This window comes from Aeromonas sp. TECH754, from assembly GCF_056279295.1.
In genome coordinates this window covers 1264792-1380134 of the sequence record NZ_JBWBRA010000001.1, presented here as the reverse complement: position 1 = coordinate 1380134, position 115343 = coordinate 1264792, and the positions used below count along the sequence as shown (strand labels likewise).

At 62.1% G+C, this 115343-nt stretch carries 82 protein-coding genes and 4 tRNA genes (2 of these 86 only partly in view); 52 read left to right on the top strand and 34 right to left on the bottom strand.

Annotation, left to right across the window (positions count from 1 at the left end; translation table 11 throughout):
* Positions 1-258, bottom strand: the 5' end (the start) of a protein-coding gene (locus ACZ9IL_RS05930; RefSeq protein ID WP_476005306.1) for a helix-turn-helix domain-containing protein. Its footprint begins 621 nt before the window's first position; only the first 258 of its 879 coding nucleotides appear in the window; the start codon lies at positions 256-258; its stop codon lies beyond the left edge, outside the window.
* 167 nt (positions 259-425) lie between these two features.
* On the opposite strand from ACZ9IL_RS05930, the gene ACZ9IL_RS05925 reads away from it, so the two are divergent.
* Together ACZ9IL_RS05925 and ACZ9IL_RS05920 are read left to right on the top strand one after the other, a co-directional pair.
* On the top strand, positions 426-1343 hold the full coding sequence (locus tag ACZ9IL_RS05925) for a DMT family transporter (RefSeq protein ID WP_476002679.1): 918 nt from the start codon (positions 426-428) through the stop codon (positions 1341-1343).
* 51 nt (positions 1344-1394) lie between these two features.
* Complete coding sequence (locus ACZ9IL_RS05920) at positions 1395-2258, top strand: LysR family transcriptional regulator (RefSeq protein ID WP_476002678.1); 864 nt, start codon at positions 1395-1397, stop codon at positions 2256-2258.
* 204 nt (positions 2259-2462) lie between these two features.
* Here ACZ9IL_RS05920 and ACZ9IL_RS05915 read toward each other — a convergent pair whose 3' ends face one another.
* Positions 2463-3242: a TSUP family transporter gene (locus ACZ9IL_RS05915; protein WP_476002677.1), complete on the bottom strand. Its 780-nt coding sequence runs from the start codon at positions 3240-3242 to the stop codon at positions 2463-2465.
* Positions 3243-3537: 295 nt separating this feature from the next.
* On the bottom strand, positions 3538-4302 hold the full coding sequence (locus ACZ9IL_RS05910; protein WP_476002676.1) for a tRNA-uridine aminocarboxypropyltransferase: 765 nt from the start codon (positions 4300-4302) through the stop codon (positions 3538-3540).
* A gap of 181 nt (positions 4303-4483) precedes the next feature.
* Here ACZ9IL_RS05910 and ACZ9IL_RS05905 point away from each other — a divergent pair, with 181 nt between their 5' ends.
* Entirely contained in the window at positions 4484-4897 is a 414-nt protein-coding gene (locus ACZ9IL_RS05905) for a VOC family protein (RefSeq protein WP_476002675.1), read from the top strand.
* 63 nt (positions 4898-4960) lie between these two features.
* Here the strand turns inward: ACZ9IL_RS05905 and ACZ9IL_RS05900 are convergent, their stop codons facing one another.
* Together ACZ9IL_RS05900 and ACZ9IL_RS05895 are read right to left on the bottom strand one after the other, a co-directional pair.
* Positions 4961-5950, bottom strand: a complete 990-nt coding sequence (locus ACZ9IL_RS05900; protein WP_476002674.1) for a D-alanine--D-alanine ligase — start codon at positions 5948-5950, stop codon at positions 4961-4963.
* Between the two features lie 224 nt (positions 5951-6174).
* Positions 6175-6783 carry a 2OG-Fe(II) oxygenase gene (locus ACZ9IL_RS05895; protein ID WP_476002673.1) on the bottom strand — a complete coding sequence of 203 codons (609 nt, stop codon included), beginning with the start codon at positions 6781-6783 and terminating at the stop codon, positions 6175-6177.
* Positions 6784-7005: 222 nt separating this feature from the next.
* On the opposite strand from ACZ9IL_RS05895, the gene ACZ9IL_RS05890 reads away from it, so the two are divergent.
* Both ACZ9IL_RS05890 and ACZ9IL_RS05885 read left to right on the top strand, forming a co-directional pair.
* Positions 7006-7491 (top strand): glutathione peroxidase, encoded by a 486-nt coding sequence (locus ACZ9IL_RS05890; protein ID WP_476002672.1) that lies wholly within the window; start codon positions 7006-7008, stop codon positions 7489-7491.
* A 231-nt stretch (positions 7492-7722) separates the two neighbouring features.
* Positions 7723-9138 carry a DEAD/DEAH box helicase gene (locus ACZ9IL_RS05885; RefSeq protein ID WP_476002671.1) on the top strand — a complete coding sequence of 472 codons (1416 nt, stop codon included), beginning with the start codon at positions 7723-7725 and terminating at the stop codon, positions 9136-9138.
* Positions 9139-9205: 67 nt separating this feature from the next.
* On the opposite strand, the gene ACZ9IL_RS05880 is transcribed toward ACZ9IL_RS05885, so the two are convergent.
* The 3 genes from ACZ9IL_RS05880 to ACZ9IL_RS05870 all read right to left on the bottom strand — a co-directional run bounded on the left by ACZ9IL_RS05880 (position 9206) and on the right by ACZ9IL_RS05870 (position 11224).
* Entirely contained in the window at positions 9206-9673 is a 468-nt protein-coding gene (locus tag ACZ9IL_RS05880; RefSeq protein WP_476002670.1) for an ASCH domain-containing protein, read from the bottom strand.
* A gap of 150 nt (positions 9674-9823) precedes the next feature.
* Positions 9824-10156, bottom strand: coding sequence for a YnfA family protein (locus ACZ9IL_RS05875; RefSeq protein ID WP_476002669.1), 333 nt, complete (start codon positions 10154-10156; stop codon positions 9824-9826).
* A gap of 222 nt (positions 10157-10378) precedes the next feature.
* Positions 10379-11224 (bottom strand): DUF5718 family protein, encoded by an 846-nt coding sequence (locus ACZ9IL_RS05870; RefSeq protein WP_476002668.1) that lies wholly within the window; start codon positions 11222-11224, stop codon positions 10379-10381.
* A gap of 283 nt (positions 11225-11507) precedes the next feature.
* On the opposite strand from ACZ9IL_RS05870, the gene cyaB reads away from it, so the two are divergent.
* From cyaB to ACZ9IL_RS05850, 4 genes are all read left to right on the top strand, one after another.
* A complete protein-coding gene (cyaB, locus tag ACZ9IL_RS05865) occupies positions 11508-12077 on the top strand; it encodes a class IV adenylate cyclase (protein ID WP_476002667.1) in 570 nt (189 codons plus the stop codon).
* Entirely contained in the window at positions 12074-12466 is a 393-nt protein-coding gene (locus ACZ9IL_RS05860) for an NUDIX hydrolase (RefSeq protein WP_476002666.1), read from the top strand. Before cyaB ends, ACZ9IL_RS05860 begins: the two co-directional genes overlap by 4 nt.
* 124 nt (positions 12467-12590) lie before the next feature.
* Entirely contained in the window at positions 12591-13097 is a 507-nt protein-coding gene (locus ACZ9IL_RS05855; RefSeq protein ID WP_476002665.1) for an N-acetyltransferase family protein, read from the top strand.
* A gap of 138 nt (positions 13098-13235) precedes the next feature.
* A complete protein-coding gene (locus ACZ9IL_RS05850; RefSeq protein WP_476002664.1) occupies positions 13236-13541 on the top strand; it encodes an antibiotic biosynthesis monooxygenase family protein in 306 nt (101 codons plus the stop codon).
* A 48-nt stretch (positions 13542-13589) separates the two neighbouring features.
* On the opposite strand, the gene pdxY is transcribed toward ACZ9IL_RS05850, so the two are convergent.
* From pdxY to ACZ9IL_RS05835, 3 genes are all read right to left on the bottom strand, one after another.
* Positions 13590-14453 (bottom strand): pyridoxal kinase PdxY, encoded by an 864-nt coding sequence (pdxY, locus tag ACZ9IL_RS05845; protein WP_476002663.1) that lies wholly within the window; start codon positions 14451-14453, stop codon positions 13590-13592.
* A gap of 369 nt (positions 14454-14822) precedes the next feature.
* Positions 14823-15578, bottom strand: coding sequence for a DUF429 domain-containing protein (locus ACZ9IL_RS05840; RefSeq protein ID WP_476002662.1), 756 nt, complete (start codon positions 15576-15578; stop codon positions 14823-14825).
* A gap of 86 nt (positions 15579-15664) precedes the next feature.
* The gene (locus ACZ9IL_RS05835; RefSeq protein WP_476002661.1) at positions 15665-16228 is read right to left on the bottom strand and encodes a VC2662 family protein; all 564 of its coding nucleotides are present in this window, start codon (positions 16226-16228) and stop codon (positions 15665-15667) included.
* 305 nt (positions 16229-16533) lie between these two features.
* On the opposite strand from ACZ9IL_RS05835, the gene ACZ9IL_RS05830 reads away from it, so the two are divergent.
* From ACZ9IL_RS05830 to ybcJ, 4 genes are all read left to right on the top strand, one after another.
* On the top strand, positions 16534-16884 hold the full coding sequence (locus ACZ9IL_RS05830; RefSeq protein WP_476002660.1) for a phasin family protein: 351 nt from the start codon (positions 16534-16536) through the stop codon (positions 16882-16884).
* A gap of 92 nt (positions 16885-16976) precedes the next feature.
* A complete protein-coding gene (locus ACZ9IL_RS05825; protein WP_476002659.1) occupies positions 16977-18761 on the top strand; it encodes a class I poly(R)-hydroxyalkanoic acid synthase in 1785 nt (594 codons plus the stop codon).
* The gene (locus ACZ9IL_RS05820) at positions 18758-19156 is read left to right on the top strand and encodes a MaoC family dehydratase (protein ID WP_476002658.1); all 399 of its coding nucleotides are present in this window, start codon (positions 18758-18760) and stop codon (positions 19154-19156) included. Before ACZ9IL_RS05825 ends, ACZ9IL_RS05820 begins: the two co-directional genes overlap by 4 nt.
* A gap of 174 nt (positions 19157-19330) precedes the next feature.
* Positions 19331-19564, top strand: a complete 234-nt coding sequence (ybcJ, locus tag ACZ9IL_RS05815) for a ribosome-associated protein YbcJ (RefSeq protein WP_476002657.1) — start codon at positions 19331-19333, stop codon at positions 19562-19564.
* Between the two features lie 160 nt (positions 19565-19724).
* Here the strand turns inward: ybcJ and ACZ9IL_RS05810 are convergent, their stop codons facing one another.
* On the bottom strand, positions 19725-20198 hold the full coding sequence (locus ACZ9IL_RS05810) for a DUF4442 domain-containing protein (protein ID WP_476002656.1): 474 nt from the start codon (positions 20196-20198) through the stop codon (positions 19725-19727).
* A gap of 532 nt (positions 20199-20730) precedes the next feature.
* On the opposite strand from ACZ9IL_RS05810, the gene ACZ9IL_RS05805 reads away from it, so the two are divergent.
* Entirely contained in the window at positions 20731-21909 is a 1179-nt protein-coding gene (locus ACZ9IL_RS05805) for a hypothetical protein (RefSeq protein ID WP_476002655.1), read from the top strand.
* 73 nt (positions 21910-21982) lie between these two features.
* Here ACZ9IL_RS05805 and ACZ9IL_RS05800 read toward each other — a convergent pair whose 3' ends face one another.
* From ACZ9IL_RS05800 to ACZ9IL_RS05790, 3 genes are all read right to left on the bottom strand, one after another.
* Positions 21983-23734, bottom strand: a complete 1752-nt coding sequence (locus ACZ9IL_RS05800; RefSeq protein ID WP_476002654.1) for an ABC transporter transmembrane domain-containing protein — start codon at positions 23732-23734, stop codon at positions 21983-21985.
* 106 nt (positions 23735-23840) lie between these two features.
* Positions 23841-25577, bottom strand: a complete 1737-nt coding sequence (locus ACZ9IL_RS05795; protein ID WP_476002653.1) for an ABC transporter transmembrane domain-containing protein — start codon at positions 25575-25577, stop codon at positions 23841-23843.
* A 142-nt stretch (positions 25578-25719) separates the two neighbouring features.
* On the bottom strand, positions 25720-28521 hold the full coding sequence (locus ACZ9IL_RS05790; RefSeq protein WP_476002652.1) for a hybrid sensor histidine kinase/response regulator: 2802 nt from the start codon (positions 28519-28521) through the stop codon (positions 25720-25722).
* Between the two features lie 157 nt (positions 28522-28678).
* On the opposite strand from ACZ9IL_RS05790, the gene trxC reads away from it, so the two are divergent.
* Positions 28679-29119 (top strand): thioredoxin TrxC, encoded by a 441-nt coding sequence (trxC, locus tag ACZ9IL_RS05785; protein WP_476002651.1) that lies wholly within the window; start codon positions 28679-28681, stop codon positions 29117-29119.
* 154 nt (positions 29120-29273) lie between these two features.
* Positions 29274-30659 (top strand): SLC13 family permease, encoded by a 1386-nt coding sequence (locus tag ACZ9IL_RS05780; RefSeq protein ID WP_476002650.1) that lies wholly within the window; start codon positions 29274-29276, stop codon positions 30657-30659.
* Between the two features lie 208 nt (positions 30660-30867).
* Here the strand turns inward: ACZ9IL_RS05780 and ACZ9IL_RS05775 are convergent, their stop codons facing one another.
* Positions 30868-33342: a glycogen/starch/alpha-glucan phosphorylase gene (locus tag ACZ9IL_RS05775; protein ID WP_476002649.1), complete on the bottom strand. Its 2475-nt coding sequence runs from the start codon at positions 33340-33342 to the stop codon at positions 30868-30870.
* A 397-nt stretch (positions 33343-33739) separates the two neighbouring features.
* Positions 33740-33937: a DUF4250 domain-containing protein gene (locus ACZ9IL_RS05770; protein WP_005323525.1), complete on the bottom strand. Its 198-nt coding sequence runs from the start codon at positions 33935-33937 to the stop codon at positions 33740-33742.
* A 233-nt stretch (positions 33938-34170) separates the two neighbouring features.
* Here ACZ9IL_RS05770 and ACZ9IL_RS05765 point away from each other — a divergent pair, with 233 nt between their 5' ends.
* Entirely contained in the window at positions 34171-34662 is a 492-nt protein-coding gene (locus ACZ9IL_RS05765; RefSeq protein ID WP_476002648.1) for a cell division inhibitor, read from the top strand.
* A gap of 220 nt (positions 34663-34882) precedes the next feature.
* On the opposite strand, the gene ACZ9IL_RS05760 is transcribed toward ACZ9IL_RS05765, so the two are convergent.
* Entirely contained in the window at positions 34883-36406 is a 1524-nt protein-coding gene (locus ACZ9IL_RS05760; protein WP_476002647.1) for a fumarate hydratase, read from the bottom strand.
* Positions 36407-36613: 207 nt separating this feature from the next.
* Here ACZ9IL_RS05760 and pabB point away from each other — a divergent pair, with 207 nt between their 5' ends.
* The 3 genes from pabB to ACZ9IL_RS05745 all read left to right on the top strand — a co-directional run bounded on the left by pabB (position 36614) and on the right by ACZ9IL_RS05745 (position 40128).
* A complete protein-coding gene (pabB, locus tag ACZ9IL_RS05755) occupies positions 36614-37999 on the top strand; it encodes an aminodeoxychorismate synthase component I (protein WP_476002646.1) in 1386 nt (461 codons plus the stop codon).
* Positions 38000-38048: 49 nt separating this feature from the next.
* Entirely contained in the window at positions 38049-38615 is a 567-nt protein-coding gene (locus ACZ9IL_RS05750; protein WP_476002645.1) for a CoA pyrophosphatase, read from the top strand.
* 214 nt (positions 38616-38829) lie between these two features.
* Entirely contained in the window at positions 38830-40128 is a 1299-nt protein-coding gene (locus ACZ9IL_RS05745) for a serine/threonine transporter (RefSeq protein WP_476002644.1), read from the top strand.
* A gap of 527 nt (positions 40129-40655) precedes the next feature.
* Here ACZ9IL_RS05745 and sstT read toward each other — a convergent pair.
* Positions 40656-41903, bottom strand: coding sequence for a serine/threonine transporter SstT (gene sstT / locus ACZ9IL_RS05740; protein WP_476002643.1), 1248 nt, complete (start codon positions 41901-41903; stop codon positions 40656-40658).
* 335 nt (positions 41904-42238) lie between these two features.
* Between sstT and ACZ9IL_RS05735 the strand changes: the two genes are divergently transcribed.
* The 4 genes from ACZ9IL_RS05735 to ACZ9IL_RS05720 all read left to right on the top strand — a co-directional run bounded on the left by ACZ9IL_RS05735 (position 42239) and on the right by ACZ9IL_RS05720 (position 49474).
* Positions 42239-44161 carry a RecQ family ATP-dependent DNA helicase gene (locus ACZ9IL_RS05735; protein ID WP_476002642.1) on the top strand — a complete coding sequence of 641 codons (1923 nt, stop codon included), beginning with the start codon at positions 42239-42241 and terminating at the stop codon, positions 44159-44161.
* A 563-nt stretch (positions 44162-44724) separates the two neighbouring features.
* The gene (locus ACZ9IL_RS05730) at positions 44725-46647 is read left to right on the top strand and encodes a PrkA family serine protein kinase (protein WP_476002641.1); all 1923 of its coding nucleotides are present in this window, start codon (positions 44725-44727) and stop codon (positions 46645-46647) included.
* Positions 46648-46671: 24 nt separating this feature from the next.
* Entirely contained in the window at positions 46672-47943 is a 1272-nt protein-coding gene (locus ACZ9IL_RS05725; RefSeq protein WP_476002640.1) for a YeaH/YhbH family protein, read from the top strand.
* 10 nt (positions 47944-47953) lie between these two features.
* Positions 47954-49474, top strand: a complete 1521-nt coding sequence (locus ACZ9IL_RS05720; RefSeq protein ID WP_476002639.1) for a SpoVR family protein — start codon at positions 47954-47956, stop codon at positions 49472-49474.
* Positions 49475-49528: 54 nt separating this feature from the next.
* Here ACZ9IL_RS05720 and fadR read toward each other — a convergent pair whose 3' ends face one another.
* Positions 49529-50242, bottom strand: a complete 714-nt coding sequence (fadR, locus tag ACZ9IL_RS05715) for a fatty acid metabolism transcriptional regulator FadR (protein ID WP_476002638.1) — start codon at positions 50240-50242, stop codon at positions 49529-49531.
* Positions 50243-50575: 333 nt separating this feature from the next.
* Between fadR and nhaB the strand changes: the two genes are divergently transcribed.
* A complete protein-coding gene (gene nhaB, locus ACZ9IL_RS05710; protein ID WP_476002637.1) occupies positions 50576-52150 on the top strand; it encodes a Na(+)/H(+) antiporter NhaB in 1575 nt (524 codons plus the stop codon).
* Between the two features lie 85 nt (positions 52151-52235).
* Positions 52236-52757: a disulfide bond formation protein DsbB gene (dsbB, locus tag ACZ9IL_RS05705; protein WP_476002636.1), complete on the top strand. Its 522-nt coding sequence runs from the start codon at positions 52236-52238 to the stop codon at positions 52755-52757.
* Between the two features lie 63 nt (positions 52758-52820).
* Here dsbB and ACZ9IL_RS05700 read toward each other — a convergent pair whose 3' ends face one another.
* From ACZ9IL_RS05700 to uvrB, 3 genes are all read right to left on the bottom strand, one after another.
* The gene (locus ACZ9IL_RS05700) at positions 52821-53474 is read right to left on the bottom strand and encodes a DedA family protein (protein WP_476002635.1); all 654 of its coding nucleotides are present in this window, start codon (positions 53472-53474) and stop codon (positions 52821-52823) included.
* A gap of 150 nt (positions 53475-53624) precedes the next feature.
* Positions 53625-53897 (bottom strand): YkvA family protein, encoded by a 273-nt coding sequence (locus tag ACZ9IL_RS05695; RefSeq protein ID WP_476002634.1) that lies wholly within the window; start codon positions 53895-53897, stop codon positions 53625-53627.
* Positions 53894-55906: an excinuclease ABC subunit UvrB gene (gene uvrB, locus ACZ9IL_RS05690; protein ID WP_476002633.1), complete on the bottom strand. Its 2013-nt coding sequence runs from the start codon at positions 55904-55906 to the stop codon at positions 53894-53896. The genes ACZ9IL_RS05695 and uvrB overlap by 4 nt, the downstream gene beginning before the upstream one ends.
* A 132-nt stretch (positions 55907-56038) precedes the next feature.
* Here uvrB and ACZ9IL_RS05685 point away from each other — a divergent pair.
* The 3 genes from ACZ9IL_RS05685 to ACZ9IL_RS05675 all read left to right on the top strand — a co-directional run bounded on the left by ACZ9IL_RS05685 (position 56039) and on the right by ACZ9IL_RS05675 (position 60295).
* Positions 56039-56114, top strand: a tRNA-Asn gene (locus tag ACZ9IL_RS05685).
* Between the two features lie 774 nt (positions 56115-56888).
* Positions 56889-58574 (top strand): aspartate:alanine antiporter, encoded by a 1686-nt coding sequence (locus tag ACZ9IL_RS05680; protein WP_476002632.1) that lies wholly within the window; start codon positions 56889-56891, stop codon positions 58572-58574.
* A gap of 191 nt (positions 58575-58765) precedes the next feature.
* Positions 58766-60295 carry an MltF family protein gene (locus tag ACZ9IL_RS05675; RefSeq protein WP_476002631.1) on the top strand — a complete coding sequence of 510 codons (1530 nt, stop codon included), beginning with the start codon at positions 58766-58768 and terminating at the stop codon, positions 60293-60295.
* A gap of 184 nt (positions 60296-60479) precedes the next feature.
* Here the strand turns inward: ACZ9IL_RS05675 and ACZ9IL_RS05670 are convergent, their stop codons facing one another.
* Together ACZ9IL_RS05670 and ACZ9IL_RS05665 are read right to left on the bottom strand one after the other, a co-directional pair.
* Positions 60480-61691: an ROK family protein gene (locus tag ACZ9IL_RS05670; RefSeq protein ID WP_476002630.1), complete on the bottom strand. Its 1212-nt coding sequence runs from the start codon at positions 61689-61691 to the stop codon at positions 60480-60482.
* A gap of 105 nt (positions 61692-61796) precedes the next feature.
* A complete protein-coding gene (locus ACZ9IL_RS05665; RefSeq protein WP_476002629.1) occupies positions 61797-63464 on the bottom strand; it encodes a methyl-accepting chemotaxis protein in 1668 nt (555 codons plus the stop codon).
* A gap of 130 nt (positions 63465-63594) precedes the next feature.
* Here ACZ9IL_RS05665 and ACZ9IL_RS05660 point away from each other — a divergent pair, with 130 nt between their 5' ends.
* From ACZ9IL_RS05660 to glpC, 4 genes are all read left to right on the top strand, one after another.
* A complete protein-coding gene (locus ACZ9IL_RS05660; RefSeq protein WP_476002628.1) occupies positions 63595-64050 on the top strand; it encodes a YchJ family protein in 456 nt (151 codons plus the stop codon).
* Positions 64051-64325: 275 nt separating this feature from the next.
* Complete coding sequence (gene glpA, locus ACZ9IL_RS05655; RefSeq protein ID WP_476002627.1) at positions 64326-66008, top strand: anaerobic glycerol-3-phosphate dehydrogenase subunit A; 1683 nt, start codon at positions 64326-64328, stop codon at positions 66006-66008.
* Positions 66005-67270, top strand: a complete 1266-nt coding sequence (gene glpB, locus ACZ9IL_RS05650; RefSeq protein ID WP_476002626.1) for a glycerol-3-phosphate dehydrogenase subunit GlpB — start codon at positions 66005-66007, stop codon at positions 67268-67270. The genes glpA and glpB overlap by 4 nt, the downstream gene beginning before the upstream one ends.
* 51 nt (positions 67271-67321) lie before the next feature.
* Positions 67322-68524, top strand: a complete 1203-nt coding sequence (gene glpC / locus ACZ9IL_RS05645; RefSeq protein ID WP_476002625.1) for an anaerobic glycerol-3-phosphate dehydrogenase subunit GlpC — start codon at positions 67322-67324, stop codon at positions 68522-68524.
* 67 nt (positions 68525-68591) lie between these two features.
* Here glpC and ACZ9IL_RS05640 read toward each other — a convergent pair whose 3' ends face one another.
* On the bottom strand, positions 68592-83984 hold the full coding sequence (locus ACZ9IL_RS05640) for a retention module-containing protein (protein ID WP_476002624.1): 15393 nt from the start codon (positions 83982-83984) through the stop codon (positions 68592-68594).
* Between the two features lie 741 nt (positions 83985-84725).
* On the opposite strand from ACZ9IL_RS05640, the gene nrfA reads away from it, so the two are divergent.
* The 10 genes from nrfA to ACZ9IL_RS05590 all read left to right on the top strand — a co-directional run bounded on the left by nrfA (position 84726) and on the right by ACZ9IL_RS05590 (position 95921).
* The gene (gene nrfA, locus ACZ9IL_RS05635; RefSeq protein ID WP_476002623.1) at positions 84726-86165 is read left to right on the top strand and encodes an ammonia-forming nitrite reductase cytochrome c552 subunit; all 1440 of its coding nucleotides are present in this window, start codon (positions 84726-84728) and stop codon (positions 86163-86165) included.
* Between the two features lie 51 nt (positions 86166-86216).
* Positions 86217-86810, top strand: coding sequence for a cytochrome c nitrite reductase pentaheme subunit (gene nrfB, locus ACZ9IL_RS05630; protein WP_476002622.1), 594 nt, complete (start codon positions 86217-86219; stop codon positions 86808-86810).
* Positions 86807-87487, top strand: a complete 681-nt coding sequence (nrfC, locus tag ACZ9IL_RS05625; RefSeq protein WP_476002621.1) for a cytochrome c nitrite reductase Fe-S protein — start codon at positions 86807-86809, stop codon at positions 87485-87487. The genes nrfB and nrfC overlap by 4 nt, the downstream gene beginning before the upstream one ends.
* Entirely contained in the window at positions 87484-88440 is a 957-nt protein-coding gene (nrfD, locus tag ACZ9IL_RS05620; RefSeq protein ID WP_476002620.1) for a cytochrome c nitrite reductase subunit NrfD, read from the top strand. Before nrfC ends, nrfD begins: the two co-directional genes overlap by 4 nt.
* Before the next feature lie 285 nt (positions 88441-88725).
* Entirely contained in the window at positions 88726-90684 is a 1959-nt protein-coding gene (gene nrfE, locus ACZ9IL_RS05615) for a heme lyase NrfEFG subunit NrfE (RefSeq protein ID WP_476005305.1), read from the top strand.
* Complete coding sequence (locus tag ACZ9IL_RS05610) at positions 90681-91250, top strand: DsbE family thiol:disulfide interchange protein (RefSeq protein WP_476002619.1); 570 nt, start codon at positions 90681-90683, stop codon at positions 91248-91250. Before nrfE ends, ACZ9IL_RS05610 begins: the two co-directional genes overlap by 4 nt.
* Positions 91247-92428, top strand: a complete 1182-nt coding sequence (gene nrfF, locus ACZ9IL_RS05605) for a heme lyase NrfEFG subunit NrfF (RefSeq protein WP_476002618.1) — start codon at positions 91247-91249, stop codon at positions 92426-92428. Before ACZ9IL_RS05610 ends, nrfF begins: the two co-directional genes overlap by 4 nt.
* Before the next feature lie 114 nt (positions 92429-92542).
* Positions 92543-92995 (top strand): NUDIX hydrolase, encoded by a 453-nt coding sequence (locus ACZ9IL_RS05600; RefSeq protein ID WP_476002617.1) that lies wholly within the window; start codon positions 92543-92545, stop codon positions 92993-92995.
* A 415-nt stretch (positions 92996-93410) separates the two neighbouring features.
* Entirely contained in the window at positions 93411-94331 is a 921-nt protein-coding gene (locus ACZ9IL_RS05595; protein WP_476002616.1) for a serine hydrolase, read from the top strand.
* A 300-nt stretch (positions 94332-94631) separates the two neighbouring features.
* The gene (locus ACZ9IL_RS05590) at positions 94632-95921 is read left to right on the top strand and encodes a D-amino acid dehydrogenase (RefSeq protein WP_476005304.1); all 1290 of its coding nucleotides are present in this window, start codon (positions 94632-94634) and stop codon (positions 95919-95921) included.
* A 97-nt stretch (positions 95922-96018) separates the two neighbouring features.
* On the opposite strand, the gene ACZ9IL_RS05585 is transcribed toward ACZ9IL_RS05590, so the two are convergent.
* A complete protein-coding gene (locus ACZ9IL_RS05585; RefSeq protein WP_476002615.1) occupies positions 96019-96693 on the bottom strand; it encodes a TetR/AcrR family transcriptional regulator in 675 nt (224 codons plus the stop codon).
* A 165-nt stretch (positions 96694-96858) separates the two neighbouring features.
* Here ACZ9IL_RS05585 and ACZ9IL_RS05580 point away from each other — a divergent pair, with 165 nt between their 5' ends.
* Entirely contained in the window at positions 96859-98787 is a 1929-nt protein-coding gene (locus ACZ9IL_RS05580; RefSeq protein WP_476002614.1) for an amidohydrolase, read from the top strand.
* A 64-nt stretch (positions 98788-98851) separates the two neighbouring features.
* On the opposite strand, the gene ACZ9IL_RS05575 is transcribed toward ACZ9IL_RS05580, so the two are convergent.
* Both ACZ9IL_RS05575 and metE read right to left on the bottom strand, forming a co-directional pair.
* Complete coding sequence (locus ACZ9IL_RS05575) at positions 98852-99973, bottom strand: HPP family protein (protein ID WP_476002613.1); 1122 nt, start codon at positions 99971-99973, stop codon at positions 98852-98854.
* 183 nt (positions 99974-100156) lie between these two features.
* Complete coding sequence (metE, locus tag ACZ9IL_RS05570) at positions 100157-102436, bottom strand: 5-methyltetrahydropteroyltriglutamate--homocysteine S-methyltransferase (protein WP_476002612.1); 2280 nt, start codon at positions 102434-102436, stop codon at positions 100157-100159.
* Positions 102437-102786: 350 nt separating this feature from the next.
* Between metE and ACZ9IL_RS05565 the strand changes: the two genes are divergently transcribed.
* Positions 102787-103734, top strand: a complete 948-nt coding sequence (locus ACZ9IL_RS05565) for a LysR substrate-binding domain-containing protein (RefSeq protein ID WP_476002611.1) — start codon at positions 102787-102789, stop codon at positions 103732-103734.
* 125 nt (positions 103735-103859) lie between these two features.
* On the opposite strand, the gene ACZ9IL_RS05560 is transcribed toward ACZ9IL_RS05565, so the two are convergent.
* From ACZ9IL_RS05560 to ACZ9IL_RS05545, 4 genes are all read right to left on the bottom strand, one after another.
* Positions 103860-104636 carry a siderophore ferric iron reductase gene (locus ACZ9IL_RS05560; protein WP_476002610.1) on the bottom strand — a complete coding sequence of 259 codons (777 nt, stop codon included), beginning with the start codon at positions 104634-104636 and terminating at the stop codon, positions 103860-103862.
* Between the two features lie 107 nt (positions 104637-104743).
* Positions 104744-106888 (bottom strand): TonB-dependent siderophore receptor, encoded by a 2145-nt coding sequence (locus tag ACZ9IL_RS05555; protein WP_476002609.1) that lies wholly within the window; start codon positions 106886-106888, stop codon positions 104744-104746.
* Positions 106889-107180: 292 nt separating this feature from the next.
* Positions 107181-108092, bottom strand: coding sequence for a helix-turn-helix domain-containing protein (locus tag ACZ9IL_RS05550; protein ID WP_476002608.1), 912 nt, complete (start codon positions 108090-108092; stop codon positions 107181-107183).
* Positions 108093-108299: 207 nt separating this feature from the next.
* Positions 108300-109208, bottom strand: a complete 909-nt coding sequence (locus ACZ9IL_RS05545; protein ID WP_476002607.1) for a LysR family transcriptional regulator — start codon at positions 109206-109208, stop codon at positions 108300-108302.
* A gap of 100 nt (positions 109209-109308) precedes the next feature.
* Between ACZ9IL_RS05545 and ACZ9IL_RS05540 the strand changes: the two genes are divergently transcribed.
* From ACZ9IL_RS05540 to ACZ9IL_RS05530, 3 genes are all read left to right on the top strand, one after another.
* On the top strand, positions 109309-109947 hold the full coding sequence (locus tag ACZ9IL_RS05540) for an NAD(P)-dependent oxidoreductase (RefSeq protein ID WP_476002606.1): 639 nt from the start codon (positions 109309-109311) through the stop codon (positions 109945-109947).
* 412 nt (positions 109948-110359) lie between these two features.
* Positions 110360-111394 carry an isopenicillin N synthase family dioxygenase gene (locus ACZ9IL_RS05535; RefSeq protein WP_476002605.1) on the top strand — a complete coding sequence of 345 codons (1035 nt, stop codon included), beginning with the start codon at positions 110360-110362 and terminating at the stop codon, positions 111392-111394.
* A 120-nt stretch (positions 111395-111514) separates the two neighbouring features.
* Entirely contained in the window at positions 111515-112678 is a 1164-nt protein-coding gene (locus ACZ9IL_RS05530; RefSeq protein ID WP_476002604.1) for a trans-sulfuration enzyme family protein, read from the top strand.
* A 194-nt stretch (positions 112679-112872) separates the two neighbouring features.
* Here the strand turns inward: ACZ9IL_RS05530 and folD are convergent, their stop codons facing one another.
* A complete protein-coding gene (gene folD, locus ACZ9IL_RS05525) occupies positions 112873-113730 on the bottom strand; it encodes a bifunctional methylenetetrahydrofolate dehydrogenase/methenyltetrahydrofolate cyclohydrolase FolD (RefSeq protein WP_476002603.1) in 858 nt (285 codons plus the stop codon).
* A gap of 202 nt (positions 113731-113932) precedes the next feature.
* Here folD and ACZ9IL_RS05520 point away from each other — a divergent pair.
* From ACZ9IL_RS05520 to katG, 4 genes are all read left to right on the top strand, one after another.
* A tRNA-Pro gene (locus ACZ9IL_RS05520) sits at positions 113933-114009 on the top strand.
* A gap of 37 nt (positions 114010-114046) precedes the next feature.
* Positions 114047-114123: transfer RNA gene (locus ACZ9IL_RS05515), tRNA-Arg, on the top strand.
* Between the two features lie 47 nt (positions 114124-114170).
* Positions 114171-114246, top strand: a tRNA-His gene (locus tag ACZ9IL_RS05510).
* Between the two features lie 727 nt (positions 114247-114973).
* Positions 114974-115343, top strand: partial view of a catalase/peroxidase HPI gene (gene katG / locus ACZ9IL_RS05505; RefSeq protein ID WP_476002602.1) — the 5' portion only. The gene runs 1811 nt beyond the window's last position; the window shows 370 of its 2181 coding nt (coding positions 1-370); it begins with the start codon at positions 114974-114976; its stop codon lies off the right edge, out of view.

The window sequence follows — 115343 nt, the reverse complement described above, 5'->3', positions numbered from 1 at the left end:
CAGCCACTCGGATCTGTGGTGATCCGGCATGATGCACACCTTGCCGGTGCCGCCGTGACCACCGGGCCCGTCCAGCCGCTCGGTCTGCTCTCCCCCCTGCAGGTAGACGCTGACCGTGTGATGGCCGGGCTTGTGGTAGCGGGTCTGATCGTAACAGTTGCGCCAACTGGCGACCCCGAGCCCGGGCTCCAGCCAGCAGGAATCCTCCAGCCGCGCCCCCGTGCTGACCAGTGCATCGAATACTCCCGCCTGCCTCATCTGCTGCAATCTGCCTGTGCCTCGCCCGTCATCCTGCCCCATCTTACCCCGCCCCTGGGCCCGCCGCAGCGGCCATACCAAAAAAACCGCAAGATGCTGTAAGCCAGCGCGCCCCAGGCGGCCCATGCTGATCCCTATCTTGTTCTCCTTTTCTCACCGGATCCCTTATGAACATCATGCTCTACCTCGCCACCGTCCTTATCTGGGGCAGCACCTGGATCGCCATCGCCTGGCAACTCGGCCCCATTCCCATCGAGGTCTCGGTGCTCTATCGCTTCGCGCTGGCGGCGCTGGCGCTGTTTGCCCTGCTCACGGTGAGCGGCAAGTTCCCGCGCCTGCCCTGGGCCGGCCAGCGTTACGCGGCCCTGCTCGGCGCCTTGCTGTTCTCCACCAACTTTCTCTGCTTCTACCACGCGACCCTCTATATCCCGAGCGGCCTGTCGGCGGTGATCTTCGCCAGCGCCAGCGTCTTCAACGGCCTCAACCTCTGGTTGTTCGAAGGCAAAAAACCGGGTCTGCGCTGGCTGCAGGGCTCTGTGTTGGGGCTCGTCGGCACCCTCTTGCTGTTCTGGCCGGTGCTGGCGGATGCGCAACTGGGTGCAAACGCCTGGAAGGGGCTGTTGTTCTCCTGCGCCGGCACGCTCTGCTTTTCACTCGGCAACCTGGTGTCGGCCCGTGGCCAGCGCCAGGGTTATCAGGTGCTGCAGATGGTGCCCTGGGGCATGGTGTACGGGGTGGTGCTGTTGCTGGGCTGGGTCGTGCTGCTCGGCCAATCACTGACCCTGCCAACCGAGCCCCGCTACCTGGCTGCCATGGTCTATCTGGCCATCTTCGGCTCCGTCATCGCCTTCACCGCCTACCTCACCCTGGTGGGCCGCATCGGCGCCAGCAAGGCCGCCTACGCCACAGTACTGTTCCCGCTGGTGGCGCTGAGCCTCTCGACCCTGTATGAGGGCTTCGTCTGGCAGAGCGTCTCGGTGGTGGGGGTGGTGGCCAGCCTCATCGGTAACCTGGTGATCTTCGCCCCGCCCCTGAAGAGCTGGCGCTGGCCCTCTGCCAAGGCGACGAATGGCACTTGCCCCTGAGCGCGGCTGCCCCTAAGGTAACGCCTTCCAACGAGGATGACGGGAGGCGATATGTTACTGGAAGGGCTGGAGACACTCAGCTTGCTGGCGAGCGAGGGCACCATGGCCAAGGTGGCCAGTCGCCTCTATATCAGCCAGTCGGCGGTGAGCAAGCGCATCGCTCAGCTCGAGCAACGCCTCGGCAAGAAGCTCATCGAGCCGGATGGCCGCCAGATCAGGCTCACCCCCCAGGCCCTGGAGCTGCTCGCCCGAGTGGCACCGAGCCTCGCGGAAATGAAGGGGGTGCTGGCGGACAGCCAGACTCTCACCGACCGGACGCCTCTGCCCGTCGCCTGCTCCGAAACGCTGCTGGCGGGCTATCTCGCCCGCTTCATGCACGACTATCTTGGTCAGGATCCCTGCCTCGCCCTCTCCACCCACCACACCCCGGTGATCCTGGCGCGGGTGCGCGGCGGCGATGCCCTGCTCGGCATCTGCGCCGGTCGGTTGCCGCCCGGCCACGGCCTGTGCGCCGAGCTGTTGCTGGAGGAGCCCTTCTATCTGGTGGGAGAGAAAGAAGCCGATCAGGCGCAAGGGGCAAGGCCCGATCAGGGGCGCACCATCCTGACCATGGATCTGGACAACCCCTCCAACCGCTATCTGCGCGAGCCACTGGCCGCTCTGGGGCTGGTACCCGCCATGGAGCTGGACTCCTATCTGGCGCTGATTGAACTCGCCAAGGCGGGCATAGGCCCCGTGCTGCTGCCAGCCGGTTTGCTGGCGCTGGTGGGAGAGCAGGGTCAAAGAGCCCAACCCTTGCCGGGGTTGGGCCGGCCGCTGCACCTGGTCTATCGGCAGAGCAGCCTGAAGCGGGAACGCCTCGCCCGCCTGGTTGACGGGATCAGAGCGCACTTCGCCCGGATAGTGGGAAACTGATGGCAACGGATACAAGCAGGCCGCGATCACGCGGCCTGCTTGTATCCAATATCGACACAGAATGACTTCAGCTTATCCAGGCGAACAGTTCGGGATACTGGCTCCAGGCCGGAATGCTGCAACAGACATCAGCAGGTGAGATCACCTGGCTGACCTATTGGTTCCAGAGCAGCATGCGATAACGGACATCGACTGAGCCATAACCTAGCTTATCCAGGCGAACAGTTCGGGATACTGGCTCCACACCAGCTTGGCCGACATCAGCAGAGAGACGGTCACCAGCAGCGGCTTGATGAGCTTCACCCCCTTCTGCAGCACCAGCTTGGAGCCGGCACGGGCGCCGATAAACTGGCCGAGCGCCATGCAGAAACCGACGCTCCACACCACCTTGCCACCGAGGGCGAAGAACAGCAGGGAGGCGATGTTGGAGGTGAAGTTGAGCAGCTTGGTGTGGGCGGTGGCCCGCGCCATGCCAAAGCCCGCCAAGGCCACGAAGCCGATGGCGAAGAACGATCCGGTGCCTGGCCCGAAGAAGCCGTCATAGAAACCAACTCCCCCCCCCACCAGCAGCGCGAACAGCATGGGGGTGAGGCGGCGAGTGCTCTCGGCATCGCTCACCCGGGGAGAGAAGTAGAAGTAACAGGCAAAGGCCATCAGCAGGAAGGGCAGCAACCGCTCCAGGATGGCGGCATCTATGGTCTGCACCGCCAGGGTGCCGATGGCCGCTCCGATGAAGGTGCAGATCACCGCAGGCCAGATCATGGCCCACTCCAGCAACCCCTTGCGGGCATAGAACCAGGTGGCGGAGAAGGAGCCGAAACTGCTCTGCAGCTTGTTGGTGCCGAGCACCAGGGCCGGCGGCATGCCGGTCGCCAGCAAGGCCGGCACCGTCAAGAGGCCGCCGCCCCCGGCGATGGCGTCGATAAAGCCGGCAATGAGAGCAACCCCGAACAGGGCGACCAGGGTGTACAGTTCCAATTCCATCCATAGACCTCGTGTGATTGTGGCGCCCGCCGCACCGGCGCCGGGAACCTGAATGAGTCGAGCTGGTCGCTATCCTAGCGGGCTCGCGCTCATGAGGCTAACGAAACAGTGGCAGCCAATCGATTCCTGATTTTCATCAATGGCACGGCGCCATGCCGCCAACGACACGATGGCCGGTAACTGATGTGATTCCTGATCGTCATCCATAACCCAGCACCCACCCACGGCGCCATGACGCCAACGACACAGTGGCAGGCAATGGCGGTGATGCCCTCTTTACACCCATGTGTCGACATCAGGCGGCATTCTCATCTGGCTGGCCTTCTCCCCTGCCCCTGATCGCTGCCAAGCCCTGCAACAGAGCCGCCTCATCCTCACCGGGGGCCCGGCTCACCCGTCCTGCCATATAACGACTGCTGAACAGGTTGAACCAGAGTTGCAGGGCCTGACCCGCAGGCAGCTCGCCGGCGACCTCCAGCACACAGGCCGCCACCTCGGCGGTGCACAGGTGCTCGTCGCAATTGGCCACCCGCATGCCGTAGGTGGAGAGCGCCTCCGGTTTCACCGACAACACGGGGAAGCCATCCAGATAGGGGCTCATGTTGAACATCTTGCGCGCCTCGGGCCAGGTGCCGTCGAGCAGGATGAAGAGCGGTTTCTTGCCGGGTGCCAGCGCAACCCGCTCGGTCAGCCGTGCCGGCTCCTTCTCGCAAGCGGGGAACACCACATAGGGTTGCCAGGCGGGATCCGCCAGCAGGGCCAGCAACTCGGGATGGGGCTGGGTGCGCTGCCAGAGGAAGGCCCAGGTCGTCTGTGGCAGCACATCGGCGATGAGGCGGCCAGTGTTGGAGGGCTTCATCGGCTCGCTGTCGTACATCAGCAGGCAGAAACCCGCCTCGGCCTTGAGTTCGGGCCGCCACTCACAGGCACACCAGGCATGGCGCAGCTGGCAGGCTTCACAGCGCGGCACGGCGCCGCCACGGGCGAGAAAGGGGCGGGTCGAGATGCTCTTGCGCCAGAGGCGCAGGCGATTGACGGCGTGGTCGGGGATTGGCTTCATGGGGCGGCTCGGCGGTGCATTGGCACGACAAAAGGGGCCAGATTGTAGCGAGCGGCTCCGCGGGCCGCAAGGTGCGCGGCCAGGCCCCCATCCGGGCCGGTGTCCCTGCCGCTCCGCTCTATACTTGGTCGTCACCCATGATCCCACCCACGGGATCCGGGATGGGACACAGGAGGAGAAGATGGCTGATCAAGACATGGCCAGGGAGCACGCCCTGGCCGAAGGCTCGACCTTTACCTGGCACGAGCTCTATGTGCCCGATGGCGAGGCCGGCGCGCGTTTCTATACCGAGGTGCTCGGCTGGCAGGTGCAGCAGACGGCGCTGGAGGGATTTGACTACCCCATGCTGATCGCCAACGGTCGACCGGTGGCCGGGGTGCAGGCGACCAAAGGCAACCCGCAGATGGCCGGAGTGCCACCGCACTGGGCCACCTATATCGCAGTGGATGACGTGGATGCCAGACTCGCCAAGGTCGTCCAGCACGGAGGCAGCCTGGTGGTGCCGCCCATGGACATCCCCACCGTTGGACGCATGGCGCTGATTGCCGATCCGCAAGGGGCCCACATTTGGCTGTTTACCTCAGCCCCCATGTGAGTTGCGTTGCATCCCATATGACAGAGGGGCCTGATGGCCCCTCTTCGTTTATGCATGCCGCGCTCAGACAGATTTACGCAGGGCCTGCTCGAGGAAGTGCGCGAAGCTGTGGCCGTGGTGCTGCAGCAGTTTCGGGAACATGGAGATGGAGGTCATGCCCGGGAAGGTGTTGATCTCGTTGAGCAGGATCTCCCCCTCTTCGGTCAGGAAGAAGTCGATGCGCGACAGGTGGGTCAGTTTGAGCTGACGGAATGCCTTGAGGGCATAGGCCTGGATGGCGTCGGACTGTGCCTGGGTCAGGCCCTCGGCCCGCAGGGCGGTCTCGGTGTGGCTGGCGCTGCTGTACTTCTCTTCATAGGTGTAGAACTTGTCGGTCGGCACACAGATCTCGCCAGGATAGGTCGCCACCAGCTCGTCGCCGTATTGATAGACAGCCACTTCCAGCTCGCGGGGCTTGACCGCCTTCTCGATCAGCACCTGCTCGGAGTAGCCGAAGGCATCCTTGATGCCCTGCAGCAGCTCGGCCTCGTTGCTGGCGGAGTAGCAGCCGACGGAGGAGCCTTGCGAGGCCGCCTTGATAAACACCTTGCCCCATTTGGCCAGCGCGGCTTTTGCCTCGGCGATGCCCGCCTCGTCCTGCTCGGTCAGGAACAGATAGGGGGTATTGGGGATGCCAAGGGCGGAGAACCACAGCTTGGTGCTGATCTTGTTGAAGCAGATCTTGCTCGCCTCGGCGTCGCAACCGAGGTACGGCAGGCCCGCCAGCTCGAGGAAGGATTGCAGATCGCCGGTCTCGCCCGGGTAGCCGTGGATGCAGGGCACCACGTAGTCCACCGGACGCGCCACGCTGTCAAAGGAGAGCAGCTTGTCCAGCCCGAGTTTGCACTCGCGACCATCGGCACTGAGCCAGCGATCGGCAAACATCTCGACCCGGGTCACGTCGACATCGGGCAGGAGGGCAAGCTGTTGTTCGAGGAAATTGGCACTGCGCAGAGAGACTTCGTGTTCGGCACCGCCGCCGCCGCACAGCAGCAAAACATGCATGTTCTTCATTAGATGTGATCCCTTGGGAGAAGCGGCTTCGCCATGATCTGTGATGATCCACCGCACGAAAAAAACCGGGCGAAGCCAGAAACGAACATAAGTGCGGCCAGTGTACAAGGGAGGCCAAGCCTTGTCAGCTGATGGCGCCCCTCTTCCCCCCCATGGGGCCAGAAAGGCGCGGATGATGGTCACGGCTGTGTCAGAAAAGGTCTCGTCCCTCTCATCAGCAAGCGTCAGCGAGGGGGATCGACCCGTCCCACGGCATTGCCATTGACCCGAAACCAGCCGGCGATGCTGTAGCGCTCGAGGCTCGCGGGCAACACCTCGTGGGGAAACTCCTCGGAGAGGAACAACACCAGTCGCCCGCCCTGGGGGGAGACGTCCATCAGAAACTGCTCGTCGTTGTCATAGACCCGCAGCAGTCCACCCGCTTCCGGCTGCCAGCCGTTGTTGAGATAGAACACCGAGGTGAGGCGGCGGTTGGAGCGACCGGCGAAGGCATCGCGATGGGTGGCATAGAAGTCGCCGCCGCGATAACGGGCGAAGTGGGCCTCGTAGTCGAACAGCCCCAGCATCAGGCTGCGATTCGCCGCCAGGCGCAGGGCCTCCATCCGCGCCAGATAATCCGCCACCGGCCCTCCCTGATCGGGTTCCAGCCAATGGATCTGATCACGGCGGATCTCCGGGTTGCCCTGATGCAACCCCTCCCGCCCGATCCCGGCAGGTTGCCAATCCCTCGGCAGGCAGCCCTTCAGGGCATCCACCTCATCGGCGGTTAAAAAATCATCCACTATCACCCATCCTCGGGTGTAAATGGCATCCATGACGGCTTGATAGTCCAAGATTGGGCTCGCAACGAGTGGAGATAGTGCGCTTTGTAGCGACTTACAGACCCCGGCACAAACCGGATTGCTTCTCCTGAGAAGTCCCGCCATCAATACCCGGCGGCCGGCCCCGGTATTTCCCCCTTGCCCCGCCGTCCCGGGCCCGTTAACGTGCAGATCCAGTACCCTGAATGGGCCCTGTATATTCCCATCTCATCATCCATCAATCAGGAGCCGGCCATGCCCATTCCCTCCCTCTCCCTGCAGCGCCTCGATGGTAGCGACTTGCCGGTCACCGAGCTGCACGACAAGGTCGTGCTGGTGGTCAACGTCGCCAGCCGCTGCGGCTTCACCCCCCAATACACCGGGCTCGAAGCGCTCTACCGCCAATTCGGCCAAGAGGGGCTGGTGATCCTGGGCTTTCCCTGCGATCAATTCGGCCATCAGGAGCCCGGCGATGCCCAGGAGATAGCCCGCTTCTGCTCGCTGGATTACCCGGTGAGCTTCCCCATCCTGGCCAAGTGCGAGGTCAACGGCGAGCAGGCTCACCCCTTCTATCGCTGGCTCAAGCAACAAAAACCCGGCCTGCTCGGCAGTGAAGCCATCAAGTGGAACTTCACCAAGTTCCTCATCAACCGCGACGGCGAGGTGGTGGACAGATTCGCCCCCCAGACCAAACCCGAGGCGCTGACTGACAAGATCAGCACCCTGCTTCAGCCGCCATAACCACGCCCTGAGGTCGCGCCTCCGTCCTTGCAAGGGCAGCCACGGCGGTGGTCCTCCCAGATGGCGGGAGGGCCGAGCTCCTCTCGCCTCCCGGCACTTCCTGCTGCACCACAGGACTGCTGCGCAGTCGCCGCAGTTCTGCTATATTACGCGCCCACAATCTTTTCCATGTCGTGGCGGCCAGTTGAGCGCCGCCCCTGTTGAGCCCAAGGCTCGGAGTTTCTCTCGAACATGTCATTCAATGAACTGGGTCTGTCACCGCACATACTGCGGGCCGTCAAGGGGCTGGGTTACGAACAGCCCACCCCCATCCAGCAGCAAGCCATTCCGGCCATTCTGGCGGGACAGGACGTGCTGGGCGGCGCCCAGACAGGCACAGGCAAGACGGCCGGGTTCACCCTGCCCATGCTGCACCGTCTGCTGGCCAATCACGGCCGTGGCGGTCGTCGCCAGGTCCGCGCCCTGGTGCTGACCCCGACTCGCGAGCTGGCCGCCCAGGTGGGCGAGAGCATCATCAAGTACGCTCACCACCTGCCATTTCGTACCCTGATCGCTTATGGCGGCGTCAGCATCAAGCCGAACCTGGACGCCATCAAGCTCGGTATCGACATCCTGGTCGCCACCCCGGGCCGGCTGCTGGATCTGCTGACCCAGCGCGCCCTCACCCTGAGCGAGCTGGAAGTGCTGGTGCTGGATGAAGCGGATCGCATGCTCGACATGGGCTTCATCACCGACATTCGCCGCATCATGAAGGCGCTGCCGGAAGAGCGGCAGACCCTGCTGTTCTCCGCCACCTTCTCCGATGACATCAAGGCGCTGGCGGACGATCTGCTGAAAAACCCGACCCTCATCGAGGTGAGCCCGAGCAACAGCACCGCCGAGCAGGTCAACCAGCGCATCATCAAGGTGGATCGCGAGCGCAAGCGCGAGCTGCTCTCCCACATGATCGGCCGCAACAACTGGCAGCGGGTGCTGGTGTTCGTGCGCACCAAGCAGATCGCCGACAGGCTCGCCGAGCAGATGATGAAGGATGGGCTGGACACCGTCGCCATCCACGGTGACAAGACCCAGGGTGCCCGCAACCGGGCGCTGGCGGATTTCCGTGAAGGCAAGGTGCGGGTGCTGGTCGCCACCGACATCGCCGCCCGCGGCCTCGACATCGACAACCTGCCCCACGTGATCAACTTCGAGCTGCCCCAGGTGGCCGAGGATTACATTCACCGCATCGGTCGTACCGGCCGTGCTGGCCGGGGCGGCGAGGCGATCTCCCTGGTCAGCCTGGATGAGCAGGATCAGCTCAAGGCCATAGAAGCGCTGATCGGCCTGAGCATCCCGAGCGAGATCCTGGAAGGCTACGAGCCGAACGGCAAGCTGACTCGTCAGACCCTGCCGGGCAACAAACCGCTGCAGAACCCGTCGCGGGACAGGGGTCATGCCAACGCCAAGCACAACAACAAGGCGGCCAAAGGCAAACCGGGGGCCAAAGACAATGCCAGAGGCGGCAAGCCTGCGGCCAAGGGCGATGCCAGGAAGCCCGCCCAGCCCCGCAAGCGCGAGATCGTGGGAGAAGACATCGGCTTCACCCCCATGCGCCGCCTGCCCAAGACCCAGCGTGACGACTATCAGGACAACTCCAACGAGGAGTGAGGCCGTTCACCGCCCACGCTGACAATAAAAAACCGCCGATAGGCGGTTTTTTATTGTGCAATCCGGCTCAGCGGGGATAGACCTTCTCGAAGCGCTCGAGCACCAGTTCGGACTGCTCGTTGAAAGGCCCCCCGAGGGCGGCCGCATCGGCAGTGAAAAACGCCATATGAACATCACGCCACCACGAAAGAGTCCCATCACCCTCCCCTTCGGCAGCAGCAAACTCTGCCGTCACCGCCTCGAATGGGCAGAATGACACCTCGGTCAGCCGCACGATACAGATCGGTTCCTGGGCCCAGTTCAGCACCAGGCAGAGCCGACCCACGTTGGGCAGCGGCTCCTGCTGCCGCACATAACCCGCCTTCAGGCTGCAAGAGGCCCGCTTGATGCCGGCCTCGATCAGACGAGCGCACTCGTTGGCGTTGGCCTCATCGGCGCAAAAATGCTCCGCCACCGTCTGGGGGATGGCACCGTGCTCTGCCGCACTCAGGGTCGCCAGATAAGCATCCATAAAGGCTTGCTGGGTCGGGGTCATCGCTGTTCCTCTCTTTGTTCACGCTGCCACATTCTGTTCGGACGATTCCTGCTCGCGCGGCGCCAGGTGCAGCAACGGATAGGGTCTGCCCTCCCCAGCCAGTGGCTCACACTCCCTGATCACCACCCTTGACGATCTCCTGATCTCGCCTTATGCGGGCCTTGGGGCAAACATGATGATGGCCATGCCGACGAGGGCCACCCCCGCACCAACCAGATCCCACAACGTGGGCCTGATGCCATCCACGGCCCAGAGCCAGAAGATGGCCACGAAGATATAGACACCGCCATAGGCGGCATAGACACGGCCGGCAGCAGTCGGATGCAGGGAGAGCAGCCAGGCAAACAGGGCCAGGCTCAGGGCCGCCGGTAGCAGCAGCCAGGGGCTCTTGCCCTGGGTCAGCCAGAGATAAGGTAGATAGCAGCCCAGGATCTCGGCCAGCGCCGTCACCAGGAACAGGGCCAGGATTTTGAGTTCCACCATGATGAGGTCGGTATCCTTGCGAAGAAAAGAGGCTTTTCTTGGCAAATCATACTGTTATATCGGCTTTATTCAATCGGCTTGCGGCCCTGCTTCCCGTCATATGCGGCGCGGGGCATTTGCTCAAACCAGGCGGCAGGTGGGTCAAGCAGCAGGGTTCACGGGTCGGCGGTGGGTTAGCAGGATAAAAAGCAGGCCCGCCGGGTGGCGGGCCTGCCGGGCACATCAGCGGGTCTTGACCGCCTGCAGCAGCGCCGAGACGTCCGGCCCGAAGTCGCGGGCGCGGATGGCATCCTGGATCTCCTGCTCGCCGTAGCGGCTCGCCGGATAGACCACTACGCAGGCGGTGTCGCCGGGTTGCAGGAAGTGGGTCTCGCCGAACGGGGTGTAGCGGGTGGCGCCTATGCTGATCAGCGCATGGCTTGGGCGACCCGCTTGTGCCAGCAGCCCCTGGATGTGCTCCGCCGGACCTTCATCTTGCTGATGGTTGAACTTCTCAATGCTCCAGTCGAGCAACTGCTGATGGAAGTAGCTGTAGTCCACCGCCGCGCTGTCGACGCCATAGGGGTGCAACTCGCCACCGCGCTCCAGATAGCAGGCGATGCGATAGTCATCGAGCTCGCAGCCCTCGGCAAAGCCGGAGAGCGGCAGCAGATTAGCGGCCAGCCCCTTGCTCTCCTCGCCCCAGTTCTTCTTCTCGCTGATCTTTCTGGCGTTGGGACGGCGGATGGAACAGTCGTTGTAGGCACCAAACGCCTTGGGACGAATGGCGATCACCTGCTCCCCTTCGTATTCCAGCTCGCACCAGAGCGCGACCTCCGGTTCAATCTGCACCTTCTCGTCACCGCTCACCGCCGCCTCTGGCAGGAAGATGGCGGCGCTGCTCAATGGGAAGACGCCGAGCTGGCCCGGGTGGGACGGGACATAGAAGGGGAACAGCGCCTTGGGAGCCACCTTGTCGGTGACCTTGACGGCGACGAAGTCCGCCGCCTCGCCCGCCTGCTCCAGATGACCGGCGAAATTGCCCGCCACCCCCAATCCGATAAAGTTGCTCAATTGCGTGATCTGCATCTGTGGCTCCACGGGCGCCGGCCGCTCGCCGCCGCGCGCTCATTGTCGTTGTTCAGGGGTGGCACGAGGTGCTACCGCCAAAGAGGGAGCTTATTAGAGCACAGCCCCCCCCGCGGCGCCCAGTCGCCCGACCACAGGCTGTGCGCCGGGCCGGGTTTTCAGGCGCCAACTGCGCACAAAGACGGCGATTGACCTCAGGCTGTGATCCAGGCGCTTGGGCCGGGCCTGCGCATTTGCTAGTCTGCGCTATTCCTTTGCCGTCTTGTCATCCGAGTGCACAGCCATGGCCACACATTTTCAGGGTCGCTTCGAGGTGGAATTCAAGTACCGCCTTGGGGATCGCGCCGCCTTCCTTGCCGCCCTCGGACGCCTCAATCCCGAGGTGATGCTCGAAGACAACCAGGAGCGAGACTGCTACTTCGACACGCCCGAGCACAGTCTGGCGAGCCAGGACAAGAGCCTGCTTATTCGCATCATGCAGCCCTCCGGCATCCGGCTGTGGATAGTCAAGGGACCGGGGCCGGATCGCTGCGAGGCCGTTGACATCAGCGACACCGACAAGGCCATCAGCATGTTGCACAACCTGGGCTATCAGCAGGTGCTGACCATCGACAAACGGCGCAGCATCTACTTCCTCGGCCCCTTCCACCTGACCCTGGATCACCTGGCCGGGATCGGCGACTTTGCCGAGCTGGCCATCATGACCGACGACGAAGCGGCCCTGCCCGGTTATCGCCAGCAGTTGCTGGCGCTGGCCGCCCAGCTCACCCTCGGCAAGGATCAGCTGGAGCCCCGCTCCTACCGCACCCTGTGCGAGCAGCAGACTCAACTAACAACAAAGGAAACACCATGATAGACAAGTTGGCATGGCTCAGCTTTCAGGATAAACAGCTGCTGTGTGCGCGATCCCACGGCAAGAGCATCTACTACATTCCCGGTGGCAAGCGCGAGCCTGGGGAGAGCGACGAGGTGGCGCTGGTGCGCGAGATCGAAGAGGAGTTGGCGATCAACCTGCTGCCGCAGAGCTTGCGCTTCGCCTGCGAGTTCAGCGCCCAGGCCGATGGCAAACCGGAAGGCGTGCAGGTCAGGCTGCGCTGCTACACCGGCGAGGTCGAGGGCATCCCCGTCGCCTCGGCGGAGATCGCCGAGCTGCGCTGGCTCGACAGCCGTCATCTGGACGAGATCTCCCCCGTCTCCCGCCTGCTGTTTCACTGGCTGGCGGAGCAGGGCTTGATCCGTTGAGAGTCGAGAGACTGACGAAATATCGCCCCTCTCTCGCCTGCGATCTCACGAATTGGCAGACTGAGCGTTAATCCGTTAATATCTGATTTTATTGGCAATATTGAATGGAGAATGAAGAGTGTCGATGGAGATCCTTGAGGTCGATAGCACCAGAGGCATCAAGCCTGCGTTGATCAGCCTGCTGCAAGACAGCGTGGCCAGCGGCGCCTCGGTGGGCTTCCTGCCTCCCCTGCAGGAAGAGCAAGGGCTGGAATACTGGCAAGGCATAGAGGGGGAACTGGCCGACGGGGTGCGCCGACTCTGGGTGGCCTTCGATCAGCACCATCTGGTCGGCGCCCTGCAACTGTCGCTCTGCACCAAGGCCAACGGCGGTCACCGGGCCGAGGTGGAAAAGCTGATGGTGCATAGCCAGGCGCGCGGCAAGGGCGTGGGTCGCGCCCTGATGGAAGCCATGGAGCAAGGGGCTCGCGATGCGAGACGCACCCTGCTGGTGCTGGACTCCCGGGTGGGTGACGTGGCCTCCAGCCTCTATCGCCAGCTCGGTTATCAGGAGGCGGGCCAGATCCCGGACTTCGCCCGCAGCGCCGACGGTTCGCTCGCGGCGACCCAGTTCTTCTACAAGCAGCTCTGAGCCAGGCGCAGAGGCCTCCGTTGGGGGCCCAGGCATCCTCAACGTCAAGACAACAAGACCAGCCGCGCGGCTGGTCTTGTTTATTGGGCCATGGCTTGTTGAAATGGCACCTCTTTCTCAACCAGGCAAGGAGCCATCATGATATTGGAAGTCGCCCCGCTGCAGATCATCCCCGGCCAGAGCGCCGCCTTCGAGCAGGCCTTTGCCCAGGCGCAGCACATCATCAGCGCCATGCCGGGCTACGCCGGCCACCAGTTGCAGCGCTCATTGATCGATCCCCACCGCTACCTGCTGCTGGTCAACTGGCAACGGCTCGAGGATCACACCCAGGGCTTTCGGGGCTCCCCCCAATACCAGCAGTGGAAGGCGCTGCTGCACCACTTCTACGATCCCTTCCCCACCGTCGAGCATTTCCAACCGGTCACGCCGGGGAGCGCCGAGTAGGTGAGATGATAGCTGATCAGCCCGCTGCATAGCGGGCTGATCATGCCATCAGGCCAGTCGCTCGGCCCGGTGCGCTATGGTGGGCTCGGCGAACGCGGATTGCGCTTCGATCAGCTGCAGCTCATAGGCATCCGCCTGCCAGGTGCGCAGCAAGACCGCGTCCACCGCCGCATTGGTGCGCTCGAAGGCCGTGACGGCATCAAAGCCCGCCTGCAGGTTCGCCAGCATCAGGGCACTGATGAGATCCCCCACCCCCACCGGCTGGCGGGCGAACTCATAGAGCGGCCGGGCGATCAGGTGATCCCCTTCGGCCGTGGCCAGCAGCATCTCGAAACGGCCGGATTGGCTGGCAGCGCGGCCAAGATGCTTGACCAGCACCATCTTTACCCCTTTGGCCAGCAACTGGTGAGCGGCGGCGCGAGTCTGGGCCAGATCGGCCAGATAGGTATCGCACAGGGTCTCCAGCTCCAGCAGGTTGGGGGCCATGATATCCGCCACCGGCAGCGCTTGTTCGGTCAGGAAGCGGGTCACGCCGGGGGCCACGATGCAGCCCTTCTCAGGGTGGCCCATGACGGGATCGCAGAAATAGATGGCCGCCGGATTGGCCGCCTTGACCGCCGCCACCACGGCCAGGATCTCGTCCCCCTGCTCGGCCGAGCCCAGGTAGCCGCTCAGCACCGCATCGCACCGGCCCAGCACCTCGATATCCATCAACCCCTTGCACAGCGCAGCGATGTGGCCCGCCGGCATCGCCATCCCCTGCCAGCCAGCCGTGTACTGGGTGTGGTTGGAGAACTGCACCGTGTTGATGGGCCAGACCTCCATGCCGAGACGGCGCATGGGAAACACGGCGGCGCTGTTACCGGCACAACCAAATACCACGTGGGACTGGATAGAGAGAATGCGTTTCATCGAAACCACCACAGAAGAAGGATGAGGAAAGCAGGCAATATATCGGATGAAGAGACGGCTCTTCCAGTGATTCCCGGCGCGAGGCGCCATTTGTTCTTTAAAATCACCCACCAGCGGCATATTAGACGCCTGCTCGCCCCGGCTGCTGCTGTGCCGGGGGTTTTGGGGCACGAGATCTTCGGCAGTCTGATTTTGTGGTTCAACACCATTGTTTGATGGCATATGAGAGTGATATTTCAACAGCGCAGGCCAATATCAGGGGATGATAGAAGAAGATCGAAGAGAGAGTTGACAGGCCTTGACCATCAGCGGCGGCCAACAAGAGACCAATGGGGTAAGCAAGGGGCCATGAGGCCCCGAGTTCAGCGCTTAATCCCGGGCGAAGTGATAGACCCAGCCCTCGTCCAGGGGGAAATCGACGGGGGGCGAGACCAAAGACGGCAGCGAGGGGATGCCTCCCCTGGCGGCATATTGCAGCGCCATCAGGGCGCAGAGGGCGGCATCGTAGCGATCGGTGCCGGGTGTCAGGTCAGACGGCAGCTGCGCGGCGATCTCGCTTCGCGCCACCGAGGCCTTGCCGCCAACCTTGGCCAGGGCCGGATAGACCTCCAGCACAGCACGATCGGCGGCAGGAGCCCGCGTTGGTACCAGTTGCAAGTCCGCCAATCGCGGCAACATGGAGAGCGCCAGGGTGGCGTTGTTGCCCAGCCTGTCGAAGGTGGCCGAGAGCGGCTTCTTGCCGTACTGCCGATGCAACCAGCGCTCGCAGTCCCGATAGGCATATGGGTTGTCGATCTCCCGCTGGGGCACGGCGCAGGGCGCTCCCCTCCCCGCCAGCAGCTCGGCAAGCGCCCGCGGAAACGCGAGCGGCGCATCTATCCCCAATACCAGCTGCGGGCACGCCAGTACCTGCATCAGTCCTATCTCGTCTTGCAGCGCCGGACGCAGCAAGGCGTCCAGATCCGGGGCGACCCTGGAGCTCAACCGAAACAGCGGGGAGACCCCCAGCCAGCACAGTCGCTGCTCGTCGGCCTGCCAGCCCACCACGGCCACCGCCTGGGCGTTGCCCTGCCAGCCTCTCACATCCCAGCCGATGCCGATGGCATCCATATGCCCTACTGTCATCTCAAGATCACTTCTTCGCACTCACAATGCTGCACAGAGTAATGCTTGCCTCCACTAATGCAAGGCCCGCAAGGTCAGACCCGGCCTCAGAAGGATTTCTTGAAGTTGATGAGGGGCAAGATGGGGAAGATACCGTTCTCGGCGTAGTTGGCCAGGCCAATCTGCAAGCCATCTAGGTGTTTGGTGGCGTTGATGAAGCCCAGCTGGAAGGTGGTGCGCTCGGCATAGTTGATGAAACCGACGTTGGCCAGGGCGTTGCCCTTGGCGACGTTGACCGCGCCCCAGTTCAGCCCCTGCACGTTGTTGGTCAGGTTGACGAAGCCCAGGTTCAGCCCGGTGTCCTGTCCCTCGTGCCAGTTGACGGCGTTGATGGCGACCCCGCCAAACTGATGACGCACCCGGGCGGCCCCGAAGAAGATGCCCAGCTGCAAACCGGTGAACTGATCCACGTCGGAGAGCGCGAACACCGGCAAGTCGATGCCCTTGACCTGACCAGTCCGCCCATACAGGAAGGAGGCGCGCGCCCCTTCGACCTGATGGGATGCCGGCAGATTGATGCCGGGCAGCGAGACCTGGATCGGCGTGCTGGCATGGGCGGCGCCAGTCAAGGCCAGCGCGCCGCAACCAAACAGCAGGGCAAGGGATTTCATCTCGGTATTCCTTAAAGATCTGAATGTCTTGCCAGACTATCAGCGCCGAGTCTGCGGCACGAGGTCCGTCCAGCCTCGCTGCGTCATCTCCCGTCTGAATCCACTCCAGGAAAGAAACAGATGAAATTAAAATTCAAACGCAAATTAACACTTATGTCATTTACATCAAATCGCATTTGGTTGCAGAATGGTTAAACAGGTGTTTGAACAGAGCAGACACGTGTAAACATGGATGATGAGTAGTACCCAACAAAGAGAGCCCGCTGGCTCATAACAACACAGTTCAGCCGAATTGGAGACGCATGATGAATATGGATATCCTCAAGAGCTTTACCGAGCAGATGCAAGGTTTCACCTCCCCGCTCACCCGCTACAACCAGCTGCTGGCCAGCAACATCGAACAGCTGACCCGCTTGCAACTGGCCTCCGCCAGCGCCTATGCCGAGCTGGGGTTGAACCAGCTGCAGGCGGTGGGCAAGGTGCAGGATGCCCAGAGCCTGGCCGCCCTTGGCACAGTGCAACTGGAAAGCGCCAGCCAGCTCTCCCGCCAGATGCTGGATGACATCCAGAAACTCAATGCCCTGGGTCTGCAGTTCAAGGAAGAGCTGGATGTCCTGACCGCGGATGGCATCAAAAAGAGCACGGGCAAGGCCTGATACCCCCTGGCTGCCCACCCGGGCAGCCACATCTCCCCACGACTCCACATGACGGGCTTGTTCCCGCCACGGGCGTGGGTGAAGGAGAGAACATGAGCCAATCATCTTACGGCCCGCTGTTCGAGGCCCTGGCCCACTATAACGACAAGCTGATGGGCATGGCCAAGGCCCAGACCGAGCGCACCGCACAGGCTTTGTTGCAGACCAATCTGGACGATATCGGCCAGGTGCTGGAACAGAGCAGCCAACAACCCTGGCAATTGATCCACTCCCAGATGAACTGGTGGCAGGATCAGCTCAAGTTGATGCAGCACACCCTGCTCAAGAGCGCAGGCCAGGAGAGCGCACCGGTGATAGTCCCGGAGCGCAGCGATCGCCGCTTCAAGGCCGAGGCCTGGAGCGAACAACCCATTTTTGACTACCTCAAGCAATCCTATCTGCTCACCGCCAAGCACCTGCTGGCCTCGGTAGACGCGCTGGAAGGCGTACCCGACAAGAGCCGGGAGCGGCTGCGTTTCTTCACCCGCCAGTACATCAACGCCATGGCGCCCAGCAACTTCCTGGCCACCAACCCCGAGCTGCTCAAGCTCACCCTCGACTCCGACGGCCAAAACCTGGTGCGCGGACTGGCCCTGCTGACCGAGGATCTGGAGCGCAGCGCCGATCAGCTCAACATCCGGTTGACCGACGAGTCCGCCTTCGAGCTGGGCCGGGATCTGGCGACCACCCCGGGGCGAGTGGTGCAGCGCACCGAGCTCTATGAGCTGATCCAGTACAGCCCGACCACCGACACCGTGGGCAAGACCCCGGTGCTGATCGTGCCGCCCTTCATCAACAAGTACTACATCATGGACATGCGGCCACAAAATTCGCTGGTCGCCTGGCTGGTCGCCCAGGGCCAGACGGTGTTCATGATCTCCTGGCGCAATCCGGGGGTGGCCCAGGCGCAAGTCGATCTCGACGACTACGTGGTCGACGGGGTGATCGCCGCCCTGGACGGCATCGAAGCGGCTACCGGCGAGCGGGAGGTGCACGGCATCGGCTACTGCATCGGCGGCACCGCACTGTCGCTCGCCATGGGCTGGCTGGCGGCCCGTCGCCAGAAGCAGCGGGTGCGCTCCGCCACCCTGTTCACCACCCTGCTGGACTTCTCCCAGCCCGGCGAGCTCGGGATCTTCATTCACGAGCCGATCATCGCCGCGCTGGAGGCTCAAAATGAGGCCAAAGGCATCATGGACGGGCGCCAGTTGGCCGTCTCCTTCAGCCTGCTGCGGGAGAACAGCCTCTACTGGAACTACTACATCGACAGCTACCTCAAGGGCCAGAGCCCGGTGGCCTTCGATCTGCTGCACTGGAACAGCGACAGCACCAACGTGGCGGGCAAGACCCACAACAGCCTGCTGCGCCGTCTCTACCTGGAAAATCAGCTGGTGAAGGGGGAGCTCAAGATCCGCCAGACCCGCATCGATCTTTCCAAGGTGAAGACGCCGGTGCTGCTGGTATCGGCCATCGACGATCACATCGCCCTCTGGCAAGGCACCTGGCAGGGCATGAAGCTGTTCGGTGGCGAGCAGCGCTTCATCCTGGCCGAATCGGGCCACATCGCCGGCATCATCAACCCGCCGGCGGCCAACAAATATGGCTTCTGGCAAAACGATACCCAATGCGAGACCCCCGAGGCCTGGTATGAAGGCGCGACCCACCAGACCGGCTCCTGGTGGCCCGAGATGATGGGCTTCATCAGCAGCCGCAGCGAGGAGGCTGACCCCGTTCCCGCCCGCCTGCCATCCGACGGACTGGCGGCGGCCCCCGGCAGCTACGTCAAGGCGCGGCTCAACCCCATCTTTAGCGGCACCAACGAGGAGGTACCGGCATGAGCACGCTCGCCATCGGCCAGAAGGCCAGCCTGAGCAAGCGCTTTGGCGCAACGGAAGTGAGTGCCTTTGCCGGCTTGTCGGAGGATTTCAATCCCCTGCACCTGGATCCGGTGTTTGCCGCCGGCACGCCGTTCGAGCGCCCCATCGTCCACGGCATGCTGCTGGCCAGCCTCTTCTCGGGGTTGCTGGGTCAGCAACTGCCGGGGGAAGGGAGTGTCTATCTCGGTCAGAGCCTCAGCTTCAAGCAACCGGTGTTCGTCGGTGACGAGGTGACGGCGGAGGTGGAGATCATCGCCCTGCGCGATGACAAGCCCATCGTCACCCTGGCTACCCGCATCTTCACCTCAAGCGGCGCCCTCGCCGTGACGGGCGAGGCCGTGGTGAAATTCGGCTAGGCAAACCCGCCGTTCACTCAGTGATCATGCAGGCCGGCTCCGCCGGGCTGCATTTTTTATGGCCGCCTGTCTCACTTTTTCTGGCCCAATCCGGCCCTGACCCTTTCCCTGCCGACCCTAACTGCCTAGAATAACCGCCCTGCCGTGCCGGCATTCATCTAACGAGGATTTTTCATGGAGACGTTTCTGCTCGAAGGCCACCCCTTCGTTGCCTTGTGCGACCTTATCAAGCATCAGGGCTGGGCCGATTGCGGTGGCGCGGCCAAGGCGCTGGTAGGCGAAGGCCTGGTCGAAGTGAACGGTCAGGTTGAGACCCGCAAACGCTGCAAGATAGTGGCCGGCCAGGTGGTCAACTTCAACGGCATGAAGGTGGTGGTCAAGGAAGGGATCAGCCCGGAGATCCTGTGATCCCCGCCTGATCCCGTGGTGTTCCAAGAACACCGAGGGATCCCGAGCCTGTCGCATCTCTCTGCCCGGCTTACCCCCATTCCCCTTCTCCCTGCGTCGTCACAACCGCGGGAGAAGGGCGCGAAAAACCCGCATCATGTGGAATGTCCCCGCGTTGGGGCTAGCTGGCCTTGATCGACAGGGTCAGCACGAAGCGCGCCATCGCCTCGTCACCATTGAGAGACGGGCAGGTGGCCACCACCTGGATGGGGCGATTGATCCGCTGCCCGGTCGCCAGCGACTCGTCGATCATGGCATCGATCGCCTCCCCGGCTTCGCAGTCGAAGCGCACGTCCGCCTCCGGCCGTTTCAAAAACTCCCCCTGCACATCCTTGAAGGCGAAATGCACCTTCTTGCGCCTGCGCCGCCCCTTCTCCATCACCAGCAGGCCGCCCACCAGATCGGCGCCGGTCGCCAGGGCGCCGAAATACATGCTGCCCAGATGGTTGCGGGTACGCCAGCCGAGGGGAATGCGAATGCGCAGCGCCTTGGCGTCCATCTGCTCGATGACGGGGGCACAAAAACCGATGACGGGAATGTAGCGCCAGGCGAAGAGGCGCAGGGCGAGGTTGGCTTTGAAGCGTTGCAAATCCATATGCGAACTGATCCGATGAGTGAATGTGACCGAAATGTTGCCAGCATAACCCCCAATAGACAAGCCCCCTTTTCGGCCACGCTGAACCCGCTCGGCGCCCCTCCCCCAACCATGGCCGTCAACGGCGGGCAAACGGAGCGCCGACCTCGGCGCTATCCGGCCAGCAATCCCCCAACAAGGGCTGTAAAGGCCGGTGTGGTGCTCGCAAACCCATGAATTATCCAAATGCAAAGAGCCATTGCATTCGTTTGGTAAATGCCAAAACCGGCCATCCCGACTCGGATAGCGATCATCTTTAGCCCCCATCACCCGATTTTTTGCAGGTCGGCGCCACTGTGTCAGCCAGATGACAACCCTAGCCAAATGAAACTAAACGACTATTGCCGGCCCCGGCGGCGCTAGCCCAGCCTCCCCGCGGCGCCACTGGGATAAGTCACAGTAACGGGATGCCCCATCCCTCGCTAGGCTGTGCTGGCTCGTGAATGGCCAGTGGGCGCCGGGCAACCTTTTCGCACCGCACAAGGAGAGAGAGATGGGTAACGCTCAACAGTTGTTCAATGGCGGCGAAAGCGCCGGTACCTTCCAGCTCAATTTCAACAACAACCGTGCCTACGAGCTGTTTGGCAAGGAGTACCTCAGGTGTTACGCCAACCTGGCGGTCAAGGGCAAGATGAGCAAGCCGTTGCCTTCGGGAGCGCTCAGCTACCACGTTGACTTCGCCATGGATTGCGGCTGCAACTCGGTGCTGATCGACTTCAACCTCGCCTACAAGAAGACCTTCGGCAACCAGGATCAGCTGCCGCAACTGCGGGCCTCCGACTACGAGGCCGAGCTGGTGCTCTGCCAGCTGGTACGCGAGGCCGCCGCCAATCGCCTCAACAACCGGGATCAGTTCGCCGAGGCCGAGGCCTTCTTCAACGACGCCACCCTGCCTGCCGCCAGGGCGGTGGGCAACGATCCTTACGCCGACAAGGATGGGCTGGTGGAGTTCATCGTGGCCAACGAGCTGCTGGACGATCCCGCCGTCATGGCCAAGCTGGCCGAGCAGAAGGCCTACCTCATCGCCATCACCTCGGTGGTCACCGCCTACATCAACCGCTACGCCGAGGCCTACGGGGATCAGTACAAGACGGACGCGGATCTCTGGGCCAGGGCGCTCTCCAAGATCCCGCTGATGGGGCCGAGCAAGATCGATCAACAGAGCTACAGCCGCCACATCAAGGGGCTCAGCATCGCCACCGACTTCATCAACTTCATCATGGACGTGGTGGTGAGTCAGGGCACCACGGCGCTGGCCAGCTTCAACAAGTTCCTGCAAAAGCAGGGGGATGCCATCCGCTTCGGGGTGGAGAACAACAAGGACTTCTACAAGACCATCACGGTGGGCATCACGGTCGAGGTGTTCAAGGTGGGCAGCGAGCTGGTCTATGTGCCCAAGATCAAGCAATACCGCATCAACTTCGACCGCCAGAACAGCAAGTTCACCTCCGCCTGTGCCAGCGCCGAGTTTGTCGATATCTACTTCAGCTACCTCTACGCGGCCAATGTGTTCGACTATGAGGCGCTGAAAGACCCGGAGATCAAGCGCGACTTCGACAACTTCATCCAGAAGCAGCGCAAGGCGCAGATCGAGGAGGCGGACACCTTCTTCAACGACGACTTCCCGCCCCTGCAACCCAAGCTGGTGGCCCGCAGCAAGGCCACGGTCTGACCTGCTCCCCAAACGAAACAGCCGGCATCTGCCGGCTGTTTTTTTATCTGTGCGTTGTTATCTCTGATAGCGCTCAGGCCCGCTTCTCTTCCAGCCAGGCCCCCTGGCTCTGCATCTCGAACAGCTGGGCGTAGTGGGCTCCCAGCGCCATCAGCTCAGCGTGGGTGCCACGCTCGCTGACCTGGCCGCGGGAGAGCAGCAGGATCTCGTCCGCATCGACGATGGTGGAGAGCCGATGGGCGATGGCGATGGTGGTGCGGCCACGGCGCGCCGCCGCGAGCGCCTGGGAGAGCGCGAGCTCGGTCTGGGAATCCACGCTCGCGGTCGCCTCGTCCAGGATGAGGATGCGCGGATCCCCCACCAGCGCGCGGGCAAACGACAGCAGCTGGCGCTGACCGGCGGAGAGGTTCTTGCCCCCCTCCTCCATCAGGGTGTCGAGCCCCTGCGGCAGGCTCTGCACGAACGCCGCCAGTTGCACCTCTTCCAGCGCCTGCCAGAGCGTCGCATCAAGGATGCCATCGCGGCCGAGGCGCAGGTTCTCGGCCAGGGTGCCGACGAAGATGAAGGGATCCTGCTGCACCAGGCCGATACTGCGGCGCACCGCGGCGAGCGACAGGGTCTCCAGCGGCTGATCATCGAAGCGGATCTGCCCGCTGCCGATGGGGTAAAAGCCCATCAGCAGGCTGATGACGGTGGATTTGCCGCTGCCGGTGTGGCCCACCAGCGCCAGCATCTGGCCGGGGCGGGTGCTGAAACTCAGCTCCCGCAGCACCTGCTGCTGGCCATCATAGGAAAAATTCACCCGCTCGAAGCTGACTCGCCCCTGCAGGGTGCAGGACTGCCCGGCGGTGCTCTCGCGGGCTTCGTCCAGCAGGGCGAACACCCGCTCCCCCGCCACCATGGCTTGCTGCAACTGGTTGAGCTGATTGGTCATCTCGATGAGCGGCTCGATCATCCGCCCCAGATAGCTGATGAAGGCGTAAAGCACCCCCACCTGGATGGCGCCGCCCGCGCTCAGCCCTTCGTGGGCGAACAGGGCCAGCAGGCCAATGAGCACCATCATGTAAAACAGGTCGATGAGCGGGCGCAGCAGAATGCCGTTGATCTTCAAGCTCTTGAGCCGGGCCGACCAGTGCTGCTGGTTCACCTCGGCGAAGGCGTTGGCGAAATGGCGCTCCTGCACCATGGCCTGGATCACCGGCATGCCCTGCAACGACTCGTTGAGCCGGCTGTTGATGTCGGAGAGCAGGCTGCGGGTTGCCCGCACCACCGGCACGCTCAATTTCTGGTAGAGCCACATCACGGCGCCGACCAGCGGCAACAGGGTCGCGCACACCAGCATCAGCCGCAGATCCAGCAGCGCCATGGAGAGCAGGATGCCGCACAAGAGCACCACTTTTTGTACCAAGAGCCCGATCACCTGCACATAGAGGTTCATGATGGCCTCGGTGTCGCTGGTGATGCGGGAGATGAGCGAGCCGGATCTGTGCTTGTCGAAGTAGCGCGCCGGCAGCCGGATGGCGGTGGCGAACACCTGCTCGCGCAGGGTCTGCACCACCGCCTGGGCGATGCGGTTGAAGCGCAGGGATTGCAGGTAGAACCCCGCCGCCGACAGCAGTTGCAGGCCGAGATAGCCCGCCCCGATGGCGGCGATGGCGGGCCACACCAGCTGGCGCGGCGCCAGGTAGTCGTCGATAAACAGCTTGATCAGCAGCGGCCCCGCCACCTCGGCACCGGTCGCCAGCAGCAGGCAGATGCCCGCCTGAATGAGCCAGCGAGGATAACGAGCGCAATAGGCTAGCAGCCGTTTGATGGTCGGATTCATAGCGCTTCCTCCACGTCTTGCTCGAGACGCGGATAACGCCCCCTGTTGACATACCAGCCCTGCGGGCAAAGGGCACAATAGGCTCGTAGCCGTTTCATGGTCAGGCTCACAGGCTCTCCTCCACGTCTTGCTCGAGACGCTGGTAACGCACCATGTCAGCGTACCAGCCGTTGTGGGCCATCAGGGCGCCGTGGTGACCCCGCTCACTGATGTGTCCCTGCTCCAGCACCAGGATTTCATCCGCTTGCTCCACCGCCGTCATGCGGTGGCTGACCAGGATGAGGGTGCGTCTGTGGGCCTTGAGCGCCTGCAGGATCTGCTGCTCGGTGTGGGCATCCACCGCCGACAGCGCATCGTCCAGCACCAGGATCGGCGCCGCCAGCAGCAGGGCGCGGGCGATGGCGAGCCGCTGTTTCTGGCCGCCGGAGAGGGTCACCCCCTTCTCGCCCACCTCGGTCTCATAGCCCATGGGGAAGCGGCTGATGTCGTCGTGTACGCAGGCGATGCGCGCCGCCCGCTCGATCTCCTCCCGGCTGGCATCGGGCCGACCGAGGGCAATGTTGGCGGCGATGGTGGTGGAGAACAAAAACGGCTCCTGGGGCACATAGGCAAACTGGCTGCGCAGCTCGGCCAGCACCAGCCGCTCAATGGGTACGCCACCCAGGGTGATCTGGCCCGCGCTGGGGTTGGCGAGACGCATCAACAGCTTGAGCAGCGAGCTCTTGCCCGCTCCCGTGCGCCCCACCACCCCGAGCATGCCGCCGGCTGGCAGGCAAAAAGCGATGCCCGCCAGCAGGGTGCGCGACGCCAACCGGTAATCCACCCCCTGCATGACCAGCGGGAAGGGGCTCTCGAGCGGCTGCGGGGAGACGGGATCGGCGATGTCGCTGCGCTCGGCCAGCAGGCTCTCGATGCGCGAATAGGCAGCGCTGCCCCGCTCGATGATGTTGAACAGCCAGGCGATGGCGAACATGGGCCAGATGAGCTGGCCCAGATACATGGTGAAGCTGGTGAGCTCCCCCAGGGTCAGCTTGTCTTGCAGCACCAGGGCGCTGCCGCCCGCCACCGCCAGGAAGTAGGAGCAGCCGATGCACAGGTAGATGACGGGATCGAACTTGGCATCGATGCGGGCCACCGCCATGTTGCACTCCCCCGCCTGGCGGGTCAGCTCGGCAAAGCCCTTGTCCTCCAGGGACTCCACCGCATAGGACTTGAGCACCCGCACGCCGGAGAGGGCTTCCTGGGTCTTGTTGTTGAGGCGGGAGAAAGCCCCCTGCGCCGCCTTGAACTCCTTGTAGATCTGGGTACCGAAGCGATTCATGAAGAACGCCATCACCGGCAAGGGCAACAGGGAGAGCAGGGTCAGCTGCCAGGAGTACTGGCTGCACATGATGGAGAGCACCAGGATGCCGACGATGAAGGAGTCCACCAGGGTCAGCACCCCCTCGCCAGCGGTCATCTCCACCGCCTGGATGTCGTTGGTGGCGTGGGCCATCAGATCGCCGGTGCGGTGGCGCTGATAGAAATCCGGGCTCATGCGGGTGAAGTGGGTAAACAGCCGGTTGCGCAGCACATAGGCGAGCCGGTAGGAGGCGCCAAACAGCATCACCCGCCACACGTAGCGCAGCAGGTAGATGACGATGCCAAGACCCAGCAATCCCGCCAGATACCGCATCAGGGTACCGTTATCCAGACTTCCCTTGGCCACCCCATCCACCACCCAGCCCACCACCTTGGGGGGGATCACTGTCAGCAGCGCCACCATCATCAACAGGGCGATGGCGATGAGATAACGCCGCCACTGATCCTTGAAGAACCAGCCCAGCCGCAGAAATACGCTCACGTTATTGTCCTTGCTTGCGGCGCCATGGCCGCCATTGTTCTTGAGAGAAGCTCAATACAATCGCCCCCGAGGTGGGGGCGATGGGAATCGGACATCATAGCCTGAAGTGGCCGACTTGAGAACGGTTGCTATCTCTGCCGGCTCAGAGCCGCTTGTCCCGCGACTCGAACAGTTGCCCGGCTGACTCTTGCTGCTCCCCGGTCAGCAGGAAGTGGGACACCTCCTCCCGGGTCTGGTTGAACACCTGCTGCAACTGGTTCAGCTCGGCCTCGGTCAGCTCCTCTTGTTGCAGCCGCAGCCGCCACTCCAGCTCGCCGGCCAGCAGTTGCAGGCGGGCGGCGGAGATGTTGGCCGAGACTCCCTTGAGGGTATGCAGCAGACGGCAGGCCACCTCGGGTTGCTGGCGCCGCAGGGCGGAGCGGATGTCCCACAGATCGTCCTTGTGCTCGGACAGGAACAGCTTGAACAGGATCTGCAGCGCCTCCCTGTCCTGCTCCAGCCGGCGCAGCGCATCCTCCAGATCCAGCACCCCCATCAGATCCGGTGGCTTGACCTCAAGGGTAACCCGCCGCTCGCCGTTGGCGCCCCTCACCCACTGCAGCAGGTTGTTGTAGAGATCCAGCTTGCTGACCGGCTTGGTGACATAACCGTTCATGCCGACCCCGAGGCAGCGCTCCTTGTCGCCGGGCATGGCGCTGGCGGTGAGCGCTATGATGGGCACGTCGTGCTTGTCCACCATCTTACGGATCTGGCGGGTCGCATCCAGGCCGTCGAGCACCGGCATCTGCAGGTCCATCAGGATCACGTCAAAGGGCTGCTCCGCCACCCGCTCCACCGCCTCGCGCCCGTTGTCCACCACGGTGACCAGGGCCTCGACCCGGCGCAGGTATTCCATGATGAGTTGCTGGTTGACGCGGTTGTCCTCCGCCAGCAACACCCGGGTGCCGTGCAGCAGATCGCGAAAATGCTGTTGATCTCCCTGCGCCTCGGCCTGGCGCACGTTGCTGTCGTGGGAGCTGCCGTTGAGCAGCTCGTCCGCCTTGGCCAGCAGAGCATTCTCGGTCATGGGTTTGGCCAGGAAGTGGGTCAGCCCCATGCTCTCCATGCGGCCGTGCAGGCCCTCCCTTGACCAGGCGCTGGTCATCAGGATGGGCAGCCGGCGCCACTGGCTGTGCTGATACATCTCGAGTGCCAGATCCAGACCGTCCTCCTGACCCATGCGCCAGTCGAGGATCGCCAGCCGGATATGGTGGCCGTCTTCCTTCAGCGCCTGGCGGGCACGGGAGAGGCTGTTGACCGTGAGCACGGTGGCGCCGGCCCGACTCAGGATGTCCTTGGCAAGCTCCAGCACCAGCTCGTTGTCATCCATGATCAGGATGAGGGGCTGCTGCTCGAAGAAGACCCGCCGCCCGGACACGCCGTAGACGGCCTGGGACATGGGGATCTCGAACAGGAAGGTGGAGCCCACCCCGGGCTTGCTCTGCACTGTTATCTCGCCCCCCATCAGCCCCACCAGCCGCTGGGAGATGTTGAGCCCAAGCCCGGAGCCGCCGTATTTGCGGGTGTTGCCCGCCTCCAGCTGGGTGAATGGCTGGAACAGCTGCGCCTGCTTCTCCGCGGCGATGCCGATGCCGGTGTCCCGCACGCTGAAACTCACCCGCATGGGGTGCTGGCTGGCGAGGGTGATGGCCACCTCGACCTCCCCCCGCTCGGTGAACTTGATGGCGTTGTTGACCAGATTGACCAGCACCTGGCCGAGCCGCAGCGGATCACCGCGCAGGAAGTCGGGCACGGTCGGTGACTTGTTGATGATCACCTCGATCTGCTTGCGCTCCGCCAGATCGGCAAACATGGCCGCCAGGGAGTCGAGCTGCTCGCTCAGATCGAAATCGATCTCCTCGAGCGTCAGCTTGCCGGACTCCACCTTGGTGAGATCCAGGATGTCGTTGATCAGCAGCAGTAGGGTGTCGGACGAGGACTTTATCTTATTGAGGTAGTCTCGCTGCTGCTGATCGAGGTGGGTCTGCAGCGCCAGGGTACTAAAGCCGATGATCGCATTCATGGGGGTGCGGATCTCGTGGCTCATGTTGGCCAGAAAGTCGCTCTTGGCTTGGGCAAGCAGCTCGGCATGGCGGGACAACTCGCTCAGTTTCTGATTGCGGCGCCACAGGGTTGCGGCCACCAGCGAGAAGCAGAGCAAGGCGCCGGCCAGCACCATCAGGTAGAAGCGGCTCTTGAGGGAGGAGGCCAGATCCAGCTTGCTCTTCTTCCACAGGGGCAGCGATCCCAGTCCCTTCATCTCGATGATCTGGTTGCGCAGGCGATGGTAGTCGATCACCTGGCGGTTGAGCTCCTGGCTGAGCTGGGTGACGGCCATGATCGGGGGCTGCCGGGAATAGGTCTCGGTGAGGCGCTGCTGCAACGCCAGCAGCTGGCGCTGTTCGCTCATGTCCCAACTGCGTCTGAGGTAGTGACTCAACCTGAACAGCTCGGTGAGATCGCGATACTCCGCCGTCTCGACCCTGACGCCGGCCATCAGCGACTTGAGCTGGCTCTGGAAGCGGGGCTCCAGATACTCGATGGTCATCTCCATGGTATAGAGCTTGGCCAGGTCGAGCAGATAACCATCGATGTCGCGCTGCAATGCCTGGGACTGGGGATCATCGGCCGAGCCCGGATCGTCACGCACCAGGCTGACGAACTTGTCGAGGCTGTTTGACAGCAGGCTCAGGCGCTGTTGTACGCTGCCATCACTCGCCTTCTCGCGGCCCAGCAGGTAGACGGTATCTGTGTTGATCTGGTTCAACACCAATTCGGCGGCGCCGCTGAGCTCGGAAGCGCGCTGTTGCTGGCTGAGCAACTGCCAGCAATAGGCTGAAAACGCCAGCAACGATACGATGATAAGGCTCAGGACAACACGATTGACGCGTGCAACACTCTTCATCCCGTCTCGATTCTCTTGTCATGGTCAGCCATCCGGTGACAGAGCATCACGACCAGATCGCCGACTGTGAAAATTAACTGACTGCTATGTTACCGTTAGTCTGCTCTGCCAATGCAATAAAAAAGATGTTGCCGAGCCATGAATTAAGGAAACAATTATGTCACTTATCACTACCTATTGTAGCCACTGCTTTACCCGCAATCGCCTGCCCAGCGAGAGAATGGATTCAAATGCGAATTGCGGCCGCTGTCGGGACGCCCTGTTCACGGCGACGCCCGTGGTGGGCCACACGGCACATTTTGACGCCTTGATAGGCTCCGACATTCCGGTGGTTGTCGATTTCTGGGCCAGCTGGTGTGGCCCCTGCCTGCAATTTGCCCCGGTGTTTCAGGAGATGGCCCGCGAACTCGAGCCGCAGATCCGCTTCGTCAAGCTCAACACCGAGCAAGAGACCGCCATTGCCAGCCGTTACGCCATTCGCAGCATCCCGACCCTGATGGTCTTTCGGCGCGGCGAGGTGCTGGCCCAACGCAGCGGCTCCCTGCCAAAGAGCCTGTTCAAGGAGTGGCTGCTTTCGGTCACGGCCCAGGCCAAATGAAACAGATTTGTTTAAATCATGTTTAATATCAGATCCGTTTGCACTTTACTCTGTGAGTCGCCACATGCTTTGACCACTTCCCCCTGTTTCATACGGGGGGAGAAATGTAATCTCGGCAACACAACAACAACCATAAATTAACCGAGAAAACAACATGCATACATCTGTCGTCCCCTCTGCCCCATCGCGTTGGCTGGACATCAAGGCCGGGATCGTCATCCTGGACGTCTTGCTGCTCTGTGCCATGCTCGCCTGGCTCCCGTTTGATCCCATGATCAACAAGGGCCTCGGCATCCTGATCTTCATCGCCATCCTCTGGCTGACCGAAGCCGTCAACATCACCATCACGGCCATCTCCATCCCGGTGCTCGCCACCCTGCTCGGGGTGTTCGACATGAGCAAGTCGCTCACCGACTTCGCCAACCCGGTGCTGTTCCTGTTCTTCGGTGGCTTCGCCCTGGCCGCCGCCCTCTCCAAGCAGGGACTGGATACCCAGATCGCCGCCAAGGTGATGCAACTCGCCAAGGGCCACCTCGGCTGGGCCGCCATGGTGCTCTTCACCATCACGGCCGCGCTCTCCATGTGGATCAGCAACACCGCCACCGCCGCCATGATGATGCCGCTGGCCCTCGGCATGCTCAAGGGGCTCGACGTGCACAAGGAGCGCCGCACCCTGGTATTCGTCCTGCTGGGGGTCGCCTACAGCGCCAGCATCGGCGGCATCGGCACCCTGGTGGGCAGCCCCCCCAACGCCATCGCCGCCGCCCAGATGGGCATCGGCTTCACCGACTGGCTCAAGTTCGGCATTCCGGTGGTGCTGATCTTCATGCCGGTCGGCATCGGCCTGCTCTATCTGGTGATGCGCCCCAATCTCTCCCACCAGGTCAGCACCGAGCAGGTCACCATCGAATGGACCGGCCAGCGCAAGGTCACCCTGCTCATCTTCCTGGCGACCGTGTTGCTGTGGATAGGCTCCCAGCCCATCGCCGCCGCACTGGGCGGCATTCCCCAGTTCGACACCCTGATCGCCATGGGCGCCATCCTGGCCATCGCCGTCAGCCGTGTCGCCAACTGGGATGACATCAACCTGAACACCGACTGGGGCGTGTTGCTGCTGTTCGGCGGTGGCCTGACCCTGAGCTCCATCCTCAAGCAAACCGGGGCCAACGCCTTCCTGGCGGAACACCTCTCCAGCACCCTCGCCAGCATGCCGATCTTCATCATACTGCTGTGCCTGGCCGCCTTCGTGGTGTTCCTAACCGAGCTGGTCTCCAACACCGCCACCGCCGCCCTGCTGGTGCCACTGTTTGCCGGGGTGGCCGAGGCGTTGGGGGTCTCTCCCGTCGTCATGTCGGTGCTGATCGCCGTCGGCGCCTCCTGCGCCTTCATGCTGCCGGTGGCCACGCCGCCCAACGCCATCGTCTTCGCCAGCGGCCACATCCAGCAGCGCGAGATGATGCGCGCCGGCCTGGTGCTGAACCTGGTCTTCACCGTCATCCTGACTCTGCTGGCCTACTGCTTCGGCGACATCCTGCACTGAGTTCTGCCCATATAACAAAGGCCCCTGATGGGGCCTTTTCCATTGTGGACACCTCGTCACCTCGGCATTTTTACCACTACCTTCATCAAAAATACTTATTCATCTGACTGCCCACCATCAAAACGGGTACCCAATCACACCAACAATCCCACACAGAGCGACATAAAAAAACCCCCGCGGTGCGGGGGTTTTGCGGGTCGGATTGTCATCAACCGACGTTGCAGGCGTTCAGGTTCCAGATGTTGTCCACGTAATCCTGAATGGAGCGATCGGAGTTGAACTTGCCCATGGTGGCCGAGTTGATGATCGCCTTCTTGGCCCAGAGCGCCGGATCCCGATACCAGGTATCGATGAGCTTGTGGGCGTCCGAATAAGAGGCGAAGTCCGCCAGGGTCAGGTAAGGATCCCCCCCTTCCAGCAAGGAGCGCTTGATGGAGGAGAGCTCGCCCGGGCGACCCGGCGTGAAGTAGTCGGTATCGAACCAGTCCAGCACGGCCTTGAGCTCGGAGTTGGCGTAGTAGAAGTCATACGGGTTGTAACCGCGCCCCTTCAATGCCTTCACCTCGTCCACGTCCAGACCGAAGATGGCGCAGTTTTCGGCACCCGCCTCTTCCGCGATCTCGATGTTGGCGCCGTCCAGGGTCCCGATGGTGATGGCGCCGTTCAGTGCCATCTTCATGTTGCCGGTACCGGATGCCTCATAACCGGCGGTGGAGATCTGCTCGGACACGTCGGCGGCCGGGATCAGCTTCTCTGCCAGGCTCACGCGGTAGTTCGGCATGAACACTACCTTCAGCTTGCCCTGGATGCGGCTGTCATTGTTGACCCGATCCGCCAGCTTGTTGATGGCGAAGATGATGTCTTTGGCCAGCTTGTAACCAGGCGCGGCCTTGGAGCCGAAGATGAACACCCGCGGGTGCATGTCATAATCCGGGTTCGCCAGCAGGCGACGGTAGAGCGCCATGATGTGGATGAGGTTCAGCTGTTGGCGCTTGTACTCGTGCAGACGCTTGATCTGGATGTCGAAGATGGCTTCGGCGCTGACCTCGATCCCGGTCTCGGCCTTGATCACCTTGACCAGCTTCTCCTTGTTGTGGCGCTTGATGCGCATGAACTGCTGCTGGAACGCCTCGTCATCGGCAAACTGGGTGACGGCGCGCAGTTTGTCCAGCTGCAGCGGCCACTCCTTGCCCACCACCTCGTTGTAGAGCTCGGCGAGCTCCGGGTTGCAGGCCAGCAGCCAGCGACGGGGAGTGACACCGTTGGTGACGTTGCACATTTTTTCTGGCCAGAGCGCGGCGAACTCGGGGAACAGATCCTCTTTCACCAGCTTGGAGTGGATCTCGGCCACGCCGTTGACCTTGGAGGAGCCGATCACGCACAGGTTGCCCATGCGCACCTTGCGCACAGCTCCCTCTTCGATGATGGAGAGCTTGGCCTTGATGGCATCGTCACCCGGCCACTTGGGTTCGACCAGGTTGTTCAGGAACTGGGCATTGATCTCGTAGATGATCTCGAGATGACGGGGCAGTACCTTCTCGAACAGGCTGACCGACCACTTCTCCAGTGCTTCGGGCAACAGGGTATGGTTGGTGTAGGAGAACACCCGGTAGCAGATGGACCAGGCGGCTTCCCAGGTCAGATCCTCTTCATCCACCAGCACCCGCATCAGCTCGGGGATGGCCACGGTCGGGTGGGTGTCGTTGAGCTGGATGGCGATCTGGGCGGCGAAGTTGCTGAAGTCGCTGCCATGGGCGCGCTTGTAGCGACGCATGATGTCCTTGATGGAGCAGGCACAGAAGAAGTACTGCTGGATCAGGCGCAGCTCTTTGCCCGCATCGGTATCATCGTTCGGATAGAGCACCTTGGAGATGGTCTCTGCCTGGGCTTTTTCCGTCTGGGAGTCGATGTAACCACCGGCATTGAACACGTCCCAGTCAAAGAACTCGGAGGCGCGAGATTCCCACAGGCGCAGGATGTTGACGGTGTGACCGCCAAAGCCCACCACCGGGATATCCCAAGGCACCCCTTTGATCTTGCGACCGGCGTGCCACACCTTCTTCAGGCCGCCATTGTCGCCGAACACGGTTTCGACGTAGCCATAGAGCGGGATCTCCTGCACGGATTCGGGGCGGCAGATCTCCCAGGGGTTGCCATATTCACGCCAGGAATCCGGACGCTCGATCTGGTGGCCATCCTGAATTTCCTGACGGAACAGGCCGTGTTCGTAATGGATGCCGTAGCCGACCGCCGGGTAGTTCAGGGTCGCCAGGGAATCGATGAAGCAGGCGGCCAGGCGGCCCAGGCCACCGTTACCGAGCGCCATGTCGGGCTCTTGCTCGCACAGGTCGGTCAGTTCCAGACCGAGTTCACCCAGTGCCTCTTCGCAGGTCTTGTACAAGGAGAGGTTGTGCAGGTTGTTGGAGGTCAGGCGCCCCATCAGGAACTCAGCAGAGAGATAGTGGATGGCACGGGTATCTTTCTTGAAATGCGTCTGCTGAGTGCGGGTCAGGCGTTCGTACACCTGTTCGTTGACGGCGGCGGCGGTCGCTTTCCACCACGCTTCTGGCGAGGCTTTCTGTTCGCTTGTCCCCAAGGTAGAACGCAGGTGACGCACGATACTCGCTTTGAGCTGATCTTTATCCAGTTGGAGATCCTGGTCTGTCTTCTTCTTGGTAGCCATAAACCATTTTCCTTCGTTACAAATAAAAATTGTTATCCCATTTTGGGACCGGCGCTGTTGTTATCTCATAATATGTTCCGGCGTGGGCATACTAGCTAAAGCCGTTGGCTTAAAAGTTAACGTGAGTCACACTTTAACGCATAAAGATGACAGTTAAAGCATGAAAACCCTTTCCTTAAAGTTACCTTAACAAAATTAAAATTCAGATAAAAATCATGCAGTTAATAATTACTTTTCAAGATATTATCATGAATAGGTTTTCAGCGATTGCGCACATCTGAAAATACGTGAAAATAACGCCCACCACAGTGCGCGTTGAAACCGGTTTCAATGTTCAATGCATCGCCAGGCAATAAAAAAGGAAGGTGCCCCAGTTGGGGCACACTTGGTGGGCGAATTATCCATGGGCCTTGAACTGATTGCTCATGGGATCGTAGTGATAGCCAATCTGTTGCAGACGCGTGGCCAGCTGATCCTCTGTCATGTCGTAGTAGGCCAGCAACTCTTCCAGACCATCGCACTCCAGCCGCAGCTTCTCGTTGATGATCCCGAGCAGAATATTGGCATCCAGCCGTTGCAAGGTACTGACATCCATCTTGGTCTCTCCTCTTGCCATACAGACTGTATAACCATGAGCGCCTGCCCCCGCTTTGTCCATAGTTCAAAAAACACCCACCACACCATCGGGATAAATATCTTTTTAATTCAACCAAGTAGATCATGGCCTTGTCAATCCGCTCACATTTTTAACCACAAATGTCTTGTCACCGGCATGAGATGGAACTACTGTATACGCATACAGCATGGTTATTCATACAGGACACTTATATGAGCCAGCCCCTGAGTCACCTCACCTCCTCCCCCTCTGCCGGCCTGATCAATCCCTGGCCCACCCGCCATCAGAGCAAGCAGGAGCATGAGCCTCGACTGGCAAGTGACCTTCATGCCGCGCCGCTGCTCGACGAGCTGGGACGACTGAGCCAGGGTAACAGCGGCTGGATCCTGCTCATCGCCCCGCCCGGCCTGCCCGTGGCCGAGCAGTGGCAGGCGCAGGGGATCAACCCCGCCCGGATACTGGTGGTCCACGGCGCCAAGATCAAAAACTGGCAGCGGGTGCTGGAGCAGAGCCTGGGCAACGGCCACTGCGCCGCCGTATTGACCTGGCTGCCCCAAGAAGTGGCCCTGGATCACGGCAAACTGAGCACACTGGGACAACGCTCCGGTGTACTGACCCGATTCTTCGAGCCCCAGAATGCCCCTCTCCCCATTCAGGGCGGCCACCTCTGTTATGGCGGCCAGGACATCTACCTCAACCATTGAGCGCGGCATCCTCGATGTACCGCCATGTGTCGAGAAGGATGCGTGCCGGAAGGTTTAATGATCTCGCCCTCCTCTCTCGATAGCGGCATGGCGACTGAGCCTGCGGGCACGAAACCCGAGCCATAAAAAAGAGGCGACCCCGAGGTCGCCTCTTTTCGCCGTGCTGGCCACAAGGCTGCCTGGCAGCCGTCACCGAGACGGATGGATACCGCAATGCAGATCAGGAAAGCTTGACGTCCAGCTCGGCAATCTTGGCAGACCAGTAGGCCGGGCCCGTCTCGTGAATGTTGTTGCCCTCAGAGTCGACCGCCACTGTCACCGGCATGTCCTCCACCTCGAACTCATAGATGGCCTCCATCCCCAGGTCGGCGAAGGCCACTACCCGTGCCTTCTTGATGGCCTTGGCCACCAAGTAGGCGGCGCCGCCGACCGCCATCAGATAGACGGCCCTGTGCTCCTTGATGCTCTGCACCGTCTTGGGGCCACGCTCTGACTTGCCAATCATGCCGATGAGGCCGGTCTCCCCCAGCATCATGTCGGTGAACTTGTCCATCCGGGTGGAGGTGGTGGGGCCCGCCGGGCCGACCACTTCGTCACGGACCGCATCGACCGGGCCCACGTAATAGATGAAGCGGTTGGTGAAGTCGACCCCTTCCGGCAACCCTTCCCCCTTCTTGAGCATGTCGGCAATACGCTTGTGAGCCGCGTCGCGACCGGTCAGGATCTTGCCGGAGAGCAGCACGGTATCGCCGCTCTTCCAGCTGGCGAGCTCGGCCTTGGTGATGCCGTCGACGTTGACCCGGCGCACGTTGCCACCGGACTCGCGGGTGATCTGTGGCCAGTCTTCCAGTCTCGGCGGGGTCAGCTCGGCAGGACCGGAGCCGTCCAGCTCGAAGTGGACGTGGCGGGTGGCGGCGCAGTTGGGGATCATCACCACCGGCTTGGAGGCGGCGTGGGTCGGGGCGGACTTGACCTTCACATCCAGCACGGTAGTGAGACCGCCCAGACCCTGGGCACCGATCCCCAGCTTGTTGACCTTGTCATAGAGCTCGACACGCAGCTTCTCTTCGGTGGTCTCGGGACCCCGGGCGATCAGCTCCTGGATGTCGATGTGCTCCATCAGGGCTTCCTTGGCCAGCACGGCAGCTTTCTCGGCGGTACCGCCGATGCCGATCCCCAGCATGCCGGGCGGGCACCAGCCGGCGCCCATGGTCGGCACCGTCTTCAGCACCCACTCGACCACATCGTCCGAGGGGTTGAGCATCACCATCTTGGACTTATTCTCGGAGCCACCGCCCTTGGCGGCGATGCTGACTTCCACCTTGTCCCCTTGCACCATGTCGATGTGCACCACGGCCGGGGCGTTGTCCTTGGTGTTCTTGCGACTGCCCGCCGGATCGGCGAGCACCGAGGCGCGCAACGGGTTGTCCGGGTTGGTGTAGGCGCGGCGCGTGCCCTCGTCCACCATCTCCTGCACCGTCATGTCGCTGTCCCACTGCACCTTCATGCCGATCTTGACGAAGCAGGTGACGATGCCGGTGTCCTGGCACAGGGGACGATGACCCTCGGCGGACATGCGGGAGTTGATCAGGATCTGGGCCAGGGCATCCTTGGCGGCCGGGTTGATCTCACGGTCATAGGCGGCCTTGGCGGCCTGGACGAAATCGAGGGGGTGGTAGAAAGAGATATATTGCAGGGCGTCGGCAATGGAATCGATAAAGTCCTGTTTTTTAATGATGCTCATATCATCCTCACTGGTCCTCGTCTCGGTCAGGCCGAGCGAGGGCTTCCATATGAGCCGAGCCTTCGGCGGGCGGCGGGTGCGCACAGAGCCGGCAGACACGGCATGTTTTTATAACGGTGTTTTCTGAAAATGCCGGCCGCCATGATACGCTTGGCCACCCGTACCGGCTAGGGAGCTGGGTGCAAACTGTTGCCTGTGTAACAAAAAATGAAACCAAGACTGCATATCCACCATTTCGACCCGCAAACATCGCTGCACGCCCTGTTTACCCGGCTGCAACACCAGCCTTGGGCCATGTTGCTGGAGTCGGCCGGCCCCCATGGGGCCGACAACCGCTTCGACATCCTCAGCGCCGATCCCCTCGCCACCCTGGAAACCCGGGGAACCTGCACCCGCGTGCAGCGCGCAGGGGCAACCGAGCACCATGATGATGACCCCCTCAGCCTGCTCGCCAGCACCCAGCAAGCCCTGCTGGGGCCGCTGGATCAGGAGCAGAGCGACCTGCCCTTCATCGGCGGTGCCCTCGGTCTGTTCGGTTACGATCTGGGGCGGCGATTCGAGCGCCTGCCCGTGCAGGCCAAGGCGGATATCCGGCTGCCGGACATGGCGGTGGGGATCTATGACTGGGCGCTGCTGCGCGAGGTCGAGACCGGTCGCTGGCAACTGGTGCACTGGGGGAACGAGGCGGGGCTCACCAGCCGGTTGCGCTGGCTGGAGGCGCAAGTCGCCCCCCCTTCGGCCACTCAGATGCCGTTCTCGCTGACAGGTCCCTGGCAGAGCAACATGAGCCGGGCCGAATATGGCGACAAGTTTGCACGGATCCAGGCTTATCTGGCGGCGGGGGATTGCTATCAGATCAACCTCACCCAGCGCTTCAGCGCGCCCTATCAGGGGGATGAATGGACGGCCTATCTCGCCCTCAGCGCGGCCAACAAGGCCCCCTTCTCGGCCTTTATTCGCCTGCCGGATAGCGCCATTTTGAGCCTTTCTCCCGAGCGTTTCCTGCTGCTCGATGGCCGCCACATCGAGACCAAGCCCATCAAGGGCACTCGCCCCCGCCATCGGGATCCCGCCACAGACAGCCAGATCGCCCGGGAGCTGGCCGGCGCCGACAAGGATCGCTCGGAAAATCTGATGATCGTGGATCTGCTGCGCAACGACATCGGCCGGGTAAGCCGTCCGGGCTCAGTCTGTGTACCGCATCTGTTTGCGGTGGAGTCCTTCCCCGCCGTGCATCACCTGGTCTCCACCATCCACGGCGAGCTGGATGAGCGCTGGCAGGGAGTGGATCTGCTGCGAGCCTGCTTCCCGGGAGGCTCCATCACCGGCGCCCCCAAGATCCGGGCGATGGAGATCATCGAGGAGCTGGAGCCGGTGCGGCGCAATGCCTACTGCGGCAGCATCGGCTACCTGAGCCAGCACGGCCGGATGGATACCAGCATCTGCATTCGCACCCTGATAGCCGAAGCCGGTCGGATCCATTGCTGGGCGGGGGGCGGCATCATCGCCGACTCGGACGCCGACAGCGAGTATCAGGAGACCTACGACAAGGTCGCTCGCATCTTGCCGCTGCTGGATGCGCAGCGCCAGTGATAGCCGCAGCCCCACGCCCCCATCCTTTCCCAAGGAGCACCGCCGCGAGATGAACAGTGCCGATCTGCTGACCCGCTTCCTGCTGCAACGCCCGGCTCCGGCCCATCGGCTGATGCTGGCCGGGCTCAAACCGGCGGCCGTCTTGCTGCCCCTGGTGGAGCGGCCAGACGGGCTGCAGCTGCTGCTGACCCGTCGCAGTGCACAGCTGCGCCACCACCCTGGGCAAATCAGCTTCCCCGGCGGGCGCCAGGATCCCGAAGACGAGAGCCTGATCCACACCGCACTGCGGGAAACCCGGGAGGAACTCGGGATCCCTGCCTGCCAGATCCATGTCATCGGCAGCCTGACACCGCTCAACACCATCTCCCTGTACGATGTGTTGCCGGTGCTGGCCATGGTGGATGCCGATTATCAGCTCACCCTGAGCCCGGATGAAGTGGAGCAGGCCTTCGAGGTGCCGCTCAGCCATGTATTGGATCCCGCCCACCACATCGCCCTGACCATTCCCAGGGCCGGCAAGAGCCACACCATCTACTGGATCCCCTGGCAGCAATCCTTCATCTGGGGCGCCACCGCCAGCATGATCCGTCAGCTTGCCCAGCACCTGTCAAAATAACATTCCGCTAACACCGGGAGTTGGCAAATCATGCAATTAACACTCAACTAACATTGCATTTGATAAAGAAATTTTGATTTTTTATTCTTTTGATCACATTTCCATAAGAAAGTACGCGTTTTGCCCTCATAAAGGTGAATCCGATCAACATTTTTGATTTAAAAAAAAGTATTCTTTCGCCGACTAATTAAAACCACTATTCGGGGTGAGAGACATGTCCAATACGGTCACCGGCGCACAGGAAGTTGCAGCCTCAGTAGAGCAGGGAATCGGCTCAGTCCAATCGCGCGGTTGGGGCAAACAAGACACTACCTGGGTGATCAGCCTGTTCGGCACCGCCGTCGGCGCCGGGATCCTGTTCTTGCCTATCAACGCCGGCATGGGCGGCTTCTGGCCGCTGGTGGTGATGGCGCTGCTGGTCGGCCCAATGACCTACCTGGCCCACCGTGGGTTGGCCCGCTTCGTGCTGTCCTCCAAGAATCCCAATGCCGACATCACCCAGGTGGTGGAAGAGCACTTCGGTATCGGTGCCGGTAAATTAATCACCCTGCTCTACTTCTTCGCCATCTACCCCATCGTGCTGATCTACGGGGTTGGCATCACCAACACGGTGGAAAGCTTCATGGTCAACCAGTTGCAGATGACGGCGCCGCCGCGCTGGATCCTCTCCATCGTGCTGATCATGGGCATGATGTCGGTCATGCTGGCCGGTGAGAAGCTGATGCTGAAGGTCACCGAGCTGCTGGTGTACCCGCTCATCGCCATTCTGGCGGGCATATCCCTGTATCTCATCCCGGACTGGACCGGCGCCGCCCTGGCCCAGGTGCCGTCCGCCAAGGACTTCACCGTGACCCTGTGGCTGACCATCCCGGTGCTGGTGTTCTCCTTCAACCACAGCCCGGCCATCTCCAGCTTCGCCCTGGCCCAGCGCCGCAATCACGGTGACAATGCGGTCGCGAAATCCGATGCCATCCTCAAGCGCACCGCACTCATCCTGCTCGGCTTCGTGATGTTCTTCGTGTTCTCCTGCGTGATGAGCCTGACCCCGGTCCAGCTGGCGGAGGCCAAGTCCCAGAACATCGCCGTGCTCTCCTACCTGGCCAACCAACATGCGAGCCCGATCATCTCCTACTTCGGTCCGCTGGTTGCCTTCGTCGCCATCGTCTCCTCCTTCTTCGGCCACTATCTGGGTGCCCGTGAAGGTCTGAAGGGGATGATCGTCCAAAACATGCGCAAGTCCGGCAAGACGCCAAACACCAGGAAGGTCGAGCTGTTCATCATAGCCTTCTTCATCCTGACCCTGTGGGGCGTGGCCATCATCAACCCCTCCATCCTCGGCATGATTGAATCCCTGGGTGGTCCCATCATCGCCACCATACTGTTCCTGATGCCGATGTACGCCATCAAGCGCGTGCCTGCCATGGCGAAGTATCAGGGCCATATCAGCAACGTCTTTGTGGCGACCATGGGGCTGATTGCCATCTCCGCCATCCTCTATCAGCTGGCCGGCTAATCCTCCCGGCCTAGCCAGCAAGCAAATGCCCGCCAGTGATGGCGGGCATTTTTATTGTTCCTTCGTTTCCCTCCAGCAATGCCGTCATGATGCAGGTGATCCCCCAGTGTTCTGACAACGCGCACCCAGTGCCCAGCTAGAATGGCCAGATCTGGCATCCAGACAGTTGAGAACGGCTCGCCTGCCACCAAGCACCCTTCCTGTCGCTGAACCTGTCACTCGCAGCTCGCCCCCTGCTGGCGAACCACGCATGATAGTTGTTCTGCTTTCTCACGGGGTCAACAGGTCAGCCAAGTCTCTGCCCAGCCGAGATAGCCTTTCGCCAATCGCGCGCTCCGTGAGGCCGTGACGGTTGCCTTCCCTTCACCAATCCTGCCCGCTACGGCATGGCACTATGCGCGAACCTGGCCATCAGGTGCGCTGGCCAGATCCCTGTTTCAAGCTGGTATCCGCGCCCTTTCGCTCGCTTTCGACCATAAAAAACGCCCTCCTGAGAGGGCGTTTTCAATGCGTAGATAAACCGGCTATCAGGCTTCGCGAGAGAGCTGCGCGGCACTTTGCAGCGCTTCTTCTTCCGCCATGCAGGCCGCCGCGGTGAACAGTACGTCGGTGGAGCTGTTGAGCGCCGTCTCGGCGGAATCCTGCAACACCCCGATGATGAAGCCAACCGCCACCACTTGCATGGCGATGTCGTTGCCGATGCCAAACAGGCTGCACGCCAGCGGGATCAGCAGCAGGGAGCCACCGGCCACCCCGGAGGCGCCGCAGGCGCTGATGGTGGCGACGACGGAGAGCAGGATGGCCGTGGCCAGATCTACTTCCATTCCCAAGGTGTGTACCGCCGCCATGGAGAGCACGGTAATGGTGATAGCAGCACCGGCCATGTTGATGGTGGCGCCCAGTGGGATAGAGACCGCGTAGGTGTCTTTCGGCAGGCGCAGTTTTTCACAGAGCGTCATGTTGACCGGGATGTTGGCGGCGGAGCTGCGGGTGAAGAAGGCGGTCACGCCGCTCTCTTTCAGGCAGGTCAGCACCAGCGGATAGGGGTTGCGCTTGATCTTCCAGAACACGATGAGCGGGTTGACCACGAAGGCGATGAACAGCATGCAGCCGATCAGCACCACCAGCAGATGGGCATAACCGAACAGGGCGTCAAAGCCGGTCTCGGCCAGGGTCGAGGCGACCAGCCCCAGGATACCGAGCGGCGCACAGCGGATCACCGCCTTGACGATGGTGGAAACCCCGTGCGACAGGTCGGTGATCACCGCCTTGGTGCTCTCGCCAGCGTGACGCATGGCGATGCCAAGGCCGATGGCCCAAGCCAGGATGCCGATGTAGTTCGCATCGATCAACGCCTTGACCGGGTTGGTCACCACGTTGAACAGCAGGGTCTGCAGAACCTCGGTGATGCCACCCGGCGGGGTGATCTCGGCGCTGCTCGCCACCAGGTGCAGGTTGGACGGGAACAGGAAGCTCGCGACCACGGCCACGACTGCCGCCAGGAAGGTTCCCAGCAGGTAGAGCAGCAGGATCGGTTTCATGTTGGTCTTCTGGCCCTGCTTGTGACCGATGATGGCGGCCATCACCAGCACGAAGACCAGCAGCGGCGCGACCGCCTTCAAGGCGCCGACGAACAGGCTGCCGAGCAGACCTGCCGCCTTGGCCCATTCCGGCATGACCATGGCAAGGATAATACCGAGTACCAGACCGACCAGGATCTGGCTAACCAGACTGGTGCTATTGACCAGTCTTATGAGGGGGTGTTGTTGTGTCATCAAAGAGTCCCTGGGCACACGAGGTGCGTGAATCATTAGTCCTGTTGGCAACCTGCCACACGCCGTGATACCGGCAACTTGACGGCGATCGCTGTTGGCAGATCTTCTTCTGGATCCGTCCAATTACGCATGGGGCTGCGGACAAGGAATATCCCATCAGCCGGCGTTTTTTTCCACATAATCACTGAAAAATATCAGGGTTACCTCACAAAAAATCTACAACAATGTGATAACACAATATCAACCACGGTCAAATTGTCGCCATTCCGACCCGTTCCCGGGCAGAACGGGTGGCAAGAGTGGTATCATGGCGCCCTTTGCGCTGGAGCCATGCCATGATCACCTCCCTGCTGACCCGACACTTTGGCTTCACCCAGTTGCGCCCCGGCCAGGAGGCCGTGATCGAGCGCCTGCTGGCGGGCAAGAGTGCGGCGGCCATCTTCCCGACCGGGGCCGGCAAGTCCCTCTGCTATCAGTTGCCCGCCCTGGCACTGCCGCACCTGACGCTGGTGATCTCTCCCCTGCTGGCGTTGATGCACGATCAACTCGCCTTCCTGCAACGCAAGGGGATCGCCGCCGCCACCCTGGATTCCAGCCAGACGCCGGAGGAGAGCCGCCGGGTCATGCAGCAGGCCAGTGACGGCCAGCTCAAGATCCTGATGATTTCGGTAGAACGCCTCAAGAACGAGCGTTTTCGCCGCTTCATCGCCCAGATCCCGCTGTCGATGCTGGTGGTGGATGAGGCGCACTGCATCTCCGAATGGGGTCATAATTTTCGCCCCGACTACCTGAAGCTGCCGACTCATCGTCGCGAGCTGGCCATTCCCCAGGTATTGTTGCTCACCGCCACCGCTACCCCGGCGGTCATGGCGGACATGCAGGCAAAATTCGATATCGACGGCGAGGATCTGGTGGTGACCGGCTTCTATCGCGCCAATCTGGATCTCGGTGTGCTCCCGTTGGCCGGTAACGCCCGCGACAGCTGGCTTTGTGACGAACTGCGGCGCGATCCCGCGGCGCCCACCATCGTCTATGTCACCCTGCAACACACCGCGCAACAGTGCGCCGAACTGTTGCAGCGGGCGGGGATCCGGGCCTGCGCCTATCATGCCGGGCTGGATCCTGCCCTGCGCAGCCAGATCCAGCACGACTTCATGGCCGGCAAGGTGGATTGCATCGTCGCCACCATCGCCTTTGGCATGGGTATCGACAAGGCCGATATCCGCCGGGTCATTCACTACGACTTGCCCAAGTCCATCGAGAACTACAGCCAGGAGATAGGTCGCGCCGGACGTGACGGCCTCCCCTCCCGCTGTATCGTGCTGGCCAGCCGCACCCAGTTGCCGGTGCTGGAAAACTTCGTCTATGGGGATACCCCTGACAGAGCCGCCATCCTGATCCTGCTCGAGATCCTGCGCCAGAGCGGGGCCGAGTGGGAATTTAGCCTGCTGCGCCTCTCCAATGACACCAACATCCGCCAGTTGCCGCTCAAGACCCTGCTGGTCTATCTGGAGATGGCGGGCGTCATTGCGCCAGCCTACAGCTATTTTGCCGAATATCGCTTCAAGTTCCTGCTGGACAAGCAGGAGATCCTGGCGCGTTTCAATCCGGATCGGCGCCAGTTCCTGGAGCAGTTGTTTGCCTGCGCGCCTCAGGCGCGCAGCTGGTGCACCATGGACTTCGATGCGCTTTGGCAGGGTTATCAGGGGGAACGATCACGGGCCGCCGCCGCGCTGGATTATTTGCAGCAACAGGGCTGGATCGAGCTCGAAAGCAAGCAGATGACGGAAGTTTACCGGGTAATGCGTCAAGACCTGGATGTAGCGTCGCTGGCGGATCAGCTCCATCTTCTGTTCGAGCAGAAAGAGCAGAGCGAATTGGCTCGGTTGCAAGCCTTGCTCAACTTCTTCATCTCGACCCACTGTCTCAGCCATGAGCTGGCCCGCTATTTTGCCGATGAGCAGGCGCCGAGCCACTGTGGGCACTGCTCCGTCTGCCGGGGTGAAATTGCCGTCCTGCCTCCACTCCCGACACCAAGCTTGCCCAACGAACAGGGCTTGCGTGCCTGGTGTGATCCGCTGGTGGCGCTGTGCCACAGCCAGGAGCCACGCATCCTGACCCGTTTCTTGTGCGGCATCGCCACCCCCTTGACCACCAGGGTCAAGGCAAAGAACCTGGCCGGTTTTGGCCAGCTGGCCGCTCATCCCTTCGCCGAGGTATTGGCAGCGGTTTCACGACTCTATGTCGCGACGCCTTGAGGATTCGCTCTTGCCGAATGCCGAAAAAAGAAGACCCCCGCGGATGCGAGGGTCAAGCCAACGGAAACGTGCTTAAACAGAGCTTAGTATCTGCACAATCAGCACTTTCTTGCTAAAGCGATGACTGCTCGACACAGGGCCAATCTAGAGCAGTCAGAATGTAGCGTCAATGTAAAAATTAGAGCCAAAACACCAAACGGGTGTATCACGTTAACGTAAACGTAAATCAATTTCTTCTCCTTCCCTCTACCACCCTTGCCCCGTCTGCGTTGCCGAGTGCGCAACGCGGGAGACCTCCCTTTCCTGCATCTACCACACAAACATTTATTTTTTATGTCTTTGACATTTGCATCACTGTCATGGCAAAAATAATTTAACAGTCAGTAACATAGGTATGTCATTGACTGCATCTTCCCGCACAAGGATCGGGAAGCTCCCGCGCAAACTTAAACCAATGATGGCGATGGATTACTGGGGGCTGTTGACTAGGCTTAAGAGGCAAACAGAACAAAAGTAGTGATCCACTCTTTTTCAGGGTAAGCGACTATAACGAGGGCTAAGTTATGGGCATCTTCGAGCACTATCAACAGCGGTATGAGAAAGCCAGAGAGGAGGAGTACAGCATTCAGGAGTTCCTGGATATGTGCAAACAGGACAAATCCTGCTACACCTCCGCCGCCGAACGTCTGCTGGTTGCCATCGGCGAACCGGAAATGATCGACACTTCGGTCAATCCGCGCCTCAGCCGCCTGTTTTCCAATCGCGTCGTCGCACGCTATCCCGCTTTCAAAGACTTCTATGGCATGGAAGAGGCCATCGAGCAGATCGTCTCCTACCTCAAACACTCCGCCCAGGGGCTGGAAGAGAAGAAGCAAATTCTCTATCTGCTGGGGCCCGTCGGCGGCGGCAAATCATCCCTGGCCGAGAAACTCAAGTCCTTGATGCAGAAGGTGCCTATCTATCGTATCAAGGGTTCGCCGGTCAACGATCACCCCTTCTGCCTGTTCGACATCGAGGAAGATGGCGAGATCCTGGAAAAAGAATACGGTATCCCGCACCGCTACCTGCGCCCCATCATGTCCCCTTGGGCAGCCAAACGCCTGCACGAGTTTGGTGGTGACATCACCAAGTTCAAGGTGGAGAAGGTCAATCCCTCCATTCTGGATCAGATTGCGATCGCCAAGACGGAGCCCGGCGATGACAACAACCAGGATATCTCCTCCCTGGTCGGCAAGGTCGACATCCGCATGCTGGAGCATTACGCCCAGGATGATGCCGATGCTTACTCCTACTCTGGCGCGCTGTGCAAGGCGAACCAGGGAATGATGGAGTTCGTGGAGATGTTCAAGGCCCCCATCAAGGTACTACACCCCTTGCTGACTGCGACCCAAGAAGGCAACTACAACGGTACGGAGGGACTCTCCGCCCTGCCCTTCGACGGCATCTTGCTGGCACACTCCAACGAATCGGAATGGCAGCAATTTCGCAACAACAAGAACAACGAGGCCTTCCTCGACCGGGTTTATATCGTCAAGGTGCCCTACTGCCTGCGCGTCTCGGAAGAGGTGAAGATCTACGAAAAACTGCTGTTCAACAGCGAACTGACCGACGCCAAGTGTGCGCCAGGCACCCTGGAGCTGCTCGGTCAATTCTCGGTGCTGTCACGCCTGAAAGAACCCGAGAACTCCAGCCTCTACTCCAAGATGCGGGTCTATGACGGCGAGAGCCTGAAAGACACGGATCCCAAGGCCAAGAGCTATCAAGAATATCGCGACTACGCCGGCGTGGACGAGGGCATGAATGGCCTGTCGACCCGCTTCGCGTTCAAGATCCTCTCCCGGGTATTCAACTTCGACCATGCGGAAGTGGCCGCCAACCCGGTACACCTCTTCTATGTGCTGGAGCAGCAGATAGAGCGCGAGCAGTTCCCGCAAGAGCTGCACGATCGTTACCTGGAGTTCATCAAGGGCTACCTGACCCCACGCTACGTGGAGTTCATCGGCAAGGAAATTCAAACCGCCTATCTCGAATCCTATTCGGAATACGGCCAAAACATCTTCGATCGCTATGTGACCTATGCCGACTTCTGGATCCAGGATCAGGAATACCGCGACCCGGAGACCGGCCAACTGTTTGATCGAGCCTCCCTCAACAGCGAATTGGAGAAGATTGAAAAACCGGCGGGGATCAGCAATCCGAAAGATTTCCGCAACGAGATTGTCAACTTCGTGCTGCGTGCACGGGCCAACAATGCGGGCCGTAACCCCAACTGGACCAGTTACGAGAAACTGCGCACCGTGATCGAGAAGAAGATGTTCTCCAACACGGAAGAGCTGCTGCCGGTTATCTCCTTCAACAGCAAAACCTCGGCCGAGGAGCAGAAGAAGCACGATAACTTTGTCGAACGGATGATGGAGAAGGGCTACACCCGCAAACAGGTGCGTCTGCTCTCCGAATGGTACCTCAGGGTACGCAAGTCATCCTGACCCTGACCAGTTCAAGGGGGAGTTATGGCGCATTTTATCGACCGCAGGCTCAACGGCAAAAACAAAAGCGCTGTCAATCGGCAGCGCTTCATCCGCCGTTACAAGAAGCAGATCAAACAAGCGGTCTCGGATGCTGTCTCCAAGCGCAGCATTCAGGACGTAGACAAGGGCGAGAGCATCAGCATCCCGACAAAGGATATTGGCGAACCCCATTTCCATCAGGGGCAAGGCGGTAAACGGGAGATGGTTCACCCGGGCAACGATCAGTTCATCTCCGGCGACAAGATTGACCGTCCCAAGGGAGGTGGCGGAGGCCAGGGCTCCGGCGAGGGACAAGCCTCGGATCAGGGGGAAGGTGCTGACGACTTCGTGTTCCAGATCTCCAAGGATGAGTATCTGGACTTGCTGTTCGAAGATCTGGAGCTGCCACGGCTACAGAAGACCCAACTCAATCAGTTGATGGAGATGAAAACCTACCGCGCGGGCTACACCTCCAACGGAGTGCCGGCCAATATCAACGTGGTGCGCTCGCTGCAAAATTCGCTGGCGCGGCGCATGGCGTTGCAAGCAGGCAAGAAACGGCTACTGCGCGAGCTGGAGGAGCGCCTCGCCCTGCTCGCCACCGAGCCCAACGATCACTTTGCCGAAATGGCGCAGCTCGAGAAAGAGATCCGTGAACTGAAACGGCGGATCGATGCGGTGCCTTTCATCGACACCTTCGATCTCAAGTTCAACAACTTCGTCAAACGGCCCGTCCCCTCCAGCCAGGCGGTGATGTTCTGCCTGATGGACGTGTCAGGCTCCATGGATCAGGCCACCAAGGAGATGGCCAAACGCTTCTATATCCTGCTCTACCTGTTCCTCAGCCGAACCTACAAGAACGTGGAGGTGGTCTACATTCGCCACCACACCCAGGCCAAGGAAGTGGACGAGCATGAATTCTTCTACTCCCAGGAAACCGGCGGCACCATAGTCTCCAGCGCGCTCAAGATGATGAACGACATCATCAACGAACGTTACCCCGCCAATCAGTGGAATATCTATGCAGCGCAAGCCTCGGATGGGGATAACTGGGCCGATGATTCACCGCAGTGTCGAGAGATCCTGATGCGCGACATCATGCCAAGAGTGCGTTATTACTCCTACATCGAGATAACCACCCGCGCCCACCAGACCCTGTGGCACGAATATGAGTCGGTAGCCGGTCAATTCCCCCACTTTGCGATGGAGCACATTCGCAAGGTAGAGGACATCTATCCGGTCTTCCGGGAGCTGTTCAAGAAGCAAGCGGCTTGAGGGACGTCATATGGTAGAAACCGCGAGAAAAATAGCGCCGCTGGACGATGGTCCTGATTGGAACTTCGATCTGCTGGAAACTTATCACCAGGAGATTGCCCGGGTTGCCAAGTTTTATAAGCTGGATACCTATCCCAACCAGATCGAGGTGATCACCGCCGAACAGATGATGGATGCCTACTCCAGCGTGGGCATGCCCATCGGCTACCAGCACTGGTCCTTTGGCAAGCGCTTCATCCATACCGAGCGCAACTACAAACGTGGCCAGATGGGGTTGGCATATGAAATTGTCATCAACTCCGAGCCCTGCATCGCCTATCTGATGGAGGAGAACACCATGCCAATGCAGGCCTTGGTGATGGCCCATGCCTGCTATGGCCACAACTCCTTTTTCAAGAATAATTATCTGTTCAAGGCCTGGAGCGACGCTTCCTCCATCATCGATTACCTGTTGTTTGCCAAAAACTACATCACCGAATGTGAGGAAAAACACGGCATCGATGCGGTCGAGCGGCTGCTCGACTCCTGCCACGCCTTGATGAACTTCGGGGTGGATCGCTACAAGCGTCCCCAAAAGATCTCGCTGGCAGAAGAGAAGCGACGCCAGAAGGCGCGGGAAGACTACCTGCAGACTCAGGTCAACGAGCTGTGGCGCACCCTGCCCAAGCAACACAAGACCTCCGGGGTCGAGGACAGGCGCTATCCCCCTGAGCCACAAGAAAACATTCTCTACTTCATCGAGAAAAACGCGCCATTACTCGAACCATGGCAGCGCGAGATCGTGCGGATAGTGCGCAAGATAAGCCAGTACTTCTACCCGCAGAAGCAGACTCAGGTGATGAACGAAGGCTGGGCTACCTTCTGGCATTACAGCATCCTCAACCACCTCTATGACGAGGGAAAGATCAGCGATCGCTTCATGATAGAAGTGCTGCACAGCCACACCAATGTGGTATATCAGCCCCCCTACAACAGCCGCTACTACTCGGGGATCAATCCTTATGCCCTGGGCTTTGCCATGTTCACCGACTTGCGCCGCATCTGTGAGCACCCCACCGAGGAGGACAGATACTGGTTCCCCGACTATGCAGGAACGAACTGGGTGGAGACCTTGCATTTCGCCATGCAGAACTTCAAGGACGAGAGCTTCATCAGTCAGTTCCTGAGCCCCAAGGTGATGCGTGACATGAAGCTGTTTGCCATCGATGACGACGATCTGAAGAACTACCTCAAGGTGTCGGCCATCCATAACGAGGAAGGCTATCGATTGGTGCGCAGCGCCCTGTCCGCCCAATACAACTTGAGTAATCTGGAGCCCAACATTCAGGTATACAACGTGGCGGTGAAGGGCGATCGCTCCCTCACTCTGCGCTACGTCCCCCACAACCGGATCCCCCTTGGCGAATCGCGCCATGAAGTGCTCAAACATCTGCACCAGCTGTGGGGATTCGATGTGGTGCTGGAACAGGATAACGGGGAGCTGCCCGCCGACATCATAGGACGGTGCCCGGAGCGAAAAGGGAACAGCTGACATCAAAGCATAAAAAACGCGCCATCAGGCGCGTTTTTTCTTTGCAGAAACGACTCAGTTATCGCACAGGTTGCTCGGCATATCCTGGCGTAATCGAGTCCACAGCTTGCCAGACTCGATACCGTACTGGCGCACCGTCATGAACACAGCCTCGTGATTCTTGGTCTCGGCCAAGCCCAGCAGTGTCTTGTAATAGGCATCTGCCGTCTCACGCGCCTGCTTGTCGGAGAAATAATAACGTCCGACTCTGCTATACAAGCCCTTGAAACCATTCAGGATCAGGGCATAGATGGGGTTGCCTGAGGCAAACGAGAGCTGGTGGTGCAGACGATAATCGAACTCTGCGTAAGCTTCCGGGGAGTTATCTACCCCTTCTGCAGCACGCAGGATCTCGGCCGCCTGCTCGGGATTATTGCGAATGGCGCCACGAATAAAGATGGTGCAGATGTTGGTACGGGCAGACAGCAATTGCGCCACCAGATCCGGTACCTTGTCCTGATCGAGGCGTGCCAGGGTCTCCAGAATATTGAGACCCGAGGTTTCCCAGAAATTATTGACCTTGGTCGGTTTGCCGTGCTGGATGGTGAGCCAGCCATCACGGGCAAGACGCTGCAGCACTTCGCGCAAGGTGGTGCGAGTCACGCCAATCAGCTCGGACAGTTCGCGCTCCGCCGGCAGAATGGATCCAGGAGGAAAGCGATTGTTCCAGATGGACTCGATGATGTATTCCTCGGCAAACCCTGCGGGGCTCTGCGCTTTTATGACCATGTAGTGACTCTGTTGTAATGCGTAAAAAGGCTCACGAATAATAGCAAAGCCGGTCATGCTAGCAAGCAGAAGGTCAGTCCTCTGCTCACATTAACCCGATCTTTTTGTTAAAAATATGTATACAAAAATGCTATGGGTTTCAGTCAAGGCTGGTTGGTGGCGATAAAAACGCCACTCGGCTGGGCAATCGCCACCACCTTATTTATAGTTATCGCGCCTTTGATTAAAATCATGTGCAATCAATTTGATACAGGTGATTATCCGGATGCTCGGGTCGATCAGGCTCGACTGCATAGACGCAGATACCAACCACAGAAATAGAGAACCATCATCATGCCGATCAGCCTAGGGCGCGCGTTTGCAAAGAACTTTTTGGGCAATGCCCCCCAGTGGTACAAGCTTGCCATCGTCTCATTCTTGCTGATCAATCCGATCGTCTTTCACCATGATCCCTTCCTGGCTGGCTGGTTACTGGTTGTCGAATTCATCTTCACCCTGGCCATGGCACTCAAATGCTACCCGCTGCAACCCGGCGGCCTGCTCGCCATCGAAGCCGTATTGATCGGCATGACCTCGGCCAACCAGGTCAAGCATGAACTGGTGGCCAATATAGAGGTGCTGCTGTTGCTGGTGTTCATGGTGGCAGGCATCTACTTCATGAAGCAATTGCTGCTCTTTGTGTTCACCAAGATGCTGGTCCGCATCCACTCCAAGACACTGTTGTCCCTCGCATTTTGTCTGGTATCGGCATTTCTGTCCGCCTTCCTTGATGCCCTGACGGTGATTGCCGTGGTGATCAGTGTCGCCACCGGTTTCTACGCCATCTATCACAAGGTGGCCTCACGCGATGAGTCAGGCAGCCTGCATGACGATGACAGCAGCCTCGATGAACCCAGCCGCCAGCACCTGAACGAGTTTCGCGCCTTCCTGCGCAGCCTGATGATGCATGCCGCCATCGGCACCGCCCTGGGGGGTGTCTGCACCCTGGTGGGTGAGCCGCAAAACCTCATTATTGGCGAGCAGGCGGGCTGGCATTTCGGCGAATTCGCCATTCGCATGTCACCGGTGACCCTCCCGGTTTTCATCTGCGGTCTGCTCACCTGCATGCTGGTGGAAAAGTGCCGCTGGTTTGGCTATGGCACCAAGTTGCCCGAGCCCGTGCGCCGCATCATGGAGGCCTACGAGCGTGATGAAGATGCCCAGCGCTCTTCGCAAGAGAAGGCCAAGCTGCTCGTGCAGGCCCTGATCGCCCTCTGGCTGATCACCGGGCTCGCGTTACATCTGGCGGCCGTGGGCCTGATCGGCCTGAGCGTCATCGTGCTGGCGACCTCCTTCACCGGCATCACCGAGGAACATGCCCTCGGCAAGGCGTTCCATGAGGCCCTGCCCTTCACCGCGCTGCTCACCGTCTTCTTCAGCGTGGTGGCGGTGATCATCGATCAACAGCTGTTCAAACCGGTGATCCAATGGGTGCTCGCCGCCAAACCGGAGGATCAGCTCGCCCTCTTCTATCTGGCAAACGGCCTGCTCTCCATGGTCAGTGACAACGTCTTCGTCGGCACCGTCTACATCAACGAGGTGAAGACGGCCCTGCTCAATGGCGCCATCAGCCGTGAACAATTCGATCTGCTGGCGGTGGCCATCAACACCGGCACCAATCTGCCATCGGTCGCCACCCCCAACGGTCAGGCGGCCTTCCTGTTCATGCTGACCTCGGCACTGGCCCCTCTGCTGCGGCTCTCTTATGGGCGCATGGTATGGATGGCCCTGCCCTACACCCTGGTGCTGGGTCTGGTTGGCTTCTTCGCGGTGGAACAACTGCTCGCCCCTGCCACCGAATGGTTCTACCAGGCTGGCTGGTTGATGCCAAGCGGCGCCCTACCAACCCCGCTGCCACTGTCACACTGATGATGGAAGGGTCCTCGCGGACCCTTTCTTTTTACATCCGCCTCTGCTCTAATTCAGCCACTGTTTTCTCTGTGAGATCAATCAGATGATCGAGTTTCTTCGCCGTATTGCCAGCCATCGATTGGCCTGGGGACTGCTGGCCGCTTCCGCTCTGTGTTTCGAGTTGTGCGCCCTCTTCTTCCAGCATGTGCTGGGCTTGCACCCCTGTGTCATGTGCATCTATGAACGGATCGCCATCCTGGGGGTGATCGCGGCCGGCCTGCTCGGCATGGTGGCGCCCCAGAAAGGGTATGTCCGGTGGAGCGCCCTGCTGCTGTGGGGCTACAGCGCCTTCTGGGGCCTAAAACTGGCGCTCAAGCATGTTGATTACCAGCAAAATCCCTCCCCCTTCAACGTATGCGAAGGCTTCGTCGACTTCCCGAGCGGGGCACCGCTCGATCAGTGGATCCCCTGGCTGTTCTATCCGGACGGCGACTGCAGCGAGATCAGCTGGCAGTTCCTCAGCTTCTCCATGCCCCAGTGGCTGGTCGTCATCTTTGCCGCCTACCTGCTGGTGTTCGCCGTGGTGGCTATCGGCAACCTGGTCAAGGGCCGTTGCTGCAACTAAATATGTGGTTCGACCACGAAAAAGGGAGCCACTGGCTCCCTTTTTTATATCGGTGATCCTGACTCACGCACTGGGTTTGCCGGCACTGCGCCTGGCTTTAACCATGCCGATGACCATGGGCAACAGCGAGATCAGGATGATGCCGAAGATGAGCAGCGTGAAGTTCTGGCGCACCACCGGCAGGTTGCCGAAGAAGTGGCCGGCATAGACGAAGCTGATGACCCACAACAGTGCCCCCACCAGGTTGAATGCCAGGAAACGTGGATAGGTCATGGCCCCCATGCCCGCCACGAAGGGAGCGAAGGTACGCACGATCGGCATGAAACGGGTGATGATGATGGTCTTGCCACCGTGCTTGGCATAGAAGGCGTGCGTCTTGTCCAGATAATCGCGGCGGAAGATCTTGGAGTCCGGATTGCGGAACAGTTGCTCACCGAAGAAGTGGCCAATGGTGTAATTCACCACGTTGCCGAGCACGGCGGCGACGATCAGCACAGCCGCCAGGGTGTGCACATCCAGCACGCTGCCCACGGTGAGCGCCCCGGCGGCGAACAGCAGCGAGTCACCGGGCAGAAAGGGGGTCACTACCAGGCCGGTCTCACAGAAGATGATGAGGAACAGGATGGCGTACACCCAGACACCGTAGTTTTCAAACAGCTCTTTCAGATGCACGTCAACGTGCAACACAAAGTCAATCGCGAACAGGATCAGATCCATTTTGTATACCCATGAAGTGAACGGCGAGGAGTCTACGCCAATGGCTTGAGCGCCACAATCGGCGGCACCCGCGGCTCCTCAAGAAAACCCGCGCTCAGCCCATCTGTGTCAGGCTCATCTCGGAAGCGGGTCAATGGCAGAGCTCTGCTCTTATTCCAGCGTATCCAGCCCTTTTTTGACCTCGGCAGGCAGACAGGACTCCCAACCCCAGAGCAGCAACAACAGCAGGCTGATGTCATCGAACCAGCCAAACAGCGGCACCACGTCCGGGATGAGATCCACCGGGCTGATGCCGTAGATCAGGATGAGGATCACCAGCCCCTTGGCCCACCAGGGGGTGGCCGGGTGGCGAAAGCCAAAATAGAGGCGACGCAGCCGCCGCCAGATGAGCCAGCCCTTGCCGCTCGGCTTTTTGTTGCTCAACTCTCGATCAACTCGCTGCGCAGCCGCTGGATCTGATCCCGCATGGCCGCCGCCTGCTCGAACTCCAGATCCCGGGCATGCTGGAACATCTGCTCTTCCATCCGTTTGATCTCCTTGGCGATCTCGCTGGCGGAGCGGACATGGTATTCCCCTTGCGGCTCGGCCGCCTTGCGACTGCCCCTGCCCGCCTTGCCGGCGGTGCGACTTCCCCCCATGTCCATCACATCGCTCACCGACTTGTTGAGGCCCGTAGGCGTGATGCCGTGTTCGAGGTTGTGGGCATGCTGCAGAGCGCGGCGCCGCTCCGTCTCCTCAATGGCCACCTTCATGGAGTTGGTGATGGTGTCGCCATACAAGATGACCTTGCCGTTGAGGTTGCGGGCCGCCCGGCCTATGGTCTGGATCAGCGAGCGGGTAGAGCGCAGGAAGCCCTCCTTGTCCGCATCCAGGATGGCTACCAGCGAGACTTCCGGCATGTCGAGCCCTTCCCGCAGCAGGTTGATGCCCACCAGCACGTCGAACTTGCCGAGCCGCAGATCGCGAATGATCTCCACCCGCTCGACGGTGTCGATGTCCGAGTGCAGATACCGCACCCGCACGTCGTGCTCCGCCAGATATTCGGTCAAGTCTTCCGCCATCCGCTTGGTCAGGGTGGTGACCAGTACTCGCTCCTCCACCGCGACCCGCAGCCGGATCTCGGAGAGCAGATCGTCTACCTGGGTGGTGACCGGGCGCACCTCGATCTCGGGATCGAGCAGGCCGGTCGGGCGCACCACCTGCTGCACCACGTCGCCGCCGGACTTCTCCAGCTCGTAAGGACCAGGGGTAGCCGAGACAAACACCGTCTGCGGCATCAGCGCCTCGAATTCGTCGAACTTCAGCGGCCGGTTATCCAGCGCCGAAGGCAACCGGAAGCCGTACTCCACCAGGGTTTCCTTGCGGGATCTGTCGCCCTTGAACATGGCGCCTATCTGCGGCACCGTGACATGGGACTCGTCGATGATGAGCAGACCATCCCCCGGCAGATAGTCAAACAGGGTGGGCGGCGGCTCGCCGGGCGCGCGCCCCGACAGATAACGGCTGTAGTTCTCGATGCCGGAGCAATAGCCGAGCTCCTGCATCATCTCGATGTCGAACTGGGTACGCTGACTGATGCGCTGCTCCTCCACCAGCTTGTTGAGGGAGAGCAGTTGCTCACGACGCCCCTTGAGCTCCTCCTTGATGTGATCGATGGCCCCGAGTATGGTCTCGCGCGGTGTGGCGTAGTGGGTCTTGGGGTAGATGGTGTAGCGCACCACCGTCTGCTCGATGGCGCCGGTCAGAGGATCGAACTGGGAGAGCCGCTCCACCTCCTCGTCGAACAGCTCCACCCGCAGGGCCAGCTTGTCCGACTCGGCGGGGTAGATGTCGATCACCTCCCCCCGCACCCGGAAGGTGCCACGGCTGAAGGCCACATCGTTGCGGGTATATTGCAGCTCGGCGAGGCGGCGCAATATGTCCCGCTGGTTGATCACATCCCCGACCTTGAGGTGCAGCATCATGCTGAGATAGGCCTGGGGATCCCCCAGACCGTAGATGGCCGACACCGAGGCGACGATCACCACATCGCGCCGCTCCAGCAGCGCCTTGGTGGCCGACAGCCGCATCTGTTCGATGTGATCGTTGATGGAGGCATCCTTCTCGATGAAGGTGTCCGTGGTCGGCACATAGGCCTCGGGCTGGTAGTAGTCGTAATAAGAGACGAAATACTCCACCGAGTTGTCGGGGAAGAACTCCTTCATCTCCCCATAAAGCTGGGCCGCCAGCGTCTTGTTCGGCGCCAAAATCATGGTGGGCCTGTTCAGGGTGGCGATCACGTTGGCCATGGTGAAGGTCTTGCCCGAGCCGGTGACCCCGAGCAGGGTCTGATGGGCGAGCCCCGACTCGATGCCATCGAGTAGCCGGGCGATCGCCGCGGGCTGATCCCCCGCCGGTTCAAACTGGCTGGCCAACTGAAATAACTTGCTCATGACGACTCCCGGCAAAAAACAGCAAGAGTGGAGTGTACCCCGAGTTGGCGGACCTGGGTATCCACTCTGCCTGCCAAGCGGCTATTGACCTCGAAAAGCGAGCTCTGTATAGTGCGTCTCCTTGCCTGATGTTCCCCCGTAGTTCAGTCGGTAGAACGGCGGACTGTTAATCCGTATGTCACTGGTTCAAGTCCAGTCGGGGGAGCCAATTTCCTCACCACCTCGGTGCAAGTTATCCACTTTAGTGCTTTCCTCTGCCAATTTTAATGCACAAGCCGTCTCTCGCGGCGACACTCCCATTTGATCCCCCTCTCCCGAGCGACAGCGTTTTCTGCTGCTGCATATAACTATATGATTTTTATAGAAACATTTTTTTGCAGGTATTTTTTGAACAGTGCTTGCACCCCAGTATTGGCGCGGCCTACAGCCTGATTGCCAAGTTTCATTAACAGGCTTATCCACAGATTCTGTGGGTAAGTGCGTCAAGGCCAAGGCGGGCCTAGGTTGGTAGCGATTGTCTCCGACCGGACGACGACGTCCCCCTTCCTCGCCATTTTCTGCTGTTTTTCTCCTCCCCCCTAAATGGGTCTGATGCTGGTATTTAGCGCCGAGCGTCCCGGGCTTTTTTTCGCCATGCCCCGTGCCGTGGGTCACCACCTGTCGGGTGGGGAAAAGTGCCCGTTTACGCCCTTTCTGCCCAACCAGTTAAAAATGCTGAAAAGCATGCCCAGTTGCGCCCCACGCAGCAGGTAATAAATTGTCCACAGGGGCGGGAAGCTTGCGCCCCCTGATAGCAGAAATCACTAATTGACAGCGGCGCTGGCAGTGGGAAATAGAGGTCTTTTCCCTCCCGCCCCGAGTCCCGCTCCTCGCCTGCACCAGCCTGCCCACTTAACTGCCTGTTAATCCGCTTTGGGACTTCATTCTTGATGAGGGATGCTGCACAATATCGGCCCCACTTTTTTCCTCGGTTTTTCCGGGTATGACCATAGATTTCGTGACACTTCTACATCAAAGCGACTCCCTGCTGCTGTTCGTGGTACTGGCCTTCGGCCTGTTGCTCGGCAAGGTGCGCTTGGGCAACTTTCAGATTGGCAACACCATAGGGGTGCTGTTCACCGCCCTGCTGTTCGGCCAGATGGGGTTCGAGTTCACCGCCACCACGGAGAACGTCGGCTTCATGCTGTTCATCTTCTGCGTCGGCATCGAGGCCGGTCCCCACTTCTTCAGCGTCTTCCTGCGCGACGGCATTCACTACATCACCCTCACCCTGGTGATCCTGTTGACCGCCCTGTTGTTGACGGTGGGGCTCGCCAAGTTCTTCAACCTGGGGCCCGGCATGGCGGCGGGGATACTGGCGGGCTCGCTCACCTCGACTCCGGCGCTGGTTGGCGCCCAGGATGCCCTGCGCAGCGGCCTGCTCAACCTGCCCCATCAGACCGACATGCAGTCGGTGCTCGACAACATGGGCATCGGCTATGCGCTGACCTATCTGGTGGGTCTGGTGGGTCTGATGCTGGTGGTGCGCTACCTGCCCTCCCTGGCCGGGTTGGATCTGAACACCGAGGCACAGAAGATAGCCCGCGAGCGGGGGCTGTCGGACAGCGAGAGCCGCAAGACCTATCTGCCCATCATCCGCGCCTACCGCGTCGGTCCCGAGCTCGCCGCCTGGATCGGTGGCCGCACCCTGCGGGAGACCGGTATCTATCCCCACACCGGCTGCTACGTGGAGCGGATCCGCCGCAACGGCATCCTGGCAAGCCCGGACGGTGACGCCATCATCCAGGAAGGGGACGAGATCGCCCTGGTCGGTTACCCGGAGAGCCACGAGAAGCTCGACGTCAATTATCGCAACGGCAAGGAGGTGTTCGACCGCAACCTGCTCGATCTTCAGATCGTCACCGAAGAGATAGTGGTGAAGAACGATTCGGTGGTCGGCCGCCATCTGGTGGAGCTCAACCTCACCGAGAAGGGCTGCTTCCTCAACCGGGTGGTGCGCTCCCAGATCGAGATGCCGTTCGATCGCAACATCATGCTGCAGAAGGGCGACGTGCTGCAGATCAGCGGTGAGAAGCAGCGGGTCAAGCTGCTGGCCAACAAGATAGGCTTCATCAGCATCCACAGTCAGACCACGGATCTGGTGGCCTTCACCACCTTCTTCGTGCTGGGCCTGCTGATCGGCTCCGTCTCCCTGGTGTTCGGCCAGATCGAGTTCGGTCTCGGCAACGCCGTCGGCCTGTTGCTGGCGGGGATCCTGATGGGCTATCTGAGGGCCAACCATCCCACGGTCGGCTACGTGCCGCCCGGCGCCCTGCGCCTGGCCAAGGATCTGGGGCTCGCCGTGTTCATGGTGAGTACCGGTCTGAAAGCCGGTGGCGGCATCCTGGATCACCTGAGCGAGGTCGGTGCCGTGGTGCTCTTCTCCGGCATGTTGGTCACCACCCTGCCGGTGCTGGTGGGCTACCTGTTTGGGGTCTGGGTGCTGAAGATGAACCCGGCCCTGCTGCTCGGCGCCATCACCGGCGCCCGTACCTGCGCCCCGGCCATGGACGTGGTCAACGAGGCGGCCAACAGCTCTATTCCGGCGCTCGGCTATGCGGGCACCTATGCGGTGGCCAACGTCATGCTGACCCTGGCGGGCTCCTTTATCATCGGCTTCTGGTTTTAAACCGGGCCACGTAATCTGCCGATACAGGAAGGAGCACAAGGGCTCCTTCTTTTTTTATGCGCATTCGATCCCCACGTTCACCCAAGTGAGATAGCGGTAATCGTGCTATCAGCGCTTTGCAATCAAACCCAATGAGCTAAAGGGCCACCGAGCCGCCGCTTACACTCTATAAAACGAGTGAGGGGAACGTCATGAAACGCTTATGGATTGTCATGGTCTGGGTGCTCTGCTCCCTGGCCCCGGCCTGGAGCGCCGAACCAGCCAAACAAGCCGCAACGGAGGAGGAAGAGCGTAGCGCCCTGACCTTTGCCAGCGCCGAGCTATCCAAACCCATGCTGGGAGACCTCGATGCCATGCAGGAGCGACGCACCATCCGGGTGCTGACCACCTACAACAAGACCGGCTACTTCATCTATAAAGGAGTGCAGCGCGGCGTCACCTACGATGCCTTCATACAGATAGAGAAGCGACTCAACGAGCAGTTGCGCAAAGACAAGGCCATCAAGCGTCACCTCAAGCTGCACATCGTCTTCATCCCGGTCGCCCGCGAGGCTCTGCTGACCTCCCTCATCGAAGGCAAGGGCGACATCGCCGCCGCCAACCTCACCATCACGGACAAGCGCAAGCAGCAAGGGGTCGAATTCTCAACCCCCCTGATAGAGAACGTGCGCGAGCTGCTCATCTCGGGTCCCCAGTCTCCCAAGGTGGAGAGCCCCGCCGATCTGGGGGGTCAGAGCATCTTCGTCAGACCATCGTCCAGCTATTTCGAGAGCCTGCTTGCCTACAACGAGGCCCGCAAGGCGGCGGGCGAACCGCTCATCGACATCAAGCCGGCCTCGGAGGAGCTGGAAGACGAAGATCTGGTGGAGATGGTCAATGCGGGCTTGTTGCCCTTCATCGTCATGGATGAACACAAGGCGCGCTTCTGGAAGAAGATCTTCCCGGCCATCCAGATCCACGAGCAACCGGTATTTCGCGATGGGGGCGTCATCGCCTGGGCGGTGCGCAAGGAGAGCCCCAAGCTGCTCGCCATGCTCAACGATCAGATAAAAGCGCTGCGTGGCAAGGCGACGGGAGAAGAGATCCTGAGCCGTTATCTCAAGCAGAACAAATTCGTCAAGAGCGCCGCCGCCGACGCCGAGCGCAAGAAGTTCCTGCAGGTGGTGGATCTGTTTCGCGAGTACGGGGATCGCTACGACGTGGACTGGCTGCTGGTGGCGGCCCAGGGGTATCAGGAGTCGGCCCTCAACCAGAAGGCGCGCAGCCATGTCGGCGCCATCGGCATCATGCAGATCATGCCCGCCACCGGCAAGGGCTTGAAGGTGGGTGACATCCGCCAGATCGAGCCCAACATCCACGGCGGCGTCAAATACATGCGCTGGATGATAGATCACTACTATGCCGACGAACCCATGACCGCCCTCGACAAGGCCCTCTTCTCGTTCGCCTCCTACAATGCCGGCCCCGCCCGGGTGGCCAGGCTGCGGGCCGAGACCAAGAAGCGCGGGATGGATCCCAACGTCTGGTTCCATAACGTGGAGTACGTGGCGGCGGAAAAGATAGGCCCGGAGACCGTCACCTACGTGGGCAACATCTACAAGTACTACATCGCCTACAAGTTGGTGATGGAGCAACTGCAACTCAAGCAGAAAGCCGCAGACGCCATCAAGCAGCCAGACAAGCCCAGCGACAAGGCGCCCGCCAAGGAAGAGAAATCCTAGCGCCGCCCAGTCGTGGTGATGCCCGCCCGGACAGCAATGAGGCTTCTCCCAGGAGAAGCCTCATTCTTTATCAGCCCGGTATCAAGGACGACTATTCGCAGCCTCTGTGCCCGCTCCGGGCCACGATGCGGATTGCCCTAGTGGCAGCGTCCGAAGGGCCCTAGTGACTAGATAAATCCGGGTCTCATGCTTCCTTGTCGCTGCGCAGCAAATCGAGCAGCAGGCTGCCGTCGCGCAGGGCCTTGTGTACCTGCACCGAGGTGGGCTTGGTGGGGTCTTCGTAGAAGTGAGTGGACTCTATCTGCAGGCGCACCAGGTAATCGGCTGGCAATTGGCTCGCCAGGGACTGGTGCAACATGGGGAACAGCAGGCGATCGGCGCGGGTGATCTCGCCCCCCAGCAGCAGCTTGCCCGGGTTGAGCAGGCAGATGAGGTTGGCGAGTACCCGGGAGAGGCGCCCGGCGGCCTGATGCAGGATGTCCTGGCAGAGGCTGTTGCCCGCCAGCGCCAGCTCGCACAGTTCGCGAATGTTGACGCTTTTGGGCAGGTCGTGCTCCTGCATGCGCTCGCGCAAGTCCCGGTATTGCGCCTCCAGCGCCTGATTGGTCACCAAGGTGCAGGCGCAGCCGAAGCCGCCGCAGTAGCAGCGCTGACCATAGGGCTCGAGCTGTAAATGGCTGAGATCCCCGAGCAGGGCCGACTCGCTCTCGATGAGCTGACCGTTGACCACCATGCCGACCCCGATGTCGTTATGCACGAACACCAACACCGCATCGGCGCAGTTCTTGGCGGCGCCCCATTCGCGCTCGGCCTGGATCCAGGTGCGCACGTCACCGCTCACCAGCACCGGCACCTCGAACGCCTGCTGCAGGGTCGGACCGAGCGGCCAGTTGCGCAGATCGTAGAAGGGGAAGTGCTTGACCATGCCGGAGTGACGCTCCACCTGCCCCGGCAGACAGAGCGCGATACAGGCAAGACGCAAGGATTTTTTCGGCAGGAAGCCGTCGATGGCCCGCACCAGGCTGGCCAGCAAATCGCCGCGTTCGGCCTCGCTGAACAGATGACGATGGCGTGCAAGGGAGTGACCCGCCAGATCGAACAGAGCCATGTCCACATAGCCACGGCCGAGGCGCATGGAGAGAAACTGGAAGCGGCGTTCGTTGATCCGCAGCAGGGTCTGGCGGCGGCCACGCCCCACCGAACTCTCGCCACAGGTGACAATCAGACCGCCATCGAGCAGCTCGCGGGTGATCTTGGTGATGCTGGCCGGGGAGAGACCGGTCAAACGGGACAGATCGGTACGGGACAGTTCCTTGTGCTCTTCCAGGCTGGCATAGACCAGACCATAGTTGAGCTGCCGGATCAAATCGATACTGCCTTTCACGATCTCATTCATAGGGTATGGGGCTAACGAAAAGAACGAATGGCCCGATTTTCCCACATTCTGCGGCGATCCCCAAATTTGCCGTCTGGAAATGACGTCCAGACGGCAAAAATGTGACTAGTAACGGAAGCGGGAGACCAGTTGGCGCAATTTGTCACCCGTACCGGCCAGCGCGCGGGTGGTGGTGTTGGACTCACCGGCCGCCTCGGTCAGCTCGCTGACGATCTGCTGGATGGCCACCAGGTTCTTGTTGATCTCCTCGGAGACCGCATGCTGCTCCTCGGCGGCGGTGGCAATCTGGATGTTCATGTCGTTGATGGTGCCGACCGCCGTCACCATGCTGTCGAGGGAGCTGGCGATGTGACTCGCCTCCTGCACCGTCTCCTGGCTGCGCGCCTCGCTGGCCTGCATCACCTCCACCGCCTGCTTCACCCCTCCTTGCAGGCGTTGCAGCATCTCATTGATCTCCTTGGTGCTCTGCTGGGTACGCCCGGCCAGGGATCGTACCTCGTCCGCCACCACCGCAAAACCGCGCCCCTGCTCGCCGGCCCGGGCCGCCTCGATGGCGGCGTTGAGCGCCAGCAAGTTGGTCTGATCGGCGATACCGCGAATGACCTCCACCACGGATCCTATCTTGCCGGTCTCCTGGGCCAGCTGCTCGATGACGCCGGCGGCGGTGTGCACCTCCTCCACCAACCGGTTGATGCTGCCGATGGCACTGCCCACCACCTCGCGGGCGGCGTCGGATTCGCGGGCCGCGTCGCTGGTCGCCGTGGCGGCGTTGGAGGCGCTGGCCGCCACCTCCTGGGCGGTGGAGCTCATCTCGGTCACGGCGGTGACCACCTGATCCGTCTCCCGGCCATGGCCGTGCATCTGCTGGTCGGAATGCTCGCTCAGGCGGTGCAACTTGTCCACGGCGCCGAGCAGCTGATGGCTGGTCTCACCCACCTGGCTCACCACCGACTGGATCCGCTCGACGAAACGGTTGAAGGCGCTGGCCAATTGACCCACCTCGTCCTTGCTCTGCACCTTGAGGCGTTGGGTCAGATCCCCGTCCCCGTCGGCGATGTCATTGAGGGCCGATACCGCCTCCGCCAGCGGTCGGGTGACTCTGTTGCCGATCACCACGGTGGCGGCCAGGGTCACCCCCAGGATCAGCAAAATCAGCAGCACCCCGGTTTGCAGGGAGGCGTGCATGTTGCTTTCGCGATCACTGCGCAGGGCCGCCAGCTCGCTGTCGATGTCATCGATGTAGAAGCCGGTGCCGACCACCCACTGATACTTGTCGAGCACCAGGTTGAACGAGAGCTTGGGGGCATCCCGGCCGAGGGACGGCTTGTTGGTCCAGTACTCGGAGTAACCGTCCCCCTGCCGCGCCGCCTTGACGATCTCCTGAATGAGCAGGGTGCCCTTGGCATCCTTGTCCTGCCAGCGGTTTTTACCTTCCACCTCGGGACGGGTGGGCAGCAGCACGGTATCCCCCTTGAAGTCGTAGACGAAGAAGTAACCGTCACTGCCATAGCGCAATGGCCGCAGGATCTCCTTCACCCGCGCCCGCGCCTCGGGGCTGTCCGGCGCGGCATACTCTTTCTCGATGGCCGTCTTGGCGAGCATCAGGTAGCTGCTGAGCAACGTCTTGCGCTCCTTGACCGCCTTGTCCCGCGCCACTACCAGTTCAGATTCCAGATCGTTCTTGGAAATCAGATAGTTGCTGAGGTTGACCACCAGGGCCATCAGCAGCACGGGGATAGCGCCCAATAACAGGATCTTCTGTTTCAGAGTCATCTTGTACTTCCTTAGCCATTTTTTTATGGGTGTTCCATTCCTACCAATCGGGCCATGGGGTGCTGGCCGAGGGGGGGCCGCTTTCGCTACAATCTCGCCACCTTTATATATCGACCCGATGAACTGACCCATGAGCCTATGTCCTTGCGGTTCCTCCCTCCCCCTCTCCCAGTGCTGCGGCGCCCTGCACGCCGGCCAAGACGCCACCACCACAGAGCAGCTGATGCGCTCGCGCTACAGCGCCTTCGTGCTGGGGCTCGGCGACTACCTGGTGCACAGCTGGCACCCTGACTATCTGAACGGGCTGACCGCGGATGAGCTCTCCCACACCGATACCAACTGGGACGGGCTGGAGATCCTCAAAGCCCAGGGTGGTCCTTCCGATGACACCGGCACGGTGGAATTCAAGGCCTGGTTTTTGGAGGGCGAAGAACGCCACTGTCTGCACGAGCGCTCCCGCTTCGTGCGCTATCAGGGGCGCTGGGTCTACACCGAGGGTGAGCAGGATCCGGCACCGCTGCGGGTCGGCCGCAACGATCCCTGTCCCTGTGGCAGCGGCAAAAAGTCCAAGAAGTGCTGCGGCTAAGGCGTCGAATACGCCATAAACAAAACATTTTTCAGGGTAAACTATGATAAAAAGACACTAAAGCAGCATAAGAAATAACAAAACTGGCGTTCATATAGCCAGAATACAGGGGCCTCGGGCCCCTTTTTTGACGTCCTGGGTGTGACAACAGTCACAAATTGCTCATTCACCTGTCGTTTGTGAGCGTTTGCGAACATTAACTTGGCCCATATCAAACATTTTTGCGCGGGAAGGCGCCACACTGGCCCCATCTGGACGAGATGAGACGGGCAAGAATGAAAAGAATGAGCACGGAAGTCGTCATCATAGGCGGCGGCGCCACCGGCGCTGGCATCATGCGCGATTGCGCGCTGCGCGGCATCGACTGCATCCTGCTGGAGCGCGATGACATCGCCGCCGGCACCACCGGCCGCAACCACGGCCTGCTCCATTCTGGGGCTCGCTACGCGGTGACGGATCCCGAGTCCGCCCGCGAGTGCATTCAGGAGAACCGCATCCTCAAGCGGATCGCCAGCCACTGTGTCGAGGACACCGGCGGCCTCTTCGTCACCCTGCCGGAAGACGACATCCGCTTCCAAACCGCCTTCATGAGCGCCTGCGCCCAGGCGGGCATCGATGCCCAGCAGCTGGATCCGCGAGATGCGCTGCGCCTCGAACCCAATGTAAACCCGGCACTGATCGGCGCCATTCGTGTGCCTGACGGTACCGTCGATCCCTTCCGCCTCGCCGCCGCCAACGTCTTGGACGCCAAGGAGCACGGCGCCCGCATCTTCACCCACAGCAAGGTGCTGGGGCTCCTTCGCACGCAGGACAGGGTGCACGGGGTCAAGGCCATCAACATCCGCACCGGCGAGGCGTTTGAGGTGGCGTGCCGGGAGGTGATCAACGCCGCCGGCATCTGGGGCCAGCAGATCTGCGAGTACGCGGATCTCGGCATCCGCATGTTCCCGGCCAAAGGCTCCCTGCTCATCATGGATTACCGCATCAACCAGATGGTGCTCAACCGCGCCCGCAAACCGGCGGATGCGGACATCCTGGTACCGGGCGATACCATCTCCCTCATCGGCACCACCTCCAGTCGCATCGACTATCACAAGATCGATCAGCTGAGCGTGGATCCAGAGGAGGTCGAGGTGCTGCTGCGCGAGGGGATCAAGCTCGCCCCCGTCATGGCCCGCACCCGCTTGCTGCGCGCCTACGCCGGAGTGCGCCCGCTGGTGGCGGTGGACGGGGACGAGACGGGCCGCAACATCAGCCGCGGCATAGTGCTGCTGGATCATGCCGAGCGCGACGGCCTGCAAGGCTTCAATACCATCACCGGCGGCAAGCTGATGACCTACCGGCTGATGGCCGAGATGGCCACGGATCTGGTCGCCGACAAACTCGGCAATCGCCGGCCCTGCCGCACCGCCGAGCTCTCCTTGCCGGGCTCGCGGGAGCCGGAGAAGGTCTCGGTCCCCGGCCTCAGCGTACCGGCGGTCGGCTCGGCCCAGTATCGTCACGGCGAGCGGGTCATCGCGTTTTTCCGGGATAACCCCAAGGCCAACGCCCTCATCTGCGAGTGCGAGATGGTGACCGCGGGCGAAATCGAATACGCCCTGCGGGAACTGGACGTGGACAACCTGGTGGATCTGCGCCGCCGCACCCGGCTCGGCATGGGCCCCTGCCAGGGGGAATTGTGCGCCTATCGCGCCGCGGGCCTGATGCAAGAGTACGGCAAGGCCGACGGCCGCGAGGCCTGCGTCATGCTGCGCCAGTTCCTGGAGGAGCGCCACAAGGGGACCCGTCCCGTGCTCTGGGGGGATGCCCTGCGAGAGACCGAATTCACCTACTGGATCTACGAGGGGCTGTTTGGCCTCGGCGAGTGGACGGCGCCCCAGCTGGTCACTGCCCCCCCAGAGACCAGCCCGGATAGCGGCATCGAGCCCGCATTATCGACTCAAGGAGAGCCATCATGAAATTCGACAACATCGTGATAGGTGGCGGCATGGCGGGCCTGTCGGCGGCGCTGCGCCTGGCCGAAGCCGGCCAGCGGACTCTGCTGATGGCCTCCGGCCAGAGCGCCCTGCACTTCTCCTCCGGCTCGGTTGATCTGCTGGATGGGGCAGGAGATCCCCGCGCCGCCCTGCCCGCCTTCCTGGCCGAGCGACCGGAACACCCTTATGGCAAGGTCGGGCTTGCCAACATAGAGGCTAGTCTCAACGATCTGCAGCGCCACTGCGCCCTGGAGGGGCTCGCCCTGTTTCGCCAGGAGCACAACCACCAACGGCTGACCCCCATCGGCACCCTGAAGGCCACCTGGCTCTCTCCCGATACCTGCGCCTGCGTCACCGACGCCCCCGTCCCGACCAGCTTGCTGCTGGCGACTCTGGCCGGCTTTCGCGACTTTCATCCGGCGCTGGCGGCGGCCAATCTCCAGGCCCAGCCGCGCTTCGCCCACTGCCGGATCCTGACCGGCGAGATCCGGCTGCCCCAGCTGGCCGAGTTCAGCCGCAATCCCCACGAGTTTCGCTCGGCCGATATCGCGCGGCTCTGTGATAAACACGATCTGCTGGCGGATCTCGCCCGCGAGATAACCCGCATGGTACGGGAATGCGGCGAGCCGGCGTGTCACCACCTGGTGTTGCCCGCCTGCCTGTCGCTGGGGTTGGTCGGCCCGCGCCTGGCGGAGCTGGAGCGACACACCGGCTGCACCATCCGCGAGATTGCCACCATGCCGCCGTCGCTCGTCGGCATGCGGATGCAGGAGGCGCTCAAGCGCCGCTTCCAGAACCTGGGCGGCACCTTCCTCACCAGCGAGCGGGTGCTGGGCGCCCGTTACGAGGGAGACAGGGTGATCGGGGTTCATAGCCAGAACGGCGACGATCAGCTGTTCGAGGCAGAACACTTCGTGCTCGCCTCCGGCAGCTTCTTCAGCCGGGGGCTCGAATCGCGCCTCGGTGGCATTCGTGAGCCCATCTTCGACGCCGACGTGCTGAGCCTGCCGGAACGCGACGCCTGGGCCGGCCGCAGGCTGTTCGACCACCACCCCTTCCTGGGCTTCGGGGTCAAGACAGACTCGCAACTGCGGGTGCTGCGCGGCGGCAAGCCGCTCGCCAACCTCTATGGCGCCGGCAGCGTGCTGGCACACTACGACCCGGTGAGAGAAGGTTCCGGCTCCGGGGTCGCGGTCGCCACCGGCTGGCAAGTCGCCGGTCATATCCTGGATGCGACCAAATGATTTATTCGTCCCATATCCCGTGCCTTCATCGCCGACGGGAGGAGAACTGACATGCTACTGGATCACGCCAACCAAACCTTCGATCAGTGCATCAAATGCACCGTCTGCACCGCCTACTGCCCGGTGGCCAAGGCCAATCCCGCTTACCCGGGTCCGAAACAGGCCGGCCCCGACGGGGAGCGGCTGCGCATCAAGAGCCCGGAGCTGTTCGACAGCGCCCTCAAGTACTGCACCAACTGCAAGCGCTGTGAGGTGGCCTGCCCGAGCGGGGTGCGCATCGGCGACATCATCGCCAAGGCCAAACACCAGTACGGCGGCATCAAACCCGGGATCCGCGAGTTCGTGCTCTCCCATACCGATTTGATGGGCAGCATGTCCACCCTGATGGCCCCCCTGGTCAACTTCACCACCGGCCTCAAGCCCATGAAACTGGTGCTGGACAAGGCGCTCGGCGTCTCTTCCCACCGAGATCTGCCCAAGTACTCCCAGGGCACCTTCCGCGGCTGGTACAAGAAGCAGAAAGCGGCCCAGGCCCGCTTCGCACGCCAGATCGCCTACTTCCACGGCTGCTATGTCAACTACAACCACCCGCAGCTCGGCAAGGAGCTGGTGCAGGTGCTCAACGCCATGAACATCGGCGTGCAACTGCTGGAGCGGGAGAAGTGCTGCGGTGTGCCGCTCATCGCCAACGGCTTCATGGACAAGGCCAAGCAGCAGGCGGCGTTCAATATCAAACAGATGGAGAACAGCCTGCTCGGCAACGAGATGCCGCTGCTGGCCACCTCCTCCACCTGCGGTTTCACCCTGAGGGATGAATATCCCCACCTGCTGGAGCAGGACAACCGCAGGGTGCGTGATCGCATCTCCCTGGTGACCCGCTTTATCTGGAACGAGTTCTACCGCGGCAACAAGCCGGCCATGAAGCCGCTGGATCTTCACATCGCCTACCACACCCCCTGCCACATGGAGAAGATGGGGGGCGTCATCTATACCCTCGAGTTGCTGCGCGCCATCCCCGGGGTCAAGGTGACGGTGCTGGATTCCCAGTGCTGCGGCATCGCCGGCACCTACGGCTTCAAGTCGGAGAACTACCAGACCAGCCAGGACATAGGCGAAGGGCTCTTCGATCAGATAAACCGCATCAAGCCTGATCTCGTCATTACCGACTGCGAGACCTGCAAGTGGCAGATCGAGATGAGCACGCCCTTCCCTTGCGAGCATCCGATCCATCTGTTGGCCCGAGCGCTGGTCTGATAACAGCAAATCATCCACGCAAAAAAAGAGCCGGCAATTGCCGGCTCTTTTTATCTGTCCCTTCTCATCAAGGGTGCTGGATGATCAGGCTGTGCTGATCCAGCAGGGACTGCAGTATGTCGTGGGAAGAGGAGCCGCTGTTCAGGCTCCAACCGCTCAGATCCACGTCCTTCAGGGTGATCTGCTGGGTGACGTGACCATCCCCCGCCGGCGACACCGAGAGGCTGACGTCGTGCAGACCCGCACTGTCGGTGGTGACGGAGGCTGACAGATGCTTGAGCAGCCCGTCCACGCTGTTGTCGGTCACCCCCTTGAGCAGATCCGCCAGATCGATCTTGTCCCCCTGACTTAACTTGAAGTCGGTGATGGTATCGAGAGCCGGGTGTGCCGCCGTCCCCTCATCGCCGCTGCCCCACACGAAGAGATCGCTGCCCGCGCCGCCGGTCAGGGTGTCGTTGCCCTGGCCCCCGCGCAACACGTCATCTCCCAGGCCACCCAGAATGCGATCGTCACCGGTCGAGCCAAACAGCCAGTCCCCCTGATCCGAACCCAGCAAGTCGTGACCGCTCTGGCTGTGGATATTGAGGCTCTCCTGGGCCGAGCTCAGGGTACTGCCACCCGCGCTCGACTCGGCAGTCAGCGTCAAGGCGTGATCCCCCGCCGGCAGATCCTTGAGATAAATGGGCACGGATTGATCCATCGGCAGCAACCAGTCGTTGCCGTCCGCGTGGCCCACGCTCTGGCCATGCTCATCCACCACCTGGGCGCTGCCCAGATTCTGGATGCGCACAGAGAGCTCACCCGAGATCGGGTTGACCACGCTGGCGCTCAGGTTGAGCGGCACCCAGGCCCCCTGCAGGGCCAGGATGTCGTGGGTCCCCAGGCTCAGGAGCGGATCGTCGGCCTCGGCGGTCACCGTGATGCCGACCCGGGAGCTGTCGGTCAGAGCACCGCCCACCCCCGTGTTGCCCTGATCCGAGGTGGTGATCGTCAGGTTGTCCTGGCCCCAGAAGTCCTTGGCCGGCTCGTAATGCAGGTTGCCGCTGATCAGGCTGTTCAGATCCGCAAGGGATCCCACCAGGGTCACCACATTGCTCCCCGCCCCCTGTACCGAGACGGCGCCCGCCGATCCGAGCAGGGTCAGCACGCCGTGCTCGACCCGCAGTACCATGGAGAGCGGCGCACTGCCGGCATCCACATCCTTGACGCTGATGCCGGAGAGGGACAGCGAACCATCCTCCTTCACCTGCATGGCGCTCGGTACCTGGTTGACCGGGGCGTCGTTCACCGCCTGCACCTCGATGGGCAGCACATCGGTGTCGCTCAGAGCCCCACCGCTGCCGGTACTACCGTTGTCATTGGTCACCATGGTCAGGGCATCCTGACCATTGAAGTCCTGCTCACCCAGATAGGTGACGCCGCCATTGAGCAAGGCATTGATGGCATCCTGCGAGCCTGTCAGCACCAGGGAGTCGGTGCCGTTACCTACGACAGTCACGCCGCTGCCTGCCACCAGGTTCAGGGTGCCGTGCAGGACGGACAAGGTCACCGAGAGGGGGCTGCTGCCCGCATCCACATCGCCCACCTGCAACCCATGAATGACGAAGGGTTTATCCTCCTGCGCCACCTGGGGTGTGCCCGGCAGCACGTTGACGGGGGCATCGTTGACCGACTGCACCTCGATGGGCAGCACGTCGGTGTCGCTCAGCGCCCCGCCGCTGCCGGTGTTGCCATTGTCATTGGTGACCATGGTCAGGTTATCAGCGCCGTGATAATCCGGGTTGCCCTGATAGGTGACGCCGCCGTTGAGCAAGGCGTTGATGTCATCGAGGGAACCGGTCAGCACCACAGAACCTGTGCCGTTGCCAGCCACCGTCACCCCGCTGCCCGCCGGCAGGTTCAGAGTGCCGTACTCGACCGAGAACCGCACTTCCATGGCGCCGCTGCCCGCATCCACGTCTTTTACCTGCAGACCCTGAATGACGAAGGGTTGATCCTCCTGCGCCACCTGGGGCGTGCCCGGCAGCACGTTGATGGGGGTGTCGTTGACCGGGCTAACATCCACGTGAATGGTGCCGCCCACCTCGGGACCGAGGGCGCCGTTGTCGAGGCTCTGGGCGGTCACCTTGATGTCCAGCGCGCCGTTGGCATCGTTGGTCACCAGTTCGATGGCATCGAGCTTGCCGCCATCCGTGGTGATCTGCCAGCGGCCACCACCGAGATCCACCACGTTGCCAGCCACCCCGTTTGGCAACCGGATCTCCGCGCCATCGGGCACCCCTTCGAGGGTGACGCGCACCTGCTCGGGTGTATTCTCGTGGACGTTAGCGGCGTTGCCGCCGGTGGCCCGGGTGTCCCGGGTCTCGAGCCCCAGGTTCAGGGTGATCACATCCCCCTCGGTACCGCTCGCCTTGTCCTGCAGATCGGCGATGATGGCGTCCCCCACCGGATTGACGGTGACGGTGAAGCTGCCCTTGGTCTCTAGCGGTATGGTCAGCCCCTTGTCCAGGGTAAAGGCACTCAGGGTGAGATCCACGCTGCCGCTGAAATCCGCTGGCGGGATCAGGGTCAGCTTGGAGAAATCGGTGCCCACTGGCACCTGCCAGACGCCGCCGCCGTTGTTGACCGCAGGAGCGGACAGGGTGAAGCCATCCGGCACTCCGGTGATCTGCAGCCCCACTATCTGCTCGGAGCCATCATTGTCGATGAGCGTCGCCCCCAGGCCTCCTAGATTGACACTGCCATCCTCGTCACCGCTCACGGCATGCACCGTGAGTGTGGCCGGATCGTTGACCGGCAGCACCTCGAAGCTGGCCTGACCGCGCCAACTGTCACGATCCATACCCGTGGTGGCGGTGTCGAGGATATCGACCGTCACGGCCAGCGGCACCTTGCCGCTGAAGTGCTGTTTGGGCACGAACACCAGATCCTTGAGCGCCGCCGGATCCGTGAGCACCAGGCTGTTGACCGGCCGACCGTTGGCATCCAGGAAGTGACCATATCGGGCATCGACGGTCACGGTCACCCGCTCCACCGTCTCGAGGCCGCCATCGGCCACCGAGGGGCTGATATCCGCGAGTTTGACCGAGAGGTCGAGGTGGATCTCGGTGTCTTCCAGATTGTCCGGCTGGCCGTCGCCATTCACATCCTTCACCTGCAGGTGCAGCTCTGGCTGACCATCGGCGCCGCCATTGGTGTCCACCTCCGGGGTGATGGAGAGGGTGATGTCCTTCTCCACCGACTTGCTGTCGCCGCTCACGCTGTCCGTGTTGACCAGTCGCACCTTGAAGTCCAGGCCGTCGCCGGCGTAGTCCTGTGGCAGGGTCAGGGTCAGCTTGTCGAGATCGCTCAGACCATTGGGCAGCTTGATCAGGTATTCGTTGTTGACGAAGTCAAAGGCGAGCCCTTGCACATTGACACCGGGGGGCAAGTCGGTGATGACGATGCTGAGTTCGTCATGATCAGCATCTGCCGTGCCCAGGGTCACCATGCTCTTGAGCTGGGTACCGAAGTTGACGCTGTGATCCTCCACCCCGACGATGGGCTGGCTGTTATCCAGGTCGATCGTCGCCGCGAGCTGATCCGGTGTGGTCACGGGGGCAAAGGTGGCATTGGCATGCAAATCCTTGCGCACGCTGGCGCTGACATCCCCGTCATCGCTCAGATCATGCACCATGGCACTCACGTTGAAGCTGATAGTACCGCCCTTGTAACCGCTGGGGGCACGCAGGGCATAGCTATCGAGTGCGCCGTTGGGCACTGTCCAGTTGCCATGACCGTCGTGAATCCCGCCCACCACCACGAAGCCGGGAGGGAGATCGCTGATCACCAGGTAGTCGATGGTCTCGACGCTGCTGGGATCCAGATCCTGGAATACGAAGGCATCCTTGAGCGGAATATCGTGCCCGTCCGGACTATCCAGAGTTCCGGTTTGCACCAGGTTGCCATCGGGTTCCACCACGGCCTGGATATCCACATGCAGGTTGCCGTCGATCACCTTCTGGGCCGTGGCACCGGAGTCCACATCATGCTGGGTCACGGTGACGTGGCTCTGGATATGGGTGTCCTTGTCGCTGTCCTCTGGCGCCTTGACCAGCAACTGGCCGCCGCTGAGCAGGCTCCTCAGGTCTGCATCGCTTACGTCCAGGGTACCGCCGTTGACAGTGAGCGGGGTCTCGACCCCACCCACGCGGATCCAGATCTCGTAGCCGGGCTCGATACCGGAGAGGTTGAGGTGAGTGACATGCTCGGCGCTGTCGCTCAGATCGGGATGCCAGTCGAGCACGGTGAACTGATCTTCCAGGCCCTGGCTGGTCTTGGCGTAGTCGGTGGCATCGATCGCGGGCTCGATCTTGATGGTGAGCGGCACATCGAAGCGCTTGTGGTCACCGTCGTTTTCGGTCACCACCACGTGGCCGATGAGGTGGATATCGGCAGTGCTGTTGGGCGGTGGCAGGATCTGCAGGTTGCCCAGATCCGACACATTGACCTGATAGGTCGGCTTGCCGTGACTATCGAGTCCGGCGAAGGTCAGGGTCAGCTCCTTGCCACTGCCATCTAACACCTTGGCGCCATCCGGCAAGCCTTCCAGCACCAGGTTGAGGCTCTCGGAACCGTCACCCGTCGTCTCCCCCGACTCGAGCTTGAAGTTCAGCGGTGCCTTGCCATCTTCGGCGATGGTGATGCTGTAGCCGTTGCCATCCTGGGTCCAGCCGGTGCTGTTCAGATCGAAGTGCGGGGCGTCCACCACCCCGACCAGATCCACATGCAGGCTCTGGGAACCGGTCTCCTTCTCGTTGACGACAAGGTGGGTCTGACCGTTGGCATCGGTCAGGGTGACGCTGTCCTTCACCACCCCCTTGATGGTGAGATCGAAGTCGACGTTGCTGTCCTTCGGCGGCTGCAGTTGCAGCTCGCCGATGCGGGCATAGGGCACCTCATAGTAACCGTTCGCATCCAGAGTCACCGCCATCCCGCCCAGCAGCAGGGTCGCACCGGCGGGCAGTCCGCTGATGCGCACGAACATCTGCTCCGAGCCATCGGTGCTGTCCCCCAGATGGGTGAGCACTATCTTGCTGCCGAGGTTGAGCAAGGTGTCTTCCTTGCCCTGGATCTCGCGCACGCTCAGCTTGGCGTCATCCGCCTGCGGATTGACGTTGATCACCAATTCGATGGGGTCGCCGAGCACCTTGCTCTGACCGCTCACCACAGGCGCCTTCTCGGTACTGATCGGGGTCAGGGTAAGCTTGATGTCGCCGCCGTAGTCCTTGCCGGGCACCACGGTTATCTTGTTGATGTCCCCCGCCGCTACCGTGTAGAGACCGTTGCTGCCCGGCTGGATCGCCTTGCCATTCAAGCTCAGGCTGCCCTGGCCGGACTCCCACTTGATCTGGTAGCTCAGGGTCTCGGAGCCATCGGTGTCGGTGAGCTCGGCCTTCACGTTGAGGGCGATGCCGTGGCTGTCCTCATCGGTGCTGTAGTGCTGATGAGTGCTGGCGCTATCCCACAGTGGCTTGTCGGCGATGCCCTGCACCGTGATGGCGAGATCGCCGGTCACGGCAGGCGGCGGCGTCCCCTCGGTCACCCCGACCTGCAGCTGCACCTGGAAGTGCAGCGGCTGCTTGTTGTTGCTCCAGCTCGACCAGTCTGCCGACGGCACGAAGGTCAGGCCCGAGGTGTGGTAGTTGACGTTGTCGGTGGTCACCATGGCCGCCGGCGGCACGATGAACCACTTGCCATCGGCCGTGGTGGTGAGCGCCACCCCGTTGTAGTAGAAGGTGCCGTGAGCATTGGCCGGCGCCTGGATCAGCAACTGATCCACGTGCTCGCCCCGATCGAAGTCGCCGATGTCCAGGTCCATCTGGATGGCGATCCCCTTGCTCGGATCCTGGGCTCCCTGATCTTCCTGTCCGGTCGATGCATTGACGGTGAAACGCACCTCCTCATCCTGCAGGTTGAGGGTCAGGGTGCTCTCGGCGGTATCGCCGTCACCGTCCACCAACTGGGCCTTGATGATCTGGCTGAGGCTGGCGGCATCGTGATCGAAGCCAGGCCTCGGCGTGAAGCTGTAGTTGCCCCCCTGCTCGATGGTCAGGGATCCCATCACCTGTTTGCCGTCCGGGCTCATCACGTCCAGGGTCAGGCTGCCATTGATGGCATGCAGCTGGCCGTTGATGGTGACCGAGGCCACCCTGGCGCCATCGGCCCCCTCGTTGGCGGGGGGCAGCAGATCGCCGCTCACGGCGCTGCCGGTCTCGTTCAGGTTATGGGTCAGATGAGTGCCGATGGGCATGTCATCCTGTACCTTTACCTCCACCGTCACATTGGGGCTGCGGTCCCCGTCGTGATCGGTCACGAACAGCGGCACCTCTATCCCCAGCTCATCCTTGCCCTGAGCGCCGTGATCGAGCTGGCCCACCAGGTGGAAGCTGTAGCTGCCGTTGACGTCCAGGTGGATCCAGAACACCGGCTTGCCACCCTCCGCTGTCGCCAGATACCAACCCGGGCTATAGGCCGCCAGGGTCACCTCCTTGCCACCCGAGGTGAGGTGGTTGGTCTGGTTGAAGGTCGCCACATCCAGCTCGAGGGAGGCCACCCGATCCGAACCGGCGCCTATGGTCACCTTGCCGCTCGCGGCCTCCCCGCTCTCGGCTGGGGTGGTACCCGGATGCTGGCTACTGCTCGCATCCAGATCCGCCTCCTCGACCCGGATGGATTCGATGGATGTGATCACGGGATCCGCCGCATCGGTGATCACCACGTTGGTATTGCCGGTGATCACCGAGCCATCGCTGTCGATTACCTTGACCGGCAGGGTCAGGCTCAGTCGATCGTCGGCGCCGTGGTCCAGGTTGGTGTGGACCGTCACCTGATAGTCGAGGGTCGTTTGGGTGTGCGCTTCGATACGGCCCGGCACGTTCGGCAGGGTCACCGTCAGCACCAGGGTGCCGCTTGCGGTGACACCCTGGAAGCGGTGGCCGTTGCTGCCCGGCACTTCTTGCCAGGTGAGGGTTTCGCCGTTGTGGGTGATGGCCTGACCGCTTGCATCCAGCACCTGACCACTCAGGGTCAGCCGCACCTCCACTACGGGGTCCGAATCCGCCTTGATGGTCAGGGTACCGGTGGCCTGCTGATCATCACCGGTCTGGTGGTTGCCGGCGCCATCGAAGCGCCCCTCTTTCAGGGTCACCCCGGTCAGGGTGATGACCGGCTGATTCCCCTCGCCGATGCGGATATTGAGGGTGCCGGTGGTGCTGTCGTTGTTGCCGCTGCCCTTGTCGCTATCAACGATATTGAGCTTGAACGGCAGATCGGTGGCGTTGCCGCCGCTCTGGTGCACGCCCTGATAGAGGGTCACCTTGTAGTCGAAGCCGTTGCTGGCGGCGTTATCCAGCTTGCCGTCGAGCTCGACCTGCAGCACCTCGATGCGCTGGCCGTTGAGCTCGACGTAACCCTTGAGCACCTGGTTGCCCGGGATATTGGCATCGCCGTCGACCAGCTCGTATTTGACCTGTTGGCCCAAGGCGGTCAGCGCCGGCTGCTGGCTGATGTCGGCAAACGACACCTCGCTCACCCGATCCGAGCCGGCCTCGATCTGGAAGTGGCCGGTGCCGGTCAGGGGGGTCTGACCGTCGAGGTTGCGCTCATCCAGGCTGACCCCGGGGCCCGCCACGAAGCTCGGCGCATGGCCATCCTTGATGATGAGTGGCAACTGGGTGGAGACGCTGTCTCCGTCCTTGTCACTCAGGGTCACATGGAGCGGCAGGTTGAGGGATTCGCTGCCCTGGTGATCCAGCTCGGCGCTCAGGGTCACCTTGCTGCTGACGCTCCAGTTGCCGTTGCTCTCCACCAGGTCGAGCTCGGCGCGCAGCACCTCACGCCCGTCGGCACTGGTGCCCACCAGATCGCCGTTGGCGTCCAAGCTGAAGGTCACCGGACTGCCGTGGCTGCTGAACTTGCCGTCCAGGCTGCTTTGGATGGCGCTGATATCGAATTTCAGGCTACTCGCGTCAAGCGCATCGGCGCCATGGCTCACGGTGAAGCTCATGTGGCTGACCACGGTCCCCGCGCCTTGATCCGCCTCGGTCAGGCTGGTGCCGATCACGGCGCTGATCACCGGGTTGGCCCCGTCGCCGATGGCGACGCTCAAGGAAGAAGAAACGGTGTCGCCGTCCGAATCGGTCAGGGTGAAGCCCGCCTTGAGCAGGCTGTCGGCGCTGGCCTGATCCAGCGGCTGATTCAGGGTGAAGACGTAGTGACCTTTCTGATCCAGCGTCAACGTGAAGACGTTCTGACCGTTGACCATGCCGCTGATGCTGTTGCCGCTGACGCTGATGACCACGGGTGCGCCGCCGCTGGTGAGGCCCTGCAGGCCCGGCTGGCTGGCGTCGAAGCTGATGTTGGCGAGCGGATCGGTGCCGGCGGTGATGTTGAGATCCCCGCTCAGGGTCTGACCGGCCGTCCAGTCGCTGTCTTCCACCAGATTCAGGATGACCGCATCCACGCTCGGCAAGGCGCCGTCGGTGATGGCGATATTGAGGGTGCCGAGGTTGCTCTTGTCACCGTCAAAGTCGGTGCCCTGCACCTGCAGCCCCAGATTGACGCTGTTGGTATTGATCGGTTGATCCAGCACACCATCGAGCTGGACATGGTATTTGCCGTCCAGATCCAGGGTCACGGTCAGAATCCGCTTGCCGCCGGCATCCAGCAGGGTGATCTGGTTGCCGTTTACCTGATAGGTAGTCGGTTGGCCACCGCTGGTGAGGCCGTTCAGGCCGGGCTGGTTGGCCTCGAAGTTGAGGGACACCAGGCGATCGCTGCCCACATTGACCGGCAGCTGACCATCCAGAGTCTGACTGACCCCGCCCTCTTGCAGACTCACACCGGCATCGATGCCGAGATGGGGATCGACCGCATCGGTGATCACCACGTTGGTGTTGCCGGTGATCACCGAGCCATCGCTGTCGGTTACCTTGACCGGCAGAGTCAGGCTCAGTCGATCATCGGCGCCATGGTCCAGGTTGGTGTGGACCGTCACCTGATAGTCGAGGGTCGTTTCGGTGTGCGCTTCGATACGACCCGGCACGTTCGGCAGGGTCACCGTCAGCACCAGGGTGCCGCTTGCGGTGACACCCTGGAAGCGGTGGCCGTTGCTGCCCGGCACTTCTTGCCAGGTGAGGGTTTTGCCGTTGTGGGTGATGGCCTGACCGCTCGCATCCAGCACCTGACCACTCAGGGTCAGCCGCACCTCCACTACGGGGTCCGAATCCGCCTTGATGGTCAGGGTACCGGTGGCCTGCTGATCATCGCCGGTCTGGTTGTTGCCGGCGCCATCGAAGCGCCCCTCTTTCAGGGTCACGCCAGTCAAGGAGATAGTCGGGTTATTCCCCTCGCCGATGCTGACGCTGAGGGTGCCGGTGGTGCTGTCGTTGTTGCCGCTGCCCTTGTCGCTATCGACGATGTTCAGCTTGAACGGCAGCTCGGTAGCGTTGCCGCCGCTCTGGTGCACGCCCTGATAGAGGGTCACCTTGTAGTCGAAACCGTTGCTGGCGACGTTATCGAGCTTTCCGCTCAATTCCACCTGCAACACCTCGATGCGCAGGCCGTTGAGCTCGACGTAACCTTTGAGCACCTGGTTGCCCGGGATGCTGGCATCGCCGTCGACCAGCTCGTATTTCACCGGCTGGCCCAAGGCGGTCAGCGCCGGCTGCTGAGCGATCTCGGCAAACGACACCTCGCTCACCCGATCCGAGCCGGCCTCGATCTGGAAGTGGCCGGTGCCGGTCAGGGGGGTCTGACCGTCGAGGTTGCGCTCATCCAGGCTGACCCCGGGGCCCGCCACGAAGCTCGGCGCATGGCCATCCTTGATGATGAGTGGCAACTGGGTGGAGACGCTGTCTCCGTCCTTGTCACTCAGGGTCACATGGAGCGGCAGGTTGAGGGATTCGCTGCCCTGGTGATCCAGCTCGGCGCTCAGGGTCACCTTGCTGCTGACGCTCCAGTTGCCGTTGCTCTCCACCAGGTCGAGCTCGGCGCGCAGCACCTCACGCCCGTCGGCACTGGTGCCCACCAGATCGCCGTTGGCGTCCAAGCTGAAGGTCACCGGACTGCCGTGGCTGCTGAACTTGCCGTCCAGGCTGCTTTGGATGGCGCTGATATCGAATTTCAGGCTACTCGCGTCAAGCGCATCGGCGCCATGGCTCACGGTGAAGCTCATGTGGCTGACCACGGTCCCCGCGCCTTGATCCGCCTCGGTCAGGCTGGTGCCGATCACGGCGCTGATCACCGGGTTGGCCCCGTCGCCGATGGCGACGCTCAAGGAAGAAGAAACGGTGTCGCCGTCCGAATCGGTCAGGGTGAAGCCCGCCTTGAGCAGGCTGTCGGCGCTGCCTTGATCCAGCGGCTGATGGAGGGTGAAGCTGTATTTGCCGTCATTGCCCAGCGTCAGCTCGAACACCAGCTTGCCGTCCGGGGTACGGCCCGCGATCAGGTGATCGGCCACCGTTACCGCGACGCTTTGCTTGCCCGAAGTCAGCCCCTGCAGGCCCGGCTGCTGGGCATCGAAGCTGATGTTGGCGAGCGGATCGGTGCCGGTGGTGATGTTAAGGGAGCCGGTCAGGGTCTGACCAGCCGTCCAGTCGCTGTCTTCCACCAGAGTGAGGGAAACCGGGTCCACCTGTGGCAAGGCGCCGTCGGTGATAGCGATGTTGAGGGCGCCGAGGTTGCTCTTGTCACCGTCAAAGTCGGTGCCCTGCACCTGCAGCCCCAGATTGACGCTGTTGGTATTGATCGGTTGATCCAGCACACCATCGAGCTGGACATGGTATTTGCCGTCCAGATCCAGGGTCACGGTCAGAATCCGCTTGCCGCCGGCATCCAGCAGGGTGACCTGGTTGCCGCTGACCTGGTAGGTGGTCGGTTGGCCACCGCTGGTGAGGCCGTTCAGGCCGGGCTGGTTGGCCTCGAAGTTGAGGGACACCAGGCGATCGCTGCCCACATTGACCGGCAGCTGACCGTCCAGGGTCTGACTGGCCCCGCCCTCTTGCAGACTCACACCGGCGTCGATGCCGAGATGGGGATCGACCGCATCGGTGATCACCACGTTGGTGTTGCCGGTGATCACCGAGCCATCGCTGTCGGTTACCTTGACCGGCAGGGTCAGGCTCAGTCGATCGTCGGCGCCGTGGTCCAGGTTGGTGTGAATCGTCACCTGATAGTCGAGGGTCGTTTGGGTGTGCGCTTCGATACGGCCCGGCACGTTCGGCAGGGTCACCGTCAGCACCAGGGTGCCGCTTGCGGTGACACCCTGGAAGCGGTGGCCGTTGCTGCCCGGCACTTCTTGCCAGGTGAGGGTTTCGCCGTTGTGGGTGATGGCCTGACCGCTCGCATCCAGCACCTGACCACTCAGGGTCAGCCGCACCTCCACTACGGGGTCCGAATCCGCCTTGATGGTCAGGGTACCGGTGGCCTGCTGATCATCGCCGGTCTGGTGGTTGCCGGCGCCATCGAAGCGCCCCTCGCTCAGAGTCACCTCGGTCAGGGTGATGACCGGCTGATTCCCCTCGCCGATGCGGATATTGAGGGTGCCTGTGGTGCTGTCGTTGTTGCCGCTGCCCTTGTCGCTATCAACGATATTGAGCTTGAACGGCAGATCGGTAGCGTTGCCGCCGCTCTGGTGCACGCCCTGATAGAGGGTCACCTTGTAGTCGAAACCGTTGCTGGCGGCGTTATCCAGCTTGCCGTCGAGCTCGACCTGCAGCACCTCGATGCGCTGGCCGTTGAGCTCGACGTAACCTTTGAGCACCTGGTTGCCCGGGATGCTGGCATCGCCGTCGACCAGCTCGTATTTCACCGGCTGGCCCAAGGCGGTCAGCGCCGGCTGCTGGCTGATGTCGGCAAACGACACCTCGCTCACCCGATCCGAGCCGGCCTCGATCTGGAAGTGGCCGGTGCCGGTCAGGGGGGTCTGACCGTCGAGGTTGCGCTCATCCAGGCTGACCCCGGGGCCCGCCACGAAGCTCGGCGCATGGCCATCCTTGATGATGAGTGGCAACTGGGTGGAGACGCTGTCTCCGTCCTTGTCACTCAGGGTCACATGGAGCGGCAGGTTGAGGGATTCGCTGCCCTGGTGATCCAGCTCGGCGCTCAGGGTCACCTTGCTGCTGACGCTCCAGTTGCCGTTGCTCTCCACCAGGTCGAGCTCGGCGCGCAGCACCTCACGCCCGTCGGCACTGGTGCCCACCAGATCGCCGTTGGCGTCCAAGCTGAAGGTCACCGGACTGCCGTGGCTGCTGAACTTGCCGTCCAGGCTGCTTTGGATGGCGCTGATATCGAATTTCAGGCTACTCGCGTCAAGCGCATCGGCGCCATGGCTCACGGTGAAGCTCATGTGGCTGACCACGGTCCCCGCACCTTGATCCGCCTCGGTCAGGCTGGTGCCGATCACGGCGCTGATCACCGGGTTGGCCCCGTCGCCGATGGCGACGCTCAAGGAAGAAGAAACGGTGTCGCCGTCCGAATCGGTCAGGGTGAAGCCCGCCTTGAGCAGGCTGTCGGCGCTGCCTTGATCCAGCGGCTGATGGAGGGTGAAGCTGTATTTGCCGTCATTGCCCAGCGTCAGCTCGAACACCAGCTTGCCGTCCGGGGTACGGCCCGCGATCAGGTGATCGGCCACCGTTACCGCGACGCTTTGCTTGCCCGAAGTCAGCCCCTGCAGGCCCGGCTGCTGGGCATCGAAGCTGATGTTGGCGAGCGGATCGGTGCCGGTGGTGATGTTAAGGGAGCCGGTCAGGGTCTGACCAGCCGTCCAGTCGCTGTCTTCCACCAGAGTGAGGGAAACCGGGTCCACCTGCGGCAAGGCGCCGTCGGTGATGGCGATATTGAGGGTGCCGAGGTTGCTCTTGTCACCGTCAAAGTCGGTGCCCTGCACCTGCAGCCCCAGGTTGACGCTGTTGCTATCGACCGGCTGATCCAGCACGCCGTCCAGCTGGACATGGTACTTGCCGTCCAGATCCAGGGTCACGGTCAGAATCCGCTTGCCGCCGGCATCCAGCAGGGTGATCTGGTTGCCATTTACCTGATAGGTAGTCGGTTGGCCACCGCTGGTGAGGCCGTTCAGGCCGGGCTGGTTGGCCTCGAAGTTGAGGGACACCAGGCGATCGCTGCCCACATTGACCGGCAGCTGACCATCCAGGGTCTGGCTGGCCCCGCCCTCTTGCAGACTCACACCGACGTCAATGTCGAGGCTCGGATCGGTGCCGTCATTGATGGCGATCTGAAGGTCGGCGCGGGTCTCGTCACCGTCGATCTCCTTGGCGGAGACGGAGAGCCCAAGGGAGAGCTGGTCGCTGCCCTGGTGATCGAGCGGGCCTGTGAGGGAAAGGGTCACGGTTCCCTTGATGTCGCTGCCGGACTGGCTGGCGGTCAGCTCGGCCTTCAACACCTCGACCCGGTTGCCGTTGCCATCGAGGTAATAGCCACTCAGCAGGCGGTCGCCACTGAATTCGAAGCTGAGCACATGACCGTCACTGCTCAGTCCACTGCCGTTGAGGCGGCCGAGTGTCGCACTCTGATCCGTAAAGACGAGGGAGTCCGCCAGCAGGGGATCGGCCCGGTGACCGACCACAAACTGGCTCTGCCCGACCACGGCGCCCTGATTGGTGAAGGCATCCTCAGTCAGGGTGATGGGGGCAATGGTGAAATCTGGCGGCGTGCTGTCCACCAGTTCGACGTTGAGGTTGGCGTGCACCAGATCGCCGTCGCTGTCGCGATACTCCAGCGCAAACGGCAGCGTCAGCTTGTCCTGGCCGTGATCCAGGCTCTGGTTCCAGACGATGCGATAGCTGCCGTCATTGGCGAGGGCCAGGGTGAAGATGGTATGACCGCCAGCGCTGGCACTGAGGGTCTGACCGCTGACCTGATAGCTCAGGGCCGAACCCTGACTGCTGAGATTCAGCTGTTCGAGGGCGCTCTGATCGGTGCCGAAGCTCACCTGCAGATGGCCGTCCATACCGGCACCGGTATGCAGGGAACCGCTGGCGCTGACGGATCCCTTGGCCAGATCGGCCTCGGACAGGGTCAGTACATCGCTCTGCCCGATGAGGGGCGCCCCGTCGATCACCCGGTTGCCCGCCAGATCGATCACTTCGGCGCGCACCTCGTAAGAGCCCTGGATCGTCGACAGATCGAGGTTGCCCAGCTGCCAGCGACCGTCGCTGCCCACCAGGGCGGTGCCGCTGAACAGGGTCTGGCCATTCTGGCCGATGAGCGTGACGCTGACGCTCTGACCCGCTTCGACCTGAGTGGTGGTGCCGCTCAGGGTAACGTTGTCATGGCTCAGGATCTGCTTGGTGTCGAGATCGTCGATGTCGATGGCGGCTCGGGTATCAACAGTGACCGTCAGGGTATCGCTGGCCCGGTTGCCGGCGATGTCCACCGAATCGACCCGAAAATCATGGGCGCCATCGGCCAGGGTACTCGGGATCTGATATTGCCAGTTGCCGTTGCCATCGACGGTGAGCACAGTCAGCACCTTGCCCTCCAGGCTCAGGGTGACGGTGGCGCCGGGTTCGCCCTTGCCTTGCAGCAGCGGCGTGGTGTCGCGGGTGAGGTCGTCCACCTGGCTGGCGCCGGTGTCGCTTTCATCCGCCAGATCAAGCGTGATGGTGGTGATGGTATCGAGCAGGGTCTGGCCCAAGTCGCTGGCCCGGTTGCCGGCGGCATCCTGGGTATCGGCCTGGATGGTCAGCGGACCATCCACCAGCTTGCCGGTGACGTCGCCAAAGTTGGCCTCCCAGACGAAGCCGGGCAACACCACTGTGGTGGTGGTGAGGCGGTTACCGTCCTGATCAGTCAGGGTGACGGTCACCGTCTGGCCCACCTCGACATCCTCGACGAAGCCGCGAATGATGACGCCGGTTGCCTCATCGGCGTTGATGATGTTGTCGACGGTCTGTGGCTCGGTGATGGTGATGGCGGCCAGCAGATCCTGATCTTCGGAATAGGGCTGCTCCTCACCCGGCAGGCGTGCATCGTGAGCGGTATCAAACCCCGCCTCGGCCACCGTAAATTCGCTGTTGAGATCCACCACCACGTAGCCACCGGCACTGGAGCCGACGACGCCACCGGCCGTGCCTGCCCCTGCGTTACCGGCAGCGGTCTCTTCAAACAGTGCGGTCGGGTCGGCGCCTTGGCGGATGGCCTCTTGCAGGCTGGCCAGCTCGGGATCAAGCTGCTGGGGATCCGGCTGCAACTGAGCCAGCTCGAGCCCGTCGGGGGTGTTGGTGTCAGCGGCCGTATCGGCCAACTCGAATCGTCCATCGGATCCGGCAAGCAGACGCTCGCCGGGCTGCAGCTGCATGCCCACCGCCGCACGGTACAAGGAGCCATCGGCGTTCATGACAAACACGGCCCCCTCCAATTCGGTGATCAGGGTCGGTTTTTCGATTCGCAGCTCAGCCATACTTCCTCCAACGCATAAACACAGACTTCCAATAATAAAGAGGCAATTGGAAGCCACCGTGATAGGTGGTCATTTTACCGCCTCAGCCAACATATATCCCTTCGACATTTTCGAAAATATCGAAAGAATATACGGTGTAACCTCCTATTTAATTCAGGAAAACGTTATCTATTAGGGATACCCGCGATATTTCCGTTCATTTACCGCAGACAGAACCCAGATCTGTGCCTCTTGACACCCAGTTATGCGACAACTTCTGACCTCCAGCCCGATGTGACCCGGACTCCGACAATTTCACCAACCAAAGTTCAGGCCAAGCCACATATCGATAAAAGTGAATGTTCATGCGTTTATCCACCGCCGAACCCCATGCCGGCCAGCCCGTCCCTCACGCCTCCTAACCCAGGGTTCCCGCCCCTGCTCCTGCCGGCTTTCTCATCGATTTACCTCTTGTACCGGCTGCGCTTATTCGCACTAAGCTCGCAATAGCATTCAATAATTAAACCTGGATCGCACTTTTCACATTTGGAGCCCCTGCCAATTGATCTAGCGCAATCCCCGTCGCGATAAATGATTATCCATTTTACCCATTTGGTATTATCTCCCTGAGCAATCGCATAAAAAGCATTCTTTATGCACCAATAAAAATTAATCGGCCTGCCATGCCCATCGACCATGGGCAAGATGTCCACGCACCAAGATGGAACAGTCAGGCCCCGCAAGGACATTTATCTGGGAGTGATGATCGTGGGTTCACACAACAAACCATCCAGGCTGGGCTTCGCCACCCTGCTATTGACGGCCCTGCTGGGTAGCAGTTGGGCACAGGCCGATGAGACTGCCCCCAAGGGCAAGATCGAGGCGCGCAACGAGCTGTTCGCCAAGGATCACGTCGATCAGTTCGACAGCTGGAAATCGACCAGCGAGAGCCGCGAGCGCACCGACGCTCTGGCGGAAGATCCACAGATGGTGGTGCTCTGGGCCGGCTACCCATTCTCCAAGGATTACAACAAGCCGCGTGGTCACTTCTATGCCCTGACCGACGTGCGGGAAAGCCTGCGTACCGGCGCCCCCAAGACCGCCGAAGATGGTCCCCTGCCCATGGCCTGCTGGAGCTGCAAAGGCCCGGACGTCGCCCGCGTCATCGACGAGAAGGGTGAGGATGGCTACTTCAAGGGGATGTGGGCCAAGGGTGGCCCAGAAATCGTCAACACCATCGGCTGCGCCGACTGCCACGACACCGCCTCCAAGGAGTTCAAGGAGGGCAAACCCGCCCTGCACCTCTCCCGCCCCTATGCGGACAGAGCCATGACCGCCATCAACAAGCCGTTCAAGGAGCAGGGTCGTTTCGATCAGCAATCCCAGGTCTGCGGCCAGTGCCACGTTGAGTACTACTTCAACGGCCCCACCAAGGCGGTGAAATTCCCCTGGGACAAGGGCACCAAGGTCGAACAGATGGAGGAGTACTACGACGAAGTCGGCTTCGCCGACTGGACCCACGCCCTCTCCAAGACCCCCATGCTCAAGGCCCAGCACCCGGAATACGAGACCTGGCGCGCCGGCATTCACGGCCAGAACAACGTCGCCTGCGTCGACTGCCACATGCCCAAGGTGCAGAACGAGCAGGGCAAGGTCTACACGGATCACAAGGTCGGCAACCCCTTCGATCGCTTCGAGCAGACCTGCCGCAACTGCCACACCCAGAGCAAGGAGATGCTGCAAGACGTCGTCCACCAGCGCAAGGAGGCGATCACCGAGATCAAGCTGAAAGTCGAGAAGCAGCTGGTACACGCCCACTTCGAGGCCAAGGCGGCCTGGGATGCCGGTGCCACCGAAGCCGAGATGAAGGACATCCTGCAAGACATCCGTCACGCCCAATGGCGCTGGGACTTCTCCATCGCCTCCCACGGGGTGCAGGCTCATGCCCCGGAAGTGGCCCTGAAGATGCTGGGCAGCGCCCTGGACAAGGCGGCCGACGCCCGTACCAAGCTGGCTCGCCTGCTGGCCGCCAAGGGGATCAGCCACGAGATCGCCATTCCTGACATCTCCAGCAAGGAGAAGGCCCAGGCCGCTCTGGGCATGGACATGAAGCAGATGAACAGCGACAAGGCCCAGTTCCTCAAGACCACTGTTCCCGCCTGGGAAGCCGAGGCCAAAGCGGCCGGACGGCTCGCACAATGACGAGGCAGGCGTGCCCGCATCGTCGGGCACGCCGCCGAATGGAGGCTTCCTATGGGTAATGTAACGATGGATTTCTTACGACTGATGCTGATGGCAGCCATGCTGCTGACCAGCGTGCAGGGCCAGGCGGCGGAGCAAGCTGCCGCGCCGAGCGCCATGCCCGCCCCTCACGAGGTGGAGTTCTTGCGCAGCGCCGACAAGGCCTGCACCGACTGCCACAAGGAGCAGACAGAGGGCATGCACGGCCAGCATGCCAAGGCGACCAACCCCAACAACCTGGCGCCGGTGACCTGCACCAACTGCCACGGTCAGCCCTCCCCGCAACACCGGGAAGGGGTCAAGGACGTGATGCGCTTTAGCGACAGCATCAACACTCCGCAAGGCAAGGATGGCTATCCCATCGCCGAGCAGAACAGCGTCTGCATGAGCTGCCACGAGCCCAAGCCCCTGCGTGAGGCGCTCTGGGCCCACGACGTGCACATGACCAAACTCACTTGCACCAGCTGCCACCAGTTGCACCCGGCCAAGGAGCCCATGGTGGGGATCCCGGCGCAATCCCGCATCAAGCTGTGCGTCGATTGCCACAGCAAGCAGCACGAGGCCATCAAGGCCAAGACCGCCGCCCAGGACAAGGAGGCGCCATGAGCTGCTCTCGCCGTCAATTCATGGCCGGCATGGGAGCGGGCGCCCTCATCATGATGACGGGCCCAGCTCGCGCCGGCACCGCCGCCCTCGCCCACAGTCAGACCATCGACGGGGTACGTTACGGCATGCTGCACGACGAGACGGCCTGCATCGGCTGCACCGCCTGCATGGATGCCTGCCGGGAAGTCAACAAGGTACCGGAGGGGGTCTCGCGTCTCGAGATCCTCCGCACCGGCCCCATAGGCACATTTCCCGATGCGGAGTACCACTTCTTTCGCAAGTCCTGCCAGCACTGTGACAATGCCCCCTGTGTCCACGTCTGTCCGACCGGGGCCTCCCACATCCGGGTGGAGGATGGCATCGTCGATGTGAACCCGGATCTCTGCGTCGGCTGCATGTACTGTCTCGCCGCCTGCCCCTATCAGGTGCGGTTCATCAACCCGGTGACCCGGGTGGCGGACAAGTGCGACTTCTGCCGCAAGACCAACCTGGCCCAGGGCAAGGAGCCGGCCTGCGTGGAATCCTGTCCCACCAAGGCGCTGGTGTTCGGCAATCTGGATGACCCCCAGAGCCCGATCGCCAAACGGCTGGTGAAGGAGACCACCTATCGCTACAAGCTGGCGCTCGGCACCTCGCCCAAGATGTATCGCGTACCCAAAGGGGAGATAACGTCATGACGATGCAAGACGCATTTCACTTCCCCTCCCTCGTGTGGGACTGGCCTATAGCTATCTACCTGTTCCTGCTCGGTATCTCCGCCGGCGCCACCACCCTCTCGGTGTTGCTGCGTCGCAAGGGTGCCGGCAGCGAGAGCGGCATCATCAAGGCGACTGCCCTGCTGGCACCGCTCAGCGTGATCCTCGGCCTGCTGATCCTCATCTTCCACCTGGCCCGCCCCTGGACCTTCTGGAAACTGATGTTCCACTACCAGTTCGACTCCGTGATGTCGATGGGGGTCATGCTGTTCCAGGTCTACATGGCGGTGTTGTTCGCCTGGCTAGGGGGGGTGTTCAGGGCCGAGATCGCGGCATTGCGCAGTCGGCTCTTCAAGGAGAAGTTCGCCTTCGTTGACGGCGTGATAGGTCTGCTGGCCCGCATCGAGCGGCTGCTGGCGCCGCTGCTCCTGCTGCTGGCGGTGCTGCTCGGGGCCTATACCGGCTTCCTGCTCTCGGCGCTGAAGACCTATCCGCTGCTCAACAACCCGGTGCTGCCGGTGCTGTTTCTGGTGTCGGGCCTCAGCTCGGGCATCGCCTCCACCATCTTGCTGGCGGTGACTCTCTTCAAGGAGGATCACCACAGCCAGGGGGTGAGTTTCGTGCACCGCTTCGAGCGACCGGTGCTGGCGGTGGAAGTACTGCTGCTGGTCTGCTTCTTCACCGGCCTCTACTTCGGTGGCGGCCAGAAGGAGGTGGCCATGTGGGCCGCCATCGGCGGCGGCTTCTGGTCTCAGGTGTTCTGGGTCGGCGTGGTGGGCATCGGCATGCTGTTGCCGCAGTTGCTCGCCCTGCTCACCCCGGCCCCCCAGCGCCAGAAGAGCGGCCATCTGGTGCTGGTGTGCAGCCTGAGTCTGCTCGGCATACTGCTGCTGCGTTACTTCGTGCTCTATGCCGGCCAGATGACGGTCGTCTAAGAACCTGTTCACGATCTTGCTACGAGGCCGTGATCAAGGCTCATGCGCTGCTCGGAATCCTCACGTATGTCTATACGCTCCGGTTCCTGCGCTGCTCTTTACCTTGCTGACAGCCTCTCGCGACAGGTCGTAGACAGGCTCTAAGCGGGGCTCCAAACGCCAGCCGCCCCCAGCGGCTGGCGCTTGTCCGTTGTTGAGAACCTGGATTTTCTGGTTATGCCCCAACGCCGGCCCGGTGCGGGCGCTGCGGCATGACATGAACACATGATTGGGATTGGAGGTTGTGTGCTGGCTGAGCTCGGCTATCTCTCACTGTTGCTGGCGACCGGGCTCGCCCTGGTGCAAGGCACCCTGCCCTGGCTGGGGTTGCGGCTCGCCTCGCGCCCGTTGCTAGGTTGTGCCAAGCCGCTGGCCCTGCTGGTCGCTTTCCTGCTCGGGGCAGCCCTGGTGCTGCTCGCCCTCTGCTTTGGCCGGGATGACTTCACCCTGGTGTACGTGGCCCAGCACGCCAACAGCGCCCTGCCCCTCGGCTTCAAACTCGCGGCGGTCTGGGGCGGTCACGAGGGCTCCATGCTGTTCTTCGTGTTCGCACTGGCGCTCTGGGGTGCCCTGGTCGCGCTCTGCTCGAAGCGGGTCGACTCGCTGATCCTGGTCCGGGTGCTCGCCATCATGGGGCTGATCGTGGGGCTGTTCGGGCTCTATACCCTCGCCTTCTCCAGCCCCTTCGATCGCGCCTTCCCGGGGCCGCTGGAGGGGCGCGATCTCAACCCCATGCTGCAGGACATCGGCCTCATCGTGCATCCGCCGCTGCTCTACCTCGGCTACGTGGGCTTTGCGGTCAACTTCGCCTTCGCCATGGCGGCGCTGCATTCGGGCAGGCTGGACGGCGCCGTGGCGCACTGGAGCCGCCCCTGGGCGCTGGGCTCCTGGGTGTTTCTCACCGCCGGCATCCTGCTCGGCTCCTGGTGGGCCTATTACGAACTCGGCTGGGGCGGCTGGTGGTTCTGGGATCCGGTGGAAAATGCCTCTCTGCTGCCCTGGCTGCTGGGCACCGCGCTCTTGCACGCCCTCATCGTCTGCGAGAAGCGCGGTGCTTACGGCCACGGCGTCTTGCTGCTCTCCATCTTCACCTTCGCCCTGAGCTTGCTCGGCACCTTCGTGGTGCGCTCCGGGGTGCTCACCTCGGTCCACGCCTTCGCGGTGGATCCCAATCGCGGCCTCACCCTGTTGCTGTTGCTCGGCCTGCTGCTGACCACCGCCTTGACCCTGTTCGCGCTGCGGGCCGACACCCGCGCCCCATACGCCCGCTTCGGTTTCTGGTCAAAGGAGGGGCTGCTCGGCGCCGCCATCCTGCTGCTGTCGGTGGCCTGTGCCAGCGTGCTGCTCGGCACCTTCTACCCCATGGTATTCCAGTCCCTGCACCTGGGATCGCTGTCGGTCGGCGCCCCCTACTTCAACGCCATCTTCGTGCCGCTGGCCCTGATGCTGATGGCCCTGATGACCCAGATCCCGCGCCTGCGCTGGCAACAGCTGGCCACCGTCTCCCGCCTCCGCGCCCTGTTGCCGCCGTTATTCGGCCTGCTGGGCGGTGGCCTGCTCAGCCTCGCCTATCGCGAGCAGGGCAGCCTGGGCTGGAGCGGGATCGTCGCCAACATGATCGGCCTCTGGCTGATGGCGAGCCTGCTGCTCAACGTCCCACTGAACACCCGGTGGCGAGATGCCAGCCGGATGGGCAGCCTGCTGGCCCACCTCGGGGTCGCGGTCTGCGCCCTCGGCATAGCCCAGGTGAGCCACCATAGCCAGGAGGGGGGCACCGTGCTCAGCGCAGGCAATCCCTACCGACTCGGCGCCTACGAGTTTCACTACGAGGGCAGCGAGCCGCTGCTCGGCCCCAACTACACCGCCGAGCGCATCACCCTCAGCGTGCACAAAGAGGGTAAAGAGGTCGCAAGGCTGATGCCGGAGCGGCGCCACTACAGCGTGCGCACCATGAACATGAACGAACCCGGCATCCAGTGGGGGCTCTTTGGGGATCTCTACGTGGTGCTGGGGGAGAAGATGGGGCCGGATGCTTATGCCATGCGACTGCATCACAAGCCGCTGGTGCGCTGGATCTGGTTCGGCGGCCTCTTGATGACCCTTGGTGGTGCGCTGCGCCTGCTGGGGCGGCGCCCGCTGCTGGCGGCGCACCAGCAGGCCTGTGCGCATCAGCCTCTCCCCTTGCAACCCTGGGAGGCGCCATGAGTGCTCGCCTGCGTCTCTTCATCCCCCTTGGGATAACCCTGTGCCTCGGCCTCCTGCTCTGGCTGGGGCTCGGCAACAACCCCTACAGCCAGGATGATGCCACCCTGGGCCGCAGCCTGCCGAGCTGGCAGAGTGACGATCTGTTTGGCGGCGCCCCCATCCACACCGAGGCGCTCAAGGGGGAGCCCTTTGTGCTCAACGTCTGGGCCAGCTGGTGCCCGGCTTGCCGCGCCGAGCACCCCTTGCTAAATGAGTTGGCCGACACTGTGGCCCTCTACGGCCTCAACTACCGGGACAAGGATGAGGCGGCTCGCGCCTGGCTGCGCGAGGCGGGCAACCCCTACAGGGGCGTGCTGGCGGATCCCGATGGCAAACTGGCCCTGGAGCTCGGGGTCTATGGCACGCCGGAGACCTATCTATTCGGCGCCGATGGCACTCTGCTGAGCCGCCACACCGGCGAGCTGACCCGGGAGATCTGGCAGCGCCAGTTCATGCCCCTGCTCGCCGAGGCCCATGCCAAGGCTGCCGGCCAATCCCCATCGGGCAGGGCGGAGACCACCCCATGAGACGCCTCACTCTGCTCACCCCCCTCCTCAGTGCCCTGCTGATCGCGATAAGCCTCGGGGCCCTTGCCAGCGGCGTCGACACCTACCAGTTCCGCCACCCTGAGCTCCAAACCCGCGCCCAGGAGCTGGCCCGTGCCCTGCGCTGCCCCCAGTGCCAGAACCAGAACCTGGTAGAGTCCAACTCCCCCATCGCCCGGGATCTGCGGCTCGAGGTCTACCGCTGGGTGGACGAGGGACAGAGCGATGAGCAGGTGATCGCCCGCATGACGGAGCGCTTCGGAGATTTCGTCCGCTACGATCCCCCCCTCAAGGCCAGCACCCTGCTGCTGTGGGCGGGGCCGCTGCTGCTGACGCTGCTGGCGCTGACGCGCCTTCGCCACAGCCTGCGACGGAAGGTGCGAGCTCCCCTGGTCGGTTATCAGTCCCAGAGCACACAGCCCCGGGATCCCAGATCCGAGTTGAACCGGCAGATCATGGCCGAGCAACAGGCGGGGCTCTCCCCTCACTCGCGCCTCTATCGAGAGCTGGAGCAGGCGCGGCTCGCCACTGTCACGCCGCTGGCGGAGCAACAGCTGCGCGTCAGGGTGATGGCCGCCAGCCCCGGCCTTCGTCCCCTGCCCTGGCTGCTGTTCACGGTGTTGTTGCTGGGTTCTGTCGCACTCTTCTACGCCAATACCGGCCGTTATCAGGCCTGGCAGGCCTATCAGCAACGCCCCGATCCCCTGGCGGGCCTGAGTCCCCGCGACTTGCAAGACAAGGAGCTCGGCGTCCTGCACCAGCGATTGCAGCGGGAGCCCCAGGATCTCGAGAGTTGGGCCGAGCTCGGTCAGCTCTATCTGTATCGGGACGACTATGAGAACGCCTGGCTCGCCTATCAACGGCTCGCCCTGCTGGAAGGGGGCGCCAGTGCCGCCACCCTGGCCGCTCAGGCCACGGTACGCTACTACCAGGCGGGCCAGCGGCTCACCCCGGAGGCGCGCCGCCTGCTCGATGCCGCGCTCGCGCTCGACAGCGGGGAAGTGAGCGCCCTGATGCTGCTCGCCTCCGACCACTTCCTGCACGGCCGCTATGGCGAGGCCATCACCCTGTGGCAGCAGTTGCTCGATGAAGAGCGCCCCCGCATCAACCGCGCCGCGCTGATCCAGGCCATTCAGACCGCTCGCATCATGGGGGGATAAACGCAATCACATGTAGGCTCTGCAATGTCGGGACATCCGATATAGGGGGTTGATCCACGATGCCCATCCATCCCCATAATGCAGAATCTCATTTTGCGACAACAAGGACGAATCATGATCCCCATCCGCTGTCACGCCGTTGCTGGCGTGGCCCTATCGGAAATAGATGGCCAGATGAAAATGCTGCTGATGAACCGCGTCAAGGGCGGTTTCTGGTGCCATGTAGCTGGCACAGTGGAAGCCGGTGAAGCCGGCTGGCAGACCATCATTCGCGAACTGGGCGAGGAGACGGGCATTCAGGTCACCGAGCTGTATAACGGCCAATATCTGGAACAGTTTTATGAAAGCGGCCCGAATGTGGTGACAGTAGTGCCGGTCTTTGTGGTCTATTGCCCGCCCAATCAAGCGGTGCAACTCAACGACGAACATACCGAGTATCGCTGGTGCTCGCTGGCCGAGGCCAAGGCGCTGGTGAGCTTTCCCGGCCAGAAAGCACTCTATGAACACGTCTGGCATTATTTTGTCGAAAACCGCCCCTCGGCGTTGATGCGGGTGGTGCTCGGCTGAGACGGGTAGATGGCTCATGGCAGCGGGCTGCCCGTCCTTGGGCTAATGGAGATAAAGAGGAAGAACCTCCTTGTCTCCCATCAAGTTCTTGCCGCTCCGCCTCATAGGTTTGCCAAGCGAACATTCCGGGAACAACGTGCGCTCACCTTTAGGCTGCAAAGAGTACAAAAAAGAGTGGTAACGGAGGGTCAGTTCCGGCATATAGTGCGCGTCCCTGACGGGGATATTGACGCTTATTGGCCCCTTTGATGACCTGGTTCTGACCGAATAAGGGCGCGATATAGCCGCCGATGCGGTGATTTCAAGGATCACCGTCCCATTAAAATAAAAAATTGGAACTTTTGGCATTGTGAAGCGTCAATTCCCGTCATATAACTTAGCCAAATGCCCCCCTGAGTCGTAGTAGAGCCAAATCATGAACATTCGTCCTTTTCTTCCCTTGCTGTTCGGCGCCTTGCTCCTTCCCGCCAGCATGGAAAGCGCCCATGCCAATCCCTTTTCTGCGACATCCACCTCCTCCAGCCGTCTGCTAGAGCAACGCAGCAATCTCTCCCTGAGATCCGATGCCTTCGTGGTCGCCAACTCCCGCACCGGTGAGATCCTGGCCGAGCGCAACGCCAACAGGGTGATGCCGATTGCCTCCATCACCAAGCTGATGACGGCGCTGGTAGTGCTGGATGGCAACCAACGCCTCGCCGAGACTATCACGGTCACCATGGACGATGTGGACAGGATCAAGGGCACCGGCTCCCGCCTGGCCATTGGTTCCCGCCTGAGCCGTGCCGACATGCTGCACATCGCCCTGATGTCGTCGGAAAACCGCGCCGCCTCTGCTCTGGCACGCAACTATCCCGGCGGACGACGTGCCTTTGTCGAGGCGATGAATGCCAAGGCCCGCATGCTCGGCATGTGGAGCACCCATTTTGCCGACAGCACCGGGCTCAACCCGCGCAACGTCGCCACCGCCCACGATCTGGCCAAGCTGGCGGCAACGGCCTCCACCTACCCCTTGATCCGTCAGTACACCTCCACCGAGCATCGACTGGTGCGCAACGGCAAGCGCCAGATGCAATACCACAACTCCAACCGCATCGTGCGGGAAGGCAGTTGGCCCATTCTGGTCTCCAAGACCGGCTATATCCGCGAGGCGGGGCGTTGCCTGGTGATGGGCACCACGGTCAGCAATGAACCCGTTATCATGGTGCTGCTCCATGCCAATACCACGGACGAGCGGGTCGCCGATGCCAAGCGGATCAAGACCTGGCTGGAGACCTCTGGCCGGGCGACCCTGACCGCCCAATCCACGCCGCAGACCAAGCTCTTCTCGGCGCAATAATCCCGCCTCGCCCCGAGCTTTAACCGCAGGCCACGCGCCTGCGGTTTGCTATCTTCCTCGCCGCGTTTCCCCTCCACCTTCCCCAATCCGATGACCAGGCGCGAGCCCTGTCGCCCCCTCATCTTGCCGCCTCACAGGGCAGTAAAAAACATCATGAACGTAGCAATCCACATGATAAAAAGACTGCTTTTATATGTTAATGGAGTGATAAATCACATTTCTCGGCGACAGGATTTGCCGATCACACTGCCGATGATACCGTGGTAATCAACCCGCTCCCCGGCAACAAGCCGGGGGGCAATTCACTCTGCCAGGCACCACAGCAAGGATGATGGAATGAAGATTGTCGTATTGGGAGGAGGCGTGATTGGGGTCACCAGCGCCTGGTATCTGGCCAGGGCGGGTCATCAGGTGACTCTGCTGGAGCGGCGAAGCGGGGTGGCGCTTGAAACCAGTCACGCCAACGCGGGCCAGATCTCCCCCGGCTATGCCTCCCCCTGGGCAGCCCCTGGCATCCCCCTCAAGGCCGCGAAATGGATGCTGCAAAAGCACGCCCCCTTCAGGGTGCACCCCACCTCGGATCCCTTCCAGTTACGCTGGATGCTGCAGATGTTCGCCAACTGCACCCCGGCGGCCTATGCCACCAACAAGGGGCGCATGGTGCGGCTGGCCGAGTACAGCCGGGACTGCATGAAGGGGCTGCGGGATGAATTGGCACTGGATTACGAGGGACGCCAGCTCGGCACTCTGCAGCTGTTTCGAAGCGCGTCCCAGCGCGAGGCCAGCAAGCGGGACATCGCCGTGCTGGAGCAGTACGGCGTCCCCCACCAGGCGCTGGACGTCGCCGGCTGTGAGGAGGTCGAGCCCGCGCTAGCACGGGTGCGCGGCAAGATCCTGGGGGGCCTGCGCCTGCCCGGCGACGAGACCGGCGATTGTTTTCGCTTCACTCAGGCGCTGGCGGACGAGGCGCGGCGGCTCGGGGTGGAATTCGTGTTCGACTGCGCCATCGACGAAGTCGAGCTGGCCCGAGGCCGTGCCGTGGCGGTGCGGGCCGGCGAGCGGCGCTGGCAGGCCGATGCCATCGTCTGCGCCCTCGGCAGCTATGCCACCGGCTTGCTGCGCCCGCTCGGCATCGCGCTGCCCGTCTATCCGGTCAAGGGCTACTCCCTCACCCTGCCGATGACGAATGCCGAGGCGGCGCCGCGCAGCACAGTGCTGGACGAAACCTACAAGGTGGCCATCACCCGCTTCGACGAGCGGATCCGGGTCGGCGGCATGGCCGAGCTCAGCGGCTTCAACCTGGCGCTCAACCCCAGGCGCCACGACACCCTGGCCATGGTGGTGAGGGATCTGTTTCCCGATGGCGGCGATCTCGCCCGCGCCGAGTTCTGGACAGGGCTGCGTCCCATGACGCCGGACGGCACGCCTTTGGTGGGCCAGAGCCCCATTCCGGGACTCTGGCTCAACACCGGTCACGGCACCCTGGGCTGGACCATGGCGGCGGGCTCGGGCCAGCTACTGGCGGATCTCATCAGCGGCCGCGCCCCCGCCATCAGCGACGAGGGCTTGACCCTGGCCCGCTACGGCTAGGGCTGGCCACGAGCCTTCAAGCTGCAAACATTTCACCGCCACGCAGCAAAAACAAAGAGGGAGTGCAGGCACTCCCTCTTCGTTTGTCGTCATATCCTCAGGAGCCGATCGCCAGCCCGGGCAGCCCCTGCCACACCCGCGCAGGATCCGGCTCGGCGATGGCGGCCGCCATCAGCTGCTCGATCCAGCGTCGGTGCAACTGCCACATCTGTCGCCCCGGTTCCCCCTGATCCTTGGTGCACTGCTTGACCACGTCCGCCGTGCGGTAGAAATAGCGCACCAGAGTCGTGAGCTCGGGCTCGGGCCAGCGGCAGCCAAAATGGCGCAACCGCTCGGACCAAAAGGCGATTTGGCCGCGCTCGTGCTCCTGCTCCACCGTATGCAGCGCCGGGATCAGATCCATCGCCTGCCAGAGCGCACCATAACCGACGAAACGCGCATCCAGTACCGCCAGCGCCTGATCCAGCAGCAGCAAGCTCTGGGGCCAGTCTACGGCCTGCTGCCTGATCACTTCTTGCGCCTCACACACCGCCGCCAGCCAATCCAGGGCGAGCCGACAGATGATCGCCTCCTTGTTGGGAAACAGGTGATAGAGCGACTTGATGCCCACTCCGGCGCGCGCGGCGATGGCATTGGTGTTGAGCGCCGCAAACCCCTGCTCCTGCAGCAGCGCCAGAGCGGCCTGCTCGATACGACTCGCCACGTCCTGGCTGCGTAATTGCCTGGGCTGGCGTCGCATGCAGAACTCGGTCGGCAGTGAATGATCCGCCATCTCGTTTCCTCAACATGGTGACTGGTTGTCATAACTACATGATGTGACAAGGTAAACACAAGCCAAAAAAAATACAGCAATCACTGGCATTTTTAAAAATAGCTGCGATAAACAAGGTGCTCATATCTGCAGTAAAGACTGCAATTAACTCAAGGAGAGCGCGCTATGGATAGCAAACAAGCCAGATTCAAGCTGGCCACCGTCGCCCTGCTGGTGAGTGGCCTGCTCGCAGGCTGCCAGCAGGAGAACAGCAGTGAACCGCCTGTGGCCAACACCCTCTATCTCAACGGCAAGATCCACACCCAGGATGGCCAGCGCAGCCAGGTCGAGGCCATGGTGGTCAGCGATGGCAAGTTCACCTATGTGGGCTCGCGCGAGGGGGCCGAGGCCCTCAAGAATGCAGCCACTCAGGTGGTGGATCTGCAGGGGAAGATGGTGCTGCCAGGGCTGCACGACAACCACATCCACCTGCTCGGCACGGTGGCGCTGGACATGTGCGACCTCGACGGTCAGAGCATCGATCTCGATCAGCTGGCCGCCAAGGTCAGGGAATGCCTGCCCCGCTACGCTCCCAACAAGGGGGACTGGCTGGTGATCAACCAGTGGTCCCCCTATGACGGCAACACCCCGACCGCCACCTATGCCACCCTGCTGGCGGCGCTGGATGCCATGGCGCCAGACAATCCGGTGATGCTGGCGGGGGTCGACGGCCATGCCGGCGCCTACAACTCCCAGGCGCTGGCGCTGGCTGAGGACAAGGATGGCAATGTCGTCGGCTTCAACCCCGCCACACTGGCACCGGGTGGTGTGCTCGCCGAGTTCGACCCTTACGTGGATCTCACCAGCGGCGTGCTTCGTGACGCGGCACGCAGCGCCATCCCGGTACCCGACAGCGGCGTGCTCAGCGCCAGCGGCGATCAGGCGGCGGCCCAGTATGACAAGATCTTGCCGGCCATCTCCGAGCTGATGGCATCGCGCGGCATCACCGGGATCCAGGATGCCTGCGCCAGCGACTTCATCCGCCAGCGACTGCTCAACATGGAGGCACAGGATCTGCTGCACATGCGCATCACTGCCGCCACCTGCTTCCACGACGATGACTACAGCGGCAAGCTGGACATCGAGGGACACCTGGCCAAGGCCAGACAAGTCAGGGAGGCCTTCGCCGACAACCCGCTGATCAAGGCCGATGCGGTCAAGATCTTCCTCGATGGCGTGCTGGAAGGGGACCCCTTCACCAGCCCCCCCTTCCTGCCCAACGCCGGCATGCTGGAAAACTACCAGCACCCGCATCTGGCCATGGATCCCGCCACCACAGAGGTCAGCATCAGCGCCGACAGCGAGGACGCGGGCAGCAACGGTATCGTCAACTACCGGGAAGCCGATCTGAAGCGCTATGTCACCGCCCTCGACAAGGCCGACTTCAGCGTCCACATGCACAGCATCGGCGATCGCAGCACCCGGGTCGGGCTGGATGCGCTGGAGGCGGCCCGCGCCAGCAATGGCAACACCGGCATCCCCCACACCTTCGCCCACCTGCAGGTGGTGCACCCGGACGATCAGAAACGCCTTGGTGAACTCGGCACCTATCTGACCTTCACCTACGCCTGGACCACGCCCCAGCTCGCCTACGACATGCTGGTCGCGCCCTTCATCCAGCCGACCAAGGCCGGTCAGTCCCTGAGCGAGGCTATTTATGATCCGCTTGGTTATCTGCACGACGCCCTCTACCCGGTGGAGAGCACCCGCAAGGCCGGCGCCGTGCTGGCCGCAGGCAGCGATGCCCCGGTGGACAGTCGGGATCCCCGTCCGTTTGAAAACATGGCCGCCGGCATCATGAAGGCCGGTGGCGATGACTATCGCGCCAACCAGCGCATCTCGCTGACCGAGATGCTGGCCGCCTACACCATCAACGGGGCCAAGGCGGTGCGCCAGGGCGACATCACCGGCTCCATCGAGGTGGGCAAGTCGGCGGACTTCATCGTGCTGGATAGGGATCTGTTCGCCCTGGTCGGCGCCGGTACGCCGGAGCAGATCGCCGGCACCCGGGTCGAGCGCACCGTGTTCCAGGGGGAGACGGTTTACACCCCCTGAGGCAGGATCAAACAGGCCCCCATCGGGGGCCTTTTTTTATCATCACATGATCGTACCGCTCGTCTCAGGATGACGGCACCGCACTGTCGGCCAGCCCGGGCTGCAAGGCCAGGGTGAACAGGGCAGCCACCATGTCCGACTGGGTCAGGATCCCCACCAGCTGCTCTCCCTCCAGCACAGGCATGTGGTGCAAGCCCCCATCGGAGAAGGCCTCCACCAGATCGTACAGCGGCTGATAGCTGCGCGCCGTGCGCACCTCCCGGGTCATCAGCTCCGCCACACGCCAGCGCTCCAGGGCGATCGCTTCTCTCGGCTGTTGCCGCTCCCTGTCGATCATCAAATCGTGCAGGGTGAGGATGCCGGCCAGCCGCCCCGTCTCGTCAACCACCGGCAGGGCCTTGATCCTGTGGTGGGCAAGCAGACGCCAGGCCACCATGGCCGACTCGTCCGGCGAGATGACGATGAGATCCCGCGACATCACGTCCCGACAGCATACGGTCCCCACCCGCTCGCGCAGGGCGTGCAGTTGCGCCTCCTGCAGCAGCGCCTGCAGATCCTGGCGGCTGATGTCGAGCAGCTCGCCGTGTTTTTCCAGCGCGAAGTCGATGTCGGTAGCGCTGGCGAGCCGTGCGCTCGGCTCGGGATCAGCGGTCTGGTGACGATTGGGCTGTGCCTTGCCGCCATTGGGGTAACGTCGCCCCAGCAAGCGGTTGTAACACAACCCCAGCATGAGCAGCAGCGATGAGTTGATGAGCACCGGCAGCAGTACATAGCCCGCCCCCAGCTGGCGAATGCTCTCGCCGCCGATGACGGCAGTCAGCGCCACGGCACCGCCGGGAGGATGCAGGCTGCGGGTGAGGAACATGGCCGCGATGGCCAGCATCACGGCGCAGGCACTGGCGAGCGCCGGATCCGGGATCAGGCTGGCGCTGAGCACTCCCATCAGGGCCGACACGCCGTTGCCCACCACGATGGACCAGGGCTGGGCCAGGGGGCTCGCCGGGGCGGCAAACAGCAACACCGCAGAGGCGCCCATGGGGGCGATCAGCCAGTGGGCGTCCACTCCCAGGGCCCACTGACACAGCCAGCCGGTACCCAGCAGACCGATGAAGGCGCCAAGGGCGCCGTAACCACACTCTTTGAGACCGGTATTGGTCGATACCGGAAAGAAATCCCTGAACTGCATTCGGCTCCCGCTGACGATAAGGTTTATTTCAAATGCGCAATATTAACGGCAGACCCGCAACAAAGGCCAGCCATGGTGTCGTCACCACCAACCGCCGTGATAAAGAGATCAAAAAAAGAGGGAAGGCCCAGACCTTCCCTCTCTCGTGACTTATCCCAGCCCTACGTCGTTATTTTTATCGACTCAAGCCAGCTCGGCGCGCAGCGCCCTGGTGGCATCGACCATCACCTTGAGCGCCGCTTCAGTCTCTTCCCAGCCGCGGGTCTTGAGGCCGCAGTCCGGGTTGACCCAGAGCCTGTCCGCCGGGATCTGCTTGGCTGCCTTGCGGATCAGATCCTCGATCCAGCCCTGGCTCGGCACGTTCGGCGAGTGAATGTCGTAGACGCCGGGGCCGATTTCATTCGGGTAGTTGAAGCGCTCGAACGCCTCAAGCAGCTGCATCTGGCTACGGCTGGTCTCGATGGTGATCACGTCCGCATCCAGCGCCGCCACCGCCTCGATGATGAGGTTGAAGTCGCTGTAACACATGTGGGTGTGGATCTGGGTGCTGTCCACCACAGGGCTGGCACTCAGACGGAAGGCGCGCACCGCCCAGTCCAGATAGGCCTGATGATCCTGCTTGCGCAGGGGCAAGCCCTCGCGAATGGCCGGCTCGTCGATCTGGATGATCTTGATGCCAGCGGCCTCCAAGTCGGCTACCTCGTCGCGAATGGCCAGGCCAATCTGCAAGGCGGACTGCTCGCGGTTCACGTCTTCCCGCGGGAAGGACCAGCAGAGGATAGTGACGGGCCCGGTCAGCATGCCCTTGACCGGCTTGTCGGTCAGGCTCTGGGCGAACTGGGTCCAGCCGAGCGTCATGGGGGTCGGGCGGTCGATATCCCGGGTGATCACCGGCGGCTTGACGCAGCGTGATCCGTAGCTCTGCACCCAGCCGAAACGGGTGATGGCAAAGCCGTCCAAGAGCTCACCGAAATACTCCACCATGTCGTTGCGCTCGGCCTCGCCGTGCACCAGCACGTCCAGCCCGATGGCTTCCTGACGTTCAATCGCATCCTTGATCTGGGCCGCAATGCCCGCTTCGTAAGCCTTGTCGTCGATGCGACCGGCGCGCCACTCCTGACGCAGCACCCGAATTTCCGAGGTCTGCGGGAAGGAGCCTATGGTGGTGGTGGGCAAGAGCGGCAGCTTGAGATCCGAGCGCTGGGCCTCGGCTCGTAGCGGATAGGCACTCTGACGGTCGAAGTCACCGTTGGTGAGGCTGGCGAGCCGTGACTGCACCGCTCGCTTGTGCACCCGGCTATCGGATTCGCGATCGACGATGGGCTGGCTGTAGGCCGCGATCCTGTCGAGCTCCCCGCCATTCAGCTCCTTGCTGTCCAAATAAGCGGCCAGCAGGCCCAGCTCGTAGCATTTTTGCAGGGCGAAGGCGAACCAGCTGCGAGTCTGGGCGTCCAGCTCGTGCTCCAGGGTGAGATCCACCGGGCTGTGCAGCAGGGAGCAGGAAGAACCGACCCAGAGTCGCTCACCGAGCCTGTCCTTCAGGGCTTTCAGGGTCGGGGCCAGCTTGGCCAGGTTGGCACGCCAGACGTTGCGGCCGTTGATGACCCCGGCGGAGAGCACCCACTGGGCAGGCAGGTGCGGGACCAGCGTCTCCAGCTGATCGGGAGCGGCCACCAGATCCAGGTGCAGGCCATCCACCTTCAGGCTGGTGATGATGTCGCGCTGATGGGCCACAGAGCCGAAGTAGGTGGTGAGCAGCAGCTTGCAGGGGCCCGCCAGACGCTCATAGGCCTTGAGGTAGGCCAGGCGCCACTCGTCCGGCAAGTCCAGCGCCAGGGCTGGCTCATCGATCTGCACCCACTCCACCCCTTGCGCCGAGAGCCTGGCCAGGACTTCCTGATAGACGATCAGCAGGCGATCGAGCAGCTCCAGACGGGAGAAACCACTCTCCTTCTCCTTGCCAAGCCACAGATAGGAGACGGGTCCCAGCAGCACGGCCTTGACCGGCAGCCCCAGCGCCTTGGCCTCTTCCACCTCGTCAAACAGCTGGCTCCAGCCCAGTTTGAAGCGCTGATCCCGGCTGAACTCGGGCACCAGATAGTGGTAGTTGGTATTGAACCACTTGGTCATCTCGGCGGCGGCGGCACTGGGGCCGGTCGGCGCGCGGCCACGGGCCACCCGGAACAGGGTATCGAGGTTGGTGTCGCCATCGCGATGACGCTCAGGGATAGCATCCACCAGCAGGCTGGTGCCGAGCACCTGATCGTACCAGGCGAAGTCCCCCACCGGCAGCAGGTTGACCCCGGCGGTGCGCTGCACCTGCCAGTGGCGCTCACGCAGGCGCTTGCCCACGGCGACCAGTTCAGCCTGGCTGGTCTCGCCACGCCAGTAGGATTCGAGGGCAAATTTCAGCTCGCGCTTGGCGCCGATACGGGGGAAGCCCAGGGTGTGTGCGCAGGTCATAGGTCCAATTCCTTATGCTCGTTCATCTGATGGGAAACTGGATGATTTAGCCATCCAGATGTTTACACATCTAGAATGGCGAGATAAGGTGGCGCTGGCTATTGAATCCTTTTCAACTGGCTCTCAAGAAAATCTCAACTGACGCGCGAGGGCTTCTTAAAACCTGTTTACGATCTGTCACGAGAGGTCGTCAGCAAGGTAAAGAGCAGCGCAGGAACCGGAATGTATATGAATACATGAGGATTTCTAGCAGCACATGAGCCTTGATCACGGCCTAGCAGTAAGATCGTGGACAGGTTCTTAGCCCATATGGAAGTCAGCCTGCAACGGATGCAACAAGGAGCCCCATCATGACCCCACCCCACCCCACCACCGGCAGTCAGAGCGGCAACCTGGGCATCGACATCAAGCACCTGAAGACCATCAGCGCGCTGGCGGAGCAGGGCTCCCTGGCCGGGGCGGCGCTGACTCTGAACCTCACCCAGTCCGCCCTCTCCCATCAGCTGAAAGAACTGGAGACCCGCCTCAACCTGGAGCTTTACCTGCGCAAGAGCCGGCCCCTGGTGCTGACGGCGGCAGGCCAGCAGTTGCTGAACCTGGCCCGTCAGGTGCTGCCCGCCCTGGCCCTGACCGAGCGGCAGTTGCAGGCCCTGCACAGCGGCGACGCTGGCCGGCTGCACCTGGCGCTGGATTGCCACAGCTGCATCCAGTGGCTGCTGCCGCTGTTGCCTGCCTTTCGCAGGCAGTGGCCCGGCGTGGATCTGGAGGTCGAATCGGTGCCGGGCTTCGATGCCATCGGCGCCCTGCTCGGTGGCCAGCTCGACTTGCTGCTCACCTCGGACGTGCAGGCCAGAGGAGATCTGCACTTCGAGCCACTGTTCGGCTTCGATCTCAATCTGGTGATGGCGCCGGATCACCCTCTCTGCCAGCAGCAGCTCATCAGCCCCGGCGATCTGCAACCCGAGGTGCTGTTGGTCTACCCGGTGGAGCGGGCCCGCATGGACGTGTTCAGCCGCTTCCTGCAACCGGCCGGCATAGAGCCCGCCCGCTGCAAGCCGGTGGACAACACCTCGGTCATGCTGCAGATGGCCGCCGCCGGGCTCGGGGTCGCCGCCCTGCCGCGCTGGGCCAGCGAGGAGTTTGTGCGCCAGGGGCTGCTCGAGGCCCGTCCCCTCGGCCAGGGGGTGCGCCGCCATATGTATGGCGCGGTGCGGGCCGCCGACAAGGATCAAACCTGCCTGCAGAGCCTGTTCGAGCGTATCCGCGGCAAGATGGCGCCGACTCACGCCGCCGCGTAGGCTCCTCGGGCCATAAGCCCCCCTCCACAAACAGAGCAAAGCTCCATAAAAAAACCGCCCACTCCACATCAGGAGGGGCGGTTTTTTTCAGATTGGCGGCAACTGGCGCACGGCCCATGCCGGGCTCAGTCGGCGCAATCCCCCCGGCTTCCATCTTGGCAACAGTGCCGCGGGCAGTTGTCACACAGACTGCCGTCGCTGCGCCTGTGGTGCAGGCAACAGCGCTGGCGGACATAACCGGGGGCGGCACTTGCCGGGGCGAACTCCCCAGACTGGCGCCATCCCGCCAGATGCTCGGCGGGCAGACCGCAGGCGGCGAGCCAGAGCGGCGCATGGGCCGCCACCTGCTCGCGGCTCACCTCGCCGAAGAAATCGGGCACCCGCACCAGCGCCGCCAGCAGATCGTCCGCCAAGAGCGGGCGAATGAAGCCGGGCCGCAGCCGCTGCACGCCGGCAAACAGCTCGAACAGCCCCTGCCAGTGGGCGCGCAGCCGCCGGCCCGCCGCCTCGATCAGCACCTCCCGCTCCCCCTTGATCATGGGCCCCCGAGGCAGGATGAAGCCGGACACCAGCCCGGCCTGATAGCCCTGCCCCAGCTTGTCCAGGGCGGGCACGGCGCCGACGCGGTAGACGGCCACCATGGCCAGGTAGATGGATTGCCAGCAGAGCATGCCCCAGCTGCGAGTCAGCCAGTAGGCGGGGCCCGCCTCCGGGTGCGCAAGGCGCCAGTGATCGTGCAGCGCCAGCGCCACCTCGGCGGGGCTCATGGCGCCGTCGGCGGCGCTCAGCAAGGGAGCGGCACCCTCCACCAGCCGCCCCTCGAGGGAGCCGATAAGCTGGGAGGCCGCGGCGCACAGGGCGTCGAACTCGGCATGGTGGCGGGCCGCTTCCAGAGCGGCCATGCCACCGAACCCCGTGGTACTGGCGACACGGGGTTGGCTGGCATGAAGATCGCCGCGGCGCGGCGATCTCTGGGGGTTAAACCCCGGCATCAGGCCGGGGCGCAGGGTCAGAATGCGTATTTGAGTCGAGCCTCCAGGTTGCGCTCGGCCCCGAACCAGCAGTTGTTCTGGTCGTAGCAGGAGTAGTAGGTCTTGTTAAGCAGGTTGCTGGCGCTCAAGGATGCCTGCACCCCTTTCAGGCTCTGGCTGAGGGACGCCAGATCATAGGAGGCGGACATGTCCATCAGCAGATAATCCGGCACCGTGTCGGTGTTGGCGGCATCGAGCTGGGCCTCCCCCACGTAGCGCAGGCCGGCGCCGACCCGCATCCCCTGCAGCGTGCCGCCGGCATAGTAGTTGCTCCACAGGGAGGCCATCTGCTTGGGCACCCAGACCGGGGTCTTGCCCTGCAGATCGGTGGTGTCCTTGGTGATCTCCATGTCGATGCGGCTGTAGCTCAGCGATAGATCCAGCTGGTCGGTGATATCCATCCGACCCTCCAGCTCAATCCCCTTGGAGACGATCTCGCCGGTCTGCAGCTTGGGTCCGTAGATGTTGTCCGGATCCGTCACCAGGGCGTTTTGCTTGGTGATGTGGAAGGCCGAGAGCGTGGCCGTCTTGCTCATGTCCTCGGACAGGAACTTGAGCCCCCCCTCCCACTGATGGCCGGTCGAGGGATCGAAGGCCTTGCCATTCTTGTCCGCACCCGGCACCGGCTCGAAGCTGTCGGCATAACTCACATAGGGCGAGAGGCCATAATCCAGCTCGTACAGGGCCCCCAGCCGGAAGGAGATATTGTCCTGATCGATCTGGGCGAGGGACTGACTGGCCGCGCCCATGTAGAGACCGTGGCTGTCGGTATCCATCCGGTAGCTGTCATAGCGGGCACCGCCGATGGCCACCAGCCGATCGAGGCGCACCTGATCCTGCAGATAGACGCCGGTCTGGGACTGGCGAATGGTCTTGCGATCCTCATAGGAGAAGGTCAGGGAACCCGGCTTTATCTGATTGTGATTCGGGTTGAAGATGTCGATGCTGGGCGCCGAGTAGTCGAGCGTGTCCTGGTAGAGGATCCGCGCATCCAGATATTGGTAATCGACCCCGAGCAGCAGGTTGTGCCGGGCCACGCCGGTCTGCACCTTGCCCGCCAGCTGGTTGTCGATGACAAAGCCTTTCGACGCTTCATCGGTGAGATAGGCGTTGCGCGCCAGGGTGCGATTGTCCGCCGCCAGGGCTGCGTTATAGGTGTTGCGCTGGTAGGCGGAGGCGTCCATGTAGCGGGCATTTTGCAGCACCTGCCAGTTGTCGTTGAAGTCGTGGCTCAGCTTGTAGCCGAGCAGGGTCACGTCGCGGTTGTACTCGTTCCAGTTCTCGTCGCCAAGGAAGGTGTCGCTGCCAAGCTGACCCAGGGGGTTGGACTTGACCGAGCCGCTGGCCGGCACAGTGGTGTAGATACCGGCTTCGGGATCCTTCTGGTAGTAGAGGTTCAGGTTGAGCAGGGTGCGGTCGCTGATCTGCCAGTCGAGGGAGGGCGCGAATACGTAGCGCTCCTCTTCCGAGGTCACCGCCTGGCCGTCCTTCTGGCGGGCCAGCCCCACCACCCGATAGGCGAGCCGATCGTTGATGGCACCGGTGCTGTCGAGGGTCATCTCCTTGAGCGTCCCCGTCCCCGTGGCCACGCTGACGCTGTGTTTGGCCTCGCGTTGCGGGCGCTTGGCGATCAGGTTGACCATGCCGCCGGGGGGCATGCTGCCGTAGAGCACCGAGGTCGGCCCCTTGAACACCTCCAGCTGCTCGATGGCCACCGGATCTATCTGGGGTTGCAGGTTCCACTCGTTGTATTGCAGCAGCAGGCCGTCATAGAAATTCTGGTAGTTGTCAAAGCCGCGGATATTGAACAGATCCAGCCGGTTGACCGCCCCGCCGCGCAGCTCGGTGTTGACCCCGGGCACATAGCGCAACGCCTCGCTCACCGAGCTGACGCCGCGCTGTTCCAGGGTCTCGCTGTCCACCACCGAGATCGCCTGTGGCGTCTCTATGGGGTCGAGCTGGGTCTTGGTCGCGGTGTTGCGATAGGTCTGACCGAGCACGGTCAGCGTCTCGTCGGCGATCGCCGCATCCGGGCGCACGGGCGCGGCGGCCAGCACTGAGCCTGCCAACAGGGCGGAGATGGTCGCGGCGACCACGGTCAATGGGGGGTGAACAAGTTGCATCTGATCCTCAACTGCCTACTGCATGTGAATAGTAACAAATATCATTTGCATTTTATTGTTCTATTTCGCCCCTGAATTAACAATTTGGGGCATGTTGGCAGGAAAAGCGGGGAAATTCGGGTCAGGCCAGTCTCAACCGAAAACATTCATCGGCAGACGAAAAAACGAATGAATTCAGATGACTATCGGAAGCGAAAATTAAACGCGATTGAATGGGGTCAAGGCAGGGGCGCGGATCCGGCCGGGCGGGCGCTCGGCCTGGACAGGTGAACGCTCGATGCGCCGCCTCGGCTCAAATCTCCTCACAAGGGGCGACGGGTAGCCAGTACTCCATGCGGGCATCGGCCTGCTGGCCGTCGAAGTGAGGGCCATAGCGCTCCAGCTCGAAGCCATCCAGCCCCCGGTAGCGGGAGGCGGGCAGCCAGTGCAGGATGAACCAGTTGAGGGTCTGCGCCAGTTGCTCGATGGGGCCGACGTGACTGAGCACCGCGTACTCCTGGGGCGGCACCTTCAGCAAGGCGAGTTCGGGTCGGGACGTCACCGGATCGACCGCCACCCCGGCCCAGTAGGGCAGCACCTCCCCCGCCCCCGACACGTCCACCACCCCCAGCAGCTCGGCGGCTGGCGGCAGCCCTCCCGCGTCTCGCAGGGTGCGCCAGATGGCGGGCACCCGCTGCTGAAAGTCGGGCTCGCTGGCGAACAGACCCCGGATCTCCCCGCTCACTCCCTGCAGGGTAAAGCCCGGACTGCTCTCGACCCGCACCTGCAACAACCTGGGGTTGCTGGCGAGCGGCATCGATGCGCGCACCAGCGGGGTGCGCAGCCCCAAGCGCAGGCCCCGCTTGCGATAGGCGAGGGGCGAGCAACCGAACTGCTGCTTGAAGGCGCGGCTGAAGCTCACCTCCGAGCCAAAACCGTAGCAGAGCGCCAGATCCAGCACCCGCTGCCGGCTCGAGAGCAGTGCCTCCGCCGCCAGGCTCAGCTTGAGTTCGCGCACATAGTGAGCCACCGTCAGCCCGGTCTCATGCAGGAACACCCGCTGCAACTGCCAGCGCGACCAGCAGCTCTGCTCGGCCAGCTGCTCCAGCGACAACGCCTCATCCAGATGGCTGTGGATGTAGTCGAGCACCCGTTCGATGCGAGTGAAGTGGGCACGGGATTGCGGTGCCGGGTCGGAAGGTGCGAGAGGAGTGGTTATTGTCATGCTGGGTGCTGGTCTCTGCCTGCAGAGGATCCGCCTCTGTTCAGGAGTGCACATTAAACATGGCCGCCGGGCCGGCGGCAAGCCTGCTGCCGGCCCGGTCCATACAAAGCGGGACGCGGCCGTGCCGTCGAGTTCCAATGGGCGCCGATCTCCTCGGTGGCACCGCGCCCTGCCCCATGGCGTCGCCATGATCCGTGATGCGCGGATTCAGCCCTGCCGGGAGGAGGCGCCCCCCTGCCCCTCGGCGAAGTGGCGACGCAGGGCCGTGATCACCCGTCGTACCTTCTCCGGGATCTCCCGCTGGGGTGTGATGGCGTGGATCTCCATGGGGGGCGCCCGAAAGCCCGGCAACAGTGCCAGCAACTGGCCCGATGCCAGATCCTCGGCGATCTCCCCCTCGGGTTGCAGCGAGATCCCCTGCCCCGCCAGGGTGAACTGGCGCAGGGGCAGCACGTTGTTGCACAGCACCCTGGGCTTGGGTTTCACCTTGTGCCCCTGCCCCTTCTCATCGAGCAACACTATGCCCCCGCCCAGCATGTCGGACGCCAGCCAGTCGTGGGTCAGCAGCTCCTCGGGGCTGCCCGGAGTGCCCTTGCGCGCCAGATAAGCGGGCGAGGCGCACAGCAACATCCGGGTCTGCCCCAGTTTGCGGGCGATCAGGGTCGAATCGGACAGGGTGCCGACCCGCAGCGCCACGTCGATCCGCTCCGCGATGAGATCCCGCTTGCCGTCGTCGGCGATGATCTGGATGCACAGGCCAGGGTGAGCCTGCAACAGCGGCGACAACGCCCGCGCCAGCGGCTGACCCGCCATCCCCACCGGGGCGGTGATCCGCACCTCGCCGAGCAGGCTGTCGCGCACCTCACTGAGGCGAAGTTCGGTCTGATCCAGGGTCTGTTGCAGCGCCTGGCAACCCTGCCACACCACCTCCCCCGCCTCGGTCAGACTGAGGCGACGGGTAGAGCGGTGCAGCAGCACAAGGCCGAGCAGGCTCTCGAGCTGGCTGATGTGCTGGCTGATGGCGGAAGGCGTCATGCCCAGCGCCTTGGCGGCCCCGGTCATGCTGCCCGCCTCCACCACGGCGGCGAAGATGGCGTAGCGTCTGAGTTGTTCCATTATTAAATCCAGCTTACAAGTGAATGCAATTTACAGTGGATTATTAAATCACATCCGGGGGCGTAGGATAGCCCCATTCCAACAGTGAAGGAGAATCCCCATGAAAATTGCCCTGATCGGTGCCAGCGGTTTTGTCGGCGCAGCCATCCTCAATGACGCCGTCAGCCGTGGCCACAGCGTCACCGCCATCGTCCGCGATCCCAGTAAAATTGCGCCCCATCCCCAGGTCCGTGCCGTGGCGGTGGACGCTCAGGACGCCAAGGCGCTGGCCGAGGCCCTCCAGGGCCACGATCGGGTGATCAGCGCCTACAACCCGGGCTGGAGCGTGCCGGACATCTATGAGCAGTACCTCAAGGGGGCCAGTGCCATCGTCCAGGCGGCCGTGGCGGCGAATAGCTGGCTGCTGGTGATCGGCGGTGCGGGCAGCCTGGAGATAGCCCCCGGCGTGCAACTGGTGGATACCCCGGACTTCCCGGCCGAGTGGAAGCAAGGCGCCCTGGCCGCCCGCGACGGCCTCACCGCGCTGCGCCGTGAAATCGCCCTCGACTGGCGTTTCGTCTCCCCGCCCGTGTTCCTCGAACCCGGTGAGAAGCGCGGCGGCTATCGGCTCGGTGGCGATCAGGTGCTGTTTGACGGCGACAAACCCGCCGGGATCCGGGTCGGCGATCTGGCCGACGGCGTGCTCAATGAGGCGGAGCAACCGGCTCACCTGCGCCAGCGCTTCACCCTGGGCTATTGATCCCGCCGCCGATCCCGGATGATCGGCGCCCAGGCTGCAGCCAAAAACACCATGAAAACGAGGGGGGGGCTGATGCCTCCCTCGGTGATGTTCCATTCCCGCAGCAGGTTTCTCTGCCTGCATGTCTCCTGTCAGCCAAAGTGTCCAGCACCTGGCTAGCCCCGCACGGGTCGCCCCGCCCCCCCCCAGGAGGTGGTTCAAGCCACCACCTTTCGCGCAAGAAACGAATTCTATTTCGATTTTTGTATATAACTAAGAATAATTCGTTGTTTTGCCGTTATAACCCCGAACCGTAGTATCACCTCAAGCCAGTGGGTTATCGCTCGAGTTCGGCCTCACGGCCACCGGCGGCCCTCCCTTTATTCGATGGCGGGAACCCGCTTCCCGGATCTGACAGCCTGAGGAGATGCACATGGAAAACGTATCACTGCCCATCATCGATTTTGCCGCCCTGGGTGGCGCCCCCGAGACTCGTCGCCAGATGCTGGCAAGGCTTGGCCAGGCGGCGCGGGAGGTGGGTTTCTTCTATCTGACCGGCCACGGCTTGAGCGAGGCCGATCAGAAAGAGACCCTGGCGCTGGCGGCCCGCTTCTTCGCCCTGCCGGAGCAGGACAAGCGCGCGGTGCAGATGGTGCGCTCCCCCCACTTTCGCGGCTACAACCAGGTTGGCGCCGAGCTGACCCGGGCAAAGCCGGACAGACGCGAGCAGTTCGACATCATGGGTGAGGAGGCGGCGTTCGACGCCGAGGCGCTGCACCAGCCCTGGCAGCGGCTGACCGGCCCCAACCAGTGGCCCGCCGCCCTGCCGGGGATGAAGACCCAACTGCTCGACTGGCAGGCGCGCCTCACCGACATCACCCTGGGCCTGCTCTCGGCCTTCGCCGAGGTGCTGGAGCAGCCGGCCGATGTGTTCGATGCCAGCATCCGCGGCGCCCCCTACCAGCACATGAAGCTCATCCACTACCCGGGGCAAGAGGCGGGTAGCGGCCAGGGGGTCGGCGCCCACAAGGATCCCGGCTACCTGACTCTGGTGATGCAGGACGATCACTCCGGCCTCGAGGTGGAGACGGCCAATGGCTGGATCTCCGCGCCGCCCCTGCCGGGGGCCCTGGTGGTCAACATCGGCGAGCTGCTGGAGCTCGCTTCCAACGGCTACCTCAAGGCGACCCTGCACCGGGTGCAGAGCCCGCCGGCCGGGGTCTCGCGCCTCTCCTGCGCCTTCTTCATGGCCGCAAGGCTGGATGCCACTGTGCCATTGCTGCGGCTCTCCCCCGAGCTGGCGACGCTGGCCGAGGGGCCCGAGAGCGATCCGACCAACCCGCTCTTCTATCAGGTGGGGGAGAACGTGCTCAAGGGGCGGCTGCGCTCCCACCCGGATGTGGCGGCCCGCCACTATCCTTCTTCACAGGAGCAGGGCAGCCTGCGGCGAGAAGCCGTGCCGGCCTGAACATAAAGAGGTGATGGCCCATTCTGCCATCCCGACTCAAGGGGCGACGCCAAGGCCGTCGCCCCATCCACAGTGACATGAGAACACCCGCCAGCTCGCTGGCAACGACGGAGCAAGACGATGAAATTCAAGACCATGAGCGTGCACAGCGGCCAGCGTATCGATCCCCAGACCGGCGCCCTCACCACCCCGCTCTACCAGAGCAGCACCTTCAGCTACTTCAATGCCCAGGCGGGCAAGGAGCGTTTCGCGGGCCAGGCCCCGGGTTTCATCTACAGCCGCTTTGGCAACCCCACCACCGCCGAGCTGGAGCAGAAACTCGCGGCGCTGGAGGGAGCCGACGAGGCACTGGTGGTGGCGAGCGGCATGGCGGCGGTGAGCGCCATCCTGTATGCCCTGGCGGACAGCGGCGACGAGGTGGCCTACGTAGGTCCGCTCTACGGCGGCACCGATGCCTTCCTCAAACAGACCTTCAGCCGCGCCGGCATCAAGGTCACCGCCTATGACAGCGATCAGGATCTGCTGGCCAACATCAGTCCCGCCACCAAAGTGGTGCTGTTCGAGACGCTGACCAACCCCACTCTCAAGGTGGTAGATCCGCGCATAGTCGTGCAGGCGGCCCGCAAGGTCGGCGCCATCAGCGTCTGTGACAACACCTTCCTCACCCCCTATCTGCTGCGTCCGCTGGAGCTTGGCATCGACATCGTCATGCACAGCGGCACCAAATATCTGGGCGGTCACGGCGACATCATCGCCGGGGTGGTGGCCGGCTCCCACGCGCTGATGAAGTCGATCCGTACCGTGGCCCTCAAGCACATCGGCTCTCCCATAGGCCCGCAGGAAGCCTATCTGCTACAGCGCGGGGTCAAGACCCTGCCACTGCGCATGGATGCCCACCTGCACAACGCGCAGAAAGTGGCCGAGTTCCTGGCCGCTCACCCGGCGGTGAAGAAGGTGATCTACCCGGGCCTTGCCAGCCATCCGGGTCACGACGCCCTCGGCGCCTTCGCCAGCGGCTTCGGCGGCATGGTGAGCATAGAGCTGGAAGGCGGCTTTGCGCGCTGCGCCACCCTGCTCGACAACCTGCAGCTGTTCGTGCAGGCGGTGAGCCTCGGGGATCTGGAGAGCCTCGCCTGCCATCCGGCCAGCACCACCCACGCCGCCATGGACGAGGCGAGCCGCTTGGCGGCCGGGGTGAACGACGATCTCATCCGCTTCAGCATCGGGGTGGAAGACGCCGATGATCTGATCGCCGATCTGGCGGCGGCGCTGGCGTTGATCTGACCGAGCGCCTCGCCAGAGCAGTCTAGAGGACGCAGAAAATAAAAAGGGAAGGCTCAGCCTTCCCTTTTTTATGCTGACAAAATGATCGTCAACATGATGTTGTTTCGCAAAATAGCAGTGAAACGACACTAAATAGCATCACATCACACCAAGTCCAGATGGGTCGGCCAACTCGGTGGCCATCCCGGCACGACTCAGGCGTCGTGGTAGTCCTGACAGGCGCTCAGGGTATTCTCCATCAGGCTGGCTACCGTCATGGGGCCCACGCCACCGGGGACCGGCGTGATGAAGGCAGCGTGATTGCGCGCCGTCTCAAACTCCACGTCTCCCACCAGGGAGCCATCGGCCAGGCGGTTGATGCCCACATCGATCACCAGGGCGCCGGGCTTGACCCACTCACCGGGGATAAAGTTCGGCTTGCCCACCGCGACCACCAGCAGATCCGCGCGGCGCACCTGGGCCTCCAGATCCTGGGTGAAGCGGTGGCAGGTGGTGGTGGTGCACCCCGCCAGCAGCAGCTCCAGAGTCATGGGGCGACCCACGATATTGGAGGCGCCGACCACCACCGCATGCAGGCCATGGGTCTTGACCCCGGTCGCCTCGATCAGGGTCATGATGCCCTTGGGGGTGCAGGGCCGCAGGGCCGGGATGCGCTGGGCCAGACGGCCCACGTTGTAGGGATGGAAGCCATCCACATCCTTGTCCGGACGAATGCGCTCCAGCAGCTGGGTGGTATCGCAGTGGGCCGGCAGGGGCAATTGCACCAAGATCCCGTCCACCTCGGCATCTTCATTGAGCCTGTCGATCAGGGCCAGCAACTCTTCCTGACTCGCATTGGCACTCAGATCGTAAGAGCGGGAGACGAAACCCACCTCTTCACAGGCACGACGCTTGCTGCCGACATAGACCTGAGACGCCGGATCCATCCCCACCAGGATCACCGCCAGCCCGGGTGCCCGTTTGCCCAACGCGACTCGCTGTTGGACCCGCGCGGCGACCTGGTTGCGAATCGTTTGCGCAACCTGTTTTCCATCAATGATTTTGGCAGACATCGTTATTCACTCATCCTGTGTTCAACTGTGCGCATTGTCGCATTTTTTTGGCGCGGGTGTTAGCGGCTCGCGCGGGACGGGCAATAAGTAGGCATTTGAATTTACTGGCGGAAAAAGTCATTGACGCTGCGTTTGCCGCTTGGGTATGATGCCCGCCCGTTGCCCAGTGGTGCCGCTATCGGTATGCTGGACAGTGAAATTTCGGTGATTAGCGCAGCCCGGTAGCGCATCTGGTTTGGGACCAGAGGGTCAAAGGTTCGAATCCTTTATCACCGACCAGGTTCATCTTGTAGTCCAGAGGACTGCTCGATACAGAGCGCCCTTAGCTCAGTCGGATAGAGCAACGGCCTTCTAAGCCGTGGGTCGCAGGTTCGAATCCTGCAGGGCGCGCCATTAATGTGACTCCTCATGGGGGAGATCATTAACGGCCAATTTCAGTGGTGGCTGTAGCTCAGTTGGTAGAGTCCCGGATTGTGATTCCGGTTGTCGTGGGTTCGAGCCCCATCAGCCACCCCATTATTCTGTTTGTGCTGCTCGCAGCCAGCAGTCGTCAGTCTGACTGACCGCATGCACTTGATGCATGCACTCAAAACCGGCCCAGCGCCGGCTTTTTGTTTTCTGCCCGTCGCCACCTCGGCCCCTCACCCGCGTCTGCCCATCCTCCATCCGGCTCATCTCTTCCTGTCTCTCACCCGTACCGTCACAGCGCCCTTGTCCCGCACTTTGTTCTGCCCCCCGCCCTCTTTACCCGATCCTGCGCTCACTCCTGTCGCTAAACATATAAAAAATATTCACCAATTCATGTAGTTAGTGCCAATGTCACAGAAATGAATACCGGCAGGGTCCAGGCTGGTGCTATCCCCTAACGCAATGACATAGCGCAATTTTTGGCACTGTTGACTGTGATACTGATGAAAAAATAAATAATGCCCGCGAGTGACCACCATACTGACAAGCTGTCGGCCGGTCGCTCGGATCAGAGGGATCCCCCGGGAAATCCGCACTGGCGGTGCCCTGGAGGGCGGCAATGCGTGGCTGAGTGGATTGTGAGAATCGATGGTCTTAATCCATTTCTTCACGACTCATGCGAGATCCAACATTAACGCAATGAAAATAAAGGATTAGTCGAAAACGGCCTGGCCAAAATATGGCGAGTGCCGCAGGACAGGCGTACATAGCAAAGTGGAAATCTTCCGCATACTAAGTTGTTAGGTTTGCAAACGATTGCCAAGGAGAGACTGAGATGAGTGAAGAAAGCAAATGCCCCTTCAACCACACCGCCGGCGTCGGCAGAACCAATCGTGACTGGTGGCCAAACCAGCTGCGGCTGGATCTGCTGCACCAGCATTCCGCCAGCTCCGACCCCATGGGCAACGACTTTGACTACGTCAAGGCATTCGAGAGCCTGGATTACAAGGCGCTCAAGAAAGACCTGGTCAGGTTGATGACCGACTCCCAGGAGTGGTGGCCGGCGGACTTCGGTCACTATGGGCCGCAGTTTATTCGCATGGCCTGGCACGCCGCGGGCACCTATCGCACCACCGATGGCCGTGGCGGCGCTGGCCGGGGTCAGCAACGCTTCGCCCCGCTCAACAGCTGGCCAGACAACGTCA

Bases quoted from the DNA above. Each gene is read 5' to 3' on its own strand.
- ACZ9IL_RS05800 (WP_476002654.1), bottom strand. From the start codon at position 23,734: ATGAATCCGACCATCAAACGGCTGCTAGCCTATTGCGCTCGTTATCCT.
- nrfF (WP_476002618.1), top strand. From the start codon at position 91,247: ATGAGACGCCTCACTCTGCTCACCCCCCTCCTCAGTGCCCTGCTGATC.
- ACZ9IL_RS05850 (WP_476002664.1), top strand. From the start codon at position 13,236: ATGATATTGGAAGTCGCCCCGCTGCAGATCATCCCCGGCCAGAGCGCC.
- ACZ9IL_RS05905 (WP_476002675.1), top strand. From the start codon at position 4,484: ATGGCTGATCAAGACATGGCCAGGGAGCACGCCCTGGCCGAAGGCTCG.
- ACZ9IL_RS05725 (WP_476002640.1), top strand. From the start codon at position 46,672: ATGGCGCATTTTATCGACCGCAGGCTCAACGGCAAAAACAAAAGCGCT.
- folD (WP_476002603.1), bottom strand. From the start codon at position 113,730: ATGTCTGCCAAAATCATTGATGGAAAACAGGTTGCGCAAACGATTCGC.
- ACZ9IL_RS05780 (WP_476002650.1), top strand. From the start codon at position 29,274: ATGCATACATCTGTCGTCCCCTCTGCCCCATCGCGTTGGCTGGACATC.
- sstT (WP_476002643.1), bottom strand. From the start codon at position 41,903: ATGACACAACAACACCCCCTCATAAGACTGGTCAATAGCACCAGTCTG.
- ACZ9IL_RS05595 (WP_476002616.1), top strand. From the start codon at position 93,411: ATGAACATTCGTCCTTTTCTTCCCTTGCTGTTCGGCGCCTTGCTCCTT.
- nrfA (WP_476002623.1), top strand. From the start codon at position 84,726: ATGATCGTGGGTTCACACAACAAACCATCCAGGCTGGGCTTCGCCACC.
- ACZ9IL_RS05835 (WP_476002661.1), bottom strand. From the start codon at position 16,228: ATGAAATCCCTTGCCCTGCTGTTTGGTTGCGGCGCGCTGGCCTTGACT.
- ybcJ (WP_476002657.1), top strand. From the start codon at position 19,331: ATGGAGACGTTTCTGCTCGAAGGCCACCCCTTCGTTGCCTTGTGCGAC.
- ACZ9IL_RS05680 (WP_476002632.1), top strand. From the start codon at position 56,889: ATGACCATAGATTTCGTGACACTTCTACATCAAAGCGACTCCCTGCTG.
- ACZ9IL_RS05760 (WP_476002647.1), bottom strand. From the start codon at position 36,406: ATGAGCATCATTAAAAAACAGGACTTTATCGATTCCATTGCCGACGCC.
- glpB (WP_476002626.1), top strand. From the start codon at position 66,005: ATGAAATTCGACAACATCGTGATAGGTGGCGGCATGGCGGGCCTGTCG.
- ACZ9IL_RS05910 (WP_476002676.1), bottom strand. From the start codon at position 4,302: ATGAAGCCAATCCCCGACCACGCCGTCAATCGCCTGCGCCTCTGGCGC.
- ACZ9IL_RS05610 (WP_476002619.1), top strand. From the start codon at position 90,681: ATGAGTGCTCGCCTGCGTCTCTTCATCCCCCTTGGGATAACCCTGTGC.
- ACZ9IL_RS05900 (WP_476002674.1), bottom strand. From the start codon at position 5,950: ATGAAGAACATGCATGTTTTGCTGCTGTGCGGCGGCGGCGGTGCCGAA.
- ACZ9IL_RS05600 (WP_476002617.1), top strand. From the start codon at position 92,543: ATGATCCCCATCCGCTGTCACGCCGTTGCTGGCGTGGCCCTATCGGAA.
- ACZ9IL_RS05915 (WP_476002677.1), bottom strand. From the start codon at position 3,242: ATGGAATTGGAACTGTACACCCTGGTCGCCCTGTTCGGGGTTGCTCTC.
- nhaB (WP_476002637.1), top strand. From the start codon at position 50,576: ATGCCGATCAGCCTAGGGCGCGCGTTTGCAAAGAACTTTTTGGGCAAT.
- ACZ9IL_RS05700 (WP_476002635.1), bottom strand. From the start codon at position 53,474: ATGGATCTGATCCTGTTCGCGATTGACTTTGTGTTGCACGTTGACGTG.
- ACZ9IL_RS05880 (WP_476002670.1), bottom strand. From the start codon at position 9,673: ATGACCCCGACCCAGCAAGCCTTTATGGATGCTTATCTGGCGACCCTG.
- ACZ9IL_RS05750 (WP_476002645.1), top strand. From the start codon at position 38,049: ATGAACAGTGCCGATCTGCTGACCCGCTTCCTGCTGCAACGCCCGGCT.
- ACZ9IL_RS05920 (WP_476002678.1), top strand. From the start codon at position 1,395: ATGTTACTGGAAGGGCTGGAGACACTCAGCTTGCTGGCGAGCGAGGGC.
- ACZ9IL_RS05790 (WP_476002652.1), bottom strand. From the start codon at position 28,521: ATGAAGAGTGTTGCACGCGTCAATCGTGTTGTCCTGAGCCTTATCATC.
- ACZ9IL_RS05805 (WP_476002655.1), top strand. From the start codon at position 20,731: ATGGGTAACGCTCAACAGTTGTTCAATGGCGGCGAAAGCGCCGGTACC.
- ACZ9IL_RS05565 (WP_476002611.1), top strand. From the start codon at position 102,787: ATGACCCCACCCCACCCCACCACCGGCAGTCAGAGCGGCAACCTGGGC.
- ACZ9IL_RS05720 (WP_476002639.1), top strand. From the start codon at position 47,954: ATGGTAGAAACCGCGAGAAAAATAGCGCCGCTGGACGATGGTCCTGAT.
- ACZ9IL_RS05660 (WP_476002628.1), top strand. From the start codon at position 63,595: ATGAGCCTATGTCCTTGCGGTTCCTCCCTCCCCCTCTCCCAGTGCTGC.
- ACZ9IL_RS05545 (WP_476002607.1), bottom strand. From the start codon at position 109,208: ATGGAACAACTCAGACGCTACGCCATCTTCGCCGCCGTGGTGGAGGCG.
- glpC (WP_476002625.1), top strand. From the start codon at position 67,322: ATGCTACTGGATCACGCCAACCAAACCTTCGATCAGTGCATCAAATGC.
- ACZ9IL_RS05885 (WP_476002671.1), top strand. From the start codon at position 7,723: ATGTCATTCAATGAACTGGGTCTGTCACCGCACATACTGCGGGCCGTC.
- ACZ9IL_RS05770 (WP_005323525.1), bottom strand. From the start codon at position 33,937: ATGGATGTCAGTACCTTGCAACGGCTGGATGCCAATATTCTGCTCGGG.
- ACZ9IL_RS05575 (WP_476002613.1), bottom strand. From the start codon at position 99,973: ATGCAGTTCAGGGATTTCTTTCCGGTATCGACCAATACCGGTCTCAAA.
- ACZ9IL_RS05585 (WP_476002615.1), bottom strand. From the start codon at position 96,693: ATGGCGGATCATTCACTGCCGACCGAGTTCTGCATGCGACGCCAGCCC.
- ACZ9IL_RS05540 (WP_476002606.1), top strand. From the start codon at position 109,309: ATGAAAATTGCCCTGATCGGTGCCAGCGGTTTTGTCGGCGCAGCCATC.
- nrfB (WP_476002622.1), top strand. From the start codon at position 86,217: ATGGGTAATGTAACGATGGATTTCTTACGACTGATGCTGATGGCAGCC.
- ACZ9IL_RS05840 (WP_476002662.1), bottom strand. From the start codon at position 15,578: ATGACAGTAGGGCATATGGATGCCATCGGCATCGGCTGGGATGTGAGA.
- ACZ9IL_RS05640 (WP_476002624.1), bottom strand. From the start codon at position 83,984: ATGGCTGAGCTGCGAATCGAAAAACCGACCCTGATCACCGAATTGGAG.
- ACZ9IL_RS05745 (WP_476002644.1), top strand. From the start codon at position 38,830: ATGTCCAATACGGTCACCGGCGCACAGGAAGTTGCAGCCTCAGTAGAG.
- dsbB (WP_476002636.1), top strand. From the start codon at position 52,236: ATGATCGAGTTTCTTCGCCGTATTGCCAGCCATCGATTGGCCTGGGGA.
- ACZ9IL_RS05580 (WP_476002614.1), top strand. From the start codon at position 96,859: ATGGATAGCAAACAAGCCAGATTCAAGCTGGCCACCGTCGCCCTGCTG.
- nrfC (WP_476002621.1), top strand. From the start codon at position 86,807: ATGAGCTGCTCTCGCCGTCAATTCATGGCCGGCATGGGAGCGGGCGCC.
- ACZ9IL_RS05535 (WP_476002605.1), top strand. From the start codon at position 110,360: ATGGAAAACGTATCACTGCCCATCATCGATTTTGCCGCCCTGGGTGGC.
- ACZ9IL_RS05555 (WP_476002609.1), bottom strand. From the start codon at position 106,888: ATGCAACTTGTTCACCCCCCATTGACCGTGGTCGCCGCGACCATCTCC.
- uvrB (WP_476002633.1), bottom strand. From the start codon at position 55,906: ATGAGCAAGTTATTTCAGTTGGCCAGCCAGTTTGAACCGGCGGGGGAT.
- ACZ9IL_RS05925 (WP_476002679.1), top strand. From the start codon at position 426: ATGAACATCATGCTCTACCTCGCCACCGTCCTTATCTGGGGCAGCACC.
- ACZ9IL_RS05810 (WP_476002656.1), bottom strand. From the start codon at position 20,198: ATGGATTTGCAACGCTTCAAAGCCAACCTCGCCCTGCGCCTCTTCGCC.
- ACZ9IL_RS05830 (WP_476002660.1), top strand. From the start codon at position 16,534: ATGAATATGGATATCCTCAAGAGCTTTACCGAGCAGATGCAAGGTTTC.
- ACZ9IL_RS05675 (WP_476002631.1), top strand. From the start codon at position 58,766: ATGAAACGCTTATGGATTGTCATGGTCTGGGTGCTCTGCTCCCTGGCC.
- pabB (WP_476002646.1), top strand. From the start codon at position 36,614: ATGAAACCAAGACTGCATATCCACCATTTCGACCCGCAAACATCGCTG.
- pdxY (WP_476002663.1), bottom strand. From the start codon at position 14,453: ATGAAACGCATTCTCTCTATCCAGTCCCACGTGGTATTTGGTTGTGCC.
- ACZ9IL_RS05820 (WP_476002658.1), top strand. From the start codon at position 18,758: ATGAGCACGCTCGCCATCGGCCAGAAGGCCAGCCTGAGCAAGCGCTTT.
- glpA (WP_476002627.1), top strand. From the start codon at position 64,326: ATGAAAAGAATGAGCACGGAAGTCGTCATCATAGGCGGCGGCGCCACC.
- ACZ9IL_RS05855 (WP_476002665.1), top strand. From the start codon at position 12,591: ATGGAGATCCTTGAGGTCGATAGCACCAGAGGCATCAAGCCTGCGTTG.
- ACZ9IL_RS05735 (WP_476002642.1), top strand. From the start codon at position 42,239: ATGATCACCTCCCTGCTGACCCGACACTTTGGCTTCACCCAGTTGCGC.
- trxC (WP_476002651.1), top strand. From the start codon at position 28,679: ATGTCACTTATCACTACCTATTGTAGCCACTGCTTTACCCGCAATCGC.
- ACZ9IL_RS05665 (WP_476002629.1), bottom strand. From the start codon at position 63,464: ATGACTCTGAAACAGAAGATCCTGTTATTGGGCGCTATCCCCGTGCTG.
- ACZ9IL_RS05775 (WP_476002649.1), bottom strand. From the start codon at position 33,342: ATGGCTACCAAGAAGAAGACAGACCAGGATCTCCAACTGGATAAAGAT.
- cyaB (WP_476002667.1), top strand. From the start codon at position 11,508: ATGGCCACACATTTTCAGGGTCGCTTCGAGGTGGAATTCAAGTACCGC.
- ACZ9IL_RS05550 (WP_476002608.1), bottom strand. From the start codon at position 108,092: ATGACAATAACCACTCCTCTCGCACCTTCCGACCCGGCACCGCAATCC.
- metE (WP_476002612.1), bottom strand. From the start codon at position 102,436: ATGACCTGCGCACACACCCTGGGCTTCCCCCGTATCGGCGCCAAGCGC.
- ACZ9IL_RS05890 (WP_476002672.1), top strand. From the start codon at position 7,006: ATGCCCATTCCCTCCCTCTCCCTGCAGCGCCTCGATGGTAGCGACTTG.
- ACZ9IL_RS05825 (WP_476002659.1), top strand. From the start codon at position 16,977: ATGAGCCAATCATCTTACGGCCCGCTGTTCGAGGCCCTGGCCCACTAT.
- ACZ9IL_RS05875 (WP_476002669.1), bottom strand. From the start codon at position 10,156: ATGGTGGAACTCAAAATCCTGGCCCTGTTCCTGGTGACGGCGCTGGCC.
- ACZ9IL_RS05730 (WP_476002641.1), top strand. From the start codon at position 44,725: ATGGGCATCTTCGAGCACTATCAACAGCGGTATGAGAAAGCCAGAGAG.
- nrfD (WP_476002620.1), top strand. From the start codon at position 87,484: ATGACGATGCAAGACGCATTTCACTTCCCCTCCCTCGTGTGGGACTGG.
- ACZ9IL_RS05560 (WP_476002610.1), bottom strand. From the start codon at position 104,636: ATGGCCGCTCTGGAAGCGGCCCGCCACCATGCCGAGTTCGACGCCCTG.
- ACZ9IL_RS05860 (WP_476002666.1), top strand. From the start codon at position 12,074: ATGATAGACAAGTTGGCATGGCTCAGCTTTCAGGATAAACAGCTGCTG.
- ACZ9IL_RS05870 (WP_476002668.1), bottom strand. From the start codon at position 11,224: ATGCAGATCACGCAATTGAGCAACTTTATCGGATTGGGGGTGGCGGGC.
- ACZ9IL_RS05765 (WP_476002648.1), top strand. From the start codon at position 34,171: ATGAGCCAGCCCCTGAGTCACCTCACCTCCTCCCCCTCTGCCGGCCTG.
- fadR (WP_476002638.1), bottom strand. From the start codon at position 50,242: ATGGTCATAAAAGCGCAGAGCCCCGCAGGGTTTGCCGAGGAATACATC.
- ACZ9IL_RS05670 (WP_476002630.1), bottom strand. From the start codon at position 61,691: ATGAATGAGATCGTGAAAGGCAGTATCGATTTGATCCGGCAGCTCAAC.
- ACZ9IL_RS05530 (WP_476002604.1), top strand. From the start codon at position 111,515: ATGAAATTCAAGACCATGAGCGTGCACAGCGGCCAGCGTATCGATCCC.